Source organism: Pseudomonas sp. ABa2 (genome assembly GCF_056676075.1).
In genome coordinates this window covers 1,830,830-1,942,961 of sequence record NZ_CM155239.1, presented here as the reverse complement: position 1 = coordinate 1,942,961, position 112,132 = coordinate 1,830,830, and the positions used below count along the sequence as shown (strand labels likewise).

The 112,132-nt window shown below is 66.5% G+C and carries 108 protein-coding genes (2 of these 108 cut by a window edge); 35 read left to right on the top strand and 73 right to left on the bottom strand.

Annotation, left to right across the window (positions count from 1 at the left end):
* The 4 genes from AC1G9C_RS09575 to AC1G9C_RS09560 form a co-directional block, all read left to right on the top strand.
* On the top strand, positions 1–1,238 hold the 3' portion of the coding sequence (locus AC1G9C_RS09575) for a hypothetical protein (RefSeq protein ID WP_480410033.1). Its footprint begins 370 nt before the window's first position; only the last 1,238 of its 1,608 coding nucleotides appear in the window; its start codon lies beyond the left edge, outside the window; its stop codon occupies positions 1,236–1,238.
* Positions 1,239–1,365: 127 nt separating this feature from the next.
* Positions 1,366–1,644 (top strand): HU family DNA-binding protein, encoded by a 279-nt coding sequence (locus AC1G9C_RS09570; protein WP_021443254.1) that lies wholly within the window; start codon positions 1,366–1,368, stop codon positions 1,642–1,644.
* A gap of 162 nt (positions 1,645–1,806) precedes the next feature.
* Positions 1,807–3,060: a tetratricopeptide repeat protein gene (locus tag AC1G9C_RS09565; protein WP_480410032.1), complete on the top strand. Its 1,254-nt coding sequence runs from the start codon at positions 1,807–1,809 to the stop codon at positions 3,058–3,060.
* On the top strand, positions 3,060–5,393 hold the full coding sequence (locus tag AC1G9C_RS09560; RefSeq protein ID WP_480410031.1) for an EAL domain-containing protein: 2,334 nt from the start codon (positions 3,060–3,062) through the stop codon (positions 5,391–5,393). The genes AC1G9C_RS09565 and AC1G9C_RS09560 overlap by 1 nt, the downstream gene beginning before the upstream one ends.
* A gap of 23 nt (positions 5,394–5,416) precedes the next feature.
* Here the strand turns inward: AC1G9C_RS09560 and AC1G9C_RS09555 are convergent, their stop codons facing one another.
* From AC1G9C_RS09555 to arcD, 7 genes are all read right to left on the bottom strand, one after another.
* On the bottom strand, positions 5,417–5,710 hold the full coding sequence (locus AC1G9C_RS09555; protein ID WP_480410030.1) for a copper-binding protein: 294 nt from the start codon (positions 5,708–5,710) through the stop codon (positions 5,417–5,419).
* A gap of 19 nt (positions 5,711–5,729) precedes the next feature.
* Positions 5,730–6,224 (bottom strand): cupredoxin domain-containing protein, encoded by a 495-nt coding sequence (locus AC1G9C_RS09550; protein ID WP_457790433.1) that lies wholly within the window; start codon positions 6,222–6,224, stop codon positions 5,730–5,732.
* A 57-nt stretch (positions 6,225–6,281) separates the two neighbouring features.
* Positions 6,282–7,694 carry a multicopper oxidase family protein gene (locus tag AC1G9C_RS09545; RefSeq protein WP_480410029.1) on the bottom strand — a complete coding sequence of 471 codons (1,413 nt, stop codon included), beginning with the start codon at positions 7,692–7,694 and terminating at the stop codon, positions 6,282–6,284.
* 15 nt (positions 7,695–7,709) lie between these two features.
* Complete coding sequence (locus tag AC1G9C_RS09540) at positions 7,710–9,110, bottom strand: TolC family protein (RefSeq protein ID WP_480410028.1); 1,401 nt, start codon at positions 9,108–9,110, stop codon at positions 7,710–7,712.
* The gene (locus AC1G9C_RS09535; protein ID WP_480410027.1) at positions 9,097–9,396 is read right to left on the bottom strand and encodes a hypothetical protein; all 300 of its coding nucleotides are present in this window, start codon (positions 9,394–9,396) and stop codon (positions 9,097–9,099) included. Before AC1G9C_RS09535 ends, AC1G9C_RS09540 begins: the two co-directional genes overlap by 14 nt.
* 74 nt (positions 9,397–9,470) lie before the next feature.
* A complete protein-coding gene (locus tag AC1G9C_RS09530) occupies positions 9,471–9,866 on the bottom strand; it encodes a hypothetical protein (protein WP_457790425.1) in 396 nt (131 codons plus the stop codon).
* A 69-nt stretch (positions 9,867–9,935) separates the two neighbouring features.
* On the bottom strand, positions 9,936–11,363 hold the full coding sequence (gene arcD, locus AC1G9C_RS09525) for an arginine-ornithine antiporter (RefSeq protein WP_480410026.1): 1,428 nt from the start codon (positions 11,361–11,363) through the stop codon (positions 9,936–9,938).
* 163 nt (positions 11,364–11,526) lie between these two features.
* On the opposite strand from arcD, the gene AC1G9C_RS09520 reads away from it, so the two are divergent.
* The 9 genes from AC1G9C_RS09520 to AC1G9C_RS09480 all read left to right on the top strand — a co-directional run bounded on the left by AC1G9C_RS09520 (position 11,527) and on the right by AC1G9C_RS09480 (position 22,731).
* The gene (locus AC1G9C_RS09520) at positions 11,527–12,504 is read left to right on the top strand and encodes an alpha/beta hydrolase (protein WP_480410025.1); all 978 of its coding nucleotides are present in this window, start codon (positions 11,527–11,529) and stop codon (positions 12,502–12,504) included.
* A 138-nt stretch (positions 12,505–12,642) separates the two neighbouring features.
* Positions 12,643–13,329 (top strand): hydrolase, encoded by a 687-nt coding sequence (locus tag AC1G9C_RS09515; RefSeq protein ID WP_003243736.1) that lies wholly within the window; start codon positions 12,643–12,645, stop codon positions 13,327–13,329.
* Positions 13,330–13,411: 82 nt separating this feature from the next.
* Complete coding sequence (locus tag AC1G9C_RS09510; protein ID WP_021446345.1) at positions 13,412–13,990, top strand: antibiotic biosynthesis monooxygenase; 579 nt, start codon at positions 13,412–13,414, stop codon at positions 13,988–13,990.
* A 137-nt stretch (positions 13,991–14,127) separates the two neighbouring features.
* A complete protein-coding gene (locus tag AC1G9C_RS09505) occupies positions 14,128–15,969 on the top strand; it encodes an amidohydrolase (protein WP_480410399.1) in 1,842 nt (613 codons plus the stop codon).
* A gap of 1 nt (position 15,970) precedes the next feature.
* Positions 15,971–17,599: an MFS transporter gene (locus AC1G9C_RS09500; protein WP_480410024.1), complete on the top strand. Its 1,629-nt coding sequence runs from the start codon at positions 15,971–15,973 to the stop codon at positions 17,597–17,599.
* Positions 17,600–17,629: 30 nt separating this feature from the next.
* Complete coding sequence (locus AC1G9C_RS09495) at positions 17,630–18,400, top strand: alpha/beta fold hydrolase (RefSeq protein ID WP_480410023.1); 771 nt, start codon at positions 17,630–17,632, stop codon at positions 18,398–18,400.
* Between the two features lie 34 nt (positions 18,401–18,434).
* Positions 18,435–21,440 (top strand): sensor histidine kinase, encoded by a 3,006-nt coding sequence (locus AC1G9C_RS09490; RefSeq protein ID WP_480410022.1) that lies wholly within the window; start codon positions 18,435–18,437, stop codon positions 21,438–21,440.
* A complete protein-coding gene (locus AC1G9C_RS09485; RefSeq protein WP_480410020.1) occupies positions 21,437–22,078 on the top strand; it encodes a response regulator in 642 nt (213 codons plus the stop codon). Before AC1G9C_RS09490 ends, AC1G9C_RS09485 begins: the two co-directional genes overlap by 4 nt.
* A gap of 86 nt (positions 22,079–22,164) precedes the next feature.
* Positions 22,165–22,731 carry a helix-turn-helix domain-containing protein gene (locus tag AC1G9C_RS09480; RefSeq protein WP_480410019.1) on the top strand — a complete coding sequence of 189 codons (567 nt, stop codon included), beginning with the start codon at positions 22,165–22,167 and terminating at the stop codon, positions 22,729–22,731.
* On the opposite strand, the gene AC1G9C_RS09475 is transcribed toward AC1G9C_RS09480, so the two are convergent.
* Complete coding sequence (locus tag AC1G9C_RS09475; RefSeq protein ID WP_480410018.1) at positions 22,732–23,334, bottom strand: glutathione S-transferase family protein; 603 nt, start codon at positions 23,332–23,334, stop codon at positions 22,732–22,734.
* 149 nt (positions 23,335–23,483) lie between these two features.
* A complete protein-coding gene (locus AC1G9C_RS09470) occupies positions 23,484–24,641 on the bottom strand; it encodes an aminotransferase-like domain-containing protein (protein WP_480410017.1) in 1,158 nt (385 codons plus the stop codon).
* Between the two features lie 83 nt (positions 24,642–24,724).
* On the opposite strand from AC1G9C_RS09470, the gene AC1G9C_RS09465 reads away from it, so the two are divergent.
* The 5 genes from AC1G9C_RS09465 (at position 24,725) to guaD (ending at position 31,971) form a co-directional block, all read left to right on the top strand.
* Positions 24,725–25,234, top strand: a complete 510-nt coding sequence (locus tag AC1G9C_RS09465; protein WP_480410016.1) for a MarR family winged helix-turn-helix transcriptional regulator — start codon at positions 24,725–24,727, stop codon at positions 25,232–25,234.
* A gap of 282 nt (positions 25,235–25,516) precedes the next feature.
* Entirely contained in the window at positions 25,517–26,956 is a 1,440-nt protein-coding gene (gene xdhA / locus AC1G9C_RS09460; protein WP_397497351.1) for a xanthine dehydrogenase small subunit, read from the top strand.
* Between the two features lie 62 nt (positions 26,957–27,018).
* Positions 27,019–29,415: a xanthine dehydrogenase molybdopterin binding subunit gene (xdhB, locus tag AC1G9C_RS09455; RefSeq protein WP_480410015.1), complete on the top strand. Its 2,397-nt coding sequence runs from the start codon at positions 27,019–27,021 to the stop codon at positions 29,413–29,415.
* Between the two features lie 247 nt (positions 29,416–29,662).
* Entirely contained in the window at positions 29,663–30,499 is an 837-nt protein-coding gene (gene xdhC / locus AC1G9C_RS09450) for a xanthine dehydrogenase accessory protein XdhC (RefSeq protein WP_480410014.1), read from the top strand.
* A 170-nt stretch (positions 30,500–30,669) separates the two neighbouring features.
* Complete coding sequence (gene guaD / locus AC1G9C_RS09445; protein ID WP_122108381.1) at positions 30,670–31,971, top strand: guanine deaminase; 1,302 nt, start codon at positions 30,670–30,672, stop codon at positions 31,969–31,971.
* Positions 31,972–32,112: 141 nt separating this feature from the next.
* Here guaD and AC1G9C_RS09440 read toward each other — a convergent pair whose 3' ends face one another.
* Positions 32,113–32,880: a GntR family transcriptional regulator gene (locus tag AC1G9C_RS09440; protein WP_021443267.1), complete on the bottom strand. Its 768-nt coding sequence runs from the start codon at positions 32,878–32,880 to the stop codon at positions 32,113–32,115.
* Between the two features lie 594 nt (positions 32,881–33,474).
* Here AC1G9C_RS09440 and AC1G9C_RS09435 point away from each other — a divergent pair.
* Positions 33,475–34,815, top strand: coding sequence for an NCS2 family permease (locus AC1G9C_RS09435; RefSeq protein WP_021443268.1), 1,341 nt, complete (start codon positions 33,475–33,477; stop codon positions 34,813–34,815).
* 401 nt (positions 34,816–35,216) lie between these two features.
* Here the strand turns inward: AC1G9C_RS09435 and uraH are convergent, their stop codons facing one another.
* Positions 35,217–35,570 carry a hydroxyisourate hydrolase gene (gene uraH / locus AC1G9C_RS09430; protein ID WP_021443269.1) on the bottom strand — a complete coding sequence of 118 codons (354 nt, stop codon included), beginning with the start codon at positions 35,568–35,570 and terminating at the stop codon, positions 35,217–35,219.
* Between the two features lie 404 nt (positions 35,571–35,974).
* On the opposite strand from uraH, the gene puuE reads away from it, so the two are divergent.
* The 7 genes from puuE (at position 35,975) to AC1G9C_RS09395 (ending at position 44,134) form a co-directional block, all read left to right on the top strand.
* The gene (puuE, locus tag AC1G9C_RS09425; protein ID WP_122108382.1) at positions 35,975–36,919 is read left to right on the top strand and encodes an allantoinase PuuE; all 945 of its coding nucleotides are present in this window, start codon (positions 35,975–35,977) and stop codon (positions 36,917–36,919) included.
* Positions 36,916–37,431 (top strand): 2-oxo-4-hydroxy-4-carboxy-5-ureidoimidazoline decarboxylase, encoded by a 516-nt coding sequence (gene uraD / locus AC1G9C_RS09420; protein ID WP_480410013.1) that lies wholly within the window; start codon positions 36,916–36,918, stop codon positions 37,429–37,431. The genes puuE and uraD overlap by 4 nt, the downstream gene beginning before the upstream one ends.
* Before the next feature lie 42 nt (positions 37,432–37,473).
* Entirely contained in the window at positions 37,474–37,977 is a 504-nt protein-coding gene (locus AC1G9C_RS09415; RefSeq protein WP_122108384.1) for an ureidoglycolate lyase, read from the top strand.
* A gap of 47 nt (positions 37,978–38,024) precedes the next feature.
* Positions 38,025–39,326: a urate hydroxylase PuuD gene (locus AC1G9C_RS09410; RefSeq protein ID WP_480410012.1), complete on the top strand. Its 1,302-nt coding sequence runs from the start codon at positions 38,025–38,027 to the stop codon at positions 39,324–39,326.
* Positions 39,327–39,744: 418 nt separating this feature from the next.
* A complete protein-coding gene (locus AC1G9C_RS09405; protein ID WP_178082550.1) occupies positions 39,745–41,247 on the top strand; it encodes a nucleobase:cation symporter-2 family protein in 1,503 nt (500 codons plus the stop codon).
* Positions 41,248–41,323: 76 nt separating this feature from the next.
* Entirely contained in the window at positions 41,324–42,184 is an 861-nt protein-coding gene (locus AC1G9C_RS09400; protein WP_480410011.1) for an outer membrane protein OmpK, read from the top strand.
* 483 nt (positions 42,185–42,667) lie between these two features.
* Entirely contained in the window at positions 42,668–44,134 is a 1,467-nt protein-coding gene (locus AC1G9C_RS09395) for an NCS1 family nucleobase:cation symporter-1 (RefSeq protein WP_122108387.1), read from the top strand.
* A 4-nt stretch (positions 44,135–44,138) separates the two neighbouring features.
* Here the strand turns inward: AC1G9C_RS09395 and AC1G9C_RS09390 are convergent, their stop codons facing one another.
* Positions 44,139–44,978, bottom strand: a complete 840-nt coding sequence (locus AC1G9C_RS09390) for a substrate-binding periplasmic protein (protein ID WP_480410010.1) — start codon at positions 44,976–44,978, stop codon at positions 44,139–44,141.
* A gap of 43 nt (positions 44,979–45,021) precedes the next feature.
* A complete protein-coding gene (gene moaA / locus AC1G9C_RS09385; RefSeq protein ID WP_480410009.1) occupies positions 45,022–46,017 on the bottom strand; it encodes a GTP 3',8-cyclase MoaA in 996 nt (331 codons plus the stop codon).
* 212 nt (positions 46,018–46,229) lie between these two features.
* On the opposite strand from moaA, the gene AC1G9C_RS09380 reads away from it, so the two are divergent.
* Entirely contained in the window at positions 46,230–46,874 is a 645-nt protein-coding gene (locus AC1G9C_RS09380; RefSeq protein WP_021442613.1) for a TetR/AcrR family transcriptional regulator, read from the top strand.
* Positions 46,875–47,139: 265 nt separating this feature from the next.
* Here the strand turns inward: AC1G9C_RS09380 and AC1G9C_RS09375 are convergent, their stop codons facing one another.
* Positions 47,140–47,574: a GlcG/HbpS family heme-binding protein gene (locus AC1G9C_RS09375; RefSeq protein WP_075748349.1), complete on the bottom strand. Its 435-nt coding sequence runs from the start codon at positions 47,572–47,574 to the stop codon at positions 47,140–47,142.
* 333 nt (positions 47,575–47,907) lie between these two features.
* Here AC1G9C_RS09375 and gcl point away from each other — a divergent pair, with 333 nt between their 5' ends.
* The 6 genes from gcl to AC1G9C_RS09345 all read left to right on the top strand — a co-directional run bounded on the left by gcl (position 47,908) and on the right by AC1G9C_RS09345 (position 55,640).
* The gene (gcl, locus tag AC1G9C_RS09370; RefSeq protein ID WP_031302778.1) at positions 47,908–49,683 is read left to right on the top strand and encodes a glyoxylate carboligase; all 1,776 of its coding nucleotides are present in this window, start codon (positions 47,908–47,910) and stop codon (positions 49,681–49,683) included.
* 114 nt (positions 49,684–49,797) lie between these two features.
* Positions 49,798–50,580, top strand: a complete 783-nt coding sequence (hyi, locus tag AC1G9C_RS09365; RefSeq protein WP_397497360.1) for a hydroxypyruvate isomerase — start codon at positions 49,798–49,800, stop codon at positions 50,578–50,580.
* Between the two features lie 13 nt (positions 50,581–50,593).
* Complete coding sequence (locus AC1G9C_RS09360) at positions 50,594–51,484, top strand: 2-hydroxy-3-oxopropionate reductase (RefSeq protein WP_195881394.1); 891 nt, start codon at positions 50,594–50,596, stop codon at positions 51,482–51,484.
* Between the two features lie 341 nt (positions 51,485–51,825).
* Positions 51,826–53,100, top strand: a complete 1,275-nt coding sequence (locus AC1G9C_RS09355; RefSeq protein ID WP_480410008.1) for a glycerate kinase type-2 family protein — start codon at positions 51,826–51,828, stop codon at positions 53,098–53,100.
* A complete protein-coding gene (gene pyk / locus AC1G9C_RS09350; protein ID WP_480410007.1) occupies positions 53,097–54,512 on the top strand; it encodes a pyruvate kinase in 1,416 nt (471 codons plus the stop codon). Before AC1G9C_RS09355 ends, pyk begins: the two co-directional genes overlap by 4 nt.
* A gap of 210 nt (positions 54,513–54,722) precedes the next feature.
* Positions 54,723–55,640, top strand: a complete 918-nt coding sequence (locus AC1G9C_RS09345; RefSeq protein WP_480410006.1) for an urea transporter — start codon at positions 54,723–54,725, stop codon at positions 55,638–55,640.
* Between the two features lie 72 nt (positions 55,641–55,712).
* On the opposite strand, the gene AC1G9C_RS09340 is transcribed toward AC1G9C_RS09345, so the two are convergent.
* The 10 genes from AC1G9C_RS09340 to ccmA form a co-directional block, all read right to left on the bottom strand.
* Positions 55,713–56,036 carry a hypothetical protein gene (locus tag AC1G9C_RS09340; protein ID WP_397497364.1) on the bottom strand — a complete coding sequence of 108 codons (324 nt, stop codon included), beginning with the start codon at positions 56,034–56,036 and terminating at the stop codon, positions 55,713–55,715.
* Complete coding sequence (ccmI, locus tag AC1G9C_RS09335) at positions 56,033–57,244, bottom strand: c-type cytochrome biogenesis protein CcmI (RefSeq protein ID WP_480410005.1); 1,212 nt, start codon at positions 57,242–57,244, stop codon at positions 56,033–56,035. Before ccmI ends, AC1G9C_RS09340 begins: the two co-directional genes overlap by 4 nt.
* On the bottom strand, positions 57,241–57,729 hold the full coding sequence (locus tag AC1G9C_RS09330) for a cytochrome c-type biogenesis protein (RefSeq protein WP_122108397.1): 489 nt from the start codon (positions 57,727–57,729) through the stop codon (positions 57,241–57,243). The genes ccmI and AC1G9C_RS09330 overlap by 4 nt, the downstream gene beginning before the upstream one ends.
* Positions 57,726–58,265: a DsbE family thiol:disulfide interchange protein gene (locus tag AC1G9C_RS09325; protein WP_480410004.1), complete on the bottom strand. Its 540-nt coding sequence runs from the start codon at positions 58,263–58,265 to the stop codon at positions 57,726–57,728. The genes AC1G9C_RS09330 and AC1G9C_RS09325 overlap by 4 nt, the downstream gene beginning before the upstream one ends.
* Complete coding sequence (locus AC1G9C_RS09320; RefSeq protein ID WP_480410003.1) at positions 58,262–60,235, bottom strand: heme lyase CcmF/NrfE family subunit; 1,974 nt, start codon at positions 60,233–60,235, stop codon at positions 58,262–58,264. The genes AC1G9C_RS09325 and AC1G9C_RS09320 overlap by 4 nt, the downstream gene beginning before the upstream one ends.
* Positions 60,232–60,720, bottom strand: coding sequence for a cytochrome c maturation protein CcmE (gene ccmE / locus AC1G9C_RS09315; RefSeq protein WP_021443801.1), 489 nt, complete (start codon positions 60,718–60,720; stop codon positions 60,232–60,234). The genes AC1G9C_RS09320 and ccmE overlap by 4 nt, the downstream gene beginning before the upstream one ends.
* Positions 60,717–60,893: a heme exporter protein CcmD gene (ccmD, locus tag AC1G9C_RS09310; RefSeq protein WP_021443802.1), complete on the bottom strand. Its 177-nt coding sequence runs from the start codon at positions 60,891–60,893 to the stop codon at positions 60,717–60,719. Before ccmD ends, ccmE begins: the two co-directional genes overlap by 4 nt.
* Positions 60,890–61,645, bottom strand: coding sequence for a heme ABC transporter permease (locus AC1G9C_RS09305; RefSeq protein ID WP_021443803.1), 756 nt, complete (start codon positions 61,643–61,645; stop codon positions 60,890–60,892). The genes ccmD and AC1G9C_RS09305 overlap by 4 nt, the downstream gene beginning before the upstream one ends.
* 72 nt (positions 61,646–61,717) lie before the next feature.
* Positions 61,718–62,389, bottom strand: a complete 672-nt coding sequence (ccmB, locus tag AC1G9C_RS09300) for a heme exporter protein CcmB (protein ID WP_021443804.1) — start codon at positions 62,387–62,389, stop codon at positions 61,718–61,720.
* Positions 62,386–63,030, bottom strand: a complete 645-nt coding sequence (ccmA, locus tag AC1G9C_RS09295) for a cytochrome c biogenesis heme-transporting ATPase CcmA (RefSeq protein WP_397497368.1) — start codon at positions 63,028–63,030, stop codon at positions 62,386–62,388. Before ccmA ends, ccmB begins: the two co-directional genes overlap by 4 nt.
* Positions 63,031–63,191: 161 nt before the next feature.
* Between ccmA and fliK the strand changes: the two genes are divergently transcribed.
* On the top strand, positions 63,192–64,733 hold the full coding sequence (gene fliK, locus AC1G9C_RS09290) for a flagellar hook-length control protein FliK (protein ID WP_397497369.1): 1,542 nt from the start codon (positions 63,192–63,194) through the stop codon (positions 64,731–64,733).
* Entirely contained in the window at positions 64,730–65,071 is a 342-nt protein-coding gene (locus tag AC1G9C_RS09285; RefSeq protein ID WP_457790364.1) for an EscU/YscU/HrcU family type III secretion system export apparatus switch protein, read from the top strand. Before fliK ends, AC1G9C_RS09285 begins: the two co-directional genes overlap by 4 nt.
* Here the strand turns inward: AC1G9C_RS09285 and AC1G9C_RS09280 are convergent.
* The 49 genes from AC1G9C_RS09280 to flgG form a co-directional block, all read right to left on the bottom strand.
* Positions 65,052–65,495 (bottom strand): rhodanese-like domain-containing protein, encoded by a 444-nt coding sequence (locus tag AC1G9C_RS09280; protein WP_480410002.1) that lies wholly within the window; start codon positions 65,493–65,495, stop codon positions 65,052–65,054. The genes AC1G9C_RS09285 and AC1G9C_RS09280 overlap by 20 nt on opposite strands.
* Positions 65,496–65,611: 116 nt before the next feature.
* Positions 65,612–66,010, bottom strand: coding sequence for a DUF2802 domain-containing protein (locus tag AC1G9C_RS09275; RefSeq protein ID WP_122108406.1), 399 nt, complete (start codon positions 66,008–66,010; stop codon positions 65,612–65,614).
* Entirely contained in the window at positions 66,010–66,489 is a 480-nt protein-coding gene (locus tag AC1G9C_RS09270; RefSeq protein ID WP_021445082.1) for a chemotaxis protein CheW, read from the bottom strand. Before AC1G9C_RS09270 ends, AC1G9C_RS09275 begins: the two co-directional genes overlap by 1 nt.
* Positions 66,490–66,587: 98 nt before the next feature.
* The gene (locus AC1G9C_RS09265) at positions 66,588–67,376 is read right to left on the bottom strand and encodes a CheW domain-containing protein (protein ID WP_122108407.1); all 789 of its coding nucleotides are present in this window, start codon (positions 67,374–67,376) and stop codon (positions 66,588–66,590) included.
* Positions 67,377–67,463: 87 nt separating this feature from the next.
* A complete protein-coding gene (locus AC1G9C_RS09260) occupies positions 67,464–68,252 on the bottom strand; it encodes a ParA family protein (protein ID WP_021444534.1) in 789 nt (262 codons plus the stop codon).
* An 82-nt stretch (positions 68,253–68,334) separates the two neighbouring features.
* On the bottom strand, positions 68,335–69,153 hold the full coding sequence (gene motD, locus AC1G9C_RS09255) for a flagellar motor protein MotD (protein WP_021444533.1): 819 nt from the start codon (positions 69,151–69,153) through the stop codon (positions 68,335–68,337).
* 12 nt (positions 69,154–69,165) lie between these two features.
* A complete protein-coding gene (locus tag AC1G9C_RS09250; RefSeq protein WP_021444532.1) occupies positions 69,166–69,906 on the bottom strand; it encodes a flagellar motor protein in 741 nt (246 codons plus the stop codon).
* Between the two features lie 25 nt (positions 69,907–69,931).
* Complete coding sequence (locus AC1G9C_RS09245; protein ID WP_480410001.1) at positions 69,932–71,071, bottom strand: protein-glutamate methylesterase/protein-glutamine glutaminase; 1,140 nt, start codon at positions 71,069–71,071, stop codon at positions 69,932–69,934.
* Positions 71,072–71,113: 42 nt separating this feature from the next.
* Entirely contained in the window at positions 71,114–73,285 is a 2,172-nt protein-coding gene (locus AC1G9C_RS09240) for a chemotaxis protein CheA (protein ID WP_480410000.1), read from the bottom strand.
* Positions 73,286–73,298: 13 nt separating this feature from the next.
* Entirely contained in the window at positions 73,299–74,087 is a 789-nt protein-coding gene (locus AC1G9C_RS09235; protein WP_021441788.1) for a protein phosphatase CheZ, read from the bottom strand.
* Between the two features lie 19 nt (positions 74,088–74,106).
* Positions 74,107–74,481, bottom strand: a complete 375-nt coding sequence (locus AC1G9C_RS09230) for a chemotaxis response regulator CheY (RefSeq protein WP_169968482.1) — start codon at positions 74,479–74,481, stop codon at positions 74,107–74,109.
* A gap of 83 nt (positions 74,482–74,564) precedes the next feature.
* Positions 74,565–75,311 carry an RNA polymerase sigma factor FliA gene (fliA, locus tag AC1G9C_RS09225; RefSeq protein WP_031302503.1) on the bottom strand — a complete coding sequence of 249 codons (747 nt, stop codon included), beginning with the start codon at positions 75,309–75,311 and terminating at the stop codon, positions 74,565–74,567.
* Positions 75,308–76,138, bottom strand: a complete 831-nt coding sequence (gene fleN / locus AC1G9C_RS09220) for a flagellar synthesis regulator FleN (protein WP_031302501.1) — start codon at positions 76,136–76,138, stop codon at positions 75,308–75,310. Before fleN ends, fliA begins: the two co-directional genes overlap by 4 nt.
* Positions 76,139–76,234: 96 nt before the next feature.
* The gene (flhF, locus tag AC1G9C_RS09215; RefSeq protein WP_021441785.1) at positions 76,235–77,545 is read right to left on the bottom strand and encodes a flagellar biosynthesis GTPase FlhF; all 1,311 of its coding nucleotides are present in this window, start codon (positions 77,543–77,545) and stop codon (positions 76,235–76,237) included.
* 11 nt (positions 77,546–77,556) lie between these two features.
* The gene (gene flhA / locus AC1G9C_RS09210; RefSeq protein WP_122108413.1) at positions 77,557–79,686 is read right to left on the bottom strand and encodes a flagellar biosynthesis protein FlhA; all 2,130 of its coding nucleotides are present in this window, start codon (positions 79,684–79,686) and stop codon (positions 77,557–77,559) included.
* Positions 79,687–79,872: 186 nt separating this feature from the next.
* Complete coding sequence (gene flhB, locus AC1G9C_RS09205; protein WP_480409999.1) at positions 79,873–81,009, bottom strand: flagellar biosynthesis protein FlhB; 1,137 nt, start codon at positions 81,007–81,009, stop codon at positions 79,873–79,875.
* Positions 81,010–81,018: 9 nt separating this feature from the next.
* On the bottom strand, positions 81,019–81,795 hold the full coding sequence (fliR, locus tag AC1G9C_RS09200; protein ID WP_122108415.1) for a flagellar biosynthetic protein FliR: 777 nt from the start codon (positions 81,793–81,795) through the stop codon (positions 81,019–81,021).
* Positions 81,796–81,947: 152 nt separating this feature from the next.
* Positions 81,948–82,217, bottom strand: a complete 270-nt coding sequence (gene fliQ, locus AC1G9C_RS09195) for a flagellar biosynthesis protein FliQ (RefSeq protein ID WP_021441781.1) — start codon at positions 82,215–82,217, stop codon at positions 81,948–81,950.
* 10 nt (positions 82,218–82,227) lie between these two features.
* Complete coding sequence (gene fliP, locus AC1G9C_RS09190) at positions 82,228–83,013, bottom strand: flagellar type III secretion system pore protein FliP (protein ID WP_480409998.1); 786 nt, start codon at positions 83,011–83,013, stop codon at positions 82,228–82,230.
* Positions 83,013–83,444: a flagellar biosynthetic protein FliO gene (gene fliO, locus AC1G9C_RS09185; protein WP_397485100.1), complete on the bottom strand. Its 432-nt coding sequence runs from the start codon at positions 83,442–83,444 to the stop codon at positions 83,013–83,015. Before fliO ends, fliP begins: the two co-directional genes overlap by 1 nt.
* Positions 83,445–83,446: 2 nt before the next feature.
* On the bottom strand, positions 83,447–83,914 hold the full coding sequence (gene fliN, locus AC1G9C_RS09180; RefSeq protein WP_021441778.1) for a flagellar motor switch protein FliN: 468 nt from the start codon (positions 83,912–83,914) through the stop codon (positions 83,447–83,449).
* A 39-nt stretch (positions 83,915–83,953) separates the two neighbouring features.
* On the bottom strand, positions 83,954–84,925 hold the full coding sequence (gene fliM, locus AC1G9C_RS09175; protein WP_021441777.1) for a flagellar motor switch protein FliM: 972 nt from the start codon (positions 84,923–84,925) through the stop codon (positions 83,954–83,956).
* A gap of 12 nt (positions 84,926–84,937) precedes the next feature.
* On the bottom strand, positions 84,938–85,456 hold the full coding sequence (fliL, locus tag AC1G9C_RS09170) for a flagellar basal body-associated protein FliL (RefSeq protein ID WP_021441776.1): 519 nt from the start codon (positions 85,454–85,456) through the stop codon (positions 84,938–84,940).
* A 207-nt stretch (positions 85,457–85,663) separates the two neighbouring features.
* Entirely contained in the window at positions 85,664–86,896 is a 1,233-nt protein-coding gene (locus AC1G9C_RS09165) for a flagellar hook-length control protein FliK (RefSeq protein ID WP_480409997.1), read from the bottom strand.
* Positions 86,897–86,990: 94 nt separating this feature from the next.
* Positions 86,991–87,344 carry an Hpt domain-containing protein gene (locus AC1G9C_RS09160; protein WP_021444189.1) on the bottom strand — a complete coding sequence of 118 codons (354 nt, stop codon included), beginning with the start codon at positions 87,342–87,344 and terminating at the stop codon, positions 86,991–86,993.
* A gap of 30 nt (positions 87,345–87,374) precedes the next feature.
* Positions 87,375–89,063: a fused response regulator/phosphatase gene (locus AC1G9C_RS09155; RefSeq protein ID WP_021444188.1), complete on the bottom strand. Its 1,689-nt coding sequence runs from the start codon at positions 89,061–89,063 to the stop codon at positions 87,375–87,377.
* A gap of 2 nt (positions 89,064–89,065) precedes the next feature.
* On the bottom strand, positions 89,066–89,371 hold the full coding sequence (locus tag AC1G9C_RS09150; protein WP_021444187.1) for an STAS domain-containing protein: 306 nt from the start codon (positions 89,369–89,371) through the stop codon (positions 89,066–89,068).
* 86 nt (positions 89,372–89,457) lie between these two features.
* Positions 89,458–89,907 carry a flagellar export protein FliJ gene (gene fliJ, locus AC1G9C_RS09145; protein ID WP_122108418.1) on the bottom strand — a complete coding sequence of 150 codons (450 nt, stop codon included), beginning with the start codon at positions 89,905–89,907 and terminating at the stop codon, positions 89,458–89,460.
* A 3-nt stretch (positions 89,908–89,910) separates the two neighbouring features.
* Positions 89,911–91,272 (bottom strand): flagellar protein export ATPase FliI, encoded by a 1,362-nt coding sequence (fliI, locus tag AC1G9C_RS09140; RefSeq protein WP_480409996.1) that lies wholly within the window; start codon positions 91,270–91,272, stop codon positions 89,911–89,913.
* Positions 91,262–92,062 (bottom strand): flagellar assembly protein FliH, encoded by an 801-nt coding sequence (gene fliH / locus AC1G9C_RS09135; protein WP_480409995.1) that lies wholly within the window; start codon positions 92,060–92,062, stop codon positions 91,262–91,264. The genes fliI and fliH overlap by 11 nt, the downstream gene beginning before the upstream one ends.
* Positions 92,063–92,065: 3 nt before the next feature.
* A complete protein-coding gene (gene fliG / locus AC1G9C_RS09130) occupies positions 92,066–93,082 on the bottom strand; it encodes a flagellar motor switch protein FliG (protein ID WP_021444795.1) in 1,017 nt (338 codons plus the stop codon).
* On the bottom strand, positions 93,075–94,856 hold the full coding sequence (gene fliF / locus AC1G9C_RS09125; protein ID WP_457790321.1) for a flagellar basal-body MS-ring/collar protein FliF: 1,782 nt from the start codon (positions 94,854–94,856) through the stop codon (positions 93,075–93,077). The genes fliG and fliF overlap by 8 nt, the downstream gene beginning before the upstream one ends.
* Positions 94,857–94,866: 10 nt before the next feature.
* Positions 94,867–95,196, bottom strand: a complete 330-nt coding sequence (gene fliE / locus AC1G9C_RS09120) for a flagellar hook-basal body complex protein FliE (RefSeq protein WP_021445177.1) — start codon at positions 95,194–95,196, stop codon at positions 94,867–94,869.
* A 139-nt stretch (positions 95,197–95,335) separates the two neighbouring features.
* Positions 95,336–95,665 carry a GIY-YIG nuclease family protein gene (locus AC1G9C_RS09115; protein ID WP_457790318.1) on the bottom strand — a complete coding sequence of 110 codons (330 nt, stop codon included), beginning with the start codon at positions 95,663–95,665 and terminating at the stop codon, positions 95,336–95,338.
* Positions 95,666–95,868: 203 nt separating this feature from the next.
* On the bottom strand, positions 95,869–97,284 hold the full coding sequence (gene fleR, locus AC1G9C_RS09110) for a sigma-54-dependent response regulator transcription factor FleR (protein ID WP_480409994.1): 1,416 nt from the start codon (positions 97,282–97,284) through the stop codon (positions 95,869–95,871).
* A gap of 5 nt (positions 97,285–97,289) precedes the next feature.
* Positions 97,290–98,504, bottom strand: a complete 1,215-nt coding sequence (locus AC1G9C_RS09105; protein WP_480409993.1) for a sensor histidine kinase — start codon at positions 98,502–98,504, stop codon at positions 97,290–97,292.
* A gap of 178 nt (positions 98,505–98,682) precedes the next feature.
* Positions 98,683–100,158: a sigma-54 dependent transcriptional regulator gene (locus AC1G9C_RS09100; RefSeq protein ID WP_480409992.1), complete on the bottom strand. Its 1,476-nt coding sequence runs from the start codon at positions 100,156–100,158 to the stop codon at positions 98,683–98,685.
* Positions 100,159–100,418: 260 nt separating this feature from the next.
* The gene (fliT, locus tag AC1G9C_RS09095; RefSeq protein WP_480409991.1) at positions 100,419–100,712 is read right to left on the bottom strand and encodes a flagellar protein FliT; all 294 of its coding nucleotides are present in this window, start codon (positions 100,710–100,712) and stop codon (positions 100,419–100,421) included.
* A gap of 25 nt (positions 100,713–100,737) precedes the next feature.
* Positions 100,738–101,118 carry a flagellar export chaperone FliS gene (fliS, locus tag AC1G9C_RS09090; RefSeq protein WP_397485118.1) on the bottom strand — a complete coding sequence of 127 codons (381 nt, stop codon included), beginning with the start codon at positions 101,116–101,118 and terminating at the stop codon, positions 100,738–100,740.
* A gap of 70 nt (positions 101,119–101,188) precedes the next feature.
* A complete protein-coding gene (gene fliS / locus AC1G9C_RS09085) occupies positions 101,189–101,578 on the bottom strand; it encodes a flagellar export chaperone FliS (protein ID WP_480409990.1) in 390 nt (129 codons plus the stop codon).
* 6 nt (positions 101,579–101,584) lie between these two features.
* On the bottom strand, positions 101,585–102,997 hold the full coding sequence (fliD, locus tag AC1G9C_RS09080) for a flagellar filament capping protein FliD (protein WP_122108652.1): 1,413 nt from the start codon (positions 102,995–102,997) through the stop codon (positions 101,585–101,587).
* A gap of 68 nt (positions 102,998–103,065) precedes the next feature.
* Entirely contained in the window at positions 103,066–103,425 is a 360-nt protein-coding gene (locus AC1G9C_RS09075; RefSeq protein ID WP_480409989.1) for a flagellar protein FlaG, read from the bottom strand.
* Between the two features lie 77 nt (positions 103,426–103,502).
* Positions 103,503–104,678 (bottom strand): flagellin, encoded by a 1,176-nt coding sequence (locus tag AC1G9C_RS09070; protein WP_480409988.1) that lies wholly within the window; start codon positions 104,676–104,678, stop codon positions 103,503–103,505.
* Between the two features lie 461 nt (positions 104,679–105,139).
* Entirely contained in the window at positions 105,140–106,399 is a 1,260-nt protein-coding gene (gene flgL / locus AC1G9C_RS09065) for a flagellar hook-associated protein FlgL (protein ID WP_480409987.1), read from the bottom strand.
* 68 nt (positions 106,400–106,467) lie between these two features.
* Complete coding sequence (gene flgK / locus AC1G9C_RS09060) at positions 106,468–108,480, bottom strand: flagellar hook-associated protein FlgK (RefSeq protein WP_480409986.1); 2,013 nt, start codon at positions 108,478–108,480, stop codon at positions 106,468–106,470.
* 9 nt (positions 108,481–108,489) lie between these two features.
* Entirely contained in the window at positions 108,490–109,674 is a 1,185-nt protein-coding gene (flgJ, locus tag AC1G9C_RS09055; protein ID WP_480409985.1) for a flagellar assembly peptidoglycan hydrolase FlgJ, read from the bottom strand.
* A 10-nt stretch (positions 109,675–109,684) separates the two neighbouring features.
* A complete protein-coding gene (locus AC1G9C_RS09050) occupies positions 109,685–110,764 on the bottom strand; it encodes a flagellar basal body P-ring protein FlgI (RefSeq protein ID WP_031303109.1) in 1,080 nt (359 codons plus the stop codon).
* Between the two features lie 224 nt (positions 110,765–110,988).
* Positions 110,989–111,687 (bottom strand): flagellar basal body L-ring protein FlgH, encoded by a 699-nt coding sequence (gene flgH, locus AC1G9C_RS09045; RefSeq protein WP_021443993.1) that lies wholly within the window; start codon positions 111,685–111,687, stop codon positions 110,989–110,991.
* A gap of 41 nt (positions 111,688–111,728) precedes the next feature.
* On the bottom strand, positions 111,729–112,132 hold the 3' portion of the coding sequence (gene flgG / locus AC1G9C_RS09040; protein ID WP_021443992.1) for a flagellar basal-body rod protein FlgG. Its footprint extends 382 nt past the window's final position; 404 of the gene's 786 nt are visible here — the last part of the coding sequence; its start codon lies beyond the right edge, outside the window; its stop codon occupies positions 111,729–111,731.

Genomic DNA, 112,132 nt, shown 5'->3' with positions numbered 1-112,132 from the left:
GCAAGCTCGGCGAGCTGATCCTCAAGGTGCGCGAGCTGGTCTGCGGCAACCCGAAGAACGCCATCGCCGCCGCGGACTTTCGCTGCTACCTGGTCGCCCACTCCATGGGTGGCCTGGTCTGCCGTGGCCTGCTGCAGAACCCCAAGCTCGACCCCAAGGGCGCGGCGAAGCTGGTGGACAAGGTGTTCACCTATGCCACCCCGCACAACGGCATCGACCTGCTCGGCATCAATCCGCCGAGCTGGCTGAGCCTGAGCGACATCAGCAATTTCAACCGCGAGCGTCTGGCCGGCTTCCTCGGCCTGGAGGCCGCCTACCAGGCCACCGAGCGGGTTGACTGGCTGCCCGAGGCGCGCTTTGCGTCCAAGCGCTTCTTCTGCATGGTCGGCACCAACCGCCTGGACTACGAGGCCGGCCTGGGCCTGTCGCGCACCTTCGCCGGCCACGGCAGCGACGGCCTGGTGCGCATCGACAACGCCACCCTGTGCGGCCTCGACGCCCAAGGCAAGCCGGGCGCGCCCTGCGCCAAGGCGTTCGCCTACCGCGCGCATTCCGGCTACTTCGGCATAGTCAACAGCGAGGAGGCCTACCAGAACCTCAGCCGTTTCCTGTTCGGCGACGTGCGCGTGGACATCTGGGCCGAGGTCGACGCCATCGCGCTGCCCAAGGAACTGCGCAAGGCCGACGCCCAGGGCCAGACGGTCAACGCCCTGTATCAGTTCGAGGTGCTCGCCGCGCCGCGCGGCAAGCTGTGGTACCTCAGCCGGCGCACCGCCGAGGAGGACTCGGTGGCCTGCCTGGCGCACCAGCACTGGCTCAAGGCGCCGAAGCAGCACGGCAAGCTGTACCTCGGCAGTCTGTTTCTCGCCGACCGCGCGCGGGTCAACCAGCGGCGCAAGGGCCTGGCCTACACCCTGACGTTCAACGTGCGGGTGCCGGACTACGAGGTGGAGCGCAAACTCTGGGTCAACCAGCACTACGAGGGCAGCTACCTGTTCCGCAACAGCCTGGTGCTGGAAATCACCCCGCCCGGCGCCGCCGGCGGCGACTGGCAGGTGCACCACGCCTGGCAGAACCAGGGCGTGCATGCCGCCAACCAGGCACTCGGTGGCACCCTGCAGGCCGACGGCAGCCTGGAAATTCGCCTGCCCTTCGACAGCGCCAGCGAGCCGGGCATCCGCGGCCAGCTGCGCTTTTTGCTCACCCGCTGGAACCAGCAGCCCGGAGCCGACGACTAATGCCAGTTCACCGCCGCGCCCGAGCGCCGGCTTTTGTGCTAGCGTTCCCCCGCTTTCGGCCACAGCGCCCGGGCCAGAGAGACCCGGCACCGCGGCCGAAACCCTCACCCGAAAATGGAGTTACATCATGGCAATCACCAAAGACCAACTGATCGGCGACCTGGCCGAGGCCATCGACCTGCCGAAGACCTCGGTACGCGCCCTGCTCGATCAGCTGGGCGAAATTGTCAGCGACGCGCTGGAAAACGACGGCGAGATCACCCTGCCCGGCGTCGGCAAGCTGAAGGTCAGCGAGCGCCCGGCACGCACCGGCCGCAACCCGCAGACCGGCAAGGCCATCGAGATCGCCGCGAAGAAGGTGGTCAAGCTGGTACCGGCCAAGGCGCTGACCGACGCGCTGAACTGAGTCCCCGCCGGCCGCGGCTGCCATCAGCCGCGGCCGACTCCCGCCCCCTTCCGCCCTCCCCGCGTGCACGCACAATCACCCTGTGCGGTTTTCGACTAGAGTGAACAGGCCGGCACGCAGACGCTGCCCGCCGCCTCGGCAGCCGTGAAGTTGGGGGGAACCGTGCGCACGCTGATCGCCTGTCTTTTCTGCCTACCCTGGTTGAGCGGCTGCTCGAGCCTACCGCCGAAGGACGACCTGCTCGCCAAATCGGCCGAGCTGCTGAGCAAGACCGGCGAGCTGATCAGCCAACAGGCGCAGAACCTGGGCAACTGGGGCGCCTCGCAGAACAACGCGCAGTACGACCAGGAACTGGCGCAGCTGTTCGACCAACCCTATATCGCCCCGCTGACCCGTTACCTGAACCAGCATGGCAGCGACGCCAGCCGCGCCGAACACCTGCGCCAGGTGGTGGAAGAACGCCAGCGCCGCTGCCAGCAAGTCGCCAGCCGCTACGCCGAACGCGACAAGACACCCGCCACCCTGCAACAGATGCGCGCCAGCTACGGCGACTCCTGCCAGGAACAGATCGAACAGTTCGCCGCCCTGCTGCCGCCTGCCCGGCCAGGCACGACGCCGCGCCCCGCCGCCAGTAGCGCCCAGCCGCGCCCCCGCGACGCGTCGGCAGCCGCGCCCGTCGCGAGCGGCATCGACCGCCAGCAGGCCAACGACTGCTACCTGCTGTTCACCATCAAGAACTACAGCCAGGCCCGCGACGCCTGCCTGGGGCCGGCCGAAGCCGGCGATGGCAAGGCGCAGTACAACCTGTCGGTGATCGCCAGCAGCCTCAAGCGCTACCCCGAGGCGCTGCACTGGGCGCGCCGCGCCGCCGAAAGCTCGCCCGACGGCCGCTACCAGCTCGGTCAGCTGTACCTGCGCGGCCAGGGCGTCGAGCAGAACCCGGCCAGCGCCCTGAACTGGTTCGAGCAGGCCGCAGAGCAGGGCCTGGCACGTGCCCAGTACCAGAGCGCGCAGATGTACCAGCGCGGCCAGGGCGCCGCGCCGAACCCGAGCAAGGCCCGTCAACGCTTCGAACAGGCCGCGCGCCAGGGGCATCGCGACGCGCAGCTCGCCCTCGGCCTGCTCTACCTGCACGGCGAGGGCATCGCCGTCAACAACGACAAGGCGCACGACTGGCTGCTGCGCGCCGCGCGCCAGGGTAGCGCCGCGGCGCAGTACCAGCTCGGCGAGCTGTATGCCGAAGGCCGCGGCGTGGCCCCCGATGCCGCGTCCGCCTTTGTCTGGCTGAGCCTGGCCCGGGACAACGGCGAGCCGCGTGCTGCGGCTAGGCTGCAGCAGCTGCGCGTGCAGCTCGACGACGGCCAGATCGCCCAAGCCCAGCTGCAGGTGCGCCGGGCCCTGGAGCAGCAGCGCTGATGCTCGCCCTGCCCCGACTACCCGGCGTGCCGCTGAAATCCTCGAAGCAACTGCTGATGCTGCTGGTTCTGCTGCTGGTGGCGCTGTTCATCGCGGCGATGTGGGTGATGTCCTCGCTCAACCTGGACTTCTCCCAGCGCGCCATGGCCGAGCTGCGCCGCGGCCAGATCGAGGGCAGCTTCTACGCCAACCTCGGCCGCATCAACGGCCACCACCGGCGCATGGAGCAGCACACCGAGAACCTCGCGCGCATCGGCGAGTTGCTGCAGCGCAATGCGCTGGCCGACGAACTGGCGGCGCAGCTGGAGCAGAAGCTGCGCGATTTTCCCGATGCCTTCGGCGTCGGCCTGTGGTACGAGCCGGGGCGTTTTCCGGCGCTGGGCGAAGCCCCCGGAATCTATGCCCATTGGAGCGCCGACCGGCGCATCGAGGTGCGCCGCCAGGTCGGCGATCCACGCCAGCAGGACTGGTACCGCAGCCTGCTGCCCAGCGAGCAGGATCGCAGCCAGGCCCTGGCCGAGCCGCTGCTGTGGAGCGCCGCCTACTACAACCCGCTGCCGGATGCCGCGGTGATCACCCTGGCCACCCCGCTGCACGACCGTCGCGGGCGCATCATCGGCCTGGCCAGCAGCGACTGGCGGAGCGAGGACGTGGTGCGCCTGATCAGCGACATCAAGCTCACCCCCAACACCTTTTCCTTCCTGCTCGACCGCGACAACCGCAAGCTGAGCAGCCTCAGCGAGCAGGAAGACACCCCGGCCGCGCAGCGCATCATGGACGCCATCCTCGCCGAGCAACTGGCCCGCGCCGCCGCGCCCGGGGCGAACGGCGGCGAACGCGCACCGCTGTACAGTCGCGAGCTGCAAATCGACGGCGAGCGCTATGCCCTGCTGTTCGCCATGACCCGCGCCAACATGCTGTTCGGCCTCGGCGTGCCGCAGAACGAGATCGACGCGGTGCTGGCGCCGATGCGCCAGAGCAACTACCGCATCCTCGCCGTCACCGGCCTGGTGCTGCTGGTGCTCGGCGCCCTGCTGCTGCGCCTGATCGCCAGCACCATGCGCCAGCTGGAGGCGTCCTACACCGACCCGCTGACCCAACTGCCGAACCGCGCCCGCCTGCTGCTCGACCTCGGGCGCACGCCGCGGCCGAGCCTGATCCTGCTCAACCTGGACGCCTTCAAGGAGATCAACGGCTTCTATGGCCACGCCTGCGGCGACCAGATCCTCCGCCACCTCGGCGCGCACCTGAGCCAGCACCTGCGCCTCGACGCTGGCCAGGCGCGCCTGTACCGCCTCACCGCCGACGAGTTCGCAGTGCTGCTGCCGCGCCACAGCGGCGAGCAATTGGAGGCGCGCATGGCCGAGCTGGGCGCCTTTATCCAGCGCCAGCGCCTGGACTGGCAGGGCCAGGAGATCGGTTTCAACGCCACCCTCGGCGCCGCCAGCCTCAGCGCCGACGAGGCGCGCCAGGGCCGCGACAGCCTGCTCGCCTCGGCCGCCATCGCCCTCAAGCTGGCGCGCCTGCAGCAGAAGAACCACCTGCTCTACGACCCGGCGCTGAAGATCCGCGAGGAGTACGAACAGAACCTGCTGTGGGCCAACAAGGTCAAGGCGGCGCTGCAGGACGACCGACTGCTGCCCTATTTCCAGCCGATCCACGACAACCGCAGCGCCAGCATCGACAAGTTCGAGTGCCTGGTGCGCATGCGCGACGACGACGGCCAGGTGATCAACCCGGGGCGTTTTCTCGGCGTGGCGAAGAAGATCCGCCTGCACCGGCAGATCACCCGGGTGATGCTGGACAAGTGCTTCGAGCGCTTTCGCGAGCTGCCCTACGAATTTTCCCTCAACCTGTCCTACGAGGACCTGATCGACCCCGAGCTGAGCCGGGCGATCAAGCTCAAGCTGCAGCAGAGCGGCATCGGCCCGCGGCTGATCTTCGAAATCCTGGAGTCCGAGGGCATCGACAACTACAGCCAGGTGCGCGCCTTCATCGACGAGGTCAAGGCACTCGGCTGCCGCATCGCCATCGACGACTTCGGCACCGGCTACAGCAACTTCGAGCACCTGCTGCGGCTCAACGTCGACCTGATCAAGATCGACGGCAGCCTGATCCGCCAGCTCGACAGCGACCCCGACGCCTACGCCGTGACCCAGGGCATCGTGCAGTTCGCCCGCAGCCTGAAGATGCAGACGGTGGCCGAGTTCGTGCATTCGGCGGCGGTGCAGGAGAAGGTGCTGGCCCTGGGCATCGACTACTCCCAGGGCCAGCATATCGGCATGCCGCAGGCGCAGCTGCAGACCGCCGTGGCGCCGCAGTCACAGCGCTGAGCGAGGCTGCGGCAGAACGCCGGCTACTCGACTACCTGCAACTCGGTGACGATATAGCGGTTGCCTTCCTGGCGCGCCTGGAAGCGCACCTGATCGCCGGCCTCGACGCCCTCGAGCAGACTGGCCGGCTGCACCTCGAAGACCATGGTCATCGGCGGCATGCCGATGCTGGCGATGGGACCGTGGCGCAGGGTGATTTTCTGCGCGGCGGCGTCCACCTTGCGCACCTCGCCCTGGCTCAGCGGCGCGGGGTCGGCGGCCTGCAGCGGCAGGCTGAACAGGGCGGCCAGGGCCGCGATCATCAGTTGCTTCTTCATGCGTGTTTCCTCTCTTAGGTCAGTCGGCCAGCACACGGATGGTGCCAACCATGCCGGCCTGGTAGTGGCCGGCGATCAGGCAGGCGAAATCGAATTCGCCGGCGCGGTTGAAGGTCCAGATCATTTCGCCGCTCTGCCCCGGCGCGATGTGGGCCATATAGGGCTCGTCGTGCTCCATGCCGGGAAACCTGGCCATCAGCGCGGCGTGCTCGTCCAGTTCGGCGCGGGTGCCGATGACGAATTCATGGAGCATCTGCCCGTCGTTGCGGTGGACGAAACGGATGGTCTCGCCCTGCCTGACCTGTAGATGGTCCGGGGTGAAGCGCATCTGGTCGGTCATGCGGATCTCGATGGTGCGGTCGACCTGCGCCGCATCGCCGGCAATGCCCCAGGGTTTCTGCTCCTTGATCGTCGCGGCGGCCTGATGGCCCTTGTGCGCCTCGCTGTGGGCCAGCGCCGCCGGGCTGCCCAGTAATCCGCCCAGGGTCAGTACCAGTAGCTGTAGTGATTTCATCGATGCATTTCCTCAAATTGCGTTATGGCCGGGCGGCACATGCCAACCCGATCCCCGTCAATGCCCGGCATGCCCGCCCGGCTTGCGCACCTGCACTTCCACCGGCGTCTCGAGCGGCTGCTTGAGCGGCATCGACTGGCCACCGCCGTCGTGCGAGCGGCTCGGGCTGGCCAGTGCGCCCTTCCACTCATGGGCCACGGTGCCGGCCGGATGCTTGAACCAGCCCGGGTCGCGGTAGTCGCCGGCGGCCTGCTCCTTGCGCACCTTGAGCATGGTGAACATGCCGCCCATCTCCACCGAGCCGAACGGCCCGTCACCGGTCATCATCGGCACGGTGTTGTCCGGCAGGGGCATCTGCATTTCCGCCATGTCGGCCATGCCGCGCTCGCCCATCACCATGTAGTCGGGCACCAGCTTGGCGATCTTGCGCGTCATGTCGCGGTGATCGACGCCGACCAGGGTCGGTACGTCGTGGCCCATGGCGTTCATGGTGTGGTGGCTCTTGTGGCAATGCAGCGCCCAGTCGCCCTCCTCGTCGGCGATGAATTCGACCTGGCGCATCTGTCCCACCGCCACGTCGGTGGTCACCTCAGGCCAGCGCGAGCCGACCGGGGTCGGCCCGCCGTCGGTGCCGGTGACCTCGAACTCGTGGCCGTGCAGGTGGATCGGGTGGTTGGTCATGGTCAGGTTGCCCACGCGCAGCCTGACCCGCTCGCCCTGGCGCGCCACCAGCGGGTCGATGCCGGGGAACACGCGACTGTTGAAAGTCCACAGATTGAAGTCGAGCATCTGCATAATCTTCGGCGTGTAGGCACCCGGCTCGATGTCGTAGGCACTGAGCAGGAAGCAGTAGTCGCGGTCCACCTCGTTGATCAGCGGATGGTGCTCCTTGGGATGGGTGACCCAGAAGCCCATCATGCCCATGGCCATCTGCACCATTTCATCGGCGTGCGGGTGGTACATGAACGTGCCGGGCCGGCGGGCGACGAACTCGTAAACGAACGTCTTGCCCACCGGGATCGCCGGCTGGGTCAGCCCCGACACGCCGTCCATGCCGTTGGGCAGGCGCTGGCCGTGCCAATGGATACTGGTGTGCTCGGGCAGCTTGTTGGTGACGAAGATGCGCACGCGGTCGCCCTCCACCACCTCGATGGTCGGTCCCGGCGACTGACCGTTGTAGCCCCACAGGTGGGCCTTGTACCCGGGCGCCAGCTCGCGCACCACCGGTTCGGCGACCAGGTGGAACTCCTTGACGCCGTTGTTCATACGCCACGGCAGGGTCCAGCCGTTGAGGGTGACCACCGGGTTATAGGGCCGCCCATTCTGCGGTTGCAGCGGCGGCTGGGTGTCGGCGCTGGCCTGCAGCACCGGTTCGGGCAGGGCCGCCATGGCCACCCGGCTGACCGCCGAGCTGGCCACCGCGGCGCCGATGGCGCCGGCCCCGAGGAAGAAATCGCGTCGTGAAACCATAAGGGAAATCCTTGTTCAGTGGCCGCCGGCGGCCGGCTCGGCGGCAACCATGGGGGCACTGCCGAGCGAGGGATTGGGGGCGCCCAGCAGGGCCATGTCGAGGTCCGCACGGGCCAGCCAGAAGTCGCGCTGCGCCTGCAGGTAGCCGTCCACCGCCTGCACCTGGCGCCGCGCATCGGCGAGCAGGTCGAAAGTGCCAATGAACATGCCGTTGTAACGCAGCAGGTTCTCCTCGGCGATGCGCTGACGCAGCGGCAACACCTCGGCACGGTAGTGGCGAGCCAGCTCGAAGGCATTGCGGTAAGCGTGATAGGCCTCGCGCACCTGCGAGCGCGCGTTGATCGCCGTCTCGGCCGCGCGGTTGAGCGCCTGGCGATACTGCGCCTCGGCCCGCGCCACCTTGGCGCCGCTCCAGTCGAACAGCGGCAGTTCGACGCTGATCTCGTAGCCGCGCTGGGTCGGCTCCTCGTTGGAGCGATTGTTGACCACACCCAGCTCCAGCACGTTGATGAAGCGTGTGGTGCGGGTCAGACCGAGGTTCTGCGCCAGACGCTCGGCATCCAGGCGCACGGCCTGGATGTCCTGGCGCTGGTTCATGGCCAGGCGCTCCACGTCAGGCAGTTCGTCGGCACGGTCCGGCAGCGCCGGCAGGCGCTCGGGCAGGCGGTAGTCGAGCTGCTCGCCCCACAGGCCGAGCAATCGGGTCAGTTGTTCGCGGCTGCGCACCCGCGCCTGCTCGGCCTGGACCACCCCGATGCCGGCCTCGGCATAGAAGTTTTGCTGCTCGGCCTGCTGCAGCTTGCTGAAATTGCCCACCGCCGCCAGGCGCCGGGCCAGTTCGGCGCCGGCTTCGGCGGCGTCCAGCACCTGCCGCGCGTAGACCAGGCTCTCCTCGGCGGCGACCGCCTGGTACCAGGCCTTGCGCGTCTCGCTGGCCAATTCGAACACCGCCAGGCTGGTCTGCCGCTGCAGCTGCTCGAAGCGCCGCCCTTCCAGGCGCGAGGTCAGCGGCAGGGCGATCAGGCGCGCCAGGTTCAGGTGCAGGCCGCGCTCGTATTCGACCTCGCTGCCCTTCTCCAGACGGCCGTAGGAGAAGCCGGGATTGGGCAGGCGCCCGGCCTGCACGCGCTCGGCCTCGCCGATGCCCAGCTCGTCGAAGGACGCCTGCAGGCCGCGATTGTTGAGCAGCGCCAGCTGCACCGCGGCGTCCAGGCTCAGGGGTTCGGCCAGCAGCTCGGCGACGCGCGCCTCGATCTGCCCGCGCCCGGCCTCGTCCCGCGCCCACAGCAGCTGCTTGTCCAGCTGGCGCTCGGCGTTTTGCTGCACCGGGTCGAAACCGCCGTCCTGGCTGAAGCCGGCGCAACCGGCCAACAGCAGCGCGGCGCAGAGCAGCACGGCGGATTTAATGGTGGTCATGGCCACCTCCCTCGGCGGGCTCGGCACCCTGCTCGGCCGGCTGCTCCCAGCCCTCCATGCTGTAGGTGCGCCAGCCGCCGATACGGCCGACCAGATCGTTGGCCGCGCGCCAGTCCTGCAACGGCTCGTCGGCCTGGGCGCGGTAGTACTGCAAGGGTGAACGGTAATCCTGCGCCGGCACGGCGGCGTTGGCGTCCAGCGGGTCGGGCTGGGCCGCCATCAGGATGCCAGGCAGCGCCAGGGCGGCGATGCCCAGCAGCCATCCGGCAAGGGAATGCAAAGTCATGATGTGTTCTCGCGTACGGCGGCCAGACGGCCGCGTGAGCTACAGGCGCCGCAGGACGGCGCTACCTAAGGGGCTCAGGCGAGAGAAAGACGCGGGGGGCGTTCGGGCGTGTCGGCCACGCCGACGATAAGGCGGTCGGGCCAGGCTACGGCCGGTTCGACGGTTTGCAGGGCAGAGTCGTTCAAAAAAGGCTGGCTGGGCGCGGCGACGCCGACGCAGAAGGCGCACAGGGTACAGAGGCTGCCATCGCCGGGAGCCTCGCTGCTGGCAGCAGGCGCGTCATCCTGATGCGCGTCATGCGCGCTATCGGCCGTCATGTCGTGGTGCTCGCCATGCTCGCTGCCGCTCATCTGCAGGGCGCCGCTGCGATGCACCTGCTCGCACAACTGCATGCCGAGCGCCGCCATGGCCTGTGCCGGCAGGGCCAGCATCAGCATCCAGATCAGGGCGGTACGCAGGGATTTGCGCATGGGGGTCGCGAGGCCAGAGTCAGAGGGCGATGGGGCGGATTATCCGCGCGCTGGCCGCTTTGTCCAGCACTACAAGCTCAGATGCCCGGCATACAGGCCGTAGCCGGCCAGCGCGGCGGTCAGCAATACGGCGGCGAAGATCGGCCATTCGAAGCGGGTGAACAGCATCTGCCCCTGCTCGCGCTTGGCCTTGAGAAACAGCAGCACCCCCGGCGCATAGAGCAGCGCCGACAGCAGCAGGTACTTGACCCCGCCGGCATACAGCAGCCAGATCGCGTAGCCCACCGCCAGCAGGCCGATGGCCAGATCCTTGCGGCGTAGCCTGGCCTGGCCTTCGTAGGTCTCGCCGCGCAGCGCCAGCAGCAGCGCATAGACCGCCGACCACAGGTAGGGCACCAGGATCATCGACGAGGCCAGGTAGATCAGCGACAGGTAGGTGCCCTGGGAAAACAGGGTGATCAGCAGAAACAGCTGGATCATGCCGTTGGTCAGCCACAGCGCGTTGACCGGCACCTGGTTGGCGTTTTCCCGGCGCAGGAAGGCCGGCATGGTGCCGTCCTTGGCGGAGACGAAGAGGATTTCGGCGCACAGCAGCGCCCAGGACAGCAGCGCACCGAGCAGCGACACCGCCAGGCCGATGCTGATCAGCACCGCGCCCCAGCGCCCCACCACATGCTCCAGCACCCCGGCCATGGACGGGTTCTGCAACGCAGCCAGCTCGGGCTGGCTCATCACCCCCAGCGACAGCAGGTTGACCAGCATCAGCAGCGCCAGCACGCCGAGAAAGCCGATCACCGTGGCCTTGCCCACATCGCGGCGGCGCTCGGCGCGCGACGAGTACACGCTCGCCCCTTCGATGCCGATAAACACGAACACGGTGACCAGCATCATGTTGCGCACCTGCTCCAGCACGCCGCCGAACTGCGGATTGCTGCGGCCCCAGATGTCACGGGTGAAGATGTCGCGGTCGAAGGCCAGGCCGACGATGACGATGAACAGCAGGATCGGCACCAGCTTGGCGACCGTGGTGATCAGGTTGATCAGCGCCGCCTCCTTGATGCCGCGCAGCACCAGGGCGTGCACGCACCAGAGCAGCACCGAGGAACAGGCGATGGCCAGCGGCGTATTGCCCTGGCCGAAGACCGGGAAGAAGTAACCCAGGGTCGAGAACAGCAGGACGAAGTAGCCGACATTGCCCAGCCAGGCGCTGATCCAGTAGCCCCAGGCCGAGGAAAACCCCATGTAATCGCCGAGGCCCGCCTTGGCGTAGACGTACACCCCGCCATCGAGCTGCGGCTTGCGGTTGGCCAGGTTCTGAAAGACGAAGGCCAGCGCCAACATGCCCACCGCGGTGATGCCCCAGCCGATCAGCACGGCGCCGACATCGGCCCGCGCGGCGATATTCTGCGGCAGCGAGAAGATCCCGCCACCGACCATCGAGCCCACCACCAGCGCGGTCAGCGACCCCAGACCCAGCTTGCGACTTTCCCCTGTCATGCCCACCTCGTCCGGACGCCAGCGACTCCGCTCTCACTCTAGCAGCCCGGCAGCAGCCTGATGCCAAAACGGCAGGCCGGTACAAGCCGGCTCGACCGCAAGGGCAGAAGATGCCCGACGCAGTAGCGCTACAGCTCCTTCAACCATCATGAGGTCAATCGCCATGCAGCCCTCCCCCAACCTGGGCGCCGGCAGTCCCGGCGTCGAACGCAACACCCAATCCTTTCTCGAAGCCCTGGCCGCCGGTGGTGGCACGCCCCTGGAACGGCTATCGCCTGCGGAAGCCCGCGCCGTGCTGGTAGGCGCGCAAGCCTCGGTCGAGGTCGATCTATCGGCCGTGGAAACCCGCGAACACAGCATCGAGGCCACCGGCCAGACGCTCAAGCTGGTGGTGGTGCGCCCGGCGGGCAGCCAGGGCAACCTGCCGGGCTTCATGTTCTTCCACGGTGGCGGTTGGGTGCTGGGCGACTATCCGACCCACGCACGGCTGATCCGCGACCTGGTGGTGCATTCCGGCGCCGCGGCGGTCTACGTCGACTACACCCCCTCGCCCGAAGCGAAATACCCGACTGCGATCAACCAGGCATACGCGGCGACCCAATGGGTGGCCGCCAATGGCAGCCAGATCGGTGTCGATGGCTCGCGCCTGGCCGTGGCCGGCAACAGCGTCGGCGGCAACATGGCCGCCGTGGTCGCCATCAAGGCGAAAGAGGCCGGCACACCGAAACTGCGCTTCCAGCTGCTGCTGTGGCCGGTGACCGACGCCAGCTTCAACAACGCCTCCTACAACCAATTCGCCGAGGGGCATTTCCTCACCCGCGGCATGATGGAGTGGTTCTGGGACAACTACACCACCGACCCCAAGCAGCGTAACGAGATCCACGCCTCGCCGCTGCGCGCCAGCCTGGAACAGCTGCAAGGCCTGCCACCGGCCATGGTGCAGAGCGCCGAGATGGACGTGCTGCGCGACGAAGGCGAAGCCTACGCCCGCCGCCTGGGCGCGGCCGGCGTCGCGGTCAGCGCCGTGCGCTACAACGGCATGATCCACGACTACGGCCTGCTCAACGTGATCGCCGAGGTACCTGCGGTGCGCACTGCCATGCAGCAGGCCGGCGCGGCGTTGCGCGAACACCTGGCCTGAGCGCCACAGCCCGATACCAGAACCGCAGTTACATCCAATCCAGGCGGCGACCGCTCTGCAATAGTCCTTTCGTCTACCCGACGGTAACGACCGACGGGATGCGTGCATCGTCCACCGCCTCACCGACAGGTAACCGCTATGAGCAATCCAAAAACCGAAGTCCTGACCCCGCACAACAGCCAGCTGATCTTCATCGACCAGCAGCCGCAAATGGCCTTCGGCGTGCAGAGCATCGATCGGCAAACCCTGAAGAACAACACCGTGGGCCTGGCCAAGGCGGCCAAGATCTTCAACGTGCCGACCATCATCACCACGGTCGAGACCGAAAGCTTCTCCGGCCACACCTACCCCGAACTGCTCGCCGTGTTCCCCGACGCGCCGCTGCTCGAGCGCACCTCGATGAACTCCTGGGACGACCAGAAGGTTCGCGACGCGCTGAAGAAGAACGGCCGCAACAAGGTCATCGTTTCCGGCTTGTGGACCGAGGTGTGCAACACCACCTTCGCCCTCTCCGCCATGCATGACGCCGGCTACGAGATCTACATGGTCGCCGACGCCTCCGGCGGCACCTCGCAGGCCGCCCACGACTACTCCATGCAGCGCATGATCCAGGCCGGCGTGGTGCCGGTGACCTGGCAACAGGTACTGCTGGAGTGGCAGCGCGACTGGAAGAACCGCGACACCTACGACGCCGTCATGGCCCTGGTCAAGGAACACTCCGGCGCCTACGGCATGGGCGTGGACTACGCCTACACCATGGTGCACAAGGCGCCTGAGCGTGTGCAGCACGGTCCGACCCTGGCCCCGGTGGCAGCCCCCATCTGAGCCGATGACGGCCGAGCCGGTGACGCGCCCCGCCGCACGTCACCGGCTCGGCAAGACCCAGGCCACGCGCAGAGTCTCCAGCATGAGCGAGACGCAACAGGAAACCGTCACCCTGGTGGTGCGCCACCAGGTGCGCCCCGACCATGTGCCGCGTTACGAGGCCTGGCTACGGCGCATCATCGCCACCGCCAGCCAATGCCCCGGCCACCTCGGCGTGGACGTGGTGCGCAGCCGTCAGGCCAGCCTGGCGCAATTCACCTGCGTGCTGCGCTTCGCCGGCCTGCAGCAGTTGCAGAACTGGATCGACTCGGAGCAAAGGCGCCAGTTGATCGCCGAGGTCGAGCCGCTGCTGCGCGCCGGCGACCAGCTGGAGATCGCCCAGGGCAAGGAGTTCTGGTTCATGCCGGAAAGCGCGCAGACGCCGCCGCCCCGCTGGAAACAGGTCTGCGTCACCTTCCTGGTGATCCTGCCGCTGAGCCTGCTGGTGCCGCTGCTCTGGCAACCCCTGTTTCAGCTCGCTCCCTGGCTCGGCGGCTACCTGCCGAGCAACATCGTGATCACCCTGAGCATCGTCCTGCTCGTGGTGTACCTGTTCATGCCCATGGCCACGCGGCTGTTCGCCGCCTGGCTGAGCCCCAGCACCGACGAGGATCGACCATGAGCCAGGATCCCTCCGACCCGAAACGTCGCCATTTTCTCGCCACCAGCAGCGTGCTCGGCGCCGCCGGGGCGCTGTGGTCCACCCTGCCCTTCGCCGCCTTGTCCGGCGACTCATCCGCCAGTTCACCAGGAGGCAACATGAGTGCCGACCTCATTCTGTACAACGGCCGCCTGCACACGGTCGACCGCGAAAAACCCCAGGCCAGCGCCGTGGCCATCAAGGACGGGCGCTTCGTCGCCGTCGGCAGCGATGCCGAAGCCATGGCCCTGCGCGGCGATGCCACGCGCGTCATCGACCTGCAGAAACGCACGGTGATCCCCGGCCTCAACGACTCGCACCTGCACCTGATCCGCGGCGGCCTCAACTACAACCTGGAGCTGCGCTGGGAAGGCGTGCCGTCGCTGGCCGACGCCCTGCGCATGCTCAAGGAGCAGGCCGACCGCACGCCGACGCCGCAGTGGGTGCGCGTGGTCGGCGGCTGGACCGAGTTCCAGTTCGCCGAGAAACGTCTGCCGACCCTGGATGAGCTGAACAAGGCGGCGCCCGACACCCCGGTGTTCGTCCTGCACCTCTACGACCGCGCCCTGCTCAACCGCGCCGCGCTGCGCGCCGTGGGCTACGACAAGAACACGCCGAACCCGCCCGGCGGCGAGATCCAGCGCGATGCCAGCGGCCAGCCCACCGGCATGCTGATCGCCCGGCCCAATGCGCTGATCCTCTACGCCACCCTGGCCAAGGGGCCGAAGCTGCCGCTGGAGTATCAGGTCAACTCCACCCGCCAGTTCATGCGCGAGCTCAACCGCCTGGGCGTGACCAGCGCCATCGACGCCGGCGGCGGTTACCAGAACTACCCCGACGACTACCAGGTGATCCAGGAGCTGGCCGACAAGGATCAGCTCACCGTGCGCATCGCCTACAACCTGTTCACCCAGAAGCCCAAGGAAGAGCTGACCGACTTCAAGAACTGGACCAGCAGCGTCAAGCTGCACCAGGGCAATGACTTCCTCCGCCACAACGGCGCCGGCGAGATGCTGGTGTTCTCCGCCGCCGACTTCGAGGACTTTGTCGAACCGCGCCCGGACCTGGCGCCGAGCATGGAAGCCGATCTGGAGCCGGTGGTGCGTCACCTGGTCGAGCAGCGCTGGCCGTTCCGCCTGCACGCCACCTACGACGAATCCATCTCGCGCATGCTCGACGTGTTCGAGAAGGTCGACCGCGACATGCCGTTCAACGGTCTGCCCTGGCTGTTCGACCATGCCGAGACCATCAGCCCGCGCAATATCGAACGGGTACGGGCGCTCGGCGGCGGCATCGCCATCCAGCACCGCATGGCTTTCCAGGGCGAATACTTCATCGACCGCTACGGCGCCAAGGCCGCCGAAGCCACCCCGCCGATCCAGCGCATGCTGGCCGAAGGCGTGCCGGTCGGCGGCGGCACCGACGCCACCCGCGTGGCCAGCTACAACCCCTGGATGGCGCTGTACTGGCTGGTCAGCGGCAAGACGGTCGGCGGCACCACGCTCAACCCGCAGGGGCTGCCGCGTGACACCGCGCTGCAGCTGTTCACCCACGGCAGCGCCTGGTTCTCCAGCGAACAGGGCAAGAAGGGCCAGATCAAGGTGGGCCAACTGGCCGACCTGGTGGCCTTGACGGCGGACTTCTTCAGCATCGAGGAAGAGCAGATCAAGTGGCTGGAGTCGGTGCTGACCATCGTCGGCGGCAAGGTGGTGCATGGCACCGGCGAGTTCGACAAACTCGCCCCGCCGACGCTGCCGGTACTGCCGGACTGGTCGCCGGTGGCCAAGGTGCCCGGGCACTGGAAGCCGGTCGCGGCGCCGCTGTCGGCCAGCATCCACCAGTGCGTCGGCGCCTGCGCCGTGCATCAGCACCAGCATGACCGCGCGCGCCGCAGCAGCGTGCCGGTGAGCGATCACCAGGGCTTCTGGGGCGCCTTCGGCTGCTCCTGCTTTGCCTTCTGACATGACCAGCGAAAAACCGTCGCCCTGGGGCGCACTCAAGCACAGCACCTTCCGCTGGCTGTGGCTGGCCAGCATCGCCTCGAACATCGGCACATGGATGCACGAGGTGGGTGCCGGCTGGCTGATGACCAGTCTGTCGGCCAACCCCATGCACGTGGCGCTGGTACAGGTCGCCGGCTCGGCGCCGATGTTCCTCCTGGCGCTGCCGGCCGGCGCCATGGCCGATATCGTCGACAAGCGCCGTTATCTGCTCGGCGTGCAGCTGTGGATGGCGGCGGTGGCGACGCTGCTGGCCGTACTGACCCTGCTCGGCCTGACCACGGTCTGGCTGCTGCTGAGCATGACCCTGGCCATGGGCGTCGGCACCGCGTTGATGATGCCGGCCTGGTCGGCGCTGACGCCGGAACTGGTGAGCAAGCGCGACCTGCCCTCGGCCATCGCCCTGTCCAGCCTCGGCATCAATGTCGCCCGTGCGCTCGGCCCGGCCATCGCCGGGGTGCTGGTCAGCTTGAGCGGCCCCTGGGCGACCTTCGCCCTCAACGCCCTGTCGTTCTTCGCGGTGATGGCGGTGCTGCTGACCTGGAAGCGCGAGCGCCAGGTCGCCAGCTTCCCGGCCGAACGCCTGCTGGGTGCCATGCGTGCCGGCTGGCGCTACAGCCGCGCCTCGAAACCGCTACAGGCGGTGCTGGTACGCGCGGCGGCGTTCTTCGTCGGCGCCAGCGCCGGCATGTCGCTGCTGCCGTTGATCGTGCGCGGCGAGCTGCAGGGCAGCGCCAGCGACTTCGGCCTGATGCTCGGCAGCGTCGGCGTCGGCGCCGTGCTCGGCGCCACCTTGCTGCCGCGCGTGCGCGAGCGCATCAGCAGCGACCGCCTGGTGCTGCTGGCCAGCCTGCTCTATGCCCTGGTGCTGCTGGCCCTGGCCAGCCTGCGCCACTTCGCCGCGCTGCTGCCGGTGATGCTGCTCAGCGGCGCGGCCTGGATCGCCGTGCTGTCCAGCCTGCAGGTCGCGGCGCAGACTTCGGTGCCGGACTGGGTACGGGCGCGGGCGCTGTCGGTCTATATCCTGGTGTTCTTCGGCAGCATGGCCGCCGGTGGCGCGCTGTGGGGCTTCGTCGCCAGCCAGGCGTCGATTCCCCTCGCCCTGGTCGCCGCGGCCGGCTGCCTGGCGCTGGGTGGACTGCTCACGCCGCGTTTCCCGCTGCCGGTTACCGAGGCCGAGGATCTCGCCCCGTCGCTGCACTGGCCGGCGCCGATCCTGGCCGACGAAGCCGACCTCGAGCGCGGCCCGGTGATGGTCACCCTGCACTACGACATCGCCCCGGAACATGCCATGGCCTTTCGCCAGGCGATGAGCGAGGTGGCGCGCATGCGTCGGCGCAACGGCGCGTTCTCCTGGGGCCTGGTGCAGAGCAGCGAGAACCCGCGCCACTGGCAGGAGTTCTTCTTCGACGAGTCCTGGCTCGAACACCTGCGCCACCACGGCCGGGTCACCCGCGCCGAGCAACGCATCGAGGCGGCGGCCAGGCAGTTCCAGAGCGCCGGGGTCGCGATACGCATCGACCACTTCCTGACGCCCGGCAAACAGGCGCCGGAGCCTTCGGAAGCGCAGCATGCCAGCGATCCGCGATGACGGCGCAGTGGCGGCAGGACGCTCGCCGCCATGAGCCGGCAGGCCCTGTTCATTCACGGAACCTGGCTCACCCCGCTGATCTGGAGCCGGTTTCGCCGTCGCTTCGAGGCCTGCGGCTACAGCTGCAGCGCGCCGGCCTGGCCGCTGCTGGCTGCCGACCCGGCGGGTCAGCGCAGCCAGCCGCCGCGGGCAACGGCCAGCCTGGGCATCGCCGCCATTCTCGCTCACTACGCAGGGCAGATCGGCGACCTCGCACAGCCGCCGCTGCTGATCGGTCACGACCTTGGCGGCCTGCTGGTGCAGCTGCTGCTCGACCGCGGCCTGGGCTGCGCCGGCATCGCCATCGCGCCACCGGCCCACGGTGGGCTGGAAGGGCTGCGCGACAGCGGGCCCTGGCTGCTGCGCCAGGCGTGCTGGCGCGGCGTGCTGCACATGAGCCCGCAACATTTCGCCCGCACTATGGCGCAGACACTGACGCCAGAGCGGCAGGCCGCCGCATACGCGCGGCATATCGTGCCGGCACCGGGCCGGGTATTCTTCGACAACGCGCTGGGCATCGGTAGCCGTATCGACTTCGGCAATCCCGACCGCCCACCGCTGTTGCTGATTGCTGCGGGCGCGGACCGTAGCGTCCGCCCCGCCACGGTCGCGGCGGCCTATCGGCGCCACCGGGGCTCGACGGCGGTCACCACTTTCAAACACTTCAGCGGCTACAGCCACTGGCTGATTGCCGAACCGGGTTGGGAAACCATTGCCGACTACTGCATCGAATGGGCACAAAACCAGCTGGGACGCTTCTGAATCGCCGACCGCCTCGCAGCTTCATCCTCTGTTCGTGGCACTGGCCTTGCTGTGCCTGCTGCTCTGCACCGCCGTTCGCGCCGACGCTGGCGAACTGCAGCAACGCTTCGAACATCGGCGCTGGACGCTCAACGACGACAGCCCCAGCCAGATCGGCGCCCTGGCGCAGACCCGCGACGGCTATCTGTGGCTCGGCACCCATGATTCGCTGTATCGCTTCGACGGCCTGAGTTTCACCCGCTACCGCGCCGCCGATCAGCAGGAACTGGGCATAGTCTCCAGCCTGCTGGCCAGCGACCAGGGCCTGTGGGTGGGCCTGCGCAACGGCGGCGTGCGCCTGATCGACGCCGAGGGCGAGGTCGTGGCCGCCTTCGACCTGGGCCGCGGCACGGTCTACGCCCTGGCGCAGACCGCCGACGGCCAGCTATGGGCTGCGGCCAACGACGGCCTGCTGCGTTTCGACGGGCAAAGCTGGCAGCAGCTTTCCAGCCAGGCCGGCTTCGTCGGCACGAACGCCTACGCCCTGCTGGTCGATACTTCCGGGCGGCTGTGGGTGGCCGACGAGCAGCGCCTCTATGCGCTGGAGCCCGGTGCCCGGATGCTGCGCGACAGCGGCATCGCAGTCAGGCGTCCCCGGCAGATCGCCCAGGCGCCCGATGGCGCGCTGTGGCTGGCCGAACGCGATGGCGAATCGGTACTGCGGCTGGATACCTCGACCGGGCAGGCCAGTCGCATCGGGGTCGGCGAGCCGGTCAACGCCCTGCTGTTCGACCAACGTGGCGCGCTGTGGCTGAGCACCGCGGGCAACGGCCTGCTGCATGTGGCGCAGCCGGATCGCCACGCGCTGGGCGGTTTCAACGCCATCGAACGCTTCGCTGCTCGCGACGGGCTCAGCTCCGACCTCGTTGCGCCGCTGCATCAGGACAGCGAAGGCAGCCTCTGGATAGGCACGCACGATGGCCTGGATCGCCTGCGCGACCGACCGCTGCAACCGGCGGGCCTGCCCGCCAATGCGCAGAATCTGGCCCTGGTGGCGGATCAGACCGGCGCGCTCTGGGCCGGCAGCAGCAACCTGCGGGTGATGCGCCTGGATCGTGACGGCCTGCAGCATCTGCCGCTGCAGACGCCGATCAGCGCCACCGCCCGCGACAGCCAGGGCCGAGCCTGGCTGGCCGGCCCACAGGGCATCTGGCGCAGCAGCGGCGACAGCCTGCAAAAAGTCGCCGAGCTGCCGGTGCAACGCAGCCTGGACTCCGCGGTGCGCGCCATGCTGGTGGATCGCCACGGCGCGCTGTGGCTGTCGCTGAACCGCCAGGGCCTGTTCGTCCTGCGCGACGGGCGCTGGCACGGGCTGCCGCCGCCGAGCACCAAGCCGGCGCAGCAGATGCCGGTCAGCGCCGCCCTGGCGCCCGATGGCGGCCGCTGGTTCGGTTATCGCGACAACCTGATCGTCAGCCACGACGACGGCGGCGAACGCCATTGGGGCGCGGCCGAAGGCCTGGATGTCGGCCATGTGACCGCCATGGCCCATCTGCCCGGTCATGCCTGGGTCGGCGGCCAGCGTGGCCTGGCGCGCTTCGACGGGCAGCGCTTTCAGCGCCTGCCGCTGCCGGACAACGGTCTGTTCGACAACCTTTACGCCATCGTCCCGGTGCGGGTCGAGGCCGGTGAGGATCTCTGGCTGCAGGGCCAGGGCGGCATCTTCCAGCTGCCCGCCGCGGAGATCGCCCTGGCCCTGGCCAACCCCGCGCATCAGATCCGCTACCGCACCTACGATGCACAGGGCGGCCTGGCCAACGACCCGCACCAGGTACTGGCCCTGCCCACCGCAGTGCGCGCCGGCGAGAATCGGCTATGGTTCGTCACCCGCAACGGCGTGGTCGGCTTGAACCCGCTGCGCGCCCCGCAGAACAGCGCGGCGCCGCGCGTGCGCATCGAGTCGCTGGTGGTGGACGGCGAGGCGCTGCCGCTCGGTGCAACCGCCGAGCTGCCGGCGGACAGCCGGCGCCTGGTCATCGGCTACGGCGCGCCGAGCCTGTCGGCGCCGCAGGGCCTGCATTTTCTCTATCGCCTCGACGGCTTCGATCACGCCTGGCAATCCGCCGGCCGCCAGCGGGAAGTCACCTACACCGGCCTGCCCGCGGGCGATTACCGCTTCCGGGTACGCGCCCTCAACCAGAACGGGGTCGCCAGCGAACAGGACGCCGAACTCGACTTCAGCATCGCACCGCTGTTCTACCGCCAGCCGTGGTTTCTCCTGGCGCTCGGCGTCGCCCTGCTCGGCAGCCTGCATCTGCTCTACCGCAGCAACATGCGGCGCGCGGCGGAGCGGCTGCGCACCCGCCTGGAAGAGCGTCACGAGGAGCGCGAGCGCATCGCCCGCGAGCTGCACGACACCCTGTTGCAGGGGGTGCAGGGGTTGATGCTGCACGTGCAGGCCGCGGCCGACAGCCTGCCCGTCGGACAGCCCAGCCGCGGCCTGCTGGAAAAGGCACTGGATCGCGCCGACCAGGTGATCAACGAGGGTCGCGAGCGGGTACGCGATCTGCGCAGCGTGCCTCAAGGTCCCGTCGACCTGCCCCAGGCACTGGGCGAGCTGGAGCATCTGCTCGATCACCCGGGCGTAACCTATCGGATCGACATCAAGGGCACCCCCATTGCCCTGCATCCGGTGGTTCACGATGAGCTGTACCTGCTGGCGCGCGAGGCCGTCGGCAACGCCTTTCGCCATGCCCGCGCCAGCCTCGTGCAGCTGCAGCTGGACTATGACCCGCGCCAGTTCGAGCTGCAGGTGGTCGACGATGGCTGCGGCATTCGCGCCGATTACCTGGACAGCAGCGAGGCCGCCGATCACTGGGGCCTGCGTGGGATGTACGAGCGCGCCGCGAAGATTGGCGCTACCCTCAGCATTCACGGCGCCCAGGGGCGCGGCAGCCAGGTCCGACTGACACTGGTCGGCGTACTGGCCTACCGGCAGAAGGAGCCTTGCGCGCGCCGCTGGCTACCCTGGAAAAGACTCACGAGGAGCCCGCACCCATGAGCATCGCCACCCCCATCCGCGTGCTGGTCGCCGATGACCACCCGCTGCTGCGCGAGGGCATCGCCGCCGTTCTCGCCGCTCAGGCGGATATCGAGCTGGTGGGCGAGGCCGGCGACGGCCAGGAGGCACTGGACTGCTTCCGCCGCCTGCGCCCGGACGTCACCCTGATGGACCTGCAGATGCCGCGCATGACCGGCATCGAGAGCATCCAGGCGATCCGTAGCGAATGCCCGGATGCGCGCATCGCCATCCTCACCACCTACCGCGGCGACGTGCGCGCCCTGCACGCCATCCAGGCCGGCGCCCAGGCCTATCTGCTGAAAAGCAGCCTGCGCAAGGAGCTGGTCGAGACCATCCGTCAGGTGGCCGCGGGTAAACGCCACATTCCAGCGGAGATCGCCGCCGAACTGGCCGAGCATATCGGCCAGCAGTGCCTCAGCGCGCGCGAGGTGGAGGTGCTGCAGGCGGCGGCACTGGGCTACTCCAACCGCGATATCGCCCTGCAACTGCGCATCACCGAGGATACGGTCAAGGGGCATATGCGCCTGGTCATGGACAAGCTCGGCGCCAACAACCGCACCCACGCCGTGGCCATCGCCGTGCAGCGCGGGGTCCTCGAGGTCGGCCTGCCACTTTAGTGTTGCTCCCCGTCCCCACCTTGTGAGCTGGGCGCCGACAGCTCCGCCGCGCATGCTCTGCGTGCGACCAGACAAGGAGGCTTCATATGGGCTCGCTCGGAGAAACTCAGGGCATCACGCCCTGTCTAGCAAAGGCGCTGGACAATGCTCAGACGCTGGCAAGGATCGCCGAATTGCTGGCCGATGCCGGAGCGGCCCTGCAGCAAGACACCCTGCGCGCCTACGTCTACCTCGACCAGGCCATGGAACTGCTGAGACAGGCGAACGGCGGCAGCGATAGCGACCTGCGCCATGCGGCGGGCCTGAACCGCTGGCAAACGCGGCGTCTGGACGAATACATCAGCCGGCATCTGGATACACCGATCCGCACCTGCCACCTGGCCGCTCAGCTCAACCTGAGCAGCAGCCACTTCTCCCATGTGTTCAAGCAGACCTTCGGCATCACGCCGCTGGCCTACGTGGCGCGCAAGCGTATCGAAGCGGCCAGGGCGATGATGCTGGCCACCGACCAGCCATTGACGCAGATTGCCCATGCCCACGGTTTCTGCGACCAGTCGCACTTCACCCGCACCTTTAGGCGCGAGACCGGGATGAGCCCACTGCTGTGGCGACAGCGCTGCGCCGCGAGGACGCAGGCTACCACCGAGCGTTGATCAGCCCAGCATGGTCACATGACGCGGATGGCTGGCCACCCGCTCGAGCCAGGCGCGGATGGCCGGGAAGGCTTCGAGGCTGAAGCCGCCTTCGTCGGCCACATGGGTGTAGGCATACAGGGCGATATCGGCAATGGAGTAATGCTCACCGACCAGATAGGGCGTACGTTCGAGCTGCTTCTCCATCACTTTCAGGGCCTTGTAGCCGAGCTTCAGGCAGCGCGCGTGCTCCTCGCGGCGCTCCTCGGGCATGCCCTGGTAGAGCTGGATGAAACGCGCCACCGCAACATAGGGCTCGTGGCTGTATTGCTCGAAGAACTGCCACTGCAGCACCTGGGTGCGCAGGCGCGGCTCGCTGGGCAGGAACTCGCTGCCCTCGGCGAGGTAGTTGAGGATGGCGTTGGACTCCCACAGGCAGGTGCCGTCGTCCAGCTCCAGCACCGGAATCTTGCCATTGGGATTCTTGGCCAGGAAGGCTTCGCTCTGCGTCTCGCCCTTGAGGATGTTGACGGGAATCCACTGGTACTCCTTGCCCAGCAGATGCAGCATCAGCTTGACCTTGTAGCAGTTGCCCGAACGGTAATCGCCGTAGACCTTGTACATCGCATTGCCCTCCCTACATCAATTCTCGCGGCAAGCTCGCCGCCAATCAAATCACCGCCAACCGCCCTGCTTCTGCAGGAGCGGATCTATCCGCGAAATTCGCGGCTGAAGCGGAATGCCGCCCAGCCGCTCCTACAGGGGGGACTCAATCACGCCCCCTGCGCCTCGCGGATAACTGCAGCGAGGCGGCGCAGGCCTTCGCCCAGGCGCTCCGGCGCCACGTGACTGAAGTTCAGTCGCAGATGACCGGCGTTGGCGTCCGGATCGATAAAGAACGGCTCACCCGGCATAAAGGCGACGTTCTGCGCCAGGGCCGCATCGAGCAATGTGCGGGTATCCAGCGGCTGCTTGAGGGTCAGCCAGAAGAACAGCCCGCCCTGCGGAATTTCCCACTCGGCCAGATCGGCGAAGTGCTCCAGCAGCGCGGCCTGCATGGCGTCGCGGCGGATGCGGTAGAAATCGCGCAGCTCGGCCAGGTGGCCGCGGTACCGCTCGCTGCCCAGCCACTGCAGCGCCTGCCACTGGCCGATGCGGTTGGTGTGCAGATCGGCCGACTGCTTCAGGCGCAGCAGGTGCGGGTACAGATCCTTGGTGGCGATCAGGTAGCCGACGCGCAGGCCCGGCAGCAGGGTCTTGGATACGGTGCCGGTGTAGATCCAGCTGGCCTTTTGCAGGCGGCTGACGATGGGCGTGGCCTGGCCTTCATCGAACACCAGCTCGCGGTACGGCTCGTCCTCGATCAGGGTCACGCCGAACTCGTCGAGCAGCGCCGCCACCGCTTCGCGCTTGGCCTCGCTGTAGCGGGTGCCGGACGGATTCTGGAAGGTCGGGATCAGGTAGGCGAAGGCCGGCTTGTGCTTTTCCAGACGCTGGCGCAGCGCCGCCAGCTCGGGGCCGTCGGCCTCCTGCGGCACGCTGATGCAAGCGGCGCCGAACAGCTGGAAGGCCTGTAGCGCGGCCAGGTAGGTCGGCGCCTCGAGCAGCACCTCGGTGCCCGGATCGATGAACAGCTTGGAGGCCAGGTCCAGGGTCTGCTGCGAGCCGCTGACGATCAGCACCTGGCTGGCCTCGCAGGGTACGCCCAGGGCGCGCGCCTCGGCGGCAATGGCCTCGCGCAGGGCCGGCTCGCCCTCGCTCATGCCGTACTGACCCATGCTCGCCGGCATCTCGGCCCAGTCCACCTTCGGCAGCATGGGTTCGGCCGGCAGCCCGCCGGCGAAGGACATCACCTCCGGACGCTGCGCCGCGGCGAGAATTTCACGAATCAGGGAGCTTTTCAGGCGGGCGATGCGTTCGGAGAAGGCCATGGGATTACCTGGGGTGCAAAAGGCTGGAAATTTAAGTCAAACTGCTTGACCGAAACTACGACGCCACCCAGAGATACGTCAATATGACTGACCTAAAAAATTTCCCCGAGAAATTTTTAACGTCGCCCAGCGACGGCCCGCAGGGTGGCCGCCACGGATGGCAGGCCATGAAAAACCCGGCCGTCCAACAGGCCGCCATGGAGGCCTTTTTCTTCGGCTACCAGGCCTTCACCGCCAAGTCCGACGAGATGCTGGCCAAGCGCGGCCTGTCGCGGGTGCACCACCGCATCCTGTTCTTCATCGCCAAGTACCCGGGGCTGAGCATGAAGGAACTGCTCGGCTATCTCGGCGTGAGCAAGCAGGCGTTGAACACGCCGCTGCGCCAGCTGATGGAAATGCACCTGGTGCGCAGCGAGGCCGCGGCGGACGACAAGCGCAAGCGCCTGCTCGGTTTCACCGCCGAAGGCGCCAAACTGGAGCAGGCCCTGCGCCGCGAACAGGCGCGCCTGCTGCAGCGGGTGTTCGCCGAAGTCGGCGAAGAGGCCGTGCAGGGCTGGCTCAAGGTCAACCAGGCGCTGACCGTGCGCCGCTGACCCCGCACGCGGGCGCTCTGGCAGACCGACGAGCGCCCCTCCTGGCGATCCAGGCACACCGCTGGCACAAAAGCCGCTAGCCTGAAAACAGGCCTCTCGACCCGCGCCCGGCTCATAACCGAATTGCATGACAATCGGCTGACCACAAGGTCAAATATTTGTTGACCCAAAAGTCAGAAAACTCTAGATTGGCCCCATGGCAGCCCGCGCCAGGGCCTTGCAGTGCGTGCATCACCTGGCCAGCCAACCGAGTCATAACAATAAAGTGCCTGGAGGTCGTCCTTGATCCAGTTTTTACTCAACCGGGAGCTGCGCACCGAGCATGCCCTGGACCCCAACGTCACCGTGCTCAACTACCTGCGTGAGCACGTCGGCAAAACCGGAACCAAGGAAGGCTGCGCCTCCGGCGACTGCGGTGCCTGCACCGTGGTGGTCGGCGAGCTCGAGGGCGACCGCGTACGCTACCGCACCCTCAACTCCTGCCTGACCTTCGTCTCCAGCCTGCACGGCAAGCAGCTGATCACCGTCGAAGACCTCAAGCACCAGGGCAAGCTGCACAGCGTGCAGCAGGCGATGGTCGACTGCCACGGCTCGCAGTGCGGCTTCTGCACCCCCGGTTTCATCATGTCGCTGTTCGCCCTGCAGAAGAACTCCACCGGCTACGACAAGGGCCAGACCCTGGAAGCCCTGGCCGGCAACCTGTGCCGCTGCACCGGCTACCGCCCGATCATCGACGCCGCCGAGCAGGCCTGCTGCCAGAAGCAGCCGGACCAGTTCGACGCCTTCGAAAGCAACACCGTGGCCCAGCTCCAGGCCATCGCCCCGCGTGAAACTGCCGAGCTCAACAGTGGCGACAAGCGCTGCCTGGTGCCGCTGACCGTGGCCGACCTGGCCGACCTCTATGCCGCCAACCCGGAAGCCCGCCTGCTCGCCGGCGGTACCGACCTGGCCCTGGAAGTCACTCAGTTCCACCGTGAACTGCCGGTGATGATCTACGTCGGCCATATCGAAGACATGAAGCGTATCGAAGTGACCGACAGCGCCATCGAGATCGGCGCGGCCGCGGCCCTGTCCGACTGCTACGAAGCGCTGTCGCGCGAGTACCCGGACTTCGGCGAGCTGCTGCACCGCTTCGCCTCGCTGCAGATTCGCAACCAGGGCACCCTGGGCGGCAATATCGGCAACGCCTCGCCCATCGGCGACGCCCCGCCGCTGCTGATCGCCCTCGGCGCGCAGATCGCCCTGCGCCAGGGCAACACCCGGCGCATCCTGCCGCTGCAGGACTACTTCCTCGACTACAAGGTAACCGCCCGCCAGGAAGCCGAATTCATCGAGAAGATCATCGTGCCGCGCGCCCAGGCCAACCAGGCGTTCCGCGCCTACAAGGTGTCCAAGCGCCTGGACGACGACATCTCCGCCGTCTGCGCCGCCTTCAACCTGACTATCGTCGACGGCGTGGTCACCGAAGCGCGCATCGCCTTCGGCGGCATGGCCGCCATCCCCAAACGCGCCAGCGCCTGCGAAGCCGCGCTGGTCGGCTCGGCCTGGTATCCGGGCGTGATCGAACGCGCCTGCGACGCGCTGGGTGAGGACTTCACCCCGCTGTCGGATTTCCGCGCCAGCAAGGAATACCGCCTGCTCACTGCCCAGAACCTGCTGCGCAAGTTCTTCCTGGAGCAGCAGTCGCCCGAGGTCGAGACCCGGGTTACCGCTTACGCCTGATGGCGCAGTGAATTGATACGCCGCCGGCGCGCCCGGCGGCATGCGAAGTTTTGGAGGCGAAGATGTCCAGTCATATCGAACACAAATCCCAGGAAGAGCTGGCCGCCCTGTTCCGCGCCGGCATGACCAGCGGCGTCGGCAAGAGCGTCAAGCACGAGAGCGCGGACAAGCACGTGTCCGGCGAGGCGGTCTATGTCGACGACCGCCTGGAATTCCCCAACCAGCTGCACGTCTATGCGCGCCAGTCGGATCGCGCCCATGCGCACATCCTGCGCATCGACACCCGCCCCTGCTACGAGTTTCCGGGCGTGGCCATCGCCATCACCAAGGATGACGTGCCAGGCCAGCTGGATATCGGCCCGGTGGTCGCCGGCGACCCGCTGCTGGCCGACGGCAAGGTGGAGTACGTTGGCCAGGTGGTGCTGGCGGTAGCCGCCGACAGCCTGGAAACCGCGCGCAAGGCGGCCATGGCCGCGATCGTCGAATACGAAGACCTGGAGCCGGTGCTCGACGTCGTCGAGGCCTACCGCAAGAAGCATTTCGTGCTCGCCAGCCACACCCACCGCATTGGCGACTCGGCCAGCCAACTGGCCAGCGCCCCGCGTCGCCTGCAGGGCACCCTGCATATCGGCGGCCAGGAGCACTTCTACCTGGAAACCCAGATTTCCTCGGTGATGCCGACTGAAGACGGCGGCATGCTGGTCTACACCTCGACGCAGAACCCCACTGAGGTGCAGAAACTGGTCGCCGAAGTGCTCGGCGTGCCGATGAACAAGATCGTCATCGACATGCGCCGCATGGGCGGCGGTTTCGGCGGCAAGGAAACCCAGGCCGCCGGCCCGGCGTGCCTGTGCGCGGTGATCGCGCACCTCACCGGTCGGCCGACCAAGATGCGCCTGCCGCGCATGGAAGACATGAGCATGACCGGCAAGCGTCACCCCTTCTACGTCGAGTACGACGTCGGCTTCGATGACGACGGCCTGCTGCACGGCATCGAGATGGACCTGGCCGGCAACTGCGGCTACTCGCCAGATCTGTCCGGCTCCATCGTCGACCGCGCCATGTTCCACTCGGACAACGCCTACTTCCTCGGCAACGCCACCATCAACGGTCATCGCTGCAAGACCAACACCGCGTCGAACACCGCCTACCGCGGTTTCGGCGGCCCGCAGGGCATGGTCGCCATCGAGGAAGTGATGGACGCCGTCGCGCGCCACCTCGGCAAGGATCCGCTGGAAGTACGCAAGCTCAACTACTACGGCAAAACCGAGCGCAACGTCACCCACTACCACCAGACCGTCGAGCACAACGTCATCCACGAGATGACCGCCGAGCTGGAGCAGAGCTGCGAGTACGCCAAGCGCCGTCGCGAAATTATCGAGTTCAACCAAAAAAGCCCGGTGCTGAAGAAAGGCCTGGCCATGACCCCGGTGAAATTCGGCATCAGTTTCACCGCCACCTTCCTCAACCAGGCCGGCGCGCTGATCCACATCTACACCGACGGCTCGATCCACCTCAACCACGGCGGCACCGAGATGGGCCAGGGCCTCAACACCAAGGTGGCCCAGGTCGTCGCCGAAGTGTTCCAGGTCGATATCGAGCGCATCCAGATCACCGCCACCAACACCGACAAGGTGCCCAATACCTCGCCGACCGCAGCCTCCAGCGGCGCCGACCTCAATGGTATGGCGGCGAAGAACGCGGCCGAGACCATCAAGCAACGCCTGGTGGACTTCCTGGTGCGCGAGTACAAGGTCACCCCGGAGGACGTGGAATTCCGCAACGGGCAGGTGCGCGTGCGCGACCACTTCCTGTCCTTCGAGGAGATGATCCAGAAGGCCTACTTCGGCCAGGTCTCGCTGTCGTCGACCGGTTTCTACCGCACGCCGAAAATCTACTACGACCGCGACAAGGCCGCCGGCCGCCCCTTCTACTACTACGCCTACGGCGTGGCCTGCGTGGAAGTGCTGGTCGACACCCTGACCGGCGAATACCGCATGCTGCGCGGCGACATCCTGCACGACGTCGGCGACTCGCTGAACCCGGCCATCGACATCGGCCAGGTCGAAGGCGCCTTCGTCCAGGGCATGGGCTGGCTGACCACGGAAGAGCTGGTGTGGAACGCCAAGGGCAAGCTGATGACCAACGGCCCGGCCAGCTACAAGATCCCGGCCATCGCCGACATGCCCATCGACCTGCGCGTGAAGCTGGTGGAGAACCGCAAGAACCCGGAAGACACGGTATTCCACTCCAAGGCCGTGGGCGAGCCGCCATTCATGCTCGGCATCGCCGCCTGGTGCGCCCTCAAGGACGCCGTGGCCAGCCTGGCGGACTACAAGGTGCAACCGCAGATTGACGCCCCGGCCACCCCTGAGCGCGTGCTCTGGGGCGTGGAGCAGATGCGCAAGCTGAAGGCTTCGGCCAAGACTGCCAGCGCTGCCGAGGTCGAACCGGCGTAACGCTAAACACCTTGGTGGATGTGCTGCGCGACATCCACCCTACGGCGGTTCGTAGGGTGGACAACCGCGAAGCGTTGTCCACCAAAGGCGTGAATGAAGAACAAAGCAGGTGTACAACAATGACAAAACACACCGAACCGAATAACCGCCCTGCTCGCCCGGCACCGGTGCCGATTCTCGACCCGTCGCCGAGCAACTGGCGCCTGCCGCGCCCGGGCCAGACCACGCCTTCCTGGAGGCTGAGCAAATGAGCTGGATCAGTGCCCTCGCCGAGCTGCAGCAAAAAGGTGAAGCCTGCGTGCTGGTGACCATCATCGAGGAACGCGGCTCGACGCCGCGCAACGCCGGCTCGAAGATGGTGGTCACCGCCGAGCGCATCTTCGAAACCATCGGCGGCGGCCATCTGGAATACAAGGCCATGGAAATGGCCCGCGAGATGCTCGCCAGCCGCAGCCAGGACACCCGTCTGGAGCGCTTCTCCCTTGGCGCCAGCCTGGGCCAGTGCTGCGGCGGCGCCACCGTGCTGCTGTTCGAACCGATGGGTCAACCACAGGCGCAGATCGCCGTGTTCGGCGCCGGCCATGTCGGCCGCGCGCTGGTGCCGCTGCTCGCCAGCCTGCCGTGCAAGGTGCGCTGGATCGACTCGCGGGAGAACGAATTTCCCGAGCACATCCCCGCCGGCGTGGAGAAGATCGTCAATGACGAGGTGGTCGACGAGGTGGAGAACATGCCGCCCGGCAGCCACTACATCGTCATGACCCACAATCACCAGCTCGATCTGGAGCTGACCGCAGCGATCCTCAAACGCGGCGACTTCGCCTACTACGGCCTGATCGGCTCGAAGACCAAGCGCGTCAAGTTCGAGCATCGCCTGCGCGAACGCGGCTTTGAGGAATCCCTGATGGCGCGCATGCGCTGCCCCATGGGTCTGCCCGAGGTGAAAGGCAAGCTGCCGGTGGAAATTGCCGTGTCCATCGCCGGCGAGGTGATCGCCACCTACAACGCCAGCTTTGGCCAGGACGTGAAGAAGGGCGAGTCCAGCGTGGCCAAGCTGTTGCCCGCCTCGCGCCGCACCCAGCCGTAGGTTGGCGCTGAGCGCTGCGAAGCCGATCGCGGCCCGACCCAACAGGGAGTGCGCAGCACTCCACCCGGCGGGCCCGGTTTGCGGCAACGCCAGGCTCACCACCCTCGTGTTGGGCTTCGCGGAGCTCAGCCCAACCTACCCGTACTACCTTGATCTGAGATTTGAGCCCCATGACCACCAACGTCAAAGCCTACCGCGCCGCCATTTTGCACAGCCTCGCCGACCCGGCCGTGGTCGGCGTCGAGCAGTCCTATGAGTATTTCGAGGACGGCATCCTGCTGATCGAAAATGGCAAGGTCGCCCAGGTCGGCGCTGCTGCCGAGCTGTTGCCGAAATTGGCCGGCGTCGACGTCCAGCACTACCGCGACGCGCTGATCACCCCCGGCTTTATCGACACCCATATCCACTACCCGCAGACCGGCATGATCGCCTCCTACGGCGAGCAGTTGCTGGACTGGCTCAACACCTACACCTTCCCTACCGAGCGGCAATTCGAAGACAAGGCTCACGCCAGCGACGTGGCGGCGATCTTCCTCAAGGAACTGCTGCGCAACGGCACTACCACCGCCCTGGTGTTCGGCACCGTGCACCCGCAATCGGTGGACGCCTTCTTCGAGCAGGCCGACAAGCTCAACCTGCGCATGATCGCCGGCAAGGTGCTGATGGATCGCAACGCCCCGGACTACCTGACCGACACCGCCGAAACCGGCTACGCCGAGAGCAAGGCCCTGATCGAGCGCTGGCACGGCAAGGGCCGCCTGCACTATGCGGTCACCCCACGCTTCGCCCCGACCAGTACGCCGGAGCAACTGGAACTGGCCGGCAAGTTGCTGGGCGAGTACCCGGACCTCTACATGCACACCCACCTGTCCGAGAACCGCAAGGAGATCGAATGGGTCAAGGAACTCTTTCCCGAGCGCAAGGGCTACCTGGACGTCTATGACCACCACAAGCTGATCGGCCCGCGCGCGGTGTTCGCCCATGGCGTGCACCTGTGCGACGAGGAGTGCCAGCGCCTGGCCGAAACCGGCTCGGCGGTGGCCTTCTGCCCGACCTCCAACCTGTTCCTGGGCAGCGGCCTGTTCGACCTGAACAAGCTGGAAGCACACGGCGTGCGCGTCGGCCTGGGTACCGACGTCGGCGCCGGTACCAGCTTCAGCCAGCTGCAATCGCTGAACGAGGCGTACAAGATCATGCAGCTGCAGGGCAAGAAGCTCGACCCGTTCAAGTCGCTGTACCTGGCCACCCTGGGCGGCGCCAATGCGCTGTACCTGGACGATCGGCTGGGCAACTTCCTGCCCGGCAAGGACGCCGACTTCCTGGTGCTGGACTACAACGCCACGCCGCTGATGAGCTACCGCATGCAGCAGGCCAGGAGCCTGGAAGAGCGGTTGTTCGCCCTGACCATGCTCGGCGACGACCGCGCGGTGAAGGAAACCTTCGCCGCCGGCGTGTCGGTGCACCAGCGCTAAGCGTAGGGGGGCACGGGTCCACCCAGGTCGCGCGCACCAGCGATTTTCCAGGGGCCGTGGTGCGCACAGCTCACCCTACCCTGCTGAAACAAAAAAGCCCCGAGGCGCAAGCATCGGGGCTTTTTTCTACAACGCCGTCAATCAGCGGTTGGCGGCGCTACGTCCGGACTTCTTCTTGGTCTGCAGCAGGTGCGAGAACACCGCGTGCAGGTCATCCGAGGCGCTTTCCTCGTCCAGATTGAGCTTGCTGTCGATATGGTCCATGTGGTGCATCATCAGGTGCACCGCACGCTCGGCATCGCGCGCCTCGATGGCGTCGATCAGCTGGTTGTGCTCGTCGTAGGAACAATGCGAGCGGCTGCCGCTTTCGTACTGGGCGATGATCAGCGAAGTTTGCGACACCAGGCTGCGCTGGAAGCTCACCAGCGGCGCATTACGCGCGGCCTCGGCCAGCTTGAGGTGGAACTCGCCGGACAGGCGGATGCCGGCGCCGCGATCGCCGCGGGAGAAACTGTCCTGCTCGTCCTTGACCATCTGCCGCAGCTCGGCCAGTTGCTCGGCGGTGGCGTGTTCGACGGCCAGCTCGGTGATGGCGCGCTCGACCAGACGGCGCGCGTAGAAGATCTGCCGGGCTTCTTCGACGCTGGGGCTGGCGACCACCGCACCGCGGTTCGGTCGCAGCAGCACCACGCCCTCGTGGGCCAGGCGCGACAGCGCGCGACGAATGATGGTACGGCTGACGCCGAAGATCTCGCCCAGGGCCTCTTCGCTCAGCTTGGTGCCGGGCGCCAGACGCTGTTCGAGAATGGCATCGAAGATATGGGCGTATACGACATCGTCCTGAGTCCCGCTGCGGCTGCTTTTGCCGGTGCGCGGCTGCTTCTTGAGGGGCTGCAATTGATCGTTCATTCTGGCTCGCGTCAATGAGAGTCGGCGACACTGCGACTCTACTGTGTTCTACCCGGTAGCTGACAAGCACCGGGAGAAAAATCATCGGAAAAAAATTCGGACAATTGTACACAATTCAACCAATCAATGCACCAGAGTTGTATGACCACCCCTTTTCGGGCTCAGCCGGGGGCAAGCGACGAACGGCGGGCCGGCTCAAATTCTTTCCTTATATAGCCGGCATTTCTCAGGCCATTACCGGCTAACCAGGCATAGCCCCCTGTCCGGCGACCTCGATCGCGATGCCGAGCACGGCGTCACACAAAATCCTATCTATTTGTTTTAAATGAATTTCCTAAAAATCGGCGACGGCCATTGTCGCCAATTACACCCGTTCTCGCGGCGAAATTGGCCCATGGTTCGATTTGTGCAACATTAAAAACATTAATTGCATTTTTTGTATACAACAGCATAATCGCGCCTGAGTGACTTCTTGACCGCTCGGTCAACAACTTAGCCAGGAAGCACCGCGAACGCACCGCCTGCCTCAGAGAGCCGCTGTCCTCGCGCAAGGCTCTGGGCGGTACACAACAAGAGAGATGAGGAGTACCCGCTGTGGAAAGCGTCAAACAAGAACAACACGCGTCTCAACTGGCAAGAACCGGTCTGCTCGACCGTTTCTTCAAGCTGACCGAGCACCGCACCACCATCAAAACCGAGTTGCTGGCCGGCCTGACGACCTTCGTCACCATGGCCTACATCATCTTCGTCAACCCCAACATCATGGCCGGTGCCGGCGTCGACCACGGCGCGGCCTTCGTCGCCACCTGCATCGGCGCGGCGCTGGGCTGCTTCCTCATGGGCCTGTACGCCAACTGGCCGGTGGGCCTGGCACCGGGCATGGGCCTCAACGCCTTCTTCACCTACACCGTGGTCGGCGAGATGGGCTACAGCTGGCAGATCGCCCTCGGCGCGGTGTTCATCTCCGGCGTGCTGTTCATGATCATGAGCCTGTCGAAGATCCGCGAGTGGCTGCTCAACAGCATCCCCATGAGCCTGCGCTTCGCCATGGGCGCCGGGGTCGGCCTGTTCCTCGGCCTGATCGGCCTGAAGACCGCCGGCATAGTCGTCGACAGCCCGGCCACCCTGCTGACCATGGGCTCGTTCGGTAACCCCAACGCCCTGCTCGCCGCCGTGTGCTTTCTGCTGATCGCCGTGCTCAGCCACCGCAACGTGTTCGGCGCCATCCTCTTCAGCATGCTCGGCGTCACCGCGCTGGGCTGGGCCCTGGGTCTGGTGGAGTACGGCGGCCTGGTGTCGATGCCGCCGAGCCTGGCGCCGACCTTCCTGGCCATGGACATCGCCGGGGCCTTCAACGTGGCCATGATCAGCGTGATCCTCGCCTTCCTCTTCGTGAACATGTTCGACACCGCCGGCACCCTGATGGGCGTGGCCCACCGCGCCAACCTGGTGGACGAAGACGGCAAGATCCAGAACCTTTCGCGCGCACTCAAGGCCGACTCCACCTCCAGCGTGGTCGGCGCCGTGGTCGGCTGCCCGCCGGTGACCAGCTACGTGGAGAGCGCCTCGGGCGTGGCCGCTGGCGGCCGCACCGGTTTGACCGCCGTGGCCGTGGGCGTGCTGTTCCTCGCGGCGATGTTCTTCGCCCCGCTGGCCGGCATGATCCCCGCCTACGCCACCGCCGGCGCGCTGATCTACGTGGCGATGCTGATGATGAGCGGCATGGCCCATATCGACTGGAAGGACCACACCGACACCATCCCGGCCATCGTCACCGTGGTGATGATGCCGCTGACCTTCTCCATCGCCAACGGCATCGCCCTGGGCTTCCTCACCTACGCCACGCTGAAGCTGCTGACCGGCCAGCGCGACAAGGTCTCGCTGAGCCTGTACGTGCTGTGCGTAATCTTTATCGCCAAGTTCGCCTTCCTCTGACGGCAACCTGGTGTTGATCGAAGCCCCGGCCATGTGCCGGGGCTTTTCGTTTGGCCATTGGCGTCGGGACGCGCAGCCTCGGCGCGCCCCGCAAGCATGTCGCGCAGCCTTTCGCGGATTGCATCCGGGCCTGGCACAGGCAGCGATAGCCCGGTAGGGTGCGGCTCCCCCACTGGAGGCCGACCAGGCGGCCTAGCGACAAGCGCTATGCTGGGTTACCCGGCGCTCGGGTGACGCGGCGATCCCCATGACACTCCCAGCGCCGCTAGCCCACAAAAGCGACCAGCAACTCAGCCCTGCAACGCGGGCAAAAAAAGCCCGCAGTGTGAGCGGGCCTAAGGACTCGAACGAGTCTGAGGGTGACAAGCATTCGTCTGACGGGCAGTTGGCCCGCCAGTCACTCAGCTACCGCGGTAGGTGGAGTAGCTGTAGGGGGAAATCAGAAGCGGCACGTGGTAGTGCTCCTGGCCGGCGTCGATGCCGAAGCGCAGCACCACTACATCGAGGAACGCCGTATCCGGCAGCTTCACGCCACGGGCGCGGTAGTAGTCGCCGGCGTGGAAGTGCAGCTGGTAGACGCCCGTGCGGTAGTCTTCGCCCTGCAGCACCGGCGCATCGCAACGGCCGTCGTGGTTGGTGGTAACGCTGTTGATCAGCTCCAGCTGCGCGCCTTCGACGCGGTACAGCTCGACCTTGATGTCACTCCCCGGACAACCGTGCGCGGCGTCCAGTACATGCGTAGTCAATCGTCCCATGGCTCTCGGGCGCCCGTCGCGGCCTGCGGCTACACGGACACCACACCTCCTCTACTCTGTTGAAATCGGCTCGTCGCAGTGCTCCGACGCTCTGGCAGGATAGCACGCAGAGCGAACATAAAACACTTTACACAAAAATTGTACACAATAAATCCAGCAAAAAGCCCGACCTGACAACCGGATCGTTCGCGCCCCATCGGCATGCAACTCAGCAGCCACACCAGCAGCGGAGCACATAGCTGACCAATCAGGCAAGTTTCTTGCTTGCTCGACCAGGGAAGAAAATGACGAAAAGTCGATTTACAAACGGCAACTAACTTTGTATACAATTAGCCATCCCGGTCGCGCAGCCTTCCGATCCCGAGGCGCGCAGTGACCGCAACGTTCCAGATAGGAAGACTGCAGTGAGCGCTGATTACCCACGCGATTTGATCGGCTACGGCGACACCCCTCCGCATCCGCACTGGCCGGGCGATGCCCGCATCGCCCTGTCCTTCGTGCTCAACTACGAGGAAGGTGGCGAGCGCAACATCCTCCATGGCGACAAGGAATCCGAGGCCTTTCTCTCCGAGATGGTCGCCGCCCAGCCGCTGCAGGGCCAGCGCAACCTGTGCATGGAGTCGCTCTACGAGTACGGCAGCCGCGCCGGCGTGTGGCGCCTGCTCAACCTGTTCAAGAAACACGACATTCCGCTGACCGTGTTCGCCGTGGCCATGGCCGCCCAGCGTCATCCCGAGGCGATCCGCCAGATGGTCGCCGCCGGTCACGAGATCTGCAGCCACGGCTACCGCTGGATCGATTACCAGAACATGGACGAGGCCACCGAGCGCGAGCACATGCTCGAGGCCATCCGCATCCTCACCGAGCTGACCGGCGAGCGCCCGCTGGGCTGGTACACCGGCCGCCTGGGCCCGAACACCCGGCGCATCGTGCGCGAGGAAGGCGGTTTCCTCTACGACTCCGACACCTACGACGACGACCTGCCCTACTGGGACCCGGCCAGCACTGCGGAGAAGCCGCACCTGGTGATCCCCTACACCCTGGACACCAACGACATGCGCTTTACCCAGGTGCAGGGCTTCAACAAGGGCGACGACTTCTTCGAATACCTCAAGGACGCCTTCGACGTGCTCTACGCCGAGGGCGAGGCCGGCGCACCGAAGATGCTGTCGATCGGCATGCACTGCCGCCTGCTCGGCCGCCCGGCGCGCCTGGCTTCGCTGGCACGCTTCCTCGACTACGTGAAGAGCCACGACAAGGTCTGGTGCGCCCGCCGCGTCGACATCGCCAAGCACTGGCACGCCACCCACCCCTTCCGTGCGACCGCCGAACAAGAGAGCAGCAAATGAGCCGTTTCCAGACCCTGACCCCGTCCCAGCTGAGCCGCGACGCCTTCGTTGCCGCCTTCGCCGACATCTACGAGCACTCGCCCTGGGTCGCCGAGAAGGCCTACGATCTCGGCCTTGACGCATCCGTCGACGAGATCGACGGCCTGCAGCAGCGCATGGCCGACATCCTTCTGTCCGCCAGCCACGAGGCCCAGTTGGCACTGATCAACGCGCACCCGGACCTGGCCGGCAAGGCTGCCGTGCGCGGCGAACTGACCGCCTCCAGCACCGCCGAACAGTCCGGCGCCGGCATCCACGAATGCACCGCCGAGGAGTTCGCCCGTTTCACCGAACTCAACGACGCCTACAAGGCCAAGTTCGGCTTCCCCTTCATCAAGGCCGTCAAGGGCAGCAACCGCCACCAGATCCTGGCCGCCTTCGAAGAGCGTATCCACAACACGCCGGAGCAGGAATTCGCCACCGCCCTGGCCGAGATCAACAAGATCGCCATGTTCCGCCTGCAGCAGCTGTAAGGCCGCAGTCCCATTCAACCGAGCAGAACAAGTAGAACAGCCATGCGTAGCCTGACCATCGAGCCCCTGAGCAAAGAAGCCTTCGCCCCCTTCGGTGACGTGATCGAAACCGAGGGCAGCGACTTCTTCATGATCAACAACGGCTCCACCCGCCGCTATCACAAGCTGGCCACGGTGGAGACCGCGCAGCCGGAGGATCGGGCCATCATCAGCATCTTCAGCGCCGAGGCGCTGCAGATGCCCTTGACCATCCGCATGCTGGAACGCCATCCGCTGGGCAGCCAGGCCTTCATTCCGCTGCTCGGCAACCCCTTTCTGATCGTGGTCGCGCCAGTTGGCGATGTACCTGTATCAGGGTCCGTCCGTGCCTTCCTCAGCAATGGCAGGCAGGGCGTCAATTACCATCGCGGCGTCTGGCACCACCCGGTGCTGACGATCGAAAAGCGGGATGACTTCCTGGTGGTTGATCGCAGTGGTTCCGGCAACAACTGCGATGAGCATTTCTTCAATGAGGACGAGCTCCTTCTCCTCAACCCCCACCAATAAGAGAAGCCCGGGGCTGGCGTGCCTCCCCCGGGAAAGAGGTACAGATCGTGGAAGCACATTTCACCGAATGGCTAAACCTGGGCATCCGCTGGATCCATATGATCACCGGCATCGCCTGGATCGGCGCATCCTTCTATTTCGTCTGGTTGGAGAACAACCTCAACCGTAGCAATCCCCGCGAGGGCCTGTCGGGCGACCTCTGGGCGATTCACGGCGGCGGCATCTACCACCTGGAAAAGTACAAGCTGGCTCCGCCGAAAATGCCGGAGAACCTGCACTGGTTCAAATGGGAGGCCTACGCCACCTGGCTGTCGGGCATCGCCCTGATGCTGGTGGTGTACTACCTCAACCCCAGCCTGTACCTGATCAAGCCGGGCGTCGAGCTGGCACCGGCCATGGGCATCGTCATCGGCTTCGGCTCGATGATCGCCGGCTACGTGATCTATCACTTCCTGTGTGATTCGCCGCTGGGCAAGCGCCCGGCCCTGCTCGGCGCCGTGCTGTTCGTGCTGATCATCGCCGCCGCCTATGGCTTCAGCCAGATCTTCAGCGGCCGCGCTGCGTACATCCATGTCGGCGCCATCATCGGCACCATCATGGTCGGCAACGTGTTCTTCACCATCATGCCGGCCCAGCGCGCGCTGGTTAAGGCGATCGAAGACAACACCACGCCCGATCCGACCCTGCCGGCCAAGGGCCTGCTGCGCTCGCGCCACAACAACTACTTCACCCTGCCGGTGCTGTTCATCATGATCAGCAACCACTTCCCGAGCACCTACGGCAGCCAGTACAACTGGCTGATCCTGGCCGGTATCGCGATCCTGGCCGTGCTGGTGCGTCACTACTTCAACACCCGCCACGACAGCAGCAAGTACGTCTGGACTCTGCCGGCCGCGGCGCTGGGCATGATCTGCCTGGCCTACGTCACCGCCCCGGTACGTCAGGCGCCGACCGCCGCACCGGTGGCCGTGGTCGAACAGGCCGCCAGCGAAACCCTGGCCAAGGTCGAGGAAGTGAGCGAAGCCGCCCCCGCAGCGCCCGCCGCCAGCGAAAGCACCGCAGCCGCCGCAACCGCCAGCACTGGCAGCGCCGACTTCGCCAAGGTCGAGAACGTGATCCACGAGCGCTGCACCGTCTGCCACTCGGCCACCCCGAGCAGCCCGATGTTCAGCACCGCGCCGGCCGGTTTCATGCTCGACACCCCCGAGCAGATGAAGGCGCAGGCGGCCAAGATCCATGCGCAGACCGTGGCCACGCAGATCATGCCGCTGGGCAACATCACCCAGATGACCCAGGACGAGCGCGATTTGATCGGCAGCTGGATCGCCCAGGGCGCCCAGACCAACTGATTGCCACACATGCCGCGCCCGTGACTGGGCGCGGCATTTTTTTAGGCGATGTCCCTGTTAGCTGTGGCTAACCAGAGCAGGCTCGGTGGCCTTGTAGGGCGGGCCGGGCGGCGATCCGCTTTAGCCCACGCTGACCACCGTTGGTGGGCTAAAGCCCACCCTACGCCCCTGCTTCGCGCGGAAGCGACTCAACCGCCAACCCGAAACTCCGCCGAACCGCCGAACCGCCGGCAGCGCAAGCTGACCGGCGGTTCAGTTTTTGTGCACAATCCATAAATAAATTGTTTTTAACCATGTCCACAAGTTGTATAGTCGGCACATTCTGACCGATTGGACAGTTTTCCTTCGAGCAGAGCAGAGGTGCCGTGAAGCCTCGTGTAAGCCCATGACCATATAAAAACAACTGGCAGGCTATGACATGACCACAGACCGCAACACCCAAGCCCCAGCTGCGCCTTCCGGCAACAGCGACCTGATCTACCAGCTGGACGACACCCCAGCCTTCGCCCCTGCCATCTTCGCGGCGCTGCAGCATGTGCTGGCCAGCTTCGTCGGCATCATCACCCCCACCCTGATCGTCGGCAGCGCCCTCGGCCTCGGCGCCCACGTGCCCTACCTGGTGAGCATGGCGCTGTTCGTCTCCGGCCTCGGCACCTTCGTCCAGGCCAAGCGCATCGGCCCGATCGGCTCCGGCCTGCTGTGCCTGCAGGGCACCAGCTTCGGCTTTCTCAGCGTGGTGCTCAGCGCCGGCTTCATCGTCAAGGGCCGCGGCGCCAGCGAGGAGGAGATACTCGCCACGCTGTTCGGCATCTGCTTCTGCGCCGCCTTCGTCGAGATCGCCTTCAGCCAGTTCATCAACAAGCTGCGCAAGGTAATCACCCCGGTTGTCACCGGCACCATCATCTGCCTGATGGGCCTGTCGCTGATCAAGGTGGGCATGACCGACCTGGCCGGCGGCTACGGTGCGCCGGACCTCGGCGCCCTGCATCACCTGGCCCTCGGCGGCCTGGTGCTGGGCACCATCGTCCTGCTCAACCGCGCCTCCTCGCAGGTGCTGCGCCTGTCGGCGGTGATCATCGGCCTGGCCCTGGGCTTCGCGGTGGCCTGGTTCACCGGCCGGGTGGACTTCGCCAACATGGCCGAGGTGCCGCTGATCAGCGTGCCGCAACCGTTCAAGTACGGCTTCGGCTTCGACTGGATCGCCTTCGTGCCGATCGCGGTGATCTTCCTGATCACCCCGCTGGAGACCGCCGGCGACCTGACCGCCAACTCGATCATCTCCAAGCAGCCGGTCAAGGGCCCGCTGTACATGCGCCGGATCAAGTCCGGGGTGCTGGCCGACGGCTGCAACTCGGCGGTCGCCGCCATGTTCAACAGCCTGCCGATGACCACCTTCAGCCAGAACAACGGGGTGATCCAGCTCACCGGCGTGGCCAGCCGCCACGTGGGCTTCTACATCGCCGGCATCCTGGTGCTGCTCGGCCTGTTCCCGGTGGTCGGCGCGGTGCTGCAGCTGATGCCCAAGCCGGTGCTCGGTGGCGCCACCCTGATCATGTTCGGCACCGTCGCCGTGGCCGGCATCAAGATCCTCAGCGAAGCCGGCCTGCACCGCCGCAACGTGTTGATCGTGGCCATCTCCCTGGGCCTGGGCCTGGGCGTGGCCGGCGTGCCGGACGTGCTGTCGCACATGCCGGACGTGCTGAAGAACATCTTCGGCTCGCCGATCACCATCGGCGCCTTCAGCGCCATCGTGCTGAACATCTTCCTGCCCGACGAGACCCACGAGGTCGAGGAAGACGACTACGACCCCGAGGCGCACCTGCACACCGTGCTGCAGAACCGCCAGGACGACGAGGCCGTCGACGACGGCAGCCTCAAGACCCTCAGCCGCGACCTTACCCCGGACGCGCGACCGAGCTGACCGCCAACCTCGCTTCCCCTCCCGGCGGCGCGCCGCCGGGAGCTACCTGCTTGCACTCCAACAATAAGGAAAATCCATGAAACTCAAGCATCTGCCCCACTGCCTCGCCCTCTCCGCCGGACTGTTCTCCGGCCAGCAGGCGCTCGCCGGCGACCTGCTCTACTGGCAGGACAACAGCCTGTCCTACCTGTACGGCGAAAATTTCCAGCGCATGAACTTCAATGGCGAGGAGCAGCGCACCCAGACCACCTTCACCTTCGAGCACGCCAGCGGCTGGGCCTGGGGCGACGTGTTCTACTTCCTCGACTACATCCGCGCCGACAACGTGCAGTCGCGCGGCAGCTTCGACAACGGCACCTTCCGCCAGCACAACAAGGATTCCTTCTACTACATGGAGTTCTCCCCGCGCGTCAGCCTCAGCTGGCTGACCGGGCAGAAGCTGGCCGCCGGCCCGATCAAGGACGTCTACGCCGCCTTCACCTACGAAAAAGGCGAAGGCGGCCCCGGCCCGGAGAACTACCTGTACGGCGTCGGCCTGGACTGGGACGTGCCCGGTTTCGCCTTCTTCAAGACCAACCTGTACCGGGTGAAGATCAACAACCACACCTTCTTCGCCGACAGCGACAGCAACGGCTACGCCACCCAGCTGACCGTCTCCGCCGCCTACCCCTTCAGCGTCGGCCAGCAGGACTTTTTGGTCGACGGCTTCGTTGACTGGCGCTCGCCGTCCAGCGATGCCGGCACCCAGACCTCGGTGGGCTCCTCGATCCAGGTCAAGTGGGACGCCGGCAAGGCCCTGTTCGGCAAGGAGCGCCAGCTCTACGTCGGCACCGAAGTGAACATGTGGCACAACAAGTACGGAGTGAAGCCGGTGGACGGTTCCACCGACGGCTTCGACCAGACCGCCGTGCAGGCACTGGTCAAGTACCACTTCTGACCGCTGCCACACCGCACTTGGCCGACGTCGGGTAGGGACGACGGCCGGGTAAAAAGGGGGATGGGCCTTGCGCCCGTCCCCCTTTTTCTTTGCGCCGAGCGCAAGGGGCGCACGGAGCAGCGCCTTTACCAAACCGGCTTCACCCCCGCACCAACCGAGCGCTCATGAACCAGGCCCAGCACCGCATCGGTGCAGGATCGAGCCGCCCTATCCGGCTTCTCCATCAATGCTTTGCAAGCATACAACTGACCAGCAGGTCAAGTTTTTGCACACAATAAATATGTTTTTTGTGTGCAATTTGTCAGAAAGCCATATTCAGCGGCGCGTTTTATGTGTACAAGGCAATCAGGTTCCTACCGAAATTCTGCCGAAACGGCTGTATACACAAGATCGGCCGAACGGCGTCTACAAAAACGGAACGGAACCTGCAGACAAATCTCCTCATACGCCGCCAAGGCGCAAGAACAAAACTGGGAGCTGTCCATGTCCAACGCCGAAGAATTCCGCATCAAGCACATCGATACCTCGCTGCACAACGAGGACCTCGCCCCGCTCGCCCCGGAGAAACGCAAATGGGGCTGGTTCGAGATCTTCAACGTCTGGTCCAACGACATCCAGAGCCTGTTCGGCTACACCCTGGCCGCCACCCTGTTCATCTCCTACGGGCTCAACGGCTGGGCGGTGCTGGCCGGCATCGTCCTCGCCGGTTTCATCGTCATGGGCCTGGTGCAGCTGACCGGCAAGCCGAGCGTGAAGTACGGCATTCCCTTCCCGGTGTTCGCCCGTGCCAGCATGGGCGTGCGCGGCGCCAACTTCCCGGCCCTGGTCCGCGGCATAGTCGCGATCTTCTGGTACGGCGTGCAGACCTACTTCGCCTCCACCGCGGTGGCGCTGCTGCTCAACTCGCTGCTGCAGCCCGAGGCGCCGGCCACCTTCCTCGGCATGACCGCCATCGGCTGGCTGTCCTACCTGATCGTCTGCGTGTTCCAGGTGGCGCTGTTCATCCGCGGCATCGACTGGATCACCAAGTTCCTCAACTGGGCCGGGCCGCTGGTCTACGTGGTGATGATCGCGTTGATGGCGATGATCTGGTACCAGGCCGGCCCCAGCCTGCTCGGCGAGCTGGGCAACATCTTCGACGGCAGCGGCGAGTATGCCGCCGGCCCGGTAGCCGCCTTCTTCGCCGTGGTCGGCACCATGGTCGCCTACTTCGCCGCGGTGGTGATCAACTACGGCGACTTCGCCCGCTTCGTCAAAAGCGAAAAGCAGATGACCGTCGGCAACTTCCTCGGCCTGCCGGTGAGCCTGGCGTTCTTCTCGCTGATCGCCCTGGTGATCACCGCTGGCACCGTGGTGGTGTTCGGCGAGACGCTGACCAACCCCACCGACATCGTCGCGCGGGTGGACAACCTGAGCCTGACCATCATCGCCGCGCTGACCTTCTTCGCCGCGACCGTGGGCATCAACCTGGTGGCCAACTTCATCCCGCCGGCCTACGACCTGGCCAACCTGGCGCCGGCGCATATCAGCGCACGCACCGGCGGCTTCATCACCGCGGCCATCGCCTTCTTCATCGGCGCGCTGTGGGTGGCCTTCATCAGCAACGTCGGCATCGCCGCCTTCGTCGACACCCTGGGCGCCGTGCTGGCGCCGCTGTACGGCATCATCGTCGCCGACTACTACCTGGTGCGCCGCGGCAAGCTCGACCTGCAGCAGCTGTTCAGCGCCGAGGTCGGTTCGGCCTACTACTTCGACGGCGGCTGGAACCGCAAGGCGCTGATCGCCTTCGCGGTGGCCTCGGTGTTCTCCGTCGCCTCGGTATGGACCCCGGGCCTGAGCCAGCTGTCCGGCTACGCCTGGATCTTCGGCGCACTGCTCGGCGCGGCCCTGCACTACGGGCTGATGCGTGGCCAGGCCCAGGCGGTGAAGCGCGCCAGCGCTGTCGTCTGAAGCCTCACGGGGTGGACGAAGCCGGCGCCCGTGCGCCGGCTTTGGCTTTCTGGCGTTCGAGAAAGTCCACCTTCCACTGCTCCAGGCCGATGTACTCGCTGTCCAGATTGGCCTCGACCCGGTGCTTGTCCTTCAGCGCCGCGACCTGCGCCGCGCGCTCGCCGAGAAAACGGTCGAAGCGCGCGATCAGCTCGGGCTGGCGAGCGCTCGACAGATGGAAGCTGCCGCGGGTGTGCGGCAGCTTGGGGTCGAACACCAGGGCGCCGGGGCGGGCGCGGATGTTATCGAGGTAATGGGTCGCCACCACCACGTTGAAGTAGGCGCCGTCGGTGTCCTGCTTCAGCGCCTGGCGAATCATCTGGCGCAGGTCGTCGCTGTAGCTCAGGCGGATCTGCCCGCTGTCGATGCGCTGCTCGTAACCGCGCGGCGTCCAGCCCTGCACCATGGCCAGGCGAGCGATGCCCTCCAGCGCCTGGCCTTGGCGCTGCGGCGCCACCAGCACGCCGTCGACGTAATCGACCACCGCCTGACTGTAGTGCAGGGTCATGCCGGCCTTCTGCGCCTGCGCCCAGTGCGGGCTGTCCGGGTACTTGAAATCGATCTCGCCGCGCTGCATCGCCGGCAACAGCTGCTCCACCGGCAGCGCCTTGTAACTCAGGCTGATACCGCTGTCGGCGGCGAAGGCATCCAGCACCTCGCGGGCGAAACCGCGGTAGTCGCCCTGGGCGTCGAGGCTGTAGTGCGGGGCGAACGGCAGATCCTCGACGCCGATCACATAGCTTTGCGCCAGGGCAGTGGGCGTCAGCAGAACGGCAGACAGCAGACACAGTGGTACGGGCTTCATTGCAAGCCTCCTTATTGTTGTTCTGGGAATCCGGTCAGGCGGCTCAGCCGCCGGTCATGCTCATAAAGCGCACCACCTGCACCTGCTCGTCGCTGGCGAAGTGGTGCCGCTCGGGTTTCAGGCGCAGCGCCTCGATCAGTGCCTGGCGCAGGCGCGCGCCGTCGCCGGGGTGGGCGCGCAGCAGACGCTTGAGGTCCAGCGCGTTGTCGTGGCCGAGGCAGAGCACCAGCTTGCCCTCGGCGGTGACCCGCACGCGGTTGCAGTCGCCGCAGAAGTTGTGGCTGTGCGGGGAGATAAAACCGACCCGCGTCTCGCTGCCGACCACCTGCCAGTAGCGCGACGGCCCGCCGGTGACCTGGCTGCTGCGCACCAGCGCATGGCGCTGCTCGATGCGCGCGCGCACCTCGTCGCTGGAGCAGAAGGTCTGCTCGCGCCTGTGACTGACCACGCTGCCCAGCGGCATTTCCTCGATAAAGCTGATGTCCAGGCCGCGGGCGATGGCGAACTCGACCAGATCGAGTACCTCGTCGTCGTTGCGCCCGCGCTGCACCACGCTGTTGAGCTTGATCCGCTCGAAACCGGCGGCGCGCGCCGCGTCGATGCCGGCCAGCACCTGGTCGAGCTTGTCGCGCCGGGTGAGGGCGGCGAAACGCTCGCGCTTGAGCGAATCCAGGCTGACGTTCAGGCGGCGCACACCAGCCGCGCGCAGCTGCGGCGCCAGCTCGGCCAGCTGCGTGCCGTTGGTGGTGATCGCCAGGTCGTCCAGCTCCGCGCGCGCGCCCAGGCGCTGCAGCAGGCTCAGCAGGTTCTTGCGCACCAGCGGTTCGCCGCCGGTGATGCGCACGCGCCGCACCCCGAGACCGATAAAGGCGTCGGCCACGGCGTAGAGTTCTTCCAGGCTGAGAATCTGCTGGCGCGGGGCGAAGACCATGTCCTCGCTCATGCAGTAGGTGCAGCGAAAGTCGCAGCGGTCGGTGACCGACAGCCGCAGGTAGGTGATGCGCCGGCCGAAGGGGTCGACGAGTTGGGTCGTATGCACAGCCGGTCTCCTGCAGCGTCGCGCGCCGAGACTTTTTGTTATGGATATCGCTGACAGGGATAGAAACAGAAAAGCGATTTTTTGTATACAGGAATTTGACCCATGGGTCAGATAGCCGCTGTGCGGCCCGTGGCGGCTGGCTTGAGCCCCGCGCAAGGCCGGTGCTACCATGCCCGACCGCCGCCCGGCGGCTGAGCAGATCACAGGGCCTTATGACCAGCATTCGCGAACGAAACAAAGAGCTGATCCTGCGCGCGGCCAGCGAAGAGTTCGCCGACAAGGGCTTCGCCGCCACCAAGACCAGCGACATTGCGGCCAAGGCAGGCCTGCCCAAGCCCAACGTCTACTACTACTTCAAGTCCAAGGAAAACCTCTACCGCGAGGTGTTGGAGAGCATCATCGAGCCGCTGCTGGCCGCCTCCGCGCCGTTCAACCAGGCGGGCCACCCGAGCGAGGTGCTGACCGCCTACATCCGCTCGAAGATCCGCATCTCCCGCGAGCTGCCTTACGCCTCCAAGGTATTCGCCAGCGAGATCATGCACGGCGCGCCGCACCTGTCGCCGGAGCAGACCGAGCAGCTCAATGCCCAGGCCAAGCACAACATCGCCTGCATCCAGCGTTGGGTCGACCAGGGCCTGATGGCGCAGGTCGACCCGCACCACCTGCTGTTCAGCATCTGGGCCGCGACCCAGACCTATGCCGACTTCGACTGGCAGATCTCCACCGTCACCGGCAAGGCCAGCCTGGACGACGCCGACTACGAAGCCGCGGCGCAGACCATCATCCGCCTGGTGCTCAAGGGGTGCGAAGTGGCTCCGGCGCCGTCCACGGCTTCCGAGCTGGTGAGCAGCGTCTAAGCGGCTGACCGCAGCAGGGTGCGCCGTGCGTACCGAGTTAAAGAGATGTTCGGCAGCCTGCAGGACGGATCGCGCCTTACCGATCCACCGCTCTGGGGGATGTAAAAAGCGACATCCACCCTACGCAACGACCTGGAAACAGTGGGCGGCGCTTTAGCGGCGACGCCTCCAAGCCGCAGTCGCGGCCAAAGCCCCTCCCACAGTCGTAGCCCGCTCAATCCGGGCATAACGCGCACCGGCGCTAAAGCCGGTGCGCACGCCCCCCCTACGCCCCGGCATCCGCCTTCAGCCCCAGCGACTCCAGTGCGCTGACCGCACACTGCTCGTCGATATCCGAGGTGTCGCCGGTGATGCCGACGGCGCCGATCACTTCGCCGCGCTCGTCGCGGATCAGCACGCCGCCCGGCGCCGGCACCAGGCTGCCCTGGGCCAGGTTGTTCACCGCCCCGATAAAGGCCGGGCGCTGCTGCGCGTCGGCGGCGATCAGGCGCGAGCCCTTGCCCAGGGCCAGCGCGCCCCAGGCCTTGCCGATGGCGATCTGCGGGCGCAGCAGGCTGGCGCCGTCCTCGCGCTGCAGGCAGATCAGATGCCCGCCGGCATCCAGTACGGCGACGGTCAGCGGCGCCGCCTTTATCTCGCGGCCCACGGCCAGCGCGCGGTTACCGATGGCGTTGGCGGTTTGCAGGTTCAAGTGGCTCATGGTGATGACTCCTAAGTGACAAAGGGAACGAACACTCGAAGCACTACCGCTTGGCGTAAGGCGGTATGCCCCGAGCAATCCAAAGCTCGCCCTCACTATCCCACCAGAAACAAAAAATTCAACCACTACATACAATATTATTTTTTATTGTATACAGTTAGCGCGACACACCTCTTCGCCTGCACTGCCAACCCCGTCAAACGGGCGTTTCAAAAGAATTTGGCCCAGGCGACAGGCTGCACCGGAAAAATTGTTGACCGCGAAGTCATGGCCTGCATAGAATCCGAGCCAGGTGTTTTGTATACAATCTGATAACAAAAGAGGCACAAGATTATGGCCAGAATGAGAGCAATCGAGGCAGCCGTACTGGTGATGCGCCGCGAAGGCGTCGATACCGCGTTCGGCGTCCCCGGCGCTGCCATCAACCCCCTGTATGCCGCACTGAAGAAACTCGGTGGCATCGATCACGTCCTGGCCCGTCACGTCGAAGGCGCTTCGCACATGGCCGAGGGTTACACCCGCACCAATGCCGGCAACATCGGCGTGTGCATCGGCACCTCCGGCCCGGCCGGCACCGACATGGTCACCGGCCTGTACTCGGCGTCGGCCGACTCCATCCCGATTCTGTGCATCACCGGCCAGGCGCCGCGTGCGCGCATGCACAAGGAAGATTTCCAGGCGGTCGACATCACCAGCATCGTCGGCCCGGTAACCAAGTGGGCGACCACCGTGATGGAACCCGGCCAGGTGCCGCGCGCCTTCCAGCGCGCCTTCCAGGAAATGCGCAGCGGCCGTCCCGGCCCGGTGCTGATCGACCTGCCGTTCGACGTGCAGATGGCCGAGATCGAATTCGACATCGACGCCTACGAGCCGCTTCCGGTGGCCAAGCCGACCACCAGCCGCATCCAGGCCGAGAAAGCCATCGCCCTGCTCAACGAGGCCGAGCGCCCGCTGCTGGTCGCCGGTGGCGGCATCTTCAACGCCGACGCGGCGGACAAGCTGGTGGAATTCGCCGAGCTGACCGGCGTACCGGTGGTGCCGACCCTGATGGGCTGGGGCGCGATCCCCGACGACCATAAGCTGATGGTCGGCATGGTCGGCCTGCAGACTTCGCACCGCTACGGCAACGCCACCCTGCTCGCCTCCGACCTGGTGTTCGGCATCGGCAACCGCTGGGCCAACCGTCACACCGGTTCGGTGGAGGTCTACACCGAGGGCCGCAAGTTCATCCACGTCGACATCGAACCGACCCAGATCGGCCGCGTGTTCAACCCGGATCTGGGCATCGTCTCCGACGCCGGCGCCGCGCTGGACGCCTTCCTCGAAGTGGCCCGCGAGTGGCAGGCCGCCGGCAAGCTGAAGGACCGCAGCGCCTGGGTCGAAGCCTGCCGCGAGCGCAAGCGCACCCTGCAGCGCAAGACCCACTTCGACAACGTGCCGGCCAAGCCGCAGCGCGTCTACGAAGAGATGAACGAAGCCTTCGGCAAGGACACCTGCTACGTCAGCACCATCGGTCTGTCGCAGATCGCCGGCGCGCAGTTCCTCCACGTCTACAAGCCGCGCCACTGGATCAACTGCGGTCAGGCCGGCCCGCTGGGCTGGACCATTCCGGCGGCCCTCGGCGTGGTCAAGGCCGACCCGAACCGCAACGTGGTGGCGCTGTCCGGCGACTACGACTTCCAGTTCATGATCGAGGAGCTGGCCGTCGGCGCGCAGTTCAACCTGCCGTACATCCACGTGCTGGTGAACAACTCCTACCTGGGCCTGATCCGTCAGGCGCAGCGCGGCTTCGACATCGACTACTGCGTGCAGCTGGCGTTCGAGAACATCAACGCGCCGGAGCTCAACGGTTACGGCGTCGATCACGTCGCCGTGGTCGAGGGCCTGGGCTGCAAGGCGATCCGCGTGTTCGATCCGAACGAGCTGCAGAACGCCTTCGCCGAAGCCAAGCGCCTGATGGCCGAGCACCGCGTGCCGGTGGTGGTGGAGATCATCCTGGAGCGCGTCACCAACATCTCCATGGGCACCGAGATCAACGCCATCAACGAGTTCGAGGAACTGGCCGAGCGCGGCGTCGACGCGCCGACCGCCATCTCGCTGCTGGATTGATCCGTACGCCGGGTGTGCCACGCGCACCCGGCCACCACGGCGTAGCCCGGATGCAATCCGGGAAGACCGCAACACCGCCCCGGATTGCATCCGGGCTACGACAAGGAGCACACCATGCCCCGTTTTGCTGCCAACCTGTCCATGCTGTTCACCGAAGTGGACTTCCTGGACCGTTTTGCCGCCGCCGCCGAAGCCGGTTTCAGCGGCGTGGAATACCTCTTCCCCTATGACTTCCCGGTGGAAGAGATCAAGGCCCGCCTGGACGCCAACCAGCTCGAGCAGGTGCTGTTCAACCTGCCGGCCGGCGACTGGGGCAAGGGCGAGCGCGGCATCGCCTGCCACCCGGATCGCGTCGAGGAATTCCGCGCCGGCGTCGACCAGGCCATCGCCTACGCCAAGGTGCTGGGCAACAAGCAGATCAACTGCCTGGCCGGCATCCGCCCGCAGGGCCTGGACTGCGCGACCGTGGAAAAGACCTTCGTCGACAACCTGCGCTACGCGGCCGACAAGCTGGCCGGCGCCGGTATCCGCCTGGTCATGGAAGCCATCAACACCCGCGACATCCCCGGCTTCTACCTGAACAACACCAAGCAGGCCCTGGACATCCGCGACAAGGTCGGCAGCACCAACCTGTACCTGCAGTACGACATCTACCACATGCAGATCATGGAAGGTGACCTGGCCCGCACGGTTGAGAGCAACCTGGCCGCCATCAACCACGTGCAGCTGGCCGACAACCCGGGCCGCAATGAGCCGGGCACCGGCGAGATCAACTACCGCTTCCTCTTCGAGCACCTGGATCGCATCGGCTACCAGGGCTGGATCGGCTGTGAATACAAGCCGGCAACCACCACCGCTGCCGGCCTCGGCTGGATGAAAGCGCACAACGCAATCTGAGGAGACTCATCTCATGGCAAAAATCGGATTTATCGGCACCGGCATCATGGGCAAGCCCATGGCGCAGAACCTGCAGAAGGCCGGCCACACCCTGTTCTTCTCCGAGCACTTCGACAAGGCGCCGGCCGACCTGGTTGGCGACAACGGCATCGCCCTGGCCAACCCGAAGGAAGTGGCCCAGGAAGCCGAATTCATCATCGTCATGGTCCCGGACACCCCGCAGGTCGAAGACGTGCTGTTCCGCGACAACGGCATCGCCCAGGGCGTCGGCGCCGGCAAGGTGGTGATCGACATGAGCTCGATCTCCCCCACCGCCACCAAGGCCTTCGCCGAGAAGATCAAGGCCACCGGCGCCGCCTACCTGGACGCCCCGGTGTCCGGCGGCGAAGTCGGCGCCAAGGCCGCCACCCTGTCGATCATGGTCGGTGGCTGCCCGAACGCCTTCGAACGCGCCCTGCCGCTGTTCCAGGCCATGGGCAAGAACATCACCCGCGTCGGCGGCAATGGCGACGGCCAGACCGCCAAGGTGGCCAACCAGATCATCGTCGCGCTGAACATCCAGGCAGTCGCCGAAGCCCTGCTGTTCGCCGCCAAGAACGGCGCCGACCCGGCCAAGGTGCGTGAAGCGCTGATGGGCGGCTTCGCCGGCTCGAAGATCCTCGAAGTGCACGGCGAGCGCATGATCAAGGGCACCTTCGATCCGGGCTTCCGCATCAGCCTGCACCAGAAGGACCTCAACCTGGCGCTGTCCGGCGCCCGCGAGCTGGGCCTGAACCTGCCCAACACCGCCAACGCCCAGCAGGTGTTCAGCACCTGCGCGGCCCTCGGCGGCAGCGGCTGGGACCACTCCGCCCTGATCAAGGGTCTGGAGCATATGGCCAACTTCAATATCCGCGGCGAGTAAATCGCCGCACACGGCGCACGGTAGGGTGCGCCGTGCGCACCGATTGGCCGGGCGAGCCCCGGCACCCTTTCGACCTTCCTGGCAGGAGGTGTCACGGCCCGATTGCCAGGTCGGTCGATTCCACTCCCCAGGCGCTGCCACGCGGCGCCTGCGGACTGGAATCGATCCAGCACCACCCAAGAGCCTATTCAAAGTCTCGCGAGCTAGAGCCATGCAAGGCAAAAGCAGGCGAGGATGCGGAGTTTACGAGCTGTAAATGAGCAGTCCGAGCCTGCTTTTAACGCAGCAGGGCCGACGCGCAGCAGACTTTGAACAGGCTCTAAGAACAAGAGAACACTACCATGACCTTCGACCCGCAACGCCTGCTGCGCGACCTGTTCGCCACCGCCATCGCCGCCGCGCATCCGCGCCAGGTGCTGGCCGACCACCTGCCCGCCGACCGCAGCGGCCGCGTCATCGTCATCGGCGCCGGCAAGGCCGCCGCGGCCATGGCCGAGGTGATCGAGCAGGAGTGGCAGGGCGAGGTCAGCGGCCTGGTGGTGACCCGCTACGAGCACGGCGCCGATTGCAGGAAGATCGAAGTGGTGGAAGCCGCCCACCCGGTGCCGGACGATGCCGGCGAGCGCGTCGCCCGCCGCGTGCTGGAGCTGGTGTCGAACCTGGCCGAAGACGACCGGGTGATCTTCCTCCTCTCCGGCGGCGGCTCCTCGTTGCTGGCGCTGCCGGCCGAGGGCATCAGCCTTAAGGACAAGCAGGCGATCAACAAGGCGTTGCTCAAATCCGGCGCCACCATCGGCGAGATGAACTGCGTGCGCAAGCACCTCTCGGCGATCAAGGGCGGCCGTCTGGCCAAGGCCTGCTGGCCGGCCACCGTCTACACCTACGCCATCTCCGACGTGCCCGGCGACGAGGCCACAGTGATCGCCTCCGGCCCCACCGTGGGCGACCCGACCACCTCGGCCGAAGCCCTGGCGATTCTCGCCCGCTACGCCATCGACATCCCGACCAACGTGCGCGCCTGGCTGCAGGACCCGCGCTCGGAAACGGTCAAGCCGGGCGATCCGGTGCTCGCCCGCAGCCACTTCCAGCTGATCGCCACGCCGCAGCAATCGCTCGACGCCGCCGCCGCCAAGGCCGAAGCGGCCGGTCTGCCGGTGCTGATTCTCGGCGACCTGGAAGGCGAGTCGCGCGACGTGGCCAAGGTGCATGCCGGCATCGCCCGCCAGGTGCAGCTGCACGGCCAGCCGATCAAACCGCCGTGCGTGATCCTCTCCGGCGGCGAAACCACCGTCACCGTGCGCGGCAACGGTCGCGGCGGGCGCAACGCCGAATTCCTCCTCAGCCTCACCGATAGCCTCAAGGGCCTGCCCGGCGTCTACGCGCTGGCCGGCGACACCGACGGCATCGACGGCTCCGAAGACAACGCCGGCGCCATCATGACCCCCTACAGCCATGCCCGCGCCGGCATCAAGGGCCTGTCTGCCCGCGACGAACTGGACAACAACAACGGCTATGGCTACTTCGCCGCCCTCGACGAGCTGATAGTCACCGGGCCGACCCGTACCAACGTCAACGATTTCCGCGCCATTCTGATCCTTGAGAGCCCTGCCCAATGAACGCCGACAAGAAAGTGAAGATCCTCGCCACCCTCGGGCCGGCGATCCGCGACGCCGCGCATATCCGCCAGCTGGTGGAAGCCGGGGTCAACCTGTTCCGCCTCAACTTCAGCCACGGCGAGCACGCCGACCACGCCCAGCGTTACCAGTGGGTACGCCAGGTGGAGCGCGAGCTGGGCCAGCCCATCGGCATCCTCATGGACCTGCAGGGGCCGAAGCTGCGCGTCGGCCGCTTTGCCGACGGCAAGGTGCAACTGGTCAACGGCCAGAGCCTGCGCCTGGACCTGGACGCCACGCCCGGCGACGCCAGCCGGGTCAACCTGCCCCACCCGGAAATCATCGAAGCCCTGCAGCCGGGCATGAGCCTGCTGCTGGACGACGGCCGCCTGCGCCTGAAGGTGACCGCCAAGCAGGCCGATGCCGTAGACACCTGCGTCATCGCCGGTGGCGAGCTGTCCGACCGCAAGGGCGTCAACGTGCCCGAGGCCGTGCTGCAGCTGTCGCCGCTGACCGAGAAGGACCGCCGCGACCTGGCGTTCGGCCTGGAGCTGGGCGTGGACTGGGTAGCGCTGTCGTTCGTGCAGCGCCCCGATGACATAGTCGAGGCCCGTGAACTGATCCAGGGCAAGGCCTTCCTCATGGCCAAGATCGAGAAGCCCTCGGCGGTGCAGCATCTCGAAGAAATCGCCAAGCTGTGCGACGCCATCATGGTGGCGCGCGGCGACCTGGGCGTGGAAGTGCCGGCCGAGAACGTGCCGCGCATCCAGAAGGACATCGTGCGCACCTGCCGCCAACTGGGCCGCCCGGTGGTCGTCGCCACGCAAATGCTCGAATCCATGCGTTTCTCGCCGGCGCCGACCCGCGCCGAAGTCACCGACGTGGCCAACGCCGTGGCCGAAGGCGCCGATGCGGTGATGCTGTCGGCCGAGACCGCCTCCGGCGACTACCCGCTGGAAACCGTGCAGATGATGAGCAAGATCATCCGCCAGGTGGAGAACGGCCCGGACTACCAAAGCCAGCTCGACGTCGGCCGCCCGCAGGCCGAGGCCACCGCCAGCGACGCCATCAGCTGCGCCATTCGCCGCATCAGCGCGATCCTGCCGGTGGCGGCATTGGTCAACTACACCGAATCCGGCAGCTCCAGCCTGCGCGCCTCGCGCGAGCGGCCCAAGGCGCCGATCCTCAGCCTCACGCCGAGCCTGACCACCGCACGCCGCCTGACCGTGGCCTGGGGCATCTACTCGGTGGTCAACGAGCGCCTGCACAAGGTCGAGGAAGTCACCAGCACCGCACTGGAGATCGCCCAGGCCCAGGACATGGCCCAGCGCGGCGACACCGTGGTGATCACCGCCGGCGAACCCTTCGGCCAGCCCGGCAGCACCAACAGCCTGAGGATCGAAACCCTGCACTGAGCCGGCGGCGCTCAACGCAATACAGCACCGTAGCCCAGATGAAATCCGGGGAAATCCCCTGTTTCCCCGGCTTCATCCGCACTACACGCGGCCTTGTGGGAGCGGCTTCAGCCGCGAATGAATCCAGGAAGAACGCGCTCCCCGAGCCCCGCGCGGGCATAACCAGTTTGCAGGCGCCCATCGGGCGCCTCTTTTTGTTTCGAGTCCAGCATGTCGCCTCTCTCTTCCCAGCACGCCCTGCAAGGCCTGCGCGCCCTGCTTTGCGGCTTCGCCCAGATCTTCCTGCAGCAGCACCCCGGTTGCGGCCTGCTGGTGCTGCTGGCGATTGTGCTCGGCGCACCCGACCTGCTCGGCGGCGCGCTGCTCGGCGGCCTGGCCTCGATGCTGGTGGCGCAGCGCCGCGGCTACCCGCAGGCGGACATCGCCATCGGCCTGTACGGCTACAACGGCATCCTGCTCGGCCTGCTGCTCAGCCTGAAACTGGCCTGGACACCGCTGCTGCCGCTGCTGATCGTCGCCAGCGCCGGGCTCTCCAGCCTGCTGCTGGCCCCCTGGATGCGGCGCATGCGCCAGCATGGCTGGCTGCCGGCTTTCACCTTCCCGTTCGTCGTGCTGGGCTGGGCGCTGCTGGCCCTGGCCGCCCCGCTGGGCCTGCCGCCGGCAGCGCCAGCGCCGGCGCCCGGCACGCCCGAGCTGGCCGGCGTGGAGCTGCTGCTGGCGGTGCTGCGCGGCCTGGGCCAGGTGATCTTCCTCGACGCGCCGCTGGCCGGCCTCGCCCTGCTGCTCGGCCTGCTGCTGGCAGACCGCCGCGCCGCGCTGTGGGCCGTGCTGGGCTCGAGCGCCGGCTTCGCCCTCGCCCTGCTGCAGGGCTGGCCCAGCGACGGCGCCCTGGCCGGACTCTACGGCTACAACGCCAGCCTCGCCGCCATCGCCTTGGCCCAGGTGCAGCGCAACCCCATCGCGCCGCTGTGCGGCCTGCTGCTGGCCCTGCTGCTGCAACCGGGTTTCGCCGCTCTCGAAATACCGGCGCTGACCATGCCCTTTATCCTCGCCTGCTGGCTGGTCAAGGCCAGCGCGCAACGCTGGCGTCAGGCGGTGAAGGACAGTGCGCCGCGGCGCCAACCCTGAACAGTCTCGACCGGGCCGATCCCCAGTACGCAGAACGGCGCCCTGGGGCGCCGTGTGTCGAGCGGACAGACTTCAGCGGCTCTGGTAATGCCGGTAGAGCCCCGGCGGGATGCCGCTGCTGTCGGTGGCGCGCCAGGGCCCGCCGGGCTGCGGCGACCAGCTCCAGCCGCTGGCCCAGCGATAGAAGATGCGCTCGCGGTAGTAGAGGTCGCGCGCGCCCTCGACCACGTAGACGCCCAGCGCCGGGTTCCAGTGGCTGGCCACGCCCGGCGGCGGCGCGTAGCGCGGGTGCGACGGCTGCTGCACCGGCGGCAGCGAGCCGAGCGGCGCACTGGGCTGCACGGCGCAACCGACCAGACTCAGGCTGAGCGCGCCAAGCAGCGCCAGGCGCTTCATTGCGCCTGGCCGTCGCGGCTGTCGATCAGCAGCGCCTGGGTGTCGCGAGCGGTGTTCGACACCGGCCCGCGCTGGCCGATCCACTCGCCGCGGGTGGCATTGCCCTCGCGCGACACCCGCGCCACCAGCTGCACCTGTTCGAAGGCCGACAGCTTGAGCTCGGGCATCATCGCATCGACATCCGACAGGCTGACCTGCGCCGGCAGGTCGGAAACCTTCAGGCGCTTGACCGCCAGCGGTATGGGCGGGCCGCTCAAGGCGCGGGCGAAAACGAACACGCTGTCGTCCGGCTGTACCTGCGCCTGCACCTCGGGCGACAGCGCCACGCTGACTTCCAGGGCATGCACCTTGGCGCCCGGCGCGGCGGCGGCCGGCGGCTGCTCGCCTGCGCCAATCTGCTGACGGGCACGCTCGATGCCGCCGGCAATCGCCGCGCGCGACGGGTCCTGTTCCGGCAGCACCGCCACCAGGCGCTCCCAGTAGCGCACCGCATCGGCGTAACGCTGGCTCTCGTAGGCGGCGATGCCGAGCAGGCCGAGGCTGGTCACCTCTTGCGGGTCGGCCTTCAGCGCCTCGTCGGTCAGCGCCTGCAGCTCGTCGTTCCATTGCTTGCCGCCGGCGAAGTACAGCGCCTGCGCCCACTGGCCGAGCAACTCCGGCGCACGGCCGGCCCGCTTCACCGCCTGTTCGAAGGCCTTGGCCGCATCAGCGGCGCGCTCCTGGGCCATATAGGTGCGGCCGAGGAAGTACCAGGCCTCGGCCGACTCCGGGTTGTCCTTGAGCGACTGTTCCAGGCGCACGGTCATCTCTTCGATGCTCTGCGGCTGCTGCGCGGCCAGCTGGCGGGTCTGCTCGACCTGAGCCAGGGCGCCCCAGTGCAGGTACAGGCCGACGCCCAGCAGCGGCACCAGGATGGCGGCGAGCAGCGGGATCTTGCCGCCGAGCACGCCGCTGCGGCGCTGCACGCCTTCGGTATCGGCCAGCAGTTCGCGCGCGGCCTCGGCGCGGCCGGCCTCGAGCTGGGCGTCGTCGAGCACGCCGGCCTGGCGCTGGGTTTCCAGCTCCTGCAGGCGCTCCTGGTAGAGGGTGACGTTGAGGGCGGTGCGGTCTTCCTCGGCCTGCAGCTTGCGAATGCGCAGCACCGGGATCAGCAGAAACGCCAGGGCGGTCAGCAGCAGCAACCCGGCGGGCAACCAGAAATCGATCATTGGTCTTTCTTGTCCTGAGAGTTTTGCTCGAGCAGCGCGGCGAGGCGCTGCTGCTCATCGGCGGAGAGGCCGGCGGCCGGGCGCGTCTTCTGCTGCTTGCGGCGGCGCAGGACGATGGTCCCGAGCACGCCGAAGCCGATCAGCAGCAGGCCGGCCGGGCCGTACCAGAGCAGCAGGGTGCGCCCGGTGACGGGCGGGTTGTAGAGCACGAAGTCGCCGTAGCGCGAGACCAGGAAGTCGATGATCTGCTCGTTGCTCTTGCCCTCCTCCAGCATGCGGAAGATCTCGCTGCGCAGGTCCATGGCGATCGGCGCGTCGGAGTCGGCGATGTTCTGGTTCTGGCACTTGGGGCAGCGCAGTTCTTCGATCAGGTTGCGGTAGCGCTGGCGCTCCGCCTCGCTGGCGAACTCGAAGGTGTCGATGGCGGCCTGGGCGCCGGCCAGCAGGCCGAGGCTGAGACCGCAACTGAGCAGCAGGCGCTTCATGGCTGCACCTCGTCGGCCAGTTGCTGGTAGATCGGCGCCAGCTTCTCGCGCCAGACGCGCTCGTCGATGGTGCCGACGAACTTGTGGCGGATGATGCCCTGGGCATCGACGAAGAAGGTTTCCGGCGCGCCGTACACGCCCAGGTCCAGGCCCAGGCTGCCCTTGGCGTCCTCGATGTTGAGCTGGTAGGGGTTGTGCAGGTCGCGCAGCCATTTCTGCGCCGGCTCGCGTTCATCCTTGTAGTTGACCCCGTGGATCACCACGCCGGCCTCGGCCAGCTTGTTCAGCACCGGGTGCTCGTGACGGCAGGCCGGGCACCAGGTGGCCCAGACGTTGACCAGCGCCGGTTTGCCCTTGAGGTCCTCCTGAGTCAGGGTGCGCGCCGGATCGTCCAGCGACGGCAGGCTGAAGGCCGGGAAGGGCTTGCCGATCAGCGCCGAGGGCAGCTCCGAGGGGTCGAGGAACAGCCCGCGGTAGAGAAACACGGTGATGCCGAGAAAGGCCAGCAGCGGCAGCAGCAGCAACAGTCGTTTCATGCCTTGGCCTCCGCCATGCCGAGGGCTTCGCGCACGCGGGTGCGCACCTTGATCCGGTAACGCGAATCGCTGGCGGCGAGGAAACCGCCGAGGCCCATCAGCAGCGCGCCCAGCCAGATCCAGCGGACGAAGGGCTTGATGTGCACGCGCACCGCCCAGGCGCCCTGCTCCAGCGGCTCGCCGAGGGCGACGAAGAGGTCGCGGGTGAAGCCGGCGTCGATGCCCGCCTCGGTCATGGTTGCCTGCTGCACGGTGTACAGACGCTTCTCCGGGTGCAGCACCTTGATCTGCCGCTCGCCGTCGAACACCCGCACCGTGCCCTTGTCGGAGATGAAGTTGGGCCCCTCATGGTGCACCGCGCCGTCGAACTGGAAGCGATAACCGCCCAGTTCCACCGAATCGCCCGGCGCCATGCGCAGGTCGCGCTCGTAGCTGCCCAGGCTGGTCAGCACCACGCCGATGGCGCACAGGGCGAAACCGAAATGTGCCATCTGCATGCCCCAGTAGCTGCGACCGAGGCTCGGCAGGCCCTTGAGCAGGCCCTTGTGGCGGGTCTTGTCGAGGATGTCGCGGGCACCGGCCAGCACCACCCAGGCCGCCAGCAGGCAGACGGCGAGCACCGCCCAGTGGAAGTCGCCGTGGACGAAGGTGGCGACCAGCGCCAGCACCACGCTGGCCACCAACACCGGCGCCAGCATGCGCCCGAGCCAGTGCAGCGGGGTGTCCTTCCAGCGCACCAGCACGCCGACGCTGATCACTGCCATCAGCAGCGCCATCAGCGGCACGAACAGCGCGTTGAAGTAAGGCGGGCCGACCGACAGCTTGGCCCCGGTCAGTGCGTCGAGCACCAGCGGGTAGAGGGTGCCGAGCAGGATCATCGCCGCGGCCACCACCAGCACGATGTTGTTGACCAGCAGCAGGGTCTCGCGCGACCACAGGCCGAAGCCGACCTGGCTGCGCACCACCGGCGCGCGCAGGGCGAACAGCGCCAGCGAGCCGCCCACCACCAGCAGCAGGAAGGCGAGGATGAACACGCCGCGCTCGGGGTCGGTGGCGAAGGCATGCACCGAGGTCAGCACCCCGGAACGCACCAGGAAGGTACCGAGCAGGCTGAGGGAGAAGGCGGCGATGGCCAGCAGCACGGTCCAGCTCTTGAACACGCCGCGCTTCTCGGTCACCGCCAGCGAGTGAATCAAAGCCGTCCCCACCAGCCAGGGCATAAAGGAGGCGTTCTCCACCGGGTCCCAGAACCACCAGCCGCCCCAGCCCAGCTCGTAGTAGGCCCACCAGGAGCCCAGGGCGATACCGATGCCGAGGAAGGCCCAGGCGACTATGGTCCACGGACGCGACCAGCGCGCCCAGGCGGCGTCCAGCTTGCCGCCGAGCAGCGCGGCGATGGCGAAGGCGAAGGCCACCGAGAAGCCGACGTAACCCATGTACAGCATCGGCGGGTGGACGATCAGGCCGAAGTCCTGCAGCAGCGGGTTGAGGTCGCGGCCGTCCATCGGCGCATTCGGCAGCAGACGCTCGAAGGGGTTGGAGGTGACGATCAGAAACAGCAGGAAGCCGATGCTGATCATGCCCATCACCGCCAGCACGCGGGCCAGCATCTCTTCCGGCAAGTGGCGGGAGAAGATCGCCACGGCGAAGGTCCAGCCGGCCAGGATCAGCGCCCACAGCAGCAGCGAGCCCTCGTGGGCGCCCCACACGGCGCTGAACTTGTAGTACCAGGGCAGCGCGCTGTTGGAGTTGTTGGCCACGTAGGCGACGGAGAAGTCGTCGACCATGAAGGCGTAGGTCAGGCAGAGGAAGGAAAACAGCAGGAAGGCGAACTGGCCCCAGGCGGCCGGCTGCGCCAGGCTCATCCACTGGTGGTCGCCGCGCCAGGCGCCGATCAGCGGCAGCGTGGCCTGCACCAAGCACAGGCACAGCGCCAGGATCATCGCCAGATGGCCGAGCTCGGGGATCATTGCGCACTCTCCTGCTGGTAGGCCTGTTTGCCGGCAGTGGCGGCGTCGTGTTGCTGCTTCATGCCGCTCTTCTCCAGCGCCTGCATCACTTCCGGCGGCATGTAGTTCTCGTCGTGCTTGGCCAGCACCTCGTCGGCCACCAGCACGCCCTGCTCGTTGACCTTGCCCAGGGCGACGATGCCCTGGCCCTCGCGGAACAGGTCGGGGAGGATGCCCTGGTAGCGGATGGTGATGCCCTTGGCGCCGTCGGTGACCACGAAGTCCACCTCCAGGCTGTCCGGCGAGCGCTTCACCGAGCCCTCCTCCACCAGCCCGCCGGCGCGGATGCGGGTATCGAGCGGCGCCTCGCCGTCGGCGATCTGGGTCGGGGTGTAGAACAGGTTGATGTTCTCCTGCAGCGCGGTCAGCGCCAGGGCCACGGCGATGCTGACGCCGCAGAGGATGGCCAGAACGATGTACAGACGTTTCTTGCGGACCGGATTCACTTCGACTTCTCCCGGCGCAAACGGCGCGCCTCGTCTTGCAGGTAACGGCGGCGCGCCAGGATCGGCCACGCCACATTCAGCGCCAGCACCGCCAGGCTGATGCCGTAGGCGCTCCACACGTAGGCGCCATGGCTGCCCATGGCGAGAAACTCGGCGAAGGAGGAAAAACTCATGCCTTGCCCTCCACCAGGGATTCGACCTCGGCTTTCACCCAACTGCTGCGCGCCTCGCGCTTGAGCACCTCGGTGCGCATGCGGTAGAGCAGCACGGCGCCGAAGAAGCAGTAGAAGCCGAGCACGGCGAGCAGCAGCGGTAGCCACATTTCCACCGGCATGGCCGGCTTCTCGGTGATCTTGAAGGTGGCGGTCTGGTGCAGCGAGTTCCACCACTCCACCGAGTACTTGATGATCGGGATATTGACCACCCCGACTATGGCCAGCACCGCGCAGGCCTTGGCCGCGCTGTCGCGGTTGCTGATGGCGTTGCCCAGGGCGATCACGCCGAAGTAGAGGAACAGCAGGATCAGCATCGAGGTCAGGCGCGCGTCCCACACCCAATAGGTGCCCCAGGTCGGCTTGCCCCAGATGGCGCCGGTGAGCAGGGCGATGGCGGTCATCCAGGCGCCGATGGGCGCGGCCTGCTGCAGGGCGACGTCGGCCAGCTTCATCTTCCACACCAGGCCGACCAGGCCGGCGACCGCCAGCATCACGTAGATCGACTGGGCGAGGAAGGCCGCCGGCACGTGGATGTAGATGATCCGGAAGCTGTTGCCCTGCTGGTAGTCCGGCGGCGCGAAGGCCAGGCCCCAGACCAGCCCGGCGGCGATCAGCAGCCCGGCGGCGATGCTCAGCCAGGGCAGCCAGCGGCCGCTGATCTCATAGAACCACTTGGGCGAACCCCACTTGTGAAACCACGTCCAGTTCATCGCTCGACTCATCACTCAAACGTGGCCCGGATGCAATCCGGGGAAGCGCGGGCCACGGTTCACGGTTCGTTATTATTCGCCGACGCTGATGGTCAGGCCGGCGGCAATTGCAAAAGGTGTCAGGGTCACCGCCAGGGCGGTGAGGCTGGCCAGCCACAACAGGTGGCCGGTCGCCGGCAATCCTTGCAGGGCCGCCTGCAGCGCCCCGCTGCCGAGAATCAGCACCGGGATGTACAGCGGCAGAATCAGCAGCGCCAGCAGCAGGCCGCCGCGCTTGAGACCGACGGTGAGCGCCGCGCCCACCGCGCCGAGCAGGCTCAGCACCGGGGTGCCGAGCAGCAGCGACAGCAGCAGCACCGGCAGGCAGCGCCCGGGCAGGCCGAGCATCAGCGCCAGCAGGGGCGCCAGCAGCACCAGCGCCAGACCGCTGAACAGCCAGTGTGCCAGCACCTTGGCCAACACCAGAAGAGGCAGGGGGTGCGACGAAAGGACCCACTGTTCCAGCGAGCCGTCCTCGAAATCGCTGCGGAAAAGCCCGTCCAGCGAGAGCAGCACGGCCAATAGCGCCGCCACCCACAGCAGCCCCGGCGAAAGGGTTTGCAACAATTGCGTCTCCGGCCCCACCGCCAGCGGAAACAGCGCGACCACTATGGCGAAGAACACTAGCGGGTTGGCCAGCTCGGCCGGACGCCGCGCCAGCAGGCGCATTTCACGGGCGAGCAGCAGGCTGAAGACGTTGCTCATGCGGCGTGCTGCCCCAGGTCCAGTTCGCGGTAGGTGGCCGGCTTGTGCTGCAGGCTGTGGTGGGTGGTCAGCACCACCACCCCGCCGCGCTCGCAGTGCGCCGCCAGGTGCTGCTCCAGCTGCGCCACCCCTTGTTTGTCCAGCGCGGTGAAAGGCTCGTCGAGCACCCACAGCGGCGGCGCATCGGCCAGGTACAGGCGCGCCAGGGCGACGCGGCGCTGCTGACCGGCGGACAGGGTGTGGCTGGGCACGTCCTCGAAGCCGCGCAGGCCGACGGCGGCCAGCGCCTGCCAGATCGCCTCGCGGCCGACCGGGGTGTGCAGCGCGCAGAGCCAGGCCAGGTTTTCCTCGGCGCTCAGCAGGCCCTTGATGCCGGCGGCGTGGCCGATCCACAAGAGATTGCGCGCCAGTTCGCCGCGCTGTTCGGCCAGCGGCCTACCCTGCAGGCGGATGCTGCCGGCGGTGGGCTGCATCAGCCCGGCCAGCAGGCGCAGCAGGCTGGTCTTGCCGCTGCCGTTGGGGCCGCTGATCTGCAGCATGTCGCCGGCCTGCAGATGAAAATGCAGGTGTTCGAAGAGCATGCGCCAATCCCGCTCACAGCTGAGCGCCACGGCTTCGAGAAGGGGGGCGGGAGGTGTCATCGCTACCTGGCAGGGTTAAAGTCGGCGGTGCCCCGGCCGCTATACTGACGCGAGCCGGAAGTGCGGTGCGGAACGGGGCGGCATTATACATGTCGCATCACTGTCCCCGCAGTCAGCATTTTCGACAGGGTGTTAATAGACTTTCGGCCTACCGAGCGCTCATGAGCGAAATCAGCAGTCCCCGTCCGCTTCCCGCCACGCCGCCGGCGGTGCGCCCCGCCGTCAGCGCCGCCGACCTGGCCGTGCGCCTGCTGCAGCCGCTGGACGGCCTGCTGGCGGCCGGCGAAAGCGCCAAGGCCGAGGTGATCGCCCTCAAGGAACAGGCGCAGAGTTTCCAACTGCTGCTCAAGCTGACCCTGGCGGGCGGGCGCCAGGCCACCCTGCAGGCCGAGAGCCCGCGCCCGCTGGCCCAGGGCAGCGCGCTGCTGGTCACCGCGCTGTCCGACACCCGCCTGGCCCTGGCGCTGCAGGCCGGCGGTGACAAGCCGCTGACCAGCCTCGACCTGCAACAACTGCCGCCCGGCACCCTGGTGCAGGGCAAGGTGACCAGCCGCGAACCGTTGCCGCCGCAGGGTGCGCAGGCGGTCTACCGGCTGCTGGTCAACCTGCTCAACACCCCGCTGGCCGGCCGCCAGCTGGCCCTCGACAGCCCGCTGGCGCTGCCTCTGGGCAGCCTGCTCAGCGCCCAGGTACAGGGCAGCCAGAGCCTGAATTTCCTGCCGCTCAGCGGCCGCCTCGATCAACTGGTGCTGGGCCAGCAACTGGCCGCCCAGCACAATCGCCAGGCCTCGCTGGAGGGCCTGCTCAAGGGGCTGCAGGGCCTGGCTGGCAAGGCCGAACTGAGCGGCGAGCTGCGCAGCGGCATCGAGCGCCTGCTCGGTGCTCTGCCCGACAGCACCCAACTGAGCACGGCCAAGGGCCTGGCCCAGGCCCTGGAAGGCAGCGGCGTGCTGCTGGAAGCCAAGCTGCTGCAGGGCCAGACCGCCGCCCTGCCCCAGGACCTGAAAGCCAACCTGCTGCGCCTGATCGCCCAGTTGTTGCCACAACTGCCCGGCGGCGCCGCCACCCTTGCCGGCCTGCAGGGCGCCATGGGCCAGGCGCTGCCGGCGCTGGCCCGGCAGATGCTCGGCGGTCTCAGCCCCGCCGGCGCCGCGCGCCAACAGGCCCTGGGCTTTCCCCTGCCGTCGCGGCTGCTGCAGAACCTGGATGGTGAGGCCGACCTGGAAACCCTGCTCAAACTCGCCGCCGCGGCCGTCTCGCGCCTGCAGACCCACCAGCTGTCGAGCCTGGCGCAGACCCAGGTAGATGCCAACGGCAACCTGCTGACCACCTGGCAGCTGGAGCTGCCCATGCGCCACCAGCAGGAGCTGATCCCGCTGCAGATCAAGCTGCAGCGCGAGGACAGCGGCAAGGCGGACAAGCCGGAGCATAAGGAAACCCTCTGGCGCGTCGAGCTGGCCTTCGACCTCGACCACCTCGGCCCGCTGCAGGTGCGCGCCCAGCTGCTGCGCGGCAGCCTGTCCAGCCAGCTGTGGGCCGAGCGCGCCGATACCGCCAATCTGATCGGCGCCGAACTCGGCAACCTGCGCGAACGCCTGCAGGCCGCCGGCCTCGAGGTCGGCGAACTGGCCTGCAGCCAGGGCCTGCCGCCGCAGGGGCCGAAAACCACGCTGGAACAACGCTGGGTGGACGAAACCGCATGAGCCGCAAGAGCAAGGCCGAGCCGCGCCAGGCCATCGCCCTCAACTACGACGGGCACAACGCCCCCGTGCTCAGCGCCAAGGGCGACGACGAGCTGGCCGAGGCCATCCTCGCCATCGCCCGCGAATACGAGGTGCCGATCTACGAGAATGCCGAACTGGTGCGCCTGCTGGCCCGCCTGGAGCTGGGCGACGCCATCCCCGAGGCGCTGTACCGCTGCATCGCCGAGATCATCGCCTTCGCCTGGTACCTGCAGGGCAAGACCCCGCCCGGCTTCGCGGCCGACGCCGAGCGCGACGTCAGCCCGCCACTGCCGCGGCTCAAGGGACCGGCAGACTGACCGCCAGCGCCTCGCCGGCCGCGCCCTTGCCGCTGGGGAAGTCGAACAGCTGCCAGGCGAAGTAGCCGCCGCGGAAATAGAACACCCGACTGAAGCCCCAGGCCACCGCCTGCTGCACCGCCTGCGCGCTTTGCGGGCAAACCTCGCTGTCGCAGTAGATCACCAGTGGCAGCGCGCGCGGCCAGTGCCTCTGCTGCAGCCCGGCGAAGCGTCCGGCCAGGTCCATGTGCAGGGCACCGTGGACATGGCCCCAGCCCCATTCGCGCGACGGACGCACGTCGATGAACAGCGCGCCGTGGTCGTAGAGGTGCTTGGCCTGCAGCACGTTGACCGTGATCGCGCCGCGCACCTCCAGCGGCGCGTCCTGGGCGGCGAGCGGCAGGCACAGCAGCCAGCCGACCAACAGCAGAATCAGGCGATGCATGACGAACACCCCGCGGCGATGCCTACAGCATCAGCTTAGGCGTGGCCAGGGGGCGTACTAGGATTGATTGGCGAAGATCGGACGAGCTTTTAAGAACGCCGACGACTATGCGTCGGTTATTGCGCCTTGGACTGGTGCAGGCGGCTGATCAGTTCGGCCTCGGCCTGGCTCAGGCCGCAGGACTGGGTCAGATCCTCGACGCTGGCGCCCATGCCGACCAGGCGCGCGGCCTGAGTGAAGGACAGGCTGCTGGGGTCGCGCTGCTCGATCTGACTGAGCTTGTCCGGCAGCGGCGCCACCACCCGGCGCAGCTCGTGCAACTCCTCGCCCATGCGGATGCTGCCGGTCAGGTAGGCATCCAGGCGCTTGCCCAGCTCCTTGATCCGCGCGTCGCGCACGGCATCGCACTTGGCCTGCTCCGCCAGCATGCGCTGCTGGTTGCGGTACAGGCCATGGCAGACGATGCCCAGCGCCACGCAGAGCAGCGCCAGGGCGATCAGGGCGGCTTCGAGCACTAGATACTCTCCAGCTCCGACCACTCTTCCTCGGTCATCATCTTGTCCAGCTCGACCAGGATCAGCAGTTCGCCGTTCTTGTTGCACACGCCCTGGATGAACTTGGCCGACTCGTCGTTGCCCACGTTCGGCGCGGTCTCGATCTCCGACTGGCGCAGGTAGACCACCTCGGCCACGCTGTCGACCAGGATGCCCACCACCTGCTTGTCCGCCTCGATGATGACGATGCGGGTGTTGTCGGTGACCGGCGCCGAGCCCAGGCCGAAGCGCTGGCGGGTGTCGATCACGGTGACCACGTTGCCGCGCAGGTTGATGATGCCCAGCACGTAGCTCGGCGCCCCCGGCACCGGGGCGATCTCGGTGTAGCGCAGCACTTCCTGCACCTGCATCACGTTGATGCCATAGGTCTCGTTGTCCAGGCGAAAGGTCACCCACTGCAGAATCGGATCTTCGGCACCCTGTGCAGAACTTTTCTTCATGTCCCTAGCCTCGTCAAAAACCGCTCGCTGCGGCATGCGCGGGTCGACCCGCTTGTCATCAACTTTAGAGCCCGGCGCACGCGCGGGCCCGCTAATTCTCAGTGCAGCTTGCCGGCGGCGAGGCGCTTGGCGCCGCCGCTGGCGATCAATTCGGCGAGTGCCGCCACGTCGAGCAACGCGCACATGTGCTCGATCACCGTACCGGCCAGCCAGGGACGCTGGGTGCGCTGGCTGCGCCACTTGACCTCGGCCGGGTCGAGACGGATCGACCGGCTGACCTGATGCACCGCCAGCCCCCATTCATAGCCCTGCACCGAGATCACGTACTGCAGGCCCTCGCGGAAATCCTCGCGGTAGCGATCGGGCATCACCCAGCGTGCGGTGTCCAGCACCTTGAGGTTGCCCGCCTGGCTCGGCAGGATGCCGAGGAACCAGTCCGGCTGGCCGAACAGCGGCGTCAGCTCCTGCCCCTCCAGCGGATAGATCGAACCCAGGCAGATCAGCGGCACGGCCAGGGTCAGGCCGGCGACGTCGAACAGCAGGCACTCGAACGGCTCCTCGGCCCAGCTCGGCCGCCCCTCCAGCTGCAGCGCGGCCGGCTGCGCCGGCGGCGTTTCGAGCGGCGCGGCAAGCGGCGGGGCCTGCACCTCCACCTCCGGCGCGACCACCAGGGCCACCGGCGCGCGCGGCGCGACGACAGGTGCGGGAGCGACCGGCGCAGGCGCCGTCAGGCGCGCATCGCGCACCTGTTCCTCGAGCACTGCGCTCTCGAATTCCTCGAGGCTGACGGACATCTCCAGCTCGGCCGCGGCCTCCTGCAACAGACCGTCGAGGTAGGACTGCAGGGCCAGCTGGGAACGCGTGGCGGTGGCGAGGGTACGACTCATGACTGAAACCCGTGATGGAGACCTGTACAGCCTATCGGCCGCAGCCCGGCCCGACTTGAGTGCGCCAGTTCAACACAGACGGGCATGTCAGGCCACCTGCGCTGCCGGTTGATGGCTCAGCAGGTGCTTGAGCAACGCCCGATAGGCGATCACCCCGCGACTGCCGGCATCGAACTGCGAGGGCGTGCGCCCGGCCCGGCTGGCATCGCGCAGACGGGTATCGACCGGGATGTAGGCCTGCCAGAGGTGCTCGGGATAGCTGTTGCGCAGCACCCGCAGGGTGCTCATCGAGGCCTGGGTACGGCGGTCGAACAGGGTCGGCACTATGGTGTAGGGCAGCGCCTGCTTGCGCGAGCGGTTGATCATGGCCAGGGTGCTGACCATGCGTTCGAGGCCCTTGACCGCGAGAAACTCGGTCTGCACCGGGATCACCAGCTGCTGGCTGGCGGCCAGGGCATTGACCATCAGCACGCCGAGCAGCGGCGGGCTGTCGATGATGGCGTGGTCGAAATCCTCCCACAGCTGCGCCAGGCTCTTGGCGATCACCAGGCCCAGGCCGCTCTGCCCCGGCGACTGGCGCTCCAGGGTGGCCAGCGCGGTGCTCGACGGCAGCAGGGAGATGCGTTCGTGGCTGGTGCCGTGCAGCAGCTGCCTGGGCAGGCCCTGGGGCACGCCGCCCTGGTGCAGGAACAGGTCGAAGCAGCTGTGCTCCAGCGCATCGGGATCATGGCCGAAATAACTGGTCATCGACCCGTGCGGGTCGAGGTCGACCACCACCACCCGCTTGCCAGCATCGGCCAGCAGGCCGGCCAGGGCGATGGAGGTGGTGGTCTTGCCGACACCACCCTTCTGATTGGCTACTGCCCAGACTTTCATCTTCTTTCATCCTCCCGGCGTGAAGCACTCAGGCCGAGAACGGTTGTCGCCGGCACGCAGCAGGCGACTGGGATTTGACGGCTCACGATTGCGGAACCTCCGACACAGGCGCCGGTGCAGGTTGCGTGCCAGCGCCGGACTGCTGCGCCGCCGTGCTGCCGGCGCTGCGCCGGGTGTCGAGGTTGCGCGAAATCACCAGCACCACGCGGCGGTTGCGCCCCCGCCCTTCGGCCGTGGCGTTGTCCGCCACCGGCTGGAACTCGCCGTAGCCGACCGCCGCCAACCGCGCCGGATCGACGCCGTCCATGGCCAGCATACGCACGATGCTCGCCGCCCGCGCCGAGGACAGCTCCCAGTTGGTCGGAAACTGGCTGGTCTGGATCGGCAGGTTGTCGGTGAAACCTTCCACCTTCACTGGATTCTGATAAGGCGCCAGAATCTTGGCGACCTTCTCGATGATGTCGAACGCCTGGTTGTTCGGCAGCGCGTCGCCGCTGGGGAACAGCAGGCTGGAACTCAGCTCGATCTCGATCCACATCTCGTTGCCGCGCACGGTCAGCTGCTCGTTCTGGATCAGCTCGCCGAAAGCCTGGCGCACGCTGGCGGCGATGTCCTGCAGGGAGTCGTCCGGGGTCTCGCTGTTGGCCTCGTCCAGCGAGGCGCGCTCGGGCTCGCCGGTGCGCGGCCGCTCCTCGCCCACCGGGATCGGCTTGATCGAGCGATCCGGCTGGTTGAACACGCCGGTCAGGGTCTCGGAGAGAATCTTGTACTTGCCCTCGTTGAGCGAGGAGATCGAGTACATCACCACGAAGAAGGCGAACAGCAGGGTGATGAAGTCCGCGTAGGACACCAGCCAGCGCTCGTGATTCTCGTGTTCTTCATGCTGCCGCCGACGCGCCATGACAGCCTCCCATCAGTCCATGAAGCCTTGCAGCTTCAACTCGATGGACCGCGGGTTCTCACCCTCGGCGATGGACAGGATGCCCTCCAGCAGCATCTCGCGGTAACGCGACTGGCGCATGGCGATGGCCTTGAGCTTGTTACCGGCCGGCAGCAGCAGCAGGTTGGCGAAGCCGACGCCGTAGATGGTGGCGACGAAGGCCACGGCGATGCCGCTGCCGAGCATGCTCGGGTCGGCCAGGTTGCCCATCACGTGGATCAGCCCCATCACCGCGCCGATGATGCCGATGGTCGGCGCGTAGCCGCCCATGCTCTCGAACACCTTGGCCGCCTGGATATCGCGCGCCTCCTGGGTGTACAGATCGACCTCGAGGATGCTGCGGATGGATTCCGGTTCGGCGCCGTCGACCAGCAGCTGCAGGCCCTTGCGCGCATAGGGGTCGGGTTCGGCGTCGGCCACCGCCTCGAGACCGAGCAGGCCTTCCTTGCGCGCCACCATGCTCCAGCCGACCACGCGGTTGATGCCGCCGATCAGGTCGATGCGCGGCGGGAAGAAGATCCAGCGCTGGATGGCCATGGCGCGCTTGAACACGCTGACCGGCGCCTGCAGGAAGGCCGCGCCGAGGGTGCCGCCGATCACGATCAGCGCCGCCGGGCCGTTGAGCAGCGCGCCGGCGTGGCCGCCCTCCAGGTAGTTGCCGCCGAGAATCGCGACGAACGCCAGAATGACGCCGATCAGGCTCAGTACATCCATGCGCACGCGCCCGTGTGAGGGTTCATTACAGGCAGGCCTCGGTCAGGTGCCGGCCGATCTCGTCGAGGCCGTAGACCGCGTCGGCCAGGTTGGCCTTGACCACCGCCATGGGCATGCCGTAGATCACGCAGCTGGCCTCGTCCTGCGCCCACACCTGGCTGCCGCCCTGCTTGAGCAGGCGCGCGCCTTCGCGGCCGTCGGCGCCCATGCCGGTGAGCACCACGGCCAGCACCTTGTCGCCATAGGACTTGGCCGCCGAGCCGAAGGTGATATCGACACAGGGCTTGTAGTTCAGGCGCTCGTCGCCGGGCAGGATCTTCACCGCGCCGCGGGCGTCGACCATCATCTGCTTGCCGCCGGGGGCCAGCAGGGCCAGGCCGGGGCGCAGCACATCGCCGTCCTCGGCCTCCTTGACCTGGATGCGGCAGAGCTTGTCCAGACGCTCGGCGAAGGCCTTGGTGAAGGCTGCCGGCATGTGCTGGACGAGCACCAGCGGCGCCGGGAAATTGGCCGGCAGCTGGGTCAGCACCCGCTGCAGGGCCACCGGGCCGCCGGTGGAGGTACCGATGGCCACCAGCTTGTAGGCCTTGCGCTTGGGCGCCGCGGAACTGGCGCCGACTGCGCCGCCGGGCGCCGCAGCCGGGCTCGCCGGGCGCGGTTGCAGGCCGGCCGGGCGGGCCGTGGTTGCCGCCGGCCGGCTGCCCGGCGCGGGCACAGGGCTGGCCGTAGCCGGCGCCGGAGCGACCGCGGCCGAACTAAAACGGCGGTTGCTGCGCGCAATGCTGTGCACCTTCTCGCACAGCAGCTGCTTGACCTTCTCCGGGTTGCGCGAGATGTCCTCGAAATTCTTCGGCAAAAAATCCACCGCGCCGGCGTCCAGGGCGTCGAGGGTGACGCGAGCGCCTTCGTGGGTCAGCGAGGAAAACATCAGCACCGGCGTCGGACAGCGCTGCATGATGTTCCGCACCGCGGTGATGCCGTCCATCATCGGCATCTCGTAGTCCATGGTGATCACGTCGGGCTTGAGCGCCAGCGCCTGGTCGATGGCCTCGCGGCCATTGGTGGCCGTGCCCACCACCTGGATATTGGGGTCGGCAGACAGAATTTCCGAAACGCGCCGGCGGAAGAAGCCGGAGTCGTCCACCACCAAAACCTTGACTGCCATACACACTCCTAAACGGCGCCGGACCTACCGACGCCGCAACCATCAGAAACGTCGAGCGTAGCGCTTGAGCATGCTCGGTACGTCGAGAATCAGGGCGATGCGCCCGTCGCCGGTGATCGTGGCGCCGGACATGCCCGGGGTGCCCTGGAGCATCTTGCCCAGCGGCTTGATCACCACCTCTTCCTGACCCACCAGCTGGTCGACGACGAAGCCGATGCGCTGACTGCCCACGGTGAGGATCACCACATGGCCTTCGCGCTGGCCCTCGTGGAAGGCCTGCGGCACCAGCCAGCGCTTGAGGTAAAACAGCGGCAGCGCCTTGTCGCGGACGATCACCACCTCCTGGCCGTCGACCACGTTGGTGCGCGACAGGTCGAGGTGGAAGATCTCGTTGACGTTGACCAGCGGGAAGGCGAAGGCCTGGTTCTCCAGCATCACCATCAAGGTCGGCATGATCGCCAGGGTCAGCGGCACCTTGATGATGATCTTCGAGCCCGCCCCCTTCTGCGAGAACACGTTGACCGTGCCGTTGAGCTGGGAAATCTTGGTCTTGACCACGTCCATGCCGACGCCGCGGCCGGACACGTCGGAAATCTCGGTCTTGGTCGAGAAACCCGGGGCGAAGATCAGGTTGTAGCACTCGAACTCGTTCAGGCGGTCGGCTGCATCCTTGTCCAGCAGCCCCTTCTCCACCGCCTTGGCGCGCAGCACGTCGGCGTCCATGCCCTTGCCGTCGTCGGTGATCGACAAGAGGATGTGGTCGCCCTCCTGCTCGGCGGACAGCACCACCCGCCCGCCTCGCGGCTTGCCGGCCTTCTCGCGTTCCTCCGGGGTCTCCACGCCGTGATCGACGGCGTTGCGCACCAGGTGCACCAGCGGGTCGGCCAGGGCCTCGACCAGGTTCTTGTCGAGGTCGGTTTCCTCGCCCACCAGCTCGAGGTTGATTTCCTTCTTCAGGTTGCGCGCCAGGTCGCGCACCAGGCGCGGGAAGCGACCGAAGACCTTCTTGATCGGCTGCATGCGGGTCTTCATCACCGCGGTCTGCAGGTCGGCGGTGACCACGTCGAGGTTGGACACCGCCTTGGACATGGCCTCGTCGCCGCTGTTGAGGCCCAGGCGCACCAGGCGGTTACGCACCAGCACCAGCTCGCCGACCATGTTCATGATCTCGTCCAGGCGCGCGGTATCGACCCGCACCGTGGTTTCCGCCTCGCTGGCCGCCGGCGCCTTGTCTGCCGCGGGCGCCGGAGCTGCAGGCGGACGGGGTGCGGCCGGTTCGGCCTTGGCCGCCGGCTTCGCCGCAGCCGGCTTGGCTGGGGCAACCGGGGCAGCCGGCTTGACGACCGGAGCGGCAGCGGTCTCGCTGGGCGGGACGAACTTGCCTTTGCCGTGCAACTGGTCGAGCAGGGATTCGAATTCGTCGTCGGTGATCTCGTCGCTGCTCGCCGCCGCCACCGGGACGGCCGGCGCTGGCGCTTCGACCGCACCGGCGAACTGGCCCTTGCCGTGCAACTGGTCGAGCAACGCCTCGAATTCGTCGTCGGTGATTTCGTCGCCGGCCGGCGCCGCGACGGCCGCGACCGCCACGGCCGCGCCGACGGAGCTCTCAGCCGCCGCGGAGAACTGGCCCTTGCCGTGCAGCTGGTCGAGCAGAGATTCGAATTCGTCGTCGGTGATCTCGTCGCTGGCCGCCACGCTGTCGCCGGCCGGCGCTTCGCCGAGGGCATCGAGCAGCTGCTCGAACTCGCTGTCGGTGATGTCGCCGGAGGCGGCGGCTTCGGACTTCGGCGCGGCAGCCGGCGCCACGGCGGCGGGCTCGGCACCAGCCGGCTCGGCCAGCCGCGACAGCGCCGCCAGCAGCTCGGCCGACGCCGGGGTCGGCTCGCTGCGCTCGCGCACCTGGCCGAACATGCCGTTGACCGCATCCAGGGCTTCGAGCACCACGTCCATCAGCTCGGCGTCGACGCGTCGCTCACCCTTGCGCAGGATGTCGAAGACGTTCTCGGCGATATGACAGCACTCCACCAGCTCGTTGAGCTGGAGGAATCCAGCCCCGCCCTTGACGGTATGGAAACCGCGGAAAATGGCGTTGAGCAGGTTCATGTCGTCCGGGCGGCTTTCCAGCTCGACCAACTGTTCGGACAACTGTTCGAGGATCTCGCCGGCCTCTACCAGGAAGTCCTGGAGGATTTCTTCATCGGCGCCGAAGCTCATAGGGGGGAACTCCTTAGAATCCTAGACTGGACAGCAGGTCGTCGACATCGTCCTGACTGGAGGCGACGTCATCACGCTTATCGGCATGAATCTGCGGACCTTCACCCCGAGATGGCTCTTTTAATTTTTCCTGTTCGGCGCGCAGCTGCTCATGGTCGTGCTGAATGCCGGCGAAACGGTCGACCTGACTGGCCATCAGCACCAGTTTGAGCAGGTTGCTTTCCACCTCGGTGACCAACTGGGTGACGCGCTTGATCACCTGCCCGGTGAGGTCCTGGTAGTCCTGCGCCAGCAGAATGTCGTTGAGGTGGCCGGACAGCTTGCTGCTGTCGCGCTCGCTGCGGGCGAGGAACAGCTCGATACGCTTGGCCAGCTCACGAAAGCCCTCGGCGCCCATCTCCCGGCGCATGAAGCGGCCCCATTCGGCGCTCAGGCTCTGCGCTTCGTCGCTGAGGTCGTTGACCAGCGGTGCGCTCTGCTCGACCAGGTCCATGGTGCGATTGGCCGCCTTCTCGGTCATGGTGACCACGTAATTCAGGCGTTCGGTGGCATCGGCAATCTGCGACAGCTCCTGGGCATGCGGCATGCGCGGATCGAGCTGGAAGTTGACGATGGCGTTGTGCAGCTCGCGGGTCAGCTTGCCGACCTCGTGGTACAGGCCGCGGTCGCGGACCTTGTTGAGCTCGTTGATCAGTTGTACCGCGGCGCCGAAGTTGCCTTTTTCCAGGCTGTCGACCAACTCGCGGGCGTTGCTTTTCAGGGTCGACTCGAGGTCGCCCAAGATGGAGTCATCGTGTTCCATAGCACCCTCGCGGCCGACATCAGCCGTTGACCCGCTCGAAGATCTTCTCGATCTTTTCCTTCAGCACCTGGGCGGTGAAGGGTTTGACCACATAGCCGTTCACGCCGGCCTGGGCCGCCTCGATGATCTGATCGCGCTTGGCCTCGGCGGTGACCATCAGCACCGGCAGGTGCTTGAGGCGCTCGTCGGCGCGCACCGCACGCAGCAGGTCGATGCCGGTCATGCCGGGCATGTTCCAGTCGGTCACCAGGAAGTCGAAACTGCCGCTCTGCAGCATGGGCAGCGCCGAGGTGCCATCGTCGGCCTCTGCGGTGTTGGTGAAACCCAAATCACGCAAGAGGTTCTTGATGATCCGTCGCATCGTCGAGAAATCGTCAACGATGAGGATTTTCATGTTCTTGTCCAAGTCGACCTCCGTACAGTCCCAAACGTATTGCGCTCGGCAATACGCCCTTTAATCGTGAAACCGGCCAGCCCTCAGCTGGCGCGCCACTCGCCCAGGCGCGCGCGCAGACGCGCGGCGCATTGGCTGTGCAACTGGCTGACGCGCGACTCGCTGACCCCCAGCACTTCGCCGATTTCCTTCAAGTTCAGTTCTTCATCGTAATACAGCGCCAGCACCAGGCGTTCGCGCTCCGGCAGCCCGGCGATGGCCTCGGCCAGGGCCGCCTGGAAGCGTTCGTCTTCGAGGTCCCGCGAAGGTTCGAGGTGGGTGTGCCCGGCGTCTTCGTGCAGCCCGCCGTGCTCGCCGTCCTGCAACAGGTCGTCGAAACTGAACAGGCGGCTGCCCAAAGTGTCGCCAAGGATGCCGTAGTAATCTTCCAGACTCAATTGGAGTTCGGCCGCAACCTCCTGATCTTTAGCGTCGCGCCCGGTTCTCGCTTCCACGACGCGGATCGCGTCGCTGACCATGCGGCTGTTGCGGTGCACCGAACGGGGCGCCCAGTCGCCCTTGCGCACTTCGTCGAGCATGGAGCCGCGGATGCGGATGCCGGCGAAGGTTTCGAAGCTGGCACCCTTGCTGGAGTCGTATTTACGCGAGGCCTCGAGCAGGCCGATCATGCCGGCCTGGATCAGGTCGTCGACCTGCACGCTGGCCGGCAGACGGGCCAGCAGGTGATAGGCGATACGTTTGACCAGAGGCGCATAGCGCTCGATCAACTGGTGCTGCGAATCCTGCGCCTGCGCCTTGTTGTACATACGAAGTCCAGAAGCTGCTGTCATACGGCGCTGTCTGCCGTCGGTTGCTGCACCAGACGTTCGACGAAAAACTCCAGATGGCCGCGGGGGTTGGCCGGCAGCGGCCAGGTATCGACCTTCTGGGCTATCGCCTTGAACGCCAGGGCGCACTTGGATCGTGGGAAGGCTTCGTAGACGGCGCGCTGCTTCTGCACGGCCTTGCGCACGCACTCGTCGTAGGGCACGGCGCCGACGTACTGCAGGGCGACGTCGAGGAAGCGATCGGTCACCTTGGTCAGCTTAGCAAAGAGGTTGCGCCCTTCCTGCGGGCTGTGGGCCATGTTGGCCAGCACGCGGAAGCGGCTGATGCCGTGGTCGCGGTTGAGCAGCTTGATCAGCGCGTAGGCATCGGTGATCGAGGTCGGCTCGTCGCACACCACCACCAGGATCTCCTGGGCGGCGCGGACGAAGCTGACCACCGCATCGCCGATGCCAGCGGCGGTGTCGATCACCAGCACGTCGAGATTCTCGCTGATCTCGCTGAACGCCTGGATCAGCCCCGCGTGCTGCATCGGCGAGAGGTTGACCATACTCTGCGTGCCGGACGCCGCCGGCACGATGCGGATGCCGCCCGGCCCCTGCAGCAGCACGTCGCGCAGGTCGCACTCGCCGCTGATCACATCGGCCAGGGTGCGCTTGGGCGCCAGCCCCAGCAGAACGTCGACGTTGGCCAGGCCGAGGTCGGCGTCCATCAGCATCACCCGCCGACCGAGATCGGCCAGGGCCATGGACAGATTCACCGACACATTGGTCTTGCCGACGCCACCCTTGCCGCCGGTCACCGCGATCACCTGTACGGGATGCATACCCATGTTTTCTACACACCTTGTCTAACTTCGACTTGGCCATCCGGCCGTTCACTCCGGCGACGGTGTCGCCCGAGGGTGCAACATTCTCTTCTCGCTGCCTCAGCCGGCGCGTCGCGCCGGGCTCTGGTAGAGCCCGGCGAACAGCTGCGCCATGGCGTCCTCGCTCGGCTCCTCGGCGGCCTGCAGGCCCACCGCGCGGCTGACCAGCTGGTGGCTGCGCGGCACCTGCAGATCGTCCGGAATCCGCGGGCCGTCGGCGACATAGGCTACCGGCAGATGCTGGCTTATAGCCAGGCCTAAAGCCTCGCCCAGGCTGGCGGCTTCGTCCAGCTTGGTCAGTATGCAGCCTGCCAGGCCGCAGCGCTTGTAACTATGGTAGGCGGCCTTGAGCACTTGGCTCTGGCTGGTGGCCGCCAGGACCAGGTAATTCTTCGCCTGCAGGCCGCGCGCCGCCAGGCTCTCCAGCTGCAGGCGCAGCGCCGGGTCGTTGCCCGGCAGACCTGCGGTGTCGATCAGTACCACGCGTTTCTTCGCCAGTGGCGCCAGGGCCTGCAGCAGCGACTGGCCGGGGTCGACCTGGGTCACCGACACGCCGAGGATGCGGCCCAGGGTCTTGAGCTGCTCCTGCGCGCCGATGCGATAGCTGTCCATGCTGACCAGGGCGACCTGCTGCGCGCCGTGCTTAAGCACGTAACGGGCCGCCAGCTTGGCCAGGGTGGTGGTCTTGCCCATGCCGGCGGGGCCGACCAGGGCGATCACCCCACCCTCTTCCAGCGGCTCGATTTTCGGCGTCTTGATCGCGTGGGCCAGGTAGGCCAGCAGCATGCGCCAGGCCTGGCGCGGCTCGGCGACGTCGGCGACCTTGTTCAGCAGCGCCTGCGACAGCTCGGCAGACAGGCCCATGCGCTGCAGCCGGCGCCAGAGGTTGGCCTGTTGCGGGCGGCGGGTCTGCAGCTGGCCCCAGGCGATGGAGCCGAGCTGCATTTCGATCAGTTCGCGCAGGCCGTGCAGTTCGAAGCGCATGGCGTCCAGCGCGCGCGGATCGACCGCAGGCTGCACCGGTGCAGGCTCGGCCGGGCGCTGCGGCTTGACCGGGGTGGCCGGCAATTCCGGCGCCACCAGCGACTCGTTGGCGAACAGCTGGCGATCCTTGCCGGCGTCCTGCTCGGCACGGGTAGCCAGTTCGGCCTGGGCGCTGGCGATGCGCGCCTGGGTCTTGCGCAGCTCGGCTTCCAGGGCCGGGTTCGGCCGTACCGGCGCCGGCGTCACCTGGTAATCCAGCGCAGCGGTCAGCTCGACGCCGCCGGCCACCCGGCGATTGCCGATGATCGCGGCATCGGCGCCCAGCTCGTCTCGCACCAGTTTCATGGCGGCCCGCATATCGGCGGCGAAGAAGCGTTTGACCTGCATGACCCTTTACCTCAGTTCTGGCCCACAGTGGCGACTATGGTGACCTGCTTGTTGTCCGGAATTTCCTGGTAGGCCAGCACGTGCATGCTGGAGACCGCCAACCGCGCGAAGCGCGACAACATCGCCCGAATCGGCCCGGCCACCAGCAGGATCACCGGCTTGCCGAGCATTTCCTGGCGCTGCGCTGCTTCCACCAGGGAACGCTGCAGCTTCTCGGCCATGCCCGGTTCGAGGAGGATGCCATCCTCGCTGCCCTGACCGGCCTTCTGCAGGCTATTGAGCAATATCTGTTCCAACCTGGGCTCGAGAGTGATCACAGGCAGCTCCGGCTCTAGTCCCACGATGCTTTGCACGATGGCGCGGGCCAGCGACACACGAACGGCGGCGACCATCGCGGCGGGATCTTGACTCTTCGGCGCGACGTTGGCGATCGCCTCGGCGATGGTGCGGATGTCGCGCACCGGCACCTGCTCCTGCAGCAGCGCCTGCAGCACCTTGAGCAGGGTCGACAGCGACACCAGCCCCGGCACCAGTTCCTCGGCCAGCTTCGGCGAGCTCTTGGCCAGCAGCTGCATGAGTTGCTGCACTTCCTCGTGCCCCAGCAGCTCATGGGCGTGCTTGTGCAGTATCTGGTTGAGGTGGGTGGCGACCACGGTGCTGGCGTCGACCACGGTATAGCCCAGCGACTGCGCCTGGTCGCGCTGGCTGGGGTCGATCCACACCGCCTCCAGGCCGAACGCCGGATCCTTGGCGGCGATGCCGTTGAGCGGGCCGAACACCTGGCCGGGGTTGATCGCCAGCTCGCGGTCCGGGTAGACCTCGGCCTCGGCCACGCTGACGCCCATCAGGGTCAAGCGGTAGGCGTTGGGCGCCAGGTCGAGGTTGTCGCGGATATGCACCGAGGGCATGAGAAAGCCCATCTCCTGCGAGAGCTTCTTGCGCACCCCCTTGATCCGCGCCAGCAGCTGCCCCCCCTGGTTGCGATCGACCAGCGGAATCAGCCGGTAGCCGACCTCCAGGCCGACCATGTCCACCGGAGTGACGTCGTCCCAGCCCAGCTCCTTGACCTCCTGCGCCTTCTGCGCCGGCAGCAGCTCCTGCTGGCGCTGCACTTCCCTGACCTCCTCTTCCTTGGTCTTGCGCTGCTTGTTGGCGATCCAGTAGGCGGCGCCGGCGGCCACCAGGCCCAGGCTGATAAAGGAGAAATGCGGCATGCCGGGCACCAGGCCCATGGTGATCATGATCGCCGCCGCCACCGCCAGCGCGCGCGGCGAAGCGAACATCTGCCGATTGACCTGGGCGCCCATGTCCTCGGAGGTGGACACCCGGGTCACCATCACCGCGGCGGCGGTGGACAGCAGCAGGGAGGGAATCTGCGCCACCAGGCCGTCGCCGATGGTCAGCAGGGTGTAGACCTTGCCCGCCTCGGCGAACGGCAGGCCGTGCTGCAGCACGCCGATGGCGATACCGCCGATCAGGTTGATGAACAGAATCAGCAGGCCGGCGATGGCGTCGCCGCGGACGAACTTGCTGGCACCGTCCATCGAGCCGTAGAAATCGGCCTCCTGGGCCACCTCGCTGCGGCGCTTCTTGGCCTCGGCCTGATCGATCAGGCCGGCATTGAGGTCGGCGTCGATGGCCATCTGCTTGCCGGGCATGGCGTCCAGGGTGAAACGCGCGCTGACCTCGGAGATGCGCCCGGCGCCCTTGGTGACCACCACGAAGTTGATGATCATGAGGATGGCGAACACCACGATACCGACCACGTAGTTGCCGCCGATCACCACCTCGCCGAAGGCCTGGATCACCTGCCCCGCCGCGCCGTGGCCCTCGTGGCCGTTGAGCAGCACCACGCGGGTCGAGGCGACGTTCAGCGCCAGACGCAGCAGGGTGGCCGCCAGCAGGATGGTGGGGAAGACGGCGAAATCCAGCGGTCGCAGGGCGTAGATGCTGACCAGCAAGACGACGATGGACAGGGCGATGCTGAAGGTGAACAGCACGTCGAGCAGAAAGGGCGGGATCGGCAGCATGACCATGCCGAGCATGACCAGCAGCAGCAGCGGGATACCCAGGTTGCCGTGGCGCAGACCCGCCAGGTTGCTGCGTACCTCTCCAATGATTTGTGCGCGATCTACTGCCACGTCCCTACCCCAGCCGATTCAATCTTTTGACGCGAAACTGCGCCCTGCTGGGGTAATGGCAAGAAGCGTTCCAGAAAGGTAGCGGCAAGCTACAAGCACGTAACACTTCCCGACCGCCAACTCCGCTCCTGTTGGGCTTCGCTGCGCTCAGCCCAACCTACCGATCCTTGGCGCGCACGGCGCACCCTAGGAGTCGCGGCGCAGGTCCGGCGGGATCGGCAGGTCGGGCAGCGGCCCCGGGCGCTTGCCCTTGCCGGCCTGGTACTGGCGCAGCTGGTAGACGTAGGCCAGCACCTGAGCCACCGCCAGGTACAGGCCGGCAGGAATTTCCTGCTCCAGCTCGGTGGAGTAGTACACCGCCCGCGCCAGCGCCGGCGACTCCAGCAGCATGACCCGGTGCTCCTGGGCGATCTCGCGGATCTTCAGCGCCAGGAAGTCGCCGCCCTTGGCCAGCAGCACCGGCGCGCCGCCCTTGTCCGGGTCGTATTTCAGCGCCACGGCGAAGTGGGTCGGGTTGGTGATCACCACGTCGGCCTGCGGCACCGCCTGCATCATGCGCCGCTCGGCCATCTCGCGCTGCAGCTGGCGGATGCGACCCTTGACCTCGGGCTTGCCCTCGGTGTCCTTGTACTCGTCGCGCACCTCCTGCTTGGTCATCTTCAGCTTCTGCTTGTGACTCCACAGCTGGAACGGCACATCCACCGCGGCGATCAGGATCAGCCCGCAGGACAGCCACAGCGCGCTCCAGCCGACGACCTTGAGGCTGTGCAGGATGGCCGGTTCGAGCGGCTCGTTGGCGATGGCCAGCAGGTCGTCCTGATCCACCGCCAGCACCACCAGCGCCACCGCCAGGATCACCAGGAACTTGGCCAGCGCCTTGACCAGCTCCACCAGCGCCTGCACCGAGAACATCCGCTTGAGCCCGGCCAGCGGGTTCATCCGGCTGGCCTTGGGCTGCAACGCTTCGGCGGAGAACAGCCAGCCGCCGAGGGCGATGGGGCCGATCACCGAGGCGATCAGCAGGGCGATGAAGAACGGCTGCAAGGCCAGCAGCGCATGCTTGCCGGAGGCCAGCAGGTACTGCGCCATGCTGCCTTCGCTCATCAGCACCTCGCGCGGCAGGCTGAAGTTGCCGCGCATCAGGTCGAGCATCACGTTGCCCATGTAGGCGCCGAAGACGATCAGCGCCACGGTGCCGGTGAGGGTCACCGCCAGGGTGTTGAGTTCCTTGGAGCGGGCGATCTGGCCCTTCTTGCGCGACTCTTCGAGCCGCTTACTGGTGGGTTCCTCGCTTTTGTCGGCGCCGCTTTCGCTCTCGGCCATGGCCTCTCCTCAACGCACCTGGGCGAATTCGCCCAGCTGCTGCAGGGCCTCGCTGGCCAGCGCCTGGAACAGGCTGCCGAAATCGGACAGGCCGACCCAGAAGATCACCAGGCCCAGGGCCAGGGTCAGCGGAAAGCCGATGGAAAAGATGTTCAGCTGCGGCGCGGCGCGGGTCATCACGCCGAAGGCCAGGTTGATGATCAGCAGCGCGGTGACCACCGGCAGGGTCAGCAGCAGGCCGGCGCCGATCACCCAGCCGAGCTTGCCGGCCAGCTCCCAGTAGTGATTGACCATCAAGCCCTGCCCCGACGGCAGGGTGACGAAACTTTCCGCCAGGATCTCCAGCACCACCAGGTGGCCGTTGATCGCCAGAAACAGCAGGGTCACCAGCATCAGCATGAACTGGCCGAGCACCGGCACCGAGACGCCGTTGGTCGGGTCGACCATGGAGGCGAAGCCCAGGCCCATCTGCATGGCGATGATCTGCCCGGCTACGGCGAACAGGTGGAAGAACAGCTGCAGGACGAAGCCAAACATGGCGCCGATCAGCACCTGCTCAGCGATCAGCAGCAGGCTGCGCAGGCTCAGCGCATCGACCTGCGGCAGCGGCGGCAGGGTCGGCACCAGCAGCACGCTGACCGCCAGGGCCAGGTACAGGCGCACGCGCATCGGCACCAGCTGGGTGCCGATGATCGGCATGACCATGAACATGGCGGCGATGCGAAACAGCGGCAGGAGGAACTGGCCGACCCAGCCGCCGATCTGTTCGTTGCTCAGCTCCAGCATTCGCGCCTCAGAGCTCGTGAAGAAAACGTCGCGAGCGATGGCAGGTCGCGTTTCGCCTGCGCGCAGCAAGCGCAGTGTATTGAAATACATGAGCATTGCGAGCACAGCGCGAAGCGCGAGATGCCGAGCGCAGTAGATTTACTCATGAGCTCTCAACCGATCAGGTAGGGAATGTTCTGAATCAGGGTCTGGGTGTACTCCATCAGTTGGCGTACCAGCCAGGGCCCGGCCCAGATCAGGGTCAGCAGCATCACGATCAGACGCGGCAGGAAGCTCAGGGTCTGTTCGTTGATCTGCGTGGCGGCCTGGAACATCGCCACGATCAGGCCGACCACCAGGCTCGGCACCACCGCCAGGCCGACGATCAGCACGATCAGCCAGAGCGCTTCGCGAAACAGGTCTACCGCGATCTCGGGAGTCATCAGAGCCTCGCTACAGAGTGCCGAAACTGGCCGCCAGGGTGCCCATGATCAGCGCCCAGCCGTCGACCAGGACGAACAGCATGATCTTGAACGGCAGCGAGATGATCAAAGGCGACAGCATCATCATGCCCATGGCCATGAGGATACTGGCCACCACCATGTCGATGATCAAAAACGGGATGAAGATCATGAAGCCGATCTGGAATGCGGTCTTCAGCTCGGAGGTGACGAAGGCCGGCACCAGGATGGTCAGCGGCACTTCCTCGACGCCATTGAGGTCGGTGCGCTTGGACAGGCGCACGAACAGCTCCAGGTCGCTCTCGCGGGTCTGCGCCAGCATGAAGTCGCGGATCGGCCCCTCGGCCCGGGTCAGCGCCTCCTGGGCGACGATCTCCTCGTTGAGGTAGGGCTGCAGCGCGTCGCGGTTAATCCGGTCGAATACCGGCGCCATGATGAACAGGGTGAGAAACAGCGCCAGACCGACCAGGATCTGGTTCGACGGCGTCTGCTGCAGACCCAGCGCCTGGCGCAGGATGGAGAACACGATGATGATGCGGGTGAAGCTGGTCATCAGCATGACGAACGCCGGGATGAAGCTCAGCGCGGTCATGATCAGCAGGATCTGCAGGCTGACCGAATACTCCTGCTGGCCCTCGGCGTCGGTGGACAGGGTGATGGCCGGGATCGACAGCGGGTTGCCGCCCTGCTGGATCAGCGAACTGCCGAGCGGCGGATCTTCGGCGTAGGCCAACGAGGCGCCCAGGCTCAGCAGCAGCACCAGCAACAAACGCAACATCAGGATTTGTCCTTCTGATCCTTGCCCAGCAGCTCCATCAGGCGCTGGGCGAACTCCGGCGTGGCCGGCTCGGCGTCGGCCAGGTGCACCGGCTCCTTGAGCACGTGCAACGGGGTGATGCGCCCGGCGGACAGGCCGAGCAGGATCTGCTCGTTGCCCACCTGCACCAGCACCAGGCGGTCGCGCGGACCGAGCGACTGACTGGCCAGCAGCTTGATCACCTGGCCGCCGCGCGGCGCCAGTTGCTGCACCCGGCGCAGCAGCCAGGCGAGCAGGAAGATCAGGCCGATCACCAGCAGCAGGCCGAGCAGCAACTGGCCGAGCTGGCCGGCCATATCGCTGCCGGCCAGCGGCGTCGTCGCCTGGCCGGCGGGCTCGGCGGCCAGGGCAACCATGGGCAGGGCCAACGGCAGGACGAGGAATCGATTCATGGTCAGCGCAGCTTCTTGATGCGTTCGCTGGGGCTGATCACGTCGGTCAGGCGGATGCCGAACTTCTCGTTGACCACCACCACCTCGCCGTGGGCGATCAGGGTGCCGTTGACCAGCACGTCGAGCGGCTCGCCGGCCAGGCGGTCGAGCTCGATCACCGAGCCCTGATTGAGCTGCAGCAGGTTGCGGATGGTGATGTCGGTATTGCCCACTTCCATGGAGATCGACACCGGAATATCCAGGATCACGTCCAGGTTGGGCCCTTCCAGACCGACCGGCAGATTGCTGGAGGGCGGCGCGCTGCCGAATTCCTCCATTGGCGCGCGCGGCGCCGCAGGCTGAGCGGCGCCCTGCGCCGCCAGCATGGCGTCGATGTCGTCCTGACCGGCATCGCCGGCCTCGGCCAGCGCCGCGGCCCACTCGTCGGCCAGCGCCTGCTCCTCGGGGCTGGTGTTCTCTTCAGTTGCCATCGTCTTTCCTCGCCTGGCTCAATGGGGTTGCCAGCGCCGTCAGCGCTGACGCTCGATCGGCTCGAGCACCTGCAGGGCCAGATTGCCCTTGTGTGCGCCGAGCTTGACCTTGAAAGTCGGCACGCCGTTGGCGCGCATGATCACGTTGTCCGGCAGCTCCACCGGGATCACGTCGCCCGGCTGCATGTGCAGGATGTCGCGCAGCTTGAGCTGGCGCCGCGCCACGGTGGCGGCCAGCGGCACGCTGACGTCGAGGATGTCCTCGCGCAGGGCCTTGATCCAGCGCTCGTCCTGGTCGTCGACGTCGGACTGGAAGCCGGCGTCGAGCATCTCGCGGATCGGCTCGATCATCGAATAGGGCATGGTGATGTGCAGGTCGCCGCCGCCGCCGTCCAGCTCGATATGGAAGGTGGACACCACGATGACTTCACTCGGGCTGACGATATTGGCCAGCGCCGGGTTGACCTCCGAGTTGACGTACTCGAAGTTGATGTCCATCACCGCGTGCCAGGCCTCGCGCAGGTCGACGAAGGCCTGGTCGAGCACCATGCGCACCACACGCAGCTCGGTGGGGGTGAACTCGCGGCCCTCGATCTTGGCGTGACGGCCGTCGCCGCCGAAGAAGTTGTCCACCAGTTTGAACACCAGCTTGGCGTCGAGGATGAACAGGCCGGTGCCGCGCAGTGGCTTCATCTTCACCAGGTTGAGGCTGGTGGGCACGTACAGCGAATGCACGTACTCGCCGAACTTCATCACCTGCACGCCACCGACCGCCACGTCCGCCGAGCGGCGCAGCAGGTTGAACATGCTGATGCGGGTGTAGCGGGCGAAGCGTTCGTTGATCATCTCCAGGGTCGGCATGCGTCCGCGGACGATGCGATCCTGGCTGGTCAGGTCGTACTGCTTGACGCTGCCCGGTTCGGCGGCGTCCTCGGTATCGACCAGGCCGTCGTCGACGCCGTGCAGCAGCGCGTCGATCTCGTCCTGGGACAGCAAGTCTTGCACGGCCATGTTCGCTCCCGGCTACTGCAATACGAAGTTGGTGAACAGCACCTGCTCGACCACGGTGCCGCCGGTTTCCTGCTGGGCCAGTTCCTGCACGCTGGCCAGCGCCTGCTGCAATAGCATCTCCTTGCCCAGTGCGCTCTGCAGGGCGGCGAAATCCTGGCCGGCGAGCAGCATCACCAGGCGGTTGCGCAGCACCGGCATGTGCACCTTGAGCTTGTCCAGGCCGGCGGCGTCGCGGCTCATCAGGGCCATGCTGACCTGCAGGTAGCGGGTACGTCCCTGGTAGTTGAAATTGACCACGAAGGCCGGCATCAGCTCCTGGTACAGCGCCGCCTGGCGCACCGGCGCCGCGCTGGCGGACGCCGCCGCGGGTTCGGCATCCGCGGCCTTGTCGCCCTTGCTGAGGACGAACCAGGTGCCACCGATGGACAGGCCAACGGCCAGCAACAGGGCCAGCACTATCAATACGATGAGCTTCAGCTTGCCCTTGCCGGCCCCCTGGTCGTCGCCGGTCACCGTGTCTTTCTTAGCCATGCCAATAATCCGTCACTGTCGGAGTTCTTTCCGCTTTCAGGGGGTTGAGAGCAAGTGTTATGCCAGCCTAGCGGCTCGCTTGTCTAACTCTGGGCTGCGGATTTAACAGCGGCGCGCGCCGGCTGTCATCCAAAATGCATTCGCCCGGGAGGCCGGCAGGCCGCCCGGGCGAATGCGAGGCTGGCGAAACAGGCCCGGCGACCGGGCTCAGGCGTAGTAGTCCACCAGGCCCAGGCCTGCGCTCGAACGCTCGCTGCGCAGCTCCTGCGCAGCGCTCGGCAACGACTCGTCCGAGGCCAGCCGGCCATCGCCGCCGCTGGCGCCGCCACGCCCGCCTTCGCCCTGGCCCTGCCAGCCGCGGCTGAGCGACTGATCCGAGACGTTGGCATCGGCCAGGTTCATGCCCTGCTGGGCGAACAGTTCACGCAGGCGCTGCATCTGCCCTTCCAGGGCTTCGCGCACCCCGGCGTTAGGGCTGGCGAAAGTCACCTGCGCCTGGTCCTGGGACAGGTTCACCCGCACCTCCAGACGGCCCAGTTCGGCCGGATCGAGCTGGATCTCGGCCGACTTGAGGTTCTGGCTGGACAGCCACATGACCCGATCCACCACCGCCTCGCTCCAGCCGCCCTGCTGCATCGCCACCGGCTGCCCGGGCACCAGCGGCAGACGCGGCGCCGCCCCGGTCTGCTGGTTGAGCGCCTGGGTCAGGGCGTTGAGCTTGCTGACGAACTGATCCGGGCGGTTGGGCTGCACGCTGTCCTTGAGGCTATCCAGGGCATCCTTGGCGAGATCGTCCAGCGGCAGCTCCAACCCCGGTTCCTCGCCGGGCTTGGCCTTCTCCTCGCCCTTGCCCATCGCCGCCATGGCCGCGGCGAAATCGCTGCCGGTGGCGAGTCGCGTGCCCTTGCCCGCCGCCTCCTGGCCCAGCTCGACCTGGCCCTCCTCCTCCGGCGCCTGCTGCAGCAGGGCCAGCGGATCGAGCGCCTCCGTCTCCAGCGCCGGCTCGCCGCCCTCGCCATCGGCCTTGGCGTCGGCCATGCCGGCAACCGCCAGGGCGGATGCCGGCAGCGCCTCGCCCGTCGGCGCAGCCTGCGCGGCCTGCGCCTGGATGCCGCCCAGGGCCATGGCCAGCAGCGGATCGAGTTCCGCGGGCGTCTCGCCCTCGGCCGGCAAGGAATTGCCGTCCGCGGCAACGGCCGGCTGCTCGGCGGCAGCCTCGGCGCTGGCCGCCGGCTCGCCGCTGGCGCCGGCCGGGCGCTCCTCGCCAGGCGTGGCCGCGCCGCCGGCACGCTCGCCGGGCTTGGCCTGGCGCTCCTTGGCGTACACCTCGGCGAAGCTGGAAGCCTCGTTCTTGCTGGGCTCCGGCGCTTTCGCCGGCGGCTTCGCTTTGCTCTTTACCTCAGGCGTGGCCTGCAGGCGTAGATCGGGCATCGCGGACATGGACGCTCTCCGTCTGATGGGTCGTGACGGTGTCAGAGCAAAGGCTGGGCCAAGTCGGGGAAAAATCTGCAGATGCAGGGCGGTCGCGCGCGACTCAGACGCGATAACGCTGGCGCTCGGACTTGAACAGGATGCGCACTATGGCGAACTCGCGCTCGATCTGCTCGATCAGCGCCGGCGCCAGCTCCAGCGCCTCGCGGCGGCCGGCGTCCTCGAGCTGCTTGCACAGCCCGGCCAGCAGCACCGCCCCCATGTTGCTGCAGCTGCCCTTGAAGCTGTGCGCAGCCAGGCGCAGCCCCTGGGCATCGGCCTCGCGCTCGGCCTGGCGCAGCAGGCGCAGGCGCTCCTCGGAGTCGGCGACAAAGGTATCGAGCAGAATCGGGTACTCGTCTTCCATGACGTCCTGCAGGGCAGCCAGGACGGCATCGTCGAGGTGGATATCGGACACCGGGTCACTCCCTGAACAACAAGGCTGGGATTATGCCCCAGCGGACCAGCAAAACTCCACGCTGACGCCCTGGCCGTCGGCGCTGCAGACAAAGCCATCGCTCAACTCGCGCACCAGCGCCAGACCGCGCCCGCACAGGGCCTCGTCCTGCAGCGCGGCCACGGCGGCCGGATCGAAGCCCGGTCCGCTGTCCTCGACCCGCACGATCAGCCGCCCGCCGCCGGCCTGCGGCAGCAACTGCAGGTGAAAGCGCACGTAGCCGTCGCTCAGCGCCGCCAGGCGCAGGCGCCGCTGCCGGTAGTACTCGGCGAAGCCGCGGGCATCCTGCTTGAGCGCCGAGTCCAGGCCCATCACACCGTGTTCCAGGGCGTTGGAATAGAGCTCGGCGAGCACGGTGTACAGCTCGCCGCCGCGCGGCCGCAGCGCCTGCACGTCGAGCAGCAGCTGCAGCAGGAAGGGCAAGGGATTGAAGTGGCGCAGGCTCTGCGCGCGAAACTCGAAGCTGGCCGACCAGTCCAGCGGGCTGCTCTGCCCGCTGTCGGCGAAGGCCAGCGGGCGTGGCCGTGCGGCGTCCTCGGCGAGGCCGACCTGGAGCATGCTGACGTCGTCCTGGACCTCGCCGCGAAATTCCAGCAGCGCCTGCTGGATCTCCTCGAACAGTGCCTGCGGCTGGCGGTTGGCGTCGAGCAGCGCCAGCAGACGCGCCTCGCCGAACAGCTGACCCTGCTGGTCGCAGGCCTCCAGCACGCCGTCGGTGAGCAGGAAGATGCGGTCGCCCGGGGCCAGCGGATAGACCTCGCAGCGGTCGCTGAAGGCCGCCGGCTCGAGAATGCCCAGCGGCAGATGACGCGACACCAGGGGCTGACGCGAGCGGCCATCGCCGTGCAGCAGATGGCCGTCCGGCAGGCCGCCGTTCCACACCTCGAGCAGGCCGCGCTGGCTGCTGATGTTGAGCAGGGTGGCGCAGCAGAACACGCCCACCGGCAGGATGCGTTTGAGCTTGGCGTTGATCTCGCGGAGGATCTCGGCCAGGGCATGGCCCTTGGCGGTCATGCCGTAGAACACCTCGGCCAGCGGCATAGCGCCGATGGCCGCCGGCAGGCCGTGGCCGGTGAAGTCGCCGAGCATCACGTGCATGCCGCCGGAGGGCTTGTAGGCCGCCAGCAGCAGGTCGCCGTTGAACAGCGCGTAGGGCGACTGCAGGTAGCGGATGTTCGGCGCATCCAGACAGCCGGAGTGCGCCACCTTGTCGAACACCGCCTTGGCCACCCGCTGCTCGCGCAGCAGGTGCTCGTTGTGCCGGGCGATCAGGTCGCGCTGCTGCAGCACGGTGTCCTGCAGGCGGCGCAGGCGATCCATGGCGCCGATCTTGGCCGCGAGTATCACCCGGTTGTAGGGCTTGGCGAGAAAGTCGTCGCCGCCGGCCTCCAGGCAGCGCACCAGCGCTTCGCCTTCGGTCAGCGAGGTGAGGAAGATGATCGGCACCAGCGCCTCGCCGGCCTGCTGCTTGATCCGCCGCGCCGCCTCGAAACCGTCCATCACCGGCATCAGCGCATCCATCAGCACCAGCTGCGGGCGCTCCTGCTCGAACAGCGCGACCGCCTCCAGGCCGTTGCTGGCGGTGAGCACCCGGTGGCCCTGGCGACTGACGATGGTCGACAGCAGCATGCGATCGGCCGCGTTGTCCTCGGCGATCAGGATCGACAGGCGCTCGGCCATGGTCAGTTGATCTGAAACAGCTGCTCGAAGTTGGAGATCGCCAGGATCTTGCGCACATCGCTGCTGCAGTTGAGCAAGCGGATCTGCGCTGTGTCGCCGCCGGCGTGATCGCGCAGCAGCAGGAGCATGCCCAGCGCCGAGCTGTCCAGGTAGCTGGTGCCCTGCAAGTCGACCAGGTAGCGCCTGGGGGTGATGTTGACGCGCTCGTAGGCGTCGCGAAATTCCTGGTGGGAGGCGAAGTCGAAACGTCCTCGAATCGCGATGGTCAGCTCTTGCCCGTCGGCCGACGGCTGCGAGGTGATGGCCATGTCCTGCTCCTTTGTCGAGACCTTGCCTGATTGGCGGCATACGCACCCAAGGTGTAGCACCTGCCCTGCCCCACGACAACCCGTCTTCAGGGCTCGCCGCGGTCGATCAGGCGCTGCGCCAGCTCGTCGAGCAGCTTCTGCTCGCGCTTGTCCTCGGCCAGCCGCGCCTCGTCGATATAGCGCTGCACCAGCTTGCGCAGCCCCTCCAGGCGCGCGTAGCGCTGCTGCCAGACGGCGCGCACCTTCTCCAGGTTGGCGCGGTGCCAGTCGAGGCTCTGGTGCTGCTGGCCGATGGCCGTTTCCAGTTGCGAAAGAAAGCGCTGGTAGTTCATCAGCCATTGCCCGGAGACGCCCTTGCTGCCCTCGCTGATCCACTGCTGCTGGTAGTCGCCGCGAAAGCGCTCCAGCTCGCCCAGCTTGGCCTCGGCCTGGCTCACCAGCCCCTGGCAATGGCCGAGCTGGCGCGCCGCCTCGCGCTCGGCCTTCTCGGCCATGTCCACCACCGGCGCCAGGCGCGCCGCACGACTCGCCGCCATGGCTTAGACCTTGTTCGCCGCCGGGTTGAAGATGGCCGCCAGCTGCCGGCTGCTGCCCTCCAGCGGTTCGCTGTCGTGCAGGCCCTGGCGCAGGTACTGGGCCATCTGCGGCTGGCGGGCGATGGCCAGGTCGGTGTCGGCGTCGCCGCCCGGCACGTAGGCGCCGACGCTGATCAGGTCGCGGCTCTGCTGGTAGCGCGACCACAGCTGCTTGAAGCGCTGCGCCTGCTTGAGATGCTCGGGCGACACCACCTGCGGCATCACCCGGCTGATCGAGGCTTCGATGTCGATGGCCGGATAATGGCCCTCCTCGGCCAGCCGTCGCGACAGCACCAGGTGGCCGTCGAGCACGCCGCGGGCGGCGTCGGCGATCGGGTCCTGCTGGTCGTCGCCCTCGGAGAGCACGGTGTAGAAGGCGGTGATCGAACCGCCGCCGGCCTCGGCGTTGCCGGCACGCTCCACCAGCTTGGGCAGCTTGGCGAACACCGACGGCGGGTAGCCCTTGGTCGCCGGCGGCTCGCCGATGGCCAGGGCGATCTCGCGCTGGGCCTGGGCGAAACGGGTCAGCGAATCCATCAGCAGCAGGACGTTCTTGCCCTTGTCGCGGAAGTATTCGGCGATGCGCGTGCAGTACATGGCCGCGCGCAGGCGCATCAGCGGCGCGTCGTCGGCCGGCGAGGCGACCACCACCGAGCGCTTGAGGCCCTCCTCGCCGAGGATCTCGTCGATGAACTCCTTGACCTCGCGACCGCGCTCGCCGATCAGCCCGACCACGATGATCTCCGCCTCGGTGAAGCGGGTCATCATGCCCAGCAGCACCGACTTGCCGACGCCGGTGCCGGCGAATAGGCCCAGGCGCTGGCCACGGCCGACAGTGAGCAGGCCGTTGATCGAGCGGATGCCGACGTCCAGCGGTTCGCTGATCGGGTGGCGCTTGAGCGGGTTGATGGTCGGCCCGTCCAGCGGCACCCAGTCCTCGGCCTTCATCCCGCCCTTGCCGTCCAGGGCGCGACCGGCGCCGTCGAGCACCCGGCCAAGCATGGAGCGGCCCATGGGCAGACGCCCGGCGTCGGGCAGCGGCACCACCCGCGCGCCGGGGGCGATGCCGGCCAGGCTGCCGACCGGCATCAGGTAGATCTTGCTGCCGGAAAAGCCCATCACCTCGGCCTCGACCTGCACCGGGTGATAGCTGTCGCCGTTGACCACCAGGCAGCGGCTGCCAATGGCGGCGCGCAGGCCCTCGGCCTCCAGGGTCAGGCCGACCATGCGCAGCAGGCGGCCCTCGAGTATGGGTTGACTGGGCAGGCGGATGGCCTCGGCGTAGCCGCCCAGACGCCTGGCGAAACTCACCCGATCAAGGCGCATCGCCGCCATCCAGATCCAGGCTGATATCCGCTTCCGGCGGTTGGGTGATCTGCGCGCGCTGCTGCTCGAACAGCTGCTTGAGCGCCTGCGCCAGGCGGGTCTCGACGCTGGCGTCGATCTGGCTGTGCTCCGACTCGATGCGGCAACCGCCGGGCAGCAGGCTGTCGTCCTCGAGGATGCGCCAGCTTTCCTCGTGACGCTCGCGCAGCGCCTTGATGGTCTCGAAATCCTGCGGGTTGACCTGGATGCGTACGTTGTCGGCGCCCATCGGCAGCAATTTGAGCGCCTCGCGCAGCACCTGACGGATCTGGCTGGAGTCGCTGGCCAGCTCGCGCTGGATCACCTCGCGCACCATATGGCTGACCAGGCGCACCAGGGCCACTTCCAGCTGCTGGTCCTGCTCGGCGATGGGCTCGAACAACTGCGCCATCACCTGCTCCAGGCTGCCCAGCTTGAGCGCCAGGGCGGCGTCGGCCTCCTGCTTGGCCTTGAGCTGGCCGGCGTGGAAGCCGTCCTTCTCGCCGGTGGCGAAGCCTTCGTTGTAAGCGTCCTGGCGGATGGCCTCGAGCTCGTCGAGGGTCAGCGGCTTGACGTCCTCTAGCGCCACCTCCTCGCTCTGTCCGACGTCCTGCGCCCCGACCTCGGCCTCTGCCGTCGGCGCGTCCACCGCCGGATCGACTTCGCCTGGCACCTCGCCAGGCGCGTCGAAGCTGGGCAGCGCCCAGCGGTCGAAGGCGCCCAGGTCCTTGGCGCGAATCAGCTCGCTTTCCGACTCCTTGCCCGCCGCCATGACTTAGACCATCTCCTCGCCGCCCTTGCCGCCGAGCACGATCTCGCCGGCCTCGGCCATGCGCCGGGCGATGGTGAGAATTTCCTTCTGCGCCGCCTCGACGTCGCTGACGCGCACCGGGCCCTTGGCTTCCAGGTCATCGCGCAGCAGTTCGGCGGCGCGCTTGGACATGTTCTTGAACACCTTGTCCTTGATCGCCTCGTCGGCGCCCTTGAGCGCCAGCACCAGCACCTCGGAGGACACCTCGCGCAGCAGCGCCTGGATGCCGCGGTCGTCGACGTCGGCGAGGTTGTCGAAGACGAACATCAGGTCCTCGATCTGCGTCGACAGGTCCTCGTCCACCTCGCGGATCGAGTCCATCAGCTGACCCTCCACCGAGCTGTCGAGGAAGTTCATGATGTCCGCCGCGCGCTTGACCCCGCCCATGGTGGCGCGGGTGGTGTTGGCGCTGCCGGAGAACTGCTTCTCGAGGATCTGGTTGAGCTCCTTGAGCGCCGAGGGCTGCACGGTATTGAGCGAAGACACGCGCAGAATGATGTCCAGGCGCACCTTGTGGTCGAAGTGGCTGAGCACCTCGCCGGCCTGATCCGGGTCGAGGTAGGCGACGACTATGGCCTGGATCTGCGGGTGTTCGTAGCGGATCACGTCGGCCACCGCGCGCGGTTCCATCCATTTGAGGCTGTCCAGGCCGCTGGTGCTGCCGCCGAGCAGGATGCGGTCGATCAGGTTGCCGGCCTTGTCCTCGCCGAGGGCCGCGGTGAGCATCTTGCGGATGTAGCCGTCGGCGCCGACGCCCAGGCTGGTCTGGTCGCCGACGATCTCGACGAACTCGCCCATCACCTGCTCGACCTGCTCGCGATGGATATTGCGCATGCCGGCCATGGCCACGCCGACCCGCTGCACTTCCTTCGGCCCGAGGTGACGCAGCACCTGGGCGGCGTCGGTCTCGCCGAGCGACAGCAGCAGGATGGCGGCCTTGTCGACCTTGCTCAGCTTGGCGGGAGTACGGTTGTCACTCATCGGCGTTGATCCACTCTTTCACGACCTGGGCGACGCGGCCAGGGTCTTCCGCCACCAGGCTCTTGATCGCGTTCAGTTGCGCATCATACCCCTCGCTGGGACTGGGCAGCAGTATGCTCTGCGGCCCGCCGAGGCTGACCCGATCATCTGCCAGCTCGCCATCGAGGCCGGCCATCTCGCCCAGTTCGACGTCGCCGCCGGCCAGCGCCTTGCCCTTGCCGCCACCGGTGATGTTGTTGAGCACCGGACGCAGCACCCCGAACACCAGCAGCAGGATGAACAACACGCCGAGCACCTGCTTGACGATGTCCCAGAACCAGGGCTGGGTGTAGAACGGAATGTCCGGAATTTCCTCGCCCAGCGAGGTGGTGAAGGCGGTGTTGATCACGCTGACGCTGTCGCCGCGGCTGGCGTCGAAGCCCACCGAGTCCTGCACCAGGCGGGTGAAGCGCGCCAGATCGTCGGCGCTCCAGGGTACCCGGCTGGTTTCGCCGGTGGCCGGGTCGACGCGCACCTGATCGTCCACCACCACCGCCACCGACAGGCGGCGCAGGCGGCCCTGCTGCTGCTTGGTGTAGCTGATCGAGCGATCCAGTTCGAAGTTGCGGGTGGACTGCTCGCGCTTGTCCGCCGGGTACGGCGCCAGCATCGGCTGACCGGTGGCCGGGTCCATGATCTGCTGGCCGTTGGCATCCACCAGCGGCTGGCCGGCCGCCACCGGACCGGCGGGCGTCGCGGCGGCGGTCGCCTGCTCGGGAGCCGCGGCCGGGCCGGGCGGCTGATTGGACAGCGCGCCGGGCACGCCCTGCGGCGGCAGGCTGCTGTGGCGCTGTTCGTTGACCTGCTGCTCGCTGCGCAGCGCCGGCTGGTCCGGGTTGAACATCTCGGAGGTGGACTCCACCGCGCTGAAATCGACGTCGGCGGCCACCTCGGCCTTGTAGCGGCCGGTGCCCAGCACCGGCTGCAGGATGTTGTGCACGCGCTGGGTCAGCAGGCTTTCCATGCGCCGGCTGTAGTCGAACTGCTTGCCGGCCATGCTCAGCTCGGACAGCTCCTGCTGATCGGAGAGCAGGTTGCCCTTCTGGTCGACGACGGTGACCTGGCCCTTGTCCAGTTCCGGCACGCTGGTGGCGACCAGGTTGACGATGGCCATCACCTGGCTCGGCTCCAGGGCGCGGCCCGGATACAGTTCCACCAGCACCGAGGCCGACGGCTTGCGCTCGTCGCGGACGAACACCGAGGCCTTGGGCATGGCCAGGTGCACGCGCGCTGCCTTGACGTTGTTGAGGCTGGAGACCGTGCGCGCCAGCTCGCCTTCCAGGCCGCGGCGGTAGCGGGTGGCTTCCATGAACTGGCTGGTGCCCAGGCCCTGCTCGCGGTCGAGAATCTCGAAGCCGACGCTGTTGTCGGTCGGTGCCACGCCGGCGGCGGCCAGGCGCATGCGCGCCCGTGCCAGGTCGTCGGCCTTGACCAGCAGCGCGCCGGAGGTGGGCTCCACGGTGTAATCGATGCCCGAGGCGCCGAGGGTTTCCACCACCTGGGTCGCGTCCATGCCGTTGAGGCTGCCGTAGAGCGGACGGTAATCCGGCTGCTGCGACCAGAGCACCACGGCGAAGCCGATGGCCACGCTGGCAGCCAGGCCGACCAGCAGGCCGAGCTGGCGCAGCACCGACATGTCCGCGAGGCTTTCCAGGAAGCTCAGACCCAGCAACGGGCCCTTGGCCTGCGCCGCGTCCGCCTTGGCCGGTACGTTTGCTACTGCTGCTTCAGCCATCAATCAACCCTCAAACCGGCATCTGCATGATGTCTTGATAAGCCTGGACCAGCTTGTTGCGCACCTGGGTCATGGCCTGGAAGGACACGCTGGCCTTCTGTGAGGCGATCATCACGTCGGTGAGGTCCACCCCGCTCTGCCCCATCTCGAAGGCGGTAGCCAGCTTGTTGGAGGCCTGCTGGGTCTCGTTGACCTTGGTCACCGCCTGGCCGAGCATCTCCGAGAAACTCGGCGCGCCCTGCACCGGCTCGCTGACGGCCGGCTTCTGCCGCGCCATCGCCTCGGACTGCATGGCGCGCATTTCCAGCATCAAGCGATTGAATTCAACACCCTGGCTCATGACTTCCTCCACTGCCCGCTTTTTGACACTTGCGGTGCGTTGCAGGGGTATTTGCAACAAGGGTGCCAGAAAAGGCTGCTACAGCCTCAGAGGCTCGGGCAGCAACGAAACGAGGGGGTAGACGAAAGAAGCAGACCCGTCATCCCCGCGAAGACGGGGATCCAGCGGCAATGGAGAAGTCACCAACAATCTCCGACCAAAGATCCCGCCACTGCGGGTTTCGCTCTTCGATTAGACGCAGCTTCCAGGCTCGATTCCATTTCTTGATCGCCTTCTCCCTGGCTATCGCACTACTCATACTCTCATGCTGCTCGCACCACACCAGCATCTTCACGCCGTAGCGGCGGGTAAAACCTTCGACAACGTCTTCTCGATGCTGCCAGACTCGCTGAAGCAGATTGGCGGTGACGCCGGTATAGAGCGTGCCATTACGCTGGCTGGCCATGATGTAAACGGCTGGCTGTTTCATGCTGCAGTCCTTTGCAGATTGTGAAAATGCCTGAATGGATAAAGGGCTTCTCAGAGGCCTGTTTTGAATTCATGTTTCAACAGTCACGGGCGTTAAAAATAGTCGTCCACAAAAGTCTCGACAACTTGAACGCTGCTGCTGGATCCCCGCCTTCGCGGGGACCCAGGCCACCCTATCAGCCCCCCCTGCTCAGCACAGCGAAACTAGCTGGCGTAGAGATAAGCCTCGACGTCCATGCCGGCATCACGCATCTGCGCCAGCTTGTAACGCAGGGTGCGCGGGCTGATGCCCAGGCGTTCGGCGGCCTCCTTGCGGCGGCCGCGCTCGGCACGCAGGGTATCGATGATCACCTGGAACTCGCGGCGGCGCAGGTCTTCGCCCAGCGCGCCGGCATCCACCGCCCCCGGCGCCTCGACCGCCTGCGGCGAGGCCGCCGGTGCACTGGGCACCACCGCCAGACGCGGCGCCGGGGCCTGCACCGCCTGGCCGATGGGCGCATGCAGGCACAGGTCCTGCGGCTGGATCACGCCGCCCTGCTGGAGGATCAAGGCGCGCTGGATGGCGTTGTCCAGCTCGCGCACGTTGCCCGGCCACTGGTGATGCAGCAGGCTCTGCGCGGCGGCCTCGGACAGGCGCACGGGGGACTGATTCATTTTTTTGACGTGCTTGGCCAGCAATCGCTCGGCCAGCGGCAGGATATCGGCGGGCCGCTCACGCAGCGGTCGCCAGGCCAGGGGGAAGACCGACAGGCGATAGTAGAGGTCCTCGCGGAAGCGGCCGGCCGCGACCTCGCCGGCCAGGTCGCGGTTGCTGGTGGCCAGCACGCGAATATCCAGGCTGATCGGTTTACGCGCGCCGACCCGCTCCACTTCACGTTCCTGCAACACGCGCAGCAGCTTGGCCTGCAGGCCCAGGGGCATCTCGGAAATCTCGTCGAGCAGGATGGTGCCGCCGTCGGCCAGCTCGAACTTGCCCGGCTGCGCCGTCACCGCGCCGGTGAAGGCGCCCTTCTCGTGACCAAAGAGCGTGGCCTCGAGCATGTTGTCGGGAATCGCCGCGCAGTTGATGGCGATGAACGGGCCACCGGCACGCGGCGACTGCTGGTGGATATAGCGCGCCAGCACCTCCTTGCCGGTGCCGGACTCGCCGGTGATCATCACCGTCGAATCGCTCTGCGCCACCCGCGCAGCCAGCTCCAGCAGCTGCAGACTGGCTGGCTCCAGCGCCACCGGGCCGTCGCGGTCGCCCGCGCTCAACCGGCCCAGGGCATGTCGCGCCACCAGCTCCAGCAGGGTACGCGGCTCGAACGGCTTGACCAGGTAATCGGCGGCGCCCTGGCGGATCGCATCCACCGCCCGCTCCACCGCGCCGAAGGCGGTCATCAGCAGCACCGGCAACTGCGGGTAGCGGCCGCGGATCTGCGCCAGCAACTGATGACCGTCCATGCCCGGCATATTGACGTCGCTGACCACCAGGCCGAACGGCTCCTCGCCCAGGGCGACCAGCGCCGCTTCGGCGCAATCCACCGCGCGGTAGTCATGCCCCCCGAGACACAGGGTATCGGCCAGGGCTTCGCGCAGGGCGCGGTCGTCTTCGACCAACAGAACTTTGGCAGCCATGGGGATCACTCCTGATTCATTCTGGGCGCCACATCAAGCAGCGGCAGGGAAAGGATGGCGCAGGTGCCGCGAGCGACCCGCGAATGCAGCAGCAGCTGACCCTGGTGGGCGCGCGCCACGGCCTTGACTACCGCCAGGCCGAGGCCGGTGCCGGTGGTCTTAGTGGTAAAGAAGGGTTCGCCCAGGCGCGCCAGGGTGGCGGCATCCATCCCCGGGCCGTTGTCGCTGATGCACAGGCGCAGCTGATTGTCGCGGCGATACAGGTGGACCTTCAGCCGCGCCTCGCGCCCGCCCGCCTGGATGGCGTTGTCGATCAGGTTGAGCAGGGTGCCGACCAGGGTGTCGCGGTTGCACAGCAGCTCGCCGGCGCGAACGTCGCACTGCCAACGCACCGTCATGCCGGTCACATGGGGTTCGGCGGCGGCACGCAGGGCGGCGAACAGCGCCTGCGGGCCGAGGCGATCCGGCAACGGCAGCTCGCCGCGGGCGAAGATCAGCATGTCGCGCACCTGGTTCTCCAGCTCGTGCAGGCGCTCCTTGAGACGCCCGGCGAAGCGCTGCTGCTGCTCGGCCGGCAGCACCTGCTCGTTGAGGTGGCTGGCGTAGAGCAAGGCGGCGGACAGCGGCGTGCGAATCTGATGGGCCAGGGATGCGACCATGCGCCCCAGGGCGGAGAGGCGTTCGTGGCGCGACAGCTGATCCTGCAGGCGACGGGTTTCCGTCAGGTCGGTAAGCAGCACCAGCTGCCCCGGCTCGCCATGCAGCGAGCGGGTGGCGATGGACAGGCGACGGCCGTCCTTCATGGAGATCTCATGGCCGTCGTCCTCGCGCGGGGCGAAGTTGCGCGCGATCACCTGGCGCCAGAGCATGCCGACCAGGGGCTGGCCAAGCAACGCGCGCGCTACCGGGTTGGCCTCGCGCACCACACCCTGGCCGTCGATCACTATGACGCCGCCCGGCAGCAGGTCCAGCAGGCTCTGCAGGCGATGGGCCAGACGCTCCTTCTCCGCCAGCTCCTGCATGCGCTGGGCGCTGACCAGCGCCAACTGCCCCTTCAGTTCACTGACGCGAGCCTCAAGCAGGCTGTAGGACTCGCTGAGCTGATTGGACATCTGGTTGAACAGGGCGAAAGCCTGCTCCAGACCGGCACGACTGGCTTGCTCGAGCGGCGCCGAAGGGCTCGACTCGACTGGCTCGGAGGGGCGAACGCTTGCTTTCATCTTCTTCTCTCGCACAACGCACCGTCAGAAGACGGTCAGGTGAGAGAGGTTTAGCAATCCCCGTGCCTACTTTTTTAGCTTTATTTTTCAATCACTTGAAAAATAAAGCCGGAGGCTGCGTCAAAGCTCCGGCTTTATCGATCGAGTATCCGCCAGTGGCGGACGGATCAGTGGCGAGTCAATCCTCGTCCTGACCCTCCTCTTCACGACGGCTCATGCCGTACTTGCGCATCTTCTCCACCAGGGTGGTGCGGCGGATACGCAGACGCTCGGCAGCACGCGCCACCACGCCGCCGGCGTCGTCCAGCGCCTGCTGGATCAGGCCCTGCTCCAGATTGCCCAGGTAGTCCTTCAGGTCCAGGCCCTCGGGCGGCAGCATGGCCGGGGTGTCCAGACCCGGCAGACCGGCCATGATCGCCGCACGCTCCTCCAACTCGTCGCGCAGGCTGGCGGCCAGCTGCTCGTCCTCGTCGTCGACGTGACGGAACTTCTTCGGCAGCTCGCCGACGCCGATCACCCCATAGGGATGCATGATCGCCATGCGCTCGACCAGGTTGGCCAGCTCGCGTACGTTGCCCGCCCAGTCGTGGCGACACAGCGACATGATGGCCGCCGAGTTGAAACGGATCGAGCCGCGCTTCTCGTGCTCCATGCGCGAGATCAGCTCGTTCATCAGCAGCGGGATGTCCTCGATACGCTCGCGCAGCGGCGCCATTTCGATGGGGAAGACGTTGAGACGGTAGTACAGATCCTCGCGGAAGCTGCCGTCCTCGATCATCTTCTCCAGGTTCTTGTGGGTGGCGGCGATGATGCGCACGTCGGCGGTCTGCGTCTTGTTGCTGCCGACCCGCTCGAAGGTGCGTTCCTGCAGTACGCGCAGCAGCTTGACCTGCATCGGCAGCGGCATGTCGCCGATCTCGTCGAGGAACAGGGTGCCGCCATTGGCCAGCTCGAAGCGCCCTGCCCGGCTGGTGATGGCGCCGGTGAAGGCACCCTTCTCGTGACCGAACAGCTCGCTCTCCAGCAACTCGGCGGGAATCGCACCGCAGTTGACCGGCACGAACGGCGCTTCGCGGCGCTTGGAGTGATAGTGCAGGTTGCGCGCCACCACCTCCTTGCCGGTGCCGGACTCGCCGAGGATCAGCACGCTGGCCTCGGTGTCGGCCACCTGTTGCATCATCTGCCGCACCTGCTGAATCGCGCGACTGGTGCCGACCAGGCTGCGAAACAGGTTGGGCTCGCGCTGCCGACCGCGGTCGCGGGCCTGGTCGTACATTTCGCGATAGACCTGGGCGCGGTGCAGCGAATCGAGCAGCTTGTTGTAGCTCAGCGGGGTTTCCAGGCTGGCCAGCACGCGCCGACGAAGGTCCTCCGGCCAGTCGCCAGCCGCGGTCTCACCGATCGTCAGCAGCGGCAGGAACTCGTCCCACCCGACTATCTGCTTGGTCAGCTCGAGCGCACCGCCCTTGGACTCGACCTCGCCCAGCAACACGCTGAGTATGTCGCGACTGGAACTCAGCGCGGCGACCGCGTCCCGCCAGTTCTGGCTGCTACAGGCGAGGTGCTCTTCCCCGAGGAAATTCAGAATGATCGCCAACTCGTGGCGGCGCGCGGCATTGTCGTCAATCAACAGGATTTTGGTTTCACGCCACATCTTGTGTTTGTCTGACTCGAGGAGTGAAGGAAATTGCACGCCAGTTCCTCGGCGCACACCGGCAATTGGCCACTAGTAAAGTCAATATTTTGGATACAGTCAATTTTATGGCGTAATTTTTTTGCCCGCCTATGACCATAGCTAAGCAGTTGTTCGCACAACCGGGTAGTGGCAACCGATAAAAAGAGGCAGAAAGGGGAAAACATAAAGAGGGAAACCGAGCCAAACCTGGCGGCTAAGCTCGGGAAATTGCGGCCAAATCAGCCGAAAAGCTGGTAAACCTTGGCGCCTTGGCGAGACTGATTGAGCTGTACCAACTCGCCGGCCAGGCGCTGCTGCTCGGCCTGACAAACGGTCACCAGCTCACGGTAGAGCGCCAGCAGGTTTTCCATGCTGCCGCGCAGCTGATCTTCATCACGACTCTCGACCATGGCCGCATCGACCGCCATGCGGCATTGCAGGTCCAGTTCGCCAATGGCCGCCCAGTCCTGCTTGGCCAGGGCGTCGCGCAGTGCCGTGCCGGTTTCCTGCAAACGCTGCACAGTAGCATTCATAACCTTCTCCTCCGAAGCCACGCCCTTACTGGGCGATGGCATCCCAACCGGATTTGACCTCGCGCAGCAGCGCGGCCACTTCTTCGAGCAACGCCGGCTCGTTGTTGCGATTGGCCTGCAGCAGTCGCCCGGTCATGTATTCGTAGAGACTATCCAGATTCGCCGCCAGCTCGCCACCCTGACGGTGATCCAGTGCCTCGCGCAGACCACCGACGATGGCGATGCTCTTGCTGATCAACTCGCCCTTCAGCTCCGTCTGCCCGCGCTCCATGGCGCCGCGTGCCTGGGCGATGCGGGTCAGGCCGCCTTCCATCAGCATCTGAATCAGGCGATGGGGACTAGCCTCGAAGGCCTGGGCTTGAGTATTGACGGTCTGGTACTGCTGGAGGGCCGCCATTGCATTCATCGTCGCTCTCGCTCTGCTGTTTGGCTGATATCTTGGGTATCGGCTCTGGCCAGCAAAGCTTTAGGCGAAATTAACTCGCCGATGCGGGCTCCACCTCGGGGCCGATGGCGTCCCAGGCCTCCTTGATCTGGCTCAACAAGGCCTGCACCTCGTCCAGACTGCGCGGCGTATCGTCCAACGCCACGCCGGCCAGGCGCCGGGTCATATAGTCGTACAAGGCGTCCAGGTTCTCGGCAATTTCGCCGCCCAGTTCCTTGTCCAGCCCGGCCTGCAAAGCACCAATGATGGACAGCGTACTGCCGACGGCCAGGCCGCGAACTTCCGGATTACCCTCAAGCTGAGCATGGCGGGCCAGGGACAGGCGCTCCAGGGCGCCCTGCAGCAATAGCTGGACGATACGGTAGGGGCTGACGTCCTGCGCAGTGTTGACCGTTTTGTAGGTGTCGATTGGATTGCTCATGACTTATCAGCTGTCCTTTTTCACGAAACCGGGCAGGCTTGCCAGCGATTGCGTCAGGCGATCGCTGGTCTGGTTCAGCTGACCGACCAACATATCCATCGCGTTGAACTGCGCATACAGACGAGCCTGAACCTTGTCGATGCGCAGGTTGAGGTTTTCCTTCTGCTTGTCGATATCCTTGATGGTGCTCTGCAGGCCGTTCATGCGCTGCTCGAGCACGCCGCCAGTCTTGATAAAGCCGTCGATGCTCTTGTCCAGGCGCTGCATCAGGCCGCTTTCGCCAGCAAAGAAGGCGCCCACCGCCTCGAAGTTGCCCTCGACAGCGACTTTGAGCTTATCGGCGTCGACTTTGAGGGTACCGTCTTTCTCGGTGACGATCCCCAGGTCGGCCAGCACGCGCAGATCACCTTGACCATTTACTGGGTTGACCAGCTGGTTGCGCACGGCGCTCAGCACGTTGCGCACAGTGGCGTCACCGACCAGGCCGCCGGCCACAGGCGGCTTGCCGTCCCCGACGGAAACCACGCTGGTCAGCTGATTGCTGGTCTTGATCAGCTTGTTGTAGGCCTCGACGAACTTGTTCACCGCATCGGTGACGCCGGTGGAGTTCTGGCCGACGCTGACCGTCAGCGGCTTATTGGCTTCCGTCTTGGTCAGCAGTTCAAGGGTCACCTCCGGTATGGCGCCGGTCACGCTATTGCTCGCACTGGTCAGCGCCAGGCCGTCGATGCTGAACTGCGCATCCGCCGCCTGGGTGATGTAACCGGCACTGGCAGGATCAGTCGAGTTCAGGGCCTGAGTGCCGTCCACGTCGAGCGCCGCGAGGCTGCCGCTGCCGGTGACGATCACATCCTCGCCGGCGCCGGTCTTGGTGGAGCTGTACACCAGGCGCGACTCGCCGGTCCCCGGGTTACCGACGATGTTGACGCTGATGCCCTTGTCCTTCAGCGCCGCATTGAGCTGGTCACGGGTGCTGGCCAGATCGGAACCGGCGGCGATTCTGACCTCGGTGCCAGCATCGTCGACACCAAGCTTGACTGTGAAGACTTCCTCGCCTGCACCGCTGCTGAAGCCACTGCCCACCGTGGCGCTGGCCACCTTGCTGGCGGTAGCCAAGCGCCCCACCTCTATCTGGTAGGTTCCTGGCAGTGCATTCTTGGTGGCGGATAAGGTCAAGGCACTGGTGTCGGACGAGGAAGCCGTGCGCTTCTCGAACAACGAGAAGTCGCTCAAGGCCTTGAGCGCCGTCTGGAACTCGCTGAGCGCGCTCTTGAGCTGGCCCAGGGCGGAGAACTTGGTGGTGGTGCTCTTCTCCAGACGCGCCAGCTGCGCTTCCTTGGGGGCCTTCTCCGCATTGACCATCGCCTTGACGATGCTGTCGATATCAATACCGGAACCAACGCCTGTTATACCCACCATGTTGAACACCTCGTCACTCTGTTGACGCTTACCGCCGAATAACCCATGCCAATCAAGAACCGGGCCAGTTACGCCTCGGCCTTGAACAGCAGGCTGCGAACCTCGTCCAGGCTCTCGGCCAGGCGCAAGGCATCTTCCGAAGGAATCTGCCGAATGACCTCGCCAGAAACGCTGTCGGTCACCTTGACCACCACCCTGCCGGTGGAATCGTCCAGGGAGAAATTCAGGTTGCGCTGAATGCTCTGGGCGAACTCCTGAATGCTGGAGACCGCCGCCTCCATAGGCGCACGCGCCTGAGCCGGCGACTGTACCGGTAACTGCCGGTTCCCGCCCGCGTCACTCGAGATCTGCGGCTGACGCAGCAGCTCGCCGCGGGCGCGTGCAGCACCGCCGGACACCGGAACCCCTTTGATCGAATCGATATCCATGAGCTCACCTCACATGGCAAAACGGGGAGTAGCGCCTGGCACTACTCCCCGAAACTCAAACTAGCTGGCTTTTTAGCTTAGCGCAGCAGGCTGAGCACGGCCTGCGGCAGCTGGTTGGCCTGGGCCAGGATCGCGGTACCGGCCTGCTGCAGCACCTGATTCTTGCTCAGGTTGGCAGTTTCGGCGGCGAAGTCGGTGTCTTGGATACGGCCACGAGCGGCAGAAGCGTTCTCGCCGATGTTCTGCAGGTTGGCGATGGTATTCTCGAAGCGGTTCTGTACCGCACCGAGGTCGGCGCGCTGGGAGTCGATCGACTTGAGCGCGTTGTCGATTACCAACACCGCCTTCTGGGCACCTTCGGCAGTGGTGATGTCAATATCGTCCACGCCATCGGTAGTGAAAGCAGCGTCGGCCGTAGCGGTTACGGTACCCTCAGTCACACCGGTAGGATCGGTTGCATTGTCGGTGAGAACGAGGGTGGTCAGGGTGTTACCGCCATCGGCAGCCTGAGTCGACACGATGTTGATGCTGTTGTCGGCTTGAACGAAGGCACCCAGCCCGGCGTTGGCGTCGTTGATCGCGGCGGCGATTTTCTGGTTGACAGCCGTCACATCGTCGCTGGCATTGATCGACGCGCTGACGTTGAAGGTACCACTTTCGGTAGTGATGGCAATGTCCACCACACCGTCAGTTTGTGGCGCGCCTACAGCAGTCGCGGTAAGAGTCTGCTCAAAATAGTTACCCTCCAGCGAACTCGAGCTCATCTCGCTAATGCCGACGCTGATCATCTCGTTGGCAGCGGCGCCAACCTGGAAGCTGGTAGTGCCAAAGGAGCCATCGAGCAGCTTGCGACCACCAAAGGTGGTGGTATTGCTGATACGGTCCAGTTCCTTGGTCAGCTGAGCCACCTCGGCGTTCAGGGCGCTACGTTCGGAGTCGCTGTTGGAACCGTTGGCCGACTGCAGGGACAGATCACGCATACGCTGCAGGATATTGGTCGACTGCTGCAGGGCACCTTCGGCGGTCTGCGCCAGGGAGATACCGTCGTTGGCGTTACGTACCGCAACACCCAGGCCATTGACCTGGCTGGTCAGACGGTTGGCGATCTGCAGGCCGGCGGCATCGTCCTTGGCGGAGTTGATGCGCGAGCCGGTGGACAGGCGCTGCAGGGAAGTATCCAGCGCCTTGGACGAGGTGTTCAGGTTGCGCTGAGTGTTCAGGGACGCAATGTTGGTATTGACGGTAAGGGCCATGGTGTTGCCTCCAATGGGCTGGTACTCAGATGAGCCGGGTGCTGCGAGCGCTTGGGCGGTCGCCTTGCTCAGGCACCCAGTTACTTCGCATTCGTGATTTGTATCGGCGTTATCGGTGATGGCTTTAGGCTTTTTTCGAGTTTTTTGTGGATTTTTTTTTATTTTTTAAAACAGCTGGTTATGGTGATTTCCGGATCGAAGCATAGGGTTCGCCAAAGGGTTGTCGGGTTGGATGGCGATTTGGCGACTGTAGCGGCCCGGGAAAACCCTGAAACAGTCGAGCGCAGGCGGGACAGCAGCTCTATCGCTGAACGGCGCTTGCGCTGGCCCGAAGGGAAATAATCCAGAGCCGGCGTAGCTCCTGGGCTCCCGCCTTCGCGGGAGTGACGGCGAATGGCTTTTTTCCTAGCCGTGCAACGCTTTGCGGCTTAAGCCGCTCCTACGCCCAGCACAGAACCCCATCAGCGCAGCTGGTTGAACAGGTTGAGTCCGGCGATCTTCACGTAGCTCTGCTGCGCTGCCTCGAGGATCACCGACTGGAAGGCCAGGCGCGACAGGGCCTCGGCGTAGTCCAGTTCGCGCAGCTCGGCCTGCACCGCCTTGTTGACCAAAGTGACGTCCTCGTTGTCGGTCAGCGAGCTTTCCACTACGTTGAGCCGCGCGCCGATCTGCCCGCGCACCTGGTCCAGGGCCACCATGTTGTTGTCCAGATTGGTGAGTCCCAAGGCCACGGCATCGCGTACCTGGCGATTGCCCTCAGCAGTAGTGGGCGCGTCTTCCAACGCCTGGCGCAGAGTCGCAATGGTGTTGAGGATGCCAACCTTGTTGGCAGGCGCGGTAGCCGGGTTGGTATCCGGCGGCTGCACGGTGAAGCTTGAACCGGCAGGCGGTACGCCGTTGACATGGAAGGCCACGCCGCCGTACTGCACCAGGCTGTCCTGCCCTTCCACCAGGCGTCGGCTGACCGGCACGCCATCCACCCCGTTACCGTCCACCGGGGTCAGGGTATAGGCCAGCGGATCGGCGGGATCGTTGAAGTCCAGGCGAATGCCGCCGGCGGGAAAGTTGGCAAACGCCACTTCGTCGTCCACCAGCGCACCGCTGACGATGGGCGCGGCCGGCGCCGCCGGATTGCCGCCGATACTCAGGCGCGCGGCATTGCGACCACTGTCGAAGATCGCCCGACCGCTGTCGCTGATCGGCAGCTCCAAGGAGCTTGCGATCTGCAGTTTGCGCTGGCCATCGTCGCCCTGGTACAGATAGCTACCATCGGCCGTGCGCAGATAGGGCTGGGTCTTGCCCTGGAAGCCGGCGAACAGGTATTCGCCACGGGCATTGCGGGTGTTCATCAGCGCCAGCAGTTCGTCTTCGCGCTGGCCCAGCTCGGCGGCGATGGCCTGTCGCCCGGCCTGATCGAGCCCACCATTGCCCGCCTGCACGGTCAGCTCGCGCACCCGCTGCAAGATGGTGTTGACCGAATTGAGAGTGACCTCCTCCTGAGTCAGGCTGTTCTTCGCCGCCGTCAGGTTGGACTGGTATTGGCTCAGCACCGACTGCTGCTGCTCCAGCTGCAGCAGGCGCACCGAAGCCACCGGGTCGTCCGCCGGGGTGAGAATGCGGTTGCCGGTACTGATCTGCTCCTGGGTACGGATGGCATTGGCGTAGTTGCGCTGCAGGCCGGAAACCCCGTTGTTGAATGCCTGGATGGTAGAGATGCGCATGCTTGAGCCTCTTGATGCGACCGTCGAGCATTGACGGATTCGTAGGGTGCGCCTTGCGCACCTACGGATTATCTAAATGAACTGATCAGGGTATCGAACAAAGAGCGGGCAACTTGAATGATTTGCGCCGAGGCGTTGTAGTACTGCTCGAACTTGATCAGGTTGGCCGCTTCTTCGTCCAGGTTGACCCCCGACAGCGAATCGCGGTTGTCGGTGGCCTGCTTGAGAATCGCCGTGGTCGCCTCGCCATCCAGCCGCGCCTGAGCGGTCAGGGTGCCAACCCGTTCGACCAGATCGCCGTAGCCATCGGCGAAACTCACACCGGTACTTCCTGGCGCGGCGGGATCGACGCCGATGGTCGCCTTCGATTGCAGATCGGCCAGTTTCAGCGCGTTGCGGTTGTCGGATACGCCATTGGCATTGAAGGCAACGGCGAAGGTGTCGCCCTGCTGCGGCCGGCCGCTGAGGGTCAGGCGCAGGGTGCTGCCATCGGCCAGCTGCAGTTCGTAGCTATTGGTCTGCCCGGGCTGAAAGGTGGCCGGTGCGGCCGGCGTACCATCGGCGTTGATACGGGTCAGGGTGGTGCCAGCCGGCACGGTGAAATCACCGGCGGCCTCGTCGTAGGTCAGGGTTACCGGCAGAGCGCCGGTCAGGCTGCCCAGATTCAGCACGGACTGCAGGTCGGGCTGGCTAATGGCGCCGGTGCCGCGGTTTTGCAGGTTGGACTCGGCCCGCACCGGCGCGGCAAAGGCCAACTGGTCGGGCTGATCGAGCACGACAGCAATGTCGCCGGCGCCGCGACGGGTCGGCTGCAGCAGGAAGATGTCACCTGCCGCCGGCGCTGGCGTACCGACGTCGATGGTGAAGCCCTGGTCACGACCATTGCTGTCGCTGAAACTGAGCGTGCCGGGCGGATTCTCGGTCACGCTCATCATCGCGTTGTCGCTAAGGCGGCGCGCCGTGTAGTTGGTGCCGTCGAACTCCAGGCGGTAGTCGCTGGCGGTGAGCAGGCTGGTGTCGCCTATATTGAGCAAGGGCTGGGCATTGCTGCTATTGCTACTGAAAACGCGTACACGCAGTGCCGCCAACGCCGGATCGTTGAAGTCACCGAATAGCGCGCTCCCCACCTGCCCCTTGAGGTCGAGGCCCTGGCCAAGCTGACTGTTGACCTGATCGCTGACGGCCAGGGCCAGACGGCCGAGACTGTTGAAGGTGGAGTCCAGTACCTCCTGGCGATAGCGGATCAAGCCGCCCAGCTCGCCGCCGCTGAGCTGGGTGGTAATGGTCTGGCGCGAGTTGCCGCTGACGAACTGAACCTCGAAGCGCGTGGGATCACCCTGCCCCGGCCCGACCTCCAGGCGGCTGGCGGTAGCGCCCACCACCAGCGGCTGGCCACTGCCGATAAACAGGTTGTAGCTGCTATCGTCCTGCGGCACCACGGTGACGCCGACGTAGGTGGACAGCTGGCGCACCGCCTCGTCGCGGGCATCGAGCAGGTCGTTGGGCTGCTGGCCGTTGGCCGCCGCGACGGCGATGGCGTTGTTCAGGCTGGCGACGCTGGTGGCCAGACGGTTGACCTGGTCGCTGACCGCCACCATCTGCTTGTTGAGAAAGTTGTTCTGCTCATTGAGCCGTTCGTAAACGGTATTGAAGCGCCGCGAGAGGCCCTCGGCCTCGGACAGCACCAGTTGCCGCGCCGGGATATTGGCCGGATCCTCTGCCGCGGTCTGCAACGCGGCGAAGAAGGATTGCAGCGAGGGGGTGATGCCGGTGGTGGAGCCGGCCAGCAAGGAGTCGAGCTGATCGATTTGGCTCTTGTAGGCCGCCACGTCGCTGGCCAGCGCCGTGCTGGAACGCAACTGGCTGGTAAGAAACTCGCTGTAGCTGCGGCGGATGTCCACCAGGCTGGTACCCGAGCCGATATAGCCGGCGCCGCTGAACTGCGGAATGCGCGTGGCCTGCACCGCATCCTGGCGGGTATAGCCCGGTGTATTGATATTGGTGATGTTATGACCGGTGACGCTGAGCTGGGTCTTGCTGGCGGCAAGCCCGGACAGGCCAATACTGAGTAGGTCAGCCATGGTTCAGCCTCAAGTCCTTGTGGTGGCGCTATCGGCAGCCGCCACGGCCTGGTAGGTCTGCATCTTGCGGGCGATCTGGGCGATCTTGCGCGCATAGTTGGGGTCGGTGGCGTAGCCGGCCTCTTGCAGTTCCTTGACGAAACGCTCCGGATTCTCGGTGGCGTTCAGCGCTTTTTCGTAGCGCCCGTTGCTCTGCAGGAAGCTGACGTAGTCGTCGAAGCTCTGCGCGTAGGAGTCGTAGGCGCGGAAGCTGGCCGCTTCCCTGACCGCCTTGCCGCCCTTGTACTCGGTGGTCAGCACCCGCGCCGACTCGCCGTCCCAGCTGTTGTGGCTCTTGATGCCGAACAGGTTGTGGCTGCTCTCGCCGTCGCGGGTGCGGATGATCGACTTGCCCCAGCCGGTCTCCAGCGCGGCCTGGGCCACCAGGTAGCGCGGGTCGACGCCGATCTTCTCGGCCGCCGCCTCGGCCATCGGCAGCATGGTGGCGACGAACTCCTGCGGCGAGGCGAACGCGGCCTTGCCCGGCGCCAGCGGCGGCTGGGCGATACGCCGGCCGCTGATGGCATCGCTGTTGTTCAGGCTCAGGCCATCGGCCTTGGGCGCGGCGAAGCTTTGTGCGGGAATCCAGTCGCCGCCGGCCAGGGCCTTGCCCTCGCCTTCCCCGGCAGACGGCACGATACCGGCCAGCAGGCGATCGGCCAGTTTGCCCGGCACCGCCAGACGGCGGCGGTTGAGCAGCGCCACCTCGTCGCGGAAGCCTTCGCTACTGGCCACTTTTTCGCTCTCGGCTGCGCTCGCCTTGCTCAGCGGTTGCTCGATCTGGGCGAAGGGATTGGGCCGGCTGGAGGGCTGCTTGAGCTTGGACATCTGCCGCACCAGCACATCGGCCAGGCCGATGCCGCGCCCTTCCTTGGCCAGGGTCACCGACAGCTGCTGGTCGTGCATGTCCTGGTAGGTCTTGCTCTCGTTGCTGTTGAGGAAATTGCCCTCGCCGAACGCCTCGCCGGCCGAACGCATGGCCTTGAGCATCTCGTTCATGAACAGCGACTCGAATTCCTCGGCGACCTTGCGGATGTTCTGTTCGCTGTCGCCGCCCACCTTGAACTGGTTGAGGCGGTTCAGGTCGGTGAAGGCGCCGCTGTCGATGGGGCTCTTGCCGTTGCCGAGCAGGCCTGCAGAGATTCTGGAATCCATGGCGCTGTCCTCAGATCACGATCAGGTCGGCCTGGAGAGCGCCGGCTTGCTTGAGCGCCTCGAGGATGGCCATCAGGTCGGAGGGCGCCGCGCCCACCTGGTTCACCGCACGCACGATCTCGTCGAGGCTGGTGCCGGGGCCGAACTTGAACATCGGCTTGGCCTCCTGCTCGGCATCCACCCGCGAACGCGGCACCACGGCGGTCTGGCCGCCGGAGAAGGCCTCGGGCTGGCTGACGATGGGATCCTCGGTGATGGTCACGGTCAGGCTGCCGTGGGTCACCGCCGCCGGCTGCACGCGCACGTTCTGGCCGATGACGATGGTGCCGGTGCGCGAGTTGATAATGACCTTGGCCACCGCCTGGCCGGCCTGCACTTCGAGGTTCTCCAGGATCGACAGGTAGTCGACGCGCTGGTTGGGGTCGAGCGGCGCGCTGACGCGGATCGAGCCGCCGTCGATGGCCTGGGCCACGCCCGGGCCGAGCAGGTCGTTGATCTGGTCGACGATGTTCTTCGCCGTGGTGAAATCCGGGCGGTTGAGGTTGAGGGTCAGGCTGTTGCCCTGATCGAAACCGCTGGGCACCGGCCGCTCCACCGTGGCGCCGCCGGGAATGCGCCCGGCCGAAGGCACGTTGACGGTAATCCGCGAGCCGTCGCCGCCCTCGGCGTCGAAGCCGCCGACCACCAGGTTGCCCTGGGCGATGGCGTAGACGTTGCCGTCGATGCCCTTGAGCGGGGTCATCAGCAGGCTGCCGCCGCGCAGGCTCTTGGCGTTGCCGATGGAGGAAATGGTGATGTCGATGGTCTGCCCCGGCTTGGCGAACGCTGGCAGGTCGGCATGCACCGACACCGCGGCGACGTTCTTCAGCTGCACGTTGCCGCCCGGCGGCACCTTGATGCCGAACTGCGCCAGCATGTTGTTGAAGGTCTGCACGGTGAAGGGGGTCTGGGTGGTCTGGTCGCCGCTGCCGTTGAGGCCCACCACCAGGCCGTAGCCGATCAACTGGTTGCTGCGCACGCCCTGGATCGAGGCCAGGTCCTTGAGCCGTTCGGCCTGGGTCGGCAGGCTCAGCAGCAGGCACGCCAGCATGGTCGCCAGCAGCAGCCAGTCGTTGGCGCCGCGGCGGCGATAGCCGCGATGGGCGGCGGCGAATTGCCGGCGGCAGGAGCTTGCCTGCAGCGGCCGCGCCTGGGTCGCGGGAAGCAGAGCGCGCAGCGGCGAGCCCGACTCGCGTACCGGAACGACGTTGAACGCCTGACGAGCGGAGCTCGCGCCTAGGGGAGTCAGCCAGGATTTCATGGATACAGCCTCGCTCAGAACGGCCACATCGGGCTGAGGAAGAAGCGGCTCAACCAGCCCGGCTGGCTGGCGTCGGCGAAGGCGCCGGTGCCGGAATAGGTGATACGCGCATCGGCCACCCGGGTCGAGGCCACGGTGTTGTCGGTGGCGATGTCGTCGGCGCGGACCAGCCCCGAGATGCGCACCAGCTCGTCGCCGGTATTGAGGGTCATCCACTTCTCGCCACGCACGGCGAGGATGCCATTGGGCAGTACCTCGGCGACGGTGACGGTGATCGAGCCGGACAGGCTATTGCTCTGCCCCGCCTGACTGGCCCCACTGGCGTCGCGCGAACCGGAGAACTCGGTGTCCAGGGTCATGCGGCCACCGGTGAGCGGGTTGGTCGCCGACACGCCACCGCCGAACAGGGCACCCATGCTCATGTTGGCGCTGCTGTCCTTCTCTATGTCGCTGTTGGCGTTCTTGCTGGCCTGGGTGCGCTCGTTGAGGGTGATGGTGATGATGTCGCCGACGCGGAACGCCTTGCGGTCGTCGTACAGGCCGTTCTCGAAGCCGGCCTGGTAGATCGAGCCGTTGTTCTGCGCCGCCGGCAGCGGCGTGCGCGGCAACACCGGGGCGTAATAGGGATCGTCCGGCTTGGCTGTCGGCGCCACGCAACCGCTGCCGAGCAGCAGGCCAGCCAACAGGGGGAAACAGAGTATTTGCCGGTTCATGACCACTACCTCGCGGCGTTCACAACTAAATCAAGAAGGGATCAGAGGTTCTGCGTCACGAAGGACAGCATCTGATCGGCGGTGGAAATCACCTTGGAGTTCATTTCGTAGGCGCGCTGGGTGGTGATCATGTTCACCAGCTCCTCCACCACGCTGACGTTGGAGTTCTCCAGGGTGTTCTGCAGAGTGGTGCCCAGGCCGTTGAGGCCCGGGTTGCCGACCTGCGGCGCGCCGCTGGAGCCGGTCTCCAGGAACAGGTTGTTGCCGATGGCTTCGAGGCCGGCCGGGTTGACGAAGTCGGCCAGCTGGATGTTGCCGATGATCTGCGGCTGGGCGTTGCCGGCGGTGGTCACCGACACGGTGCCGTCCTCGCCGACGGTGAAGGTGCGCACCTCGCCCGGCAGGACGATGGCCGGCTCCAGGGCGAAGCCGCTGGAGGTGACGA

What these genes read in the sequence shown, in the direction of transcription:
- AC1G9C_RS09570 (WP_021443254.1), top strand. Translation starts at nt 1,366, where the DNA reads ATGGCAATCACCAAAGACCAACTGATCGGCGACCTGGCCGAGGCCATC.
- AC1G9C_RS09560 (WP_480410031.1), top strand. Translation starts at nt 3,060, where the DNA reads ATGCTCGCCCTGCCCCGACTACCCGGCGTGCCGCTGAAATCCTCGAAG.
- AC1G9C_RS09555 (WP_480410030.1), bottom strand. Translation starts at nt 5,710, where the DNA reads ATGAAGAAGCAACTGATGATCGCGGCCCTGGCCGCCCTGTTCAGCCTG.
- AC1G9C_RS09550 (WP_457790433.1), bottom strand. Translation starts at nt 6,224, where the DNA reads ATGAAATCACTACAGCTACTGGTACTGACCCTGGGCGGATTACTGGGC.
- AC1G9C_RS09545 (WP_480410029.1), bottom strand. Translation starts at nt 7,694, where the DNA reads ATGGTTTCACGACGCGATTTCTTCCTCGGGGCCGGCGCCATCGGCGCC.
- AC1G9C_RS09540 (WP_480410028.1), bottom strand. Translation starts at nt 9,110, where the DNA reads ATGACCACCATTAAATCCGCCGTGCTGCTCTGCGCCGCGCTGCTGTTG.
- AC1G9C_RS09535 (WP_480410027.1), bottom strand. Translation starts at nt 9,396, where the DNA reads ATGACTTTGCATTCCCTTGCCGGATGGCTGCTGGGCATCGCCGCCCTG.
- AC1G9C_RS09530 (WP_457790425.1), bottom strand. Translation starts at nt 9,866, where the DNA reads ATGCGCAAATCCCTGCGTACCGCCCTGATCTGGATGCTGATGCTGGCC.
- arcD (WP_480410026.1), bottom strand. Translation starts at nt 11,363, where the DNA reads ATGACAGGGGAAAGTCGCAAGCTGGGTCTGGGGTCGCTGACCGCGCTG.
- AC1G9C_RS09520 (WP_480410025.1), top strand. Translation starts at nt 11,527, where the DNA reads ATGCAGCCCTCCCCCAACCTGGGCGCCGGCAGTCCCGGCGTCGAACGC.
- AC1G9C_RS09515 (WP_003243736.1), top strand. Translation starts at nt 12,643, where the DNA reads ATGAGCAATCCAAAAACCGAAGTCCTGACCCCGCACAACAGCCAGCTG.
- AC1G9C_RS09510 (WP_021446345.1), top strand. Translation starts at nt 13,412, where the DNA reads ATGAGCGAGACGCAACAGGAAACCGTCACCCTGGTGGTGCGCCACCAG.
- AC1G9C_RS09505 (WP_480410399.1), top strand. Translation starts at nt 14,128, where the DNA reads ATGAGTGCCGACCTCATTCTGTACAACGGCCGCCTGCACACGGTCGAC.
- AC1G9C_RS09500 (WP_480410024.1), top strand. Translation starts at nt 15,971, where the DNA reads ATGACCAGCGAAAAACCGTCGCCCTGGGGCGCACTCAAGCACAGCACC.
- AC1G9C_RS09495 (WP_480410023.1), top strand. Translation starts at nt 17,630, where the DNA reads ATGAGCCGGCAGGCCCTGTTCATTCACGGAACCTGGCTCACCCCGCTG.
- AC1G9C_RS09485 (WP_480410020.1), top strand. Translation starts at nt 21,437, where the DNA reads ATGAGCATCGCCACCCCCATCCGCGTGCTGGTCGCCGATGACCACCCG.
- AC1G9C_RS09480 (WP_480410019.1), top strand. Translation starts at nt 22,165, where the DNA reads ATGGGCTCGCTCGGAGAAACTCAGGGCATCACGCCCTGTCTAGCAAAG.
- AC1G9C_RS09475 (WP_480410018.1), bottom strand. Translation starts at nt 23,334, where the DNA reads ATGTACAAGGTCTACGGCGATTACCGTTCGGGCAACTGCTACAAGGTC.
- AC1G9C_RS09470 (WP_480410017.1), bottom strand. Translation starts at nt 24,641, where the DNA reads ATGGCCTTCTCCGAACGCATCGCCCGCCTGAAAAGCTCCCTGATTCGT.
- AC1G9C_RS09465 (WP_480410016.1), top strand. Translation starts at nt 24,725, where the DNA reads ATGACTGACCTAAAAAATTTCCCCGAGAAATTTTTAACGTCGCCCAGC.
- xdhB (WP_480410015.1), top strand. Translation starts at nt 27,019, where the DNA reads ATGTCCAGTCATATCGAACACAAATCCCAGGAAGAGCTGGCCGCCCTG.
- xdhC (WP_480410014.1), top strand. Translation starts at nt 29,663, where the DNA reads ATGAGCTGGATCAGTGCCCTCGCCGAGCTGCAGCAAAAAGGTGAAGCC.
- guaD (WP_122108381.1), top strand. Translation starts at nt 30,670, where the DNA reads ATGACCACCAACGTCAAAGCCTACCGCGCCGCCATTTTGCACAGCCTC.
- AC1G9C_RS09440 (WP_021443267.1), bottom strand. Translation starts at nt 32,880, where the DNA reads ATGAACGATCAATTGCAGCCCCTCAAGAAGCAGCCGCGCACCGGCAAA.
- uraH (WP_021443269.1), bottom strand. Translation starts at nt 35,570, where the DNA reads ATGGGACGATTGACTACGCATGTACTGGACGCCGCGCACGGTTGTCCG.
- uraD (WP_480410013.1), top strand. Translation starts at nt 36,916, where the DNA reads ATGAGCCGTTTCCAGACCCTGACCCCGTCCCAGCTGAGCCGCGACGCC.
- AC1G9C_RS09415 (WP_122108384.1), top strand. Translation starts at nt 37,474, where the DNA reads ATGCGTAGCCTGACCATCGAGCCCCTGAGCAAAGAAGCCTTCGCCCCC.
- AC1G9C_RS09405 (WP_178082550.1), top strand. Translation starts at nt 39,745, where the DNA reads ATGACCACAGACCGCAACACCCAAGCCCCAGCTGCGCCTTCCGGCAAC.
- AC1G9C_RS09400 (WP_480410011.1), top strand. Translation starts at nt 41,324, where the DNA reads ATGAAACTCAAGCATCTGCCCCACTGCCTCGCCCTCTCCGCCGGACTG.
- AC1G9C_RS09395 (WP_122108387.1), top strand. Translation starts at nt 42,668, where the DNA reads ATGTCCAACGCCGAAGAATTCCGCATCAAGCACATCGATACCTCGCTG.
- AC1G9C_RS09390 (WP_480410010.1), bottom strand. Translation starts at nt 44,978, where the DNA reads ATGAAGCCCGTACCACTGTGTCTGCTGTCTGCCGTTCTGCTGACGCCC.
- AC1G9C_RS09380 (WP_021442613.1), top strand. Translation starts at nt 46,230, where the DNA reads ATGACCAGCATTCGCGAACGAAACAAAGAGCTGATCCTGCGCGCGGCC.
- AC1G9C_RS09375 (WP_075748349.1), bottom strand. Translation starts at nt 47,574, where the DNA reads ATGAGCCACTTGAACCTGCAAACCGCCAACGCCATCGGTAACCGCGCG.
- gcl (WP_031302778.1), top strand. Translation starts at nt 47,908, where the DNA reads ATGGCCAGAATGAGAGCAATCGAGGCAGCCGTACTGGTGATGCGCCGC.
- hyi (WP_397497360.1), top strand. Translation starts at nt 49,798, where the DNA reads ATGCCCCGTTTTGCTGCCAACCTGTCCATGCTGTTCACCGAAGTGGAC.
- AC1G9C_RS09360 (WP_195881394.1), top strand. Translation starts at nt 50,594, where the DNA reads ATGGCAAAAATCGGATTTATCGGCACCGGCATCATGGGCAAGCCCATG.
- AC1G9C_RS09355 (WP_480410008.1), top strand. Translation starts at nt 51,826, where the DNA reads ATGACCTTCGACCCGCAACGCCTGCTGCGCGACCTGTTCGCCACCGCC.
- pyk (WP_480410007.1), top strand. Translation starts at nt 53,097, where the DNA reads ATGAACGCCGACAAGAAAGTGAAGATCCTCGCCACCCTCGGGCCGGCG.
- AC1G9C_RS09345 (WP_480410006.1), top strand. Translation starts at nt 54,723, where the DNA reads ATGTCGCCTCTCTCTTCCCAGCACGCCCTGCAAGGCCTGCGCGCCCTG.
- AC1G9C_RS09340 (WP_397497364.1), bottom strand. Translation starts at nt 56,036, where the DNA reads ATGAAGCGCCTGGCGCTGCTTGGCGCGCTCAGCCTGAGTCTGGTCGGT.
- ccmI (WP_480410005.1), bottom strand. Translation starts at nt 57,244, where the DNA reads ATGATCGATTTCTGGTTGCCCGCCGGGTTGCTGCTGCTGACCGCCCTG.
- AC1G9C_RS09330 (WP_122108397.1), bottom strand. Translation starts at nt 57,729, where the DNA reads ATGAAGCGCCTGCTGCTCAGTTGCGGTCTCAGCCTCGGCCTGCTGGCC.
- AC1G9C_RS09325 (WP_480410004.1), bottom strand. Translation starts at nt 58,265, where the DNA reads ATGAAACGACTGTTGCTGCTGCTGCCGCTGCTGGCCTTTCTCGGCATC.
- AC1G9C_RS09320 (WP_480410003.1), bottom strand. Translation starts at nt 60,235, where the DNA reads ATGATCCCCGAGCTCGGCCATCTGGCGATGATCCTGGCGCTGTGCCTG.
- ccmD (WP_021443802.1), bottom strand. Translation starts at nt 60,893, where the DNA reads ATGAGTTTTTCCTCCTTCGCCGAGTTTCTCGCCATGGGCAGCCATGGC.
- AC1G9C_RS09305 (WP_021443803.1), bottom strand. Translation starts at nt 61,645, where the DNA reads ATGAACTGGACGTGGTTTCACAAGTGGGGTTCGCCCAAGTGGTTCTAT.
- ccmB (WP_021443804.1), bottom strand. Translation starts at nt 62,389, where the DNA reads ATGAGCAACGTCTTCAGCCTGCTGCTCGCCCGTGAAATGCGCCTGCTG.
- ccmA (WP_397497368.1), bottom strand. Translation starts at nt 63,030, where the DNA reads ATGACACCTCCCGCCCCCCTTCTCGAAGCCGTGGCGCTCAGCTGTGAG.
- fliK (WP_397497369.1), top strand. Translation starts at nt 63,192, where the DNA reads ATGAGCGAAATCAGCAGTCCCCGTCCGCTTCCCGCCACGCCGCCGGCG.
- AC1G9C_RS09285 (WP_457790364.1), top strand. Translation starts at nt 64,730, where the DNA reads ATGAGCCGCAAGAGCAAGGCCGAGCCGCGCCAGGCCATCGCCCTCAAC.
- AC1G9C_RS09280 (WP_480410002.1), bottom strand. Translation starts at nt 65,495, where the DNA reads ATGCATCGCCTGATTCTGCTGTTGGTCGGCTGGCTGCTGTGCCTGCCG.
- AC1G9C_RS09270 (WP_021445082.1), bottom strand. Translation starts at nt 66,489, where the DNA reads ATGAAGAAAAGTTCTGCACAGGGTGCCGAAGATCCGATTCTGCAGTGG.
- AC1G9C_RS09265 (WP_122108407.1), bottom strand. Translation starts at nt 67,376, where the DNA reads ATGAGTCGTACCCTCGCCACCGCCACGCGTTCCCAGCTGGCCCTGCAG.
- AC1G9C_RS09260 (WP_021444534.1), bottom strand. Translation starts at nt 68,252, where the DNA reads ATGAAAGTCTGGGCAGTAGCCAATCAGAAGGGTGGTGTCGGCAAGACC.
- motD (WP_021444533.1), bottom strand. Translation starts at nt 69,153, where the DNA reads ATGGCGCGTCGGCGGCAGCATGAAGAACACGAGAATCACGAGCGCTGG.
- AC1G9C_RS09250 (WP_021444532.1), bottom strand. Translation starts at nt 69,906, where the DNA reads ATGGATGTACTGAGCCTGATCGGCGTCATTCTGGCGTTCGTCGCGATT.
- AC1G9C_RS09245 (WP_480410001.1), bottom strand. Translation starts at nt 71,071, where the DNA reads ATGGCAGTCAAGGTTTTGGTGGTGGACGACTCCGGCTTCTTCCGCCGG.
- AC1G9C_RS09240 (WP_480410000.1), bottom strand. Translation starts at nt 73,285, where the DNA reads ATGAGCTTCGGCGCCGATGAAGAAATCCTCCAGGACTTCCTGGTAGAG.
- AC1G9C_RS09235 (WP_021441788.1), bottom strand. Translation starts at nt 74,087, where the DNA reads ATGGAACACGATGACTCCATCTTGGGCGACCTCGAGTCGACCCTGAAA.
- AC1G9C_RS09230 (WP_169968482.1), bottom strand. Translation starts at nt 74,481, where the DNA reads ATGAAAATCCTCATCGTTGACGATTTCTCGACGATGCGACGGATCATC.
- fliA (WP_031302503.1), bottom strand. Translation starts at nt 75,311, where the DNA reads ATGACAGCAGCTTCTGGACTTCGTATGTACAACAAGGCGCAGGCGCAG.
- fleN (WP_031302501.1), bottom strand. Translation starts at nt 76,138, where the DNA reads ATGGGTATGCATCCCGTACAGGTGATCGCGGTGACCGGCGGCAAGGGT.
- flhF (WP_021441785.1), bottom strand. Translation starts at nt 77,545, where the DNA reads ATGCAGGTCAAACGCTTCTTCGCCGCCGATATGCGGGCCGCCATGAAA.
- flhB (WP_480409999.1), bottom strand. Translation starts at nt 81,009, where the DNA reads ATGGCCGAGAGCGAAAGCGGCGCCGACAAAAGCGAGGAACCCACCAGT.
- fliR (WP_122108415.1), bottom strand. Translation starts at nt 81,795, where the DNA reads ATGCTGGAGCTGAGCAACGAACAGATCGGCGGCTGGGTCGGCCAGTTC.
- fliQ (WP_021441781.1), bottom strand. Translation starts at nt 82,217, where the DNA reads ATGACTCCCGAGATCGCGGTAGACCTGTTTCGCGAAGCGCTCTGGCTG.
- fliP (WP_480409998.1), bottom strand. Translation starts at nt 83,013, where the DNA reads ATGTTGCGTTTGTTGCTGGTGCTGCTGCTGAGCCTGGGCGCCTCGTTG.
- fliO (WP_397485100.1), bottom strand. Translation starts at nt 83,444, where the DNA reads ATGAATCGATTCCTCGTCCTGCCGTTGGCCCTGCCCATGGTTGCCCTG.
- fliN (WP_021441778.1), bottom strand. Translation starts at nt 83,914, where the DNA reads ATGGCAACTGAAGAGAACACCAGCCCCGAGGAGCAGGCGCTGGCCGAC.
- fliM (WP_021441777.1), bottom strand. Translation starts at nt 84,925, where the DNA reads ATGGCCGTGCAAGACTTGCTGTCCCAGGACGAGATCGACGCGCTGCTG.
- fliL (WP_021441776.1), bottom strand. Translation starts at nt 85,456, where the DNA reads ATGGCTAAGAAAGACACGGTGACCGGCGACGACCAGGGGGCCGGCAAG.
- AC1G9C_RS09165 (WP_480409997.1), bottom strand. Translation starts at nt 86,896, where the DNA reads ATGTCCGCGATGCCCGATCTACGCCTGCAGGCCACGCCTGAGGTAAAG.
- AC1G9C_RS09155 (WP_021444188.1), bottom strand. Translation starts at nt 89,063, where the DNA reads ATGGCCGAGCGCCTGTCGATCCTGATCGCCGAGGACAACGCGGCCGAT.
- AC1G9C_RS09150 (WP_021444187.1), bottom strand. Translation starts at nt 89,371, where the DNA reads ATGGCCATCACCTCGCAGCCGTCGGCCGACGGGCAAGAGCTGACCATC.
- fliJ (WP_122108418.1), bottom strand. Translation starts at nt 89,907, where the DNA reads ATGGCGGCGAGTCGTGCGGCGCGCCTGGCGCCGGTGGTGGACATGGCC.
- fliI (WP_480409996.1), bottom strand. Translation starts at nt 91,272, where the DNA reads ATGCGCCTTGATCGGGTGAGTTTCGCCAGGCGTCTGGGCGGCTACGCC.
- fliH (WP_480409995.1), bottom strand. Translation starts at nt 92,062, where the DNA reads ATGGCGGCGGGCAAGGAGTCGGAAAGCGAGCTGATTCGCGCCAAGGAC.
- fliG (WP_021444795.1), bottom strand. Translation starts at nt 93,082, where the DNA reads ATGAGTGACAACCGTACTCCCGCCAAGCTGAGCAAGGTCGACAAGGCC.
- fliF (WP_457790321.1), bottom strand. Translation starts at nt 94,856, where the DNA reads ATGGCTGAAGCAGCAGTAGCAAACGTACCGGCCAAGGCGGACGCGGCG.
- fliE (WP_021445177.1), bottom strand. Translation starts at nt 95,196, where the DNA reads ATGAGCCAGGGTGTTGAATTCAATCGCTTGATGCTGGAAATGCGCGCC.
- AC1G9C_RS09115 (WP_457790318.1), bottom strand. Translation starts at nt 95,665, where the DNA reads ATGAAACAGCCAGCCGTTTACATCATGGCCAGCCAGCGTAATGGCACG.
- fleR (WP_480409994.1), bottom strand. Translation starts at nt 97,284, where the DNA reads ATGGCTGCCAAAGTTCTGTTGGTCGAAGACGACCGCGCCCTGCGCGAA.
- AC1G9C_RS09105 (WP_480409993.1), bottom strand. Translation starts at nt 98,504, where the DNA reads ATGAAAGCAAGCGTTCGCCCCTCCGAGCCAGTCGAGTCGAGCCCTTCG.
- AC1G9C_RS09100 (WP_480409992.1), bottom strand. Translation starts at nt 100,158, where the DNA reads ATGTGGCGTGAAACCAAAATCCTGTTGATTGACGACAATGCCGCGCGC.
- fliT (WP_480409991.1), bottom strand. Translation starts at nt 100,712, where the DNA reads ATGAATGCTACTGTGCAGCGTTTGCAGGAAACCGGCACGGCACTGCGC.
- fliS (WP_397485118.1), bottom strand. Translation starts at nt 101,118, where the DNA reads ATGAATGCAATGGCGGCCCTCCAGCAGTACCAGACCGTCAATACTCAA.
- fliS (WP_480409990.1), bottom strand. Translation starts at nt 101,578, where the DNA reads ATGAGCAATCCAATCGACACCTACAAAACGGTCAACACTGCGCAGGAC.
- fliD (WP_122108652.1), bottom strand. Translation starts at nt 102,997, where the DNA reads ATGGTGGGTATAACAGGCGTTGGTTCCGGTATTGATATCGACAGCATC.
- AC1G9C_RS09075 (WP_480409989.1), bottom strand. Translation starts at nt 103,425, where the DNA reads ATGGATATCGATTCGATCAAAGGGGTTCCGGTGTCCGGCGGTGCTGCA.
- AC1G9C_RS09070 (WP_480409988.1), bottom strand. Translation starts at nt 104,678, where the DNA reads ATGGCCCTTACCGTCAATACCAACATTGCGTCCCTGAACACTCAGCGC.
- flgL (WP_480409987.1), bottom strand. Translation starts at nt 106,399, where the DNA reads ATGCGCATCTCTACCATCCAGGCATTCAACAACGGGGTTTCCGGCCTG.
- flgK (WP_480409986.1), bottom strand. Translation starts at nt 108,480, where the DNA reads ATGGCTGACCTACTCAGTATTGGCCTGTCCGGGCTTGCCGCCAGCAAG.
- flgJ (WP_480409985.1), bottom strand. Translation starts at nt 109,674, where the DNA reads ATGGATTCCAGAATCTCTGCAGGCCTGCTCGGCAACGGCAAGAGCCCC.
- AC1G9C_RS09050 (WP_031303109.1), bottom strand. Translation starts at nt 110,764, where the DNA reads ATGCTGGCGTGCCTGCTGCTGAGCCTGCCGACCCAGGCCGAACGGCTC.
- flgH (WP_021443993.1), bottom strand. Translation starts at nt 111,687, where the DNA reads ATGAACCGGCAAATACTCTGTTTCCCCCTGTTGGCTGGCCTGCTGCTC.